This is a genomic window from Lactobacillus sp. ESL0259 (assembly GCF_003693045.1).
Lineage (GTDB): Bacteria > Bacillota > Bacilli > Lactobacillales > Lactobacillaceae > Lactobacillus > Lactobacillus melliventris.
Genome location: NZ_REHP01000004.1, coordinates 1 through 90,026, shown reverse-complemented (window position 1 = coordinate 90,026; position 90,026 = coordinate 1). Strand labels below are relative to the sequence as shown.

General features: G+C 36.5%; 87 protein-coding genes, 5 tRNA genes and 1 rRNA gene. 17 read left to right on the top strand and 76 right to left on the bottom strand.

Translation table 11 applies throughout. The features are described 5' to 3' along the window. Window positions 1–434: 434 nt before the first annotated feature. Both F5ESL0259_RS02130 and F5ESL0259_RS02125 read left to right on the top strand, forming a co-directional pair. The gene (locus F5ESL0259_RS02130; protein WP_122037324.1) at window positions 435–1,394 is read left to right on the top strand and encodes an NAD(P)/FAD-dependent oxidoreductase; all 960 of its coding nucleotides are present in this window, start codon (window positions 435–437) and stop codon (window positions 1,392–1,394) included. 9 nt (window positions 1,395–1,403) lie between these two features. Continuing rightward, on the top strand, window positions 1,404–2,054 hold the full coding sequence (locus tag F5ESL0259_RS02125) for a VTT domain-containing protein (protein ID WP_046324467.1): 651 nt from the start codon (window positions 1,404–1,406) through the stop codon (window positions 2,052–2,054). A gap of 10 nt (window positions 2,055–2,064) precedes the next feature. On the opposite strand, the gene F5ESL0259_RS02120 is transcribed toward F5ESL0259_RS02125, so the two are convergent. From F5ESL0259_RS02120 to F5ESL0259_RS02100, 5 genes are read right to left on the bottom strand one after another with little or no spacing between them, the layout of a single operon-like run. Continuing rightward, entirely contained in the window at window positions 2,065–2,673 is a 609-nt protein-coding gene (locus F5ESL0259_RS02120; RefSeq protein WP_122037323.1) for a TIGR01906 family membrane protein, read from the bottom strand. After that, on the bottom strand, window positions 2,670–3,446 hold the full coding sequence (locus tag F5ESL0259_RS02115) for a TIGR01457 family HAD-type hydrolase (protein WP_122037322.1): 777 nt from the start codon (window positions 3,444–3,446) through the stop codon (window positions 2,670–2,672). The genes F5ESL0259_RS02120 and F5ESL0259_RS02115 overlap by 4 nt, the downstream gene beginning before the upstream one ends. After that, window positions 3,447–4,025: a YutD family protein gene (locus F5ESL0259_RS02110; RefSeq protein ID WP_122037325.1), complete on the bottom strand. Its 579-nt coding sequence runs from the start codon at window positions 4,023–4,025 to the stop codon at window positions 3,447–3,449. Further along, window positions 4,003–5,400, bottom strand: coding sequence for a bifunctional UDP-sugar hydrolase/5'-nucleotidase (locus tag F5ESL0259_RS02105; RefSeq protein ID WP_122037321.1), 1,398 nt, complete (start codon window positions 5,398–5,400; stop codon window positions 4,003–4,005). Before F5ESL0259_RS02105 ends, F5ESL0259_RS02110 begins: the two co-directional genes overlap by 23 nt. Window positions 5,401–5,412: 12 nt before the next feature. Continuing rightward, window positions 5,413–5,748 (bottom strand): hypothetical protein, encoded by a 336-nt coding sequence (locus tag F5ESL0259_RS02100; RefSeq protein WP_122037320.1) that lies wholly within the window; start codon window positions 5,746–5,748, stop codon window positions 5,413–5,415. Window positions 5,749–5,833: 85 nt separating this feature from the next. Here F5ESL0259_RS02100 and F5ESL0259_RS02095 point away from each other — a divergent pair, with 85 nt between their 5' ends. After that, window positions 5,834–7,222: a glycerophosphodiester phosphodiesterase gene (locus tag F5ESL0259_RS02095; RefSeq protein WP_122037319.1), complete on the top strand. Its 1,389-nt coding sequence runs from the start codon at window positions 5,834–5,836 to the stop codon at window positions 7,220–7,222. Window positions 7,223–7,252: 30 nt separating this feature from the next. Here F5ESL0259_RS02095 and F5ESL0259_RS02090 read toward each other — a convergent pair whose 3' ends face one another. After that, entirely contained in the window at window positions 7,253–8,254 is a 1,002-nt protein-coding gene (locus F5ESL0259_RS02090; protein ID WP_110445689.1) for a substrate-binding domain-containing protein, read from the bottom strand. A gap of 148 nt (window positions 8,255–8,402) precedes the next feature. On the opposite strand from F5ESL0259_RS02090, the gene F5ESL0259_RS02085 reads away from it, so the two are divergent. Further along, window positions 8,403–9,503 (top strand): aminopeptidase P family protein, encoded by a 1,101-nt coding sequence (locus F5ESL0259_RS02085; protein WP_122037318.1) that lies wholly within the window; start codon window positions 8,403–8,405, stop codon window positions 9,501–9,503. An 80-nt stretch (window positions 9,504–9,583) separates the two neighbouring features. Here the strand turns inward: F5ESL0259_RS02085 and F5ESL0259_RS02080 are convergent, their stop codons facing one another. Further along, on the bottom strand, window positions 9,584–9,997 hold the full coding sequence (locus F5ESL0259_RS02080; protein WP_046324458.1) for a YtxH domain-containing protein: 414 nt from the start codon (window positions 9,995–9,997) through the stop codon (window positions 9,584–9,586). 17 nt (window positions 9,998–10,014) lie between these two features. After that, window positions 10,015–10,440, bottom strand: coding sequence for a DUF948 domain-containing protein (locus F5ESL0259_RS02075; RefSeq protein WP_046324457.1), 426 nt, complete (start codon window positions 10,438–10,440; stop codon window positions 10,015–10,017). A gap of 111 nt (window positions 10,441–10,551) precedes the next feature. Between F5ESL0259_RS02075 and F5ESL0259_RS02070 the strand changes: the two genes are divergently transcribed. After that, a complete protein-coding gene (locus tag F5ESL0259_RS02070; protein WP_122037317.1) occupies window positions 10,552–11,367 on the top strand; it encodes a mechanosensitive ion channel family protein in 816 nt (271 codons plus the stop codon). A 77-nt stretch (window positions 11,368–11,444) separates the two neighbouring features. Here F5ESL0259_RS02070 and F5ESL0259_RS02065 read toward each other — a convergent pair whose 3' ends face one another. Next, window positions 11,445–12,059, bottom strand: coding sequence for an XTP/dITP diphosphatase (locus F5ESL0259_RS02065; protein ID WP_122037316.1), 615 nt, complete (start codon window positions 12,057–12,059; stop codon window positions 11,445–11,447). Between the two features lie 16 nt (window positions 12,060–12,075). After that, complete coding sequence (murI, locus tag F5ESL0259_RS02060) at window positions 12,076–12,864, bottom strand: glutamate racemase (protein WP_046324454.1); 789 nt, start codon at window positions 12,862–12,864, stop codon at window positions 12,076–12,078. A 68-nt stretch (window positions 12,865–12,932) separates the two neighbouring features. On the opposite strand from murI, the gene F5ESL0259_RS02055 reads away from it, so the two are divergent. Together F5ESL0259_RS02055 and mscL are read left to right on the top strand one after the other, a co-directional pair. Then, on the top strand, window positions 12,933–13,352 hold the full coding sequence (locus F5ESL0259_RS02055) for a DUF2507 domain-containing protein (protein ID WP_110445685.1): 420 nt from the start codon (window positions 12,933–12,935) through the stop codon (window positions 13,350–13,352). 72 nt (window positions 13,353–13,424) lie between these two features. Further along, entirely contained in the window at window positions 13,425–13,796 is a 372-nt protein-coding gene (mscL, locus tag F5ESL0259_RS02050) for a large-conductance mechanosensitive channel protein MscL (protein WP_046324453.1), read from the top strand. A gap of 27 nt (window positions 13,797–13,823) precedes the next feature. Here mscL and trxA read toward each other — a convergent pair whose 3' ends face one another. The 10 genes from trxA to F5ESL0259_RS02000 all read right to left on the bottom strand — a co-directional run bounded on the left by trxA (window position 13,824) and on the right by F5ESL0259_RS02000 (window position 24,819). Continuing rightward, window positions 13,824–14,135: a thioredoxin gene (trxA, locus tag F5ESL0259_RS02045; protein WP_046324452.1), complete on the bottom strand. Its 312-nt coding sequence runs from the start codon at window positions 14,133–14,135 to the stop codon at window positions 13,824–13,826. A gap of 86 nt (window positions 14,136–14,221) precedes the next feature. Next, window positions 14,222–16,576 carry an endonuclease MutS2 gene (locus F5ESL0259_RS02040; protein WP_122037315.1) on the bottom strand — a complete coding sequence of 785 codons (2,355 nt, stop codon included), beginning with the start codon at window positions 16,574–16,576 and terminating at the stop codon, window positions 14,222–14,224. A 54-nt stretch (window positions 16,577–16,630) separates the two neighbouring features. Then, the gene (locus tag F5ESL0259_RS02035) at window positions 16,631–16,936 is read right to left on the bottom strand and encodes a DUF1292 domain-containing protein (protein WP_046324450.1); all 306 of its coding nucleotides are present in this window, start codon (window positions 16,934–16,936) and stop codon (window positions 16,631–16,633) included. A 1-nt stretch (window position 16,937) separates the two neighbouring features. Then, window positions 16,938–17,366, bottom strand: a complete 429-nt coding sequence (gene ruvX, locus F5ESL0259_RS02030; protein WP_046324449.1) for a Holliday junction resolvase RuvX — start codon at window positions 17,364–17,366, stop codon at window positions 16,938–16,940. Beyond that, complete coding sequence (locus F5ESL0259_RS02025) at window positions 17,366–17,623, bottom strand: IreB family regulatory phosphoprotein (protein ID WP_038521496.1); 258 nt, start codon at window positions 17,621–17,623, stop codon at window positions 17,366–17,368. The genes ruvX and F5ESL0259_RS02025 overlap by 1 nt, the downstream gene beginning before the upstream one ends. Before the next feature lie 52 nt (window positions 17,624–17,675). Then, window positions 17,676–20,315, bottom strand: a complete 2,640-nt coding sequence (alaS, locus tag F5ESL0259_RS02020) for an alanine--tRNA ligase (protein WP_122037314.1) — start codon at window positions 20,313–20,315, stop codon at window positions 17,676–17,678. A gap of 295 nt (window positions 20,316–20,610) precedes the next feature. Continuing rightward, window positions 20,611–21,441: an ammonia-dependent NAD(+) synthetase gene (gene nadE, locus F5ESL0259_RS02015; RefSeq protein ID WP_046324447.1), complete on the bottom strand. Its 831-nt coding sequence runs from the start codon at window positions 21,439–21,441 to the stop codon at window positions 20,611–20,613. Further along, complete coding sequence (locus tag F5ESL0259_RS02010) at window positions 21,438–22,916, bottom strand: nicotinate phosphoribosyltransferase (protein ID WP_122037313.1); 1,479 nt, start codon at window positions 22,914–22,916, stop codon at window positions 21,438–21,440. Before F5ESL0259_RS02010 ends, nadE begins: the two co-directional genes overlap by 4 nt. A 77-nt stretch (window positions 22,917–22,993) precedes the next feature. Beyond that, window positions 22,994–24,085 carry a glycosyltransferase gene (locus tag F5ESL0259_RS02005; RefSeq protein WP_122037312.1) on the bottom strand — a complete coding sequence of 364 codons (1,092 nt, stop codon included), beginning with the start codon at window positions 24,083–24,085 and terminating at the stop codon, window positions 22,994–22,996. 2 nt (window positions 24,086–24,087) lie between these two features. Then, a complete protein-coding gene (locus F5ESL0259_RS02000) occupies window positions 24,088–24,819 on the bottom strand; it encodes a WecB/TagA/CpsF family glycosyltransferase (RefSeq protein ID WP_110445679.1) in 732 nt (243 codons plus the stop codon). A 124-nt stretch (window positions 24,820–24,943) separates the two neighbouring features. Between F5ESL0259_RS02000 and tagD the strand changes: the two genes are divergently transcribed. Further along, the gene (tagD, locus tag F5ESL0259_RS01995) at window positions 24,944–25,330 is read left to right on the top strand and encodes a glycerol-3-phosphate cytidylyltransferase (protein WP_110445678.1); all 387 of its coding nucleotides are present in this window, start codon (window positions 24,944–24,946) and stop codon (window positions 25,328–25,330) included. A gap of 41 nt (window positions 25,331–25,371) precedes the next feature. Here the strand turns inward: tagD and F5ESL0259_RS01990 are convergent, their stop codons facing one another. From F5ESL0259_RS01990 to F5ESL0259_RS01895, 20 genes are all read right to left on the bottom strand, one after another. After that, the gene (locus tag F5ESL0259_RS01990) at window positions 25,372–26,070 is read right to left on the bottom strand and encodes a GntR family transcriptional regulator (protein WP_122025740.1); all 699 of its coding nucleotides are present in this window, start codon (window positions 26,068–26,070) and stop codon (window positions 25,372–25,374) included. 99 nt (window positions 26,071–26,169) lie between these two features. Beyond that, the gene (locus tag F5ESL0259_RS01985) at window positions 26,170–27,267 is read right to left on the bottom strand and encodes a hypothetical protein (RefSeq protein WP_122037311.1); all 1,098 of its coding nucleotides are present in this window, start codon (window positions 27,265–27,267) and stop codon (window positions 26,170–26,172) included. 373 nt (window positions 27,268–27,640) lie between these two features. Then, a tRNA-Gln gene (locus F5ESL0259_RS01980) sits at window positions 27,641–27,712 on the bottom strand. A 7-nt stretch (window positions 27,713–27,719) separates the two neighbouring features. Then, window positions 27,720–27,801: transfer RNA gene (locus F5ESL0259_RS01975), tRNA-Tyr, on the bottom strand. Window positions 27,802–27,863: 62 nt separating this feature from the next. Then, the gene (locus F5ESL0259_RS01970; protein WP_122037310.1) at window positions 27,864–29,045 is read right to left on the bottom strand and encodes an aminotransferase class I/II-fold pyridoxal phosphate-dependent enzyme; all 1,182 of its coding nucleotides are present in this window, start codon (window positions 29,043–29,045) and stop codon (window positions 27,864–27,866) included. Window positions 29,046–29,199: 154 nt separating this feature from the next. Beyond that, window positions 29,200–29,910: a glycerophosphodiester phosphodiesterase family protein gene (locus tag F5ESL0259_RS01965; protein WP_046324439.1), complete on the bottom strand. Its 711-nt coding sequence runs from the start codon at window positions 29,908–29,910 to the stop codon at window positions 29,200–29,202. 195 nt (window positions 29,911–30,105) lie between these two features. Next, a tRNA-Gln gene (locus F5ESL0259_RS01960) sits at window positions 30,106–30,177 on the bottom strand. Between the two features lie 90 nt (window positions 30,178–30,267). Continuing rightward, window positions 30,268–30,783: a GNAT family N-acetyltransferase gene (locus F5ESL0259_RS01955; RefSeq protein ID WP_122025736.1), complete on the bottom strand. Its 516-nt coding sequence runs from the start codon at window positions 30,781–30,783 to the stop codon at window positions 30,268–30,270. A 71-nt stretch (window positions 30,784–30,854) separates the two neighbouring features. Further along, on the bottom strand, window positions 30,855–31,913 hold the full coding sequence (locus F5ESL0259_RS01950; protein WP_122037309.1) for an SEC10/PgrA surface exclusion domain-containing protein: 1,059 nt from the start codon (window positions 31,911–31,913) through the stop codon (window positions 30,855–30,857). Window positions 31,914–32,033: 120 nt separating this feature from the next. After that, entirely contained in the window at window positions 32,034–32,855 is an 822-nt protein-coding gene (locus F5ESL0259_RS01945; RefSeq protein WP_233558035.1) for a PTS system mannose/fructose/sorbose family transporter subunit IID, read from the bottom strand. Continuing rightward, the gene (locus F5ESL0259_RS01940; RefSeq protein ID WP_122037307.1) at window positions 32,839–33,627 is read right to left on the bottom strand and encodes a PTS sugar transporter subunit IIC; all 789 of its coding nucleotides are present in this window, start codon (window positions 33,625–33,627) and stop codon (window positions 32,839–32,841) included. Before F5ESL0259_RS01940 ends, F5ESL0259_RS01945 begins: the two co-directional genes overlap by 17 nt. Window positions 33,628–33,632: 5 nt before the next feature. Beyond that, window positions 33,633–34,109 (bottom strand): PTS sugar transporter subunit IIB, encoded by a 477-nt coding sequence (locus F5ESL0259_RS01935; RefSeq protein ID WP_122037306.1) that lies wholly within the window; start codon window positions 34,107–34,109, stop codon window positions 33,633–33,635. Window positions 34,110–34,120: 11 nt separating this feature from the next. Next, window positions 34,121–34,825, bottom strand: coding sequence for a GntR family transcriptional regulator (locus F5ESL0259_RS01930; RefSeq protein ID WP_122037305.1), 705 nt, complete (start codon window positions 34,823–34,825; stop codon window positions 34,121–34,123). Between the two features lie 15 nt (window positions 34,826–34,840). Continuing rightward, complete coding sequence (locus F5ESL0259_RS01925; RefSeq protein ID WP_122037304.1) at window positions 34,841–35,818, bottom strand: SIS domain-containing protein; 978 nt, start codon at window positions 35,816–35,818, stop codon at window positions 34,841–34,843. Window positions 35,819–35,911: 93 nt separating this feature from the next. Beyond that, window positions 35,912–36,889 carry an SIS domain-containing protein gene (locus F5ESL0259_RS01920; RefSeq protein WP_046324428.1) on the bottom strand — a complete coding sequence of 326 codons (978 nt, stop codon included), beginning with the start codon at window positions 36,887–36,889 and terminating at the stop codon, window positions 35,912–35,914. A 43-nt stretch (window positions 36,890–36,932) separates the two neighbouring features. Then, window positions 36,933–37,769, bottom strand: coding sequence for a PTS system mannose/fructose/sorbose family transporter subunit IID (locus tag F5ESL0259_RS01915; protein ID WP_046324427.1), 837 nt, complete (start codon window positions 37,767–37,769; stop codon window positions 36,933–36,935). Between the two features lie 11 nt (window positions 37,770–37,780). Next, entirely contained in the window at window positions 37,781–38,575 is a 795-nt protein-coding gene (locus tag F5ESL0259_RS01910) for a PTS sugar transporter subunit IIC (RefSeq protein WP_046324426.1), read from the bottom strand. Window positions 38,576–38,590: 15 nt separating this feature from the next. Continuing rightward, window positions 38,591–39,061, bottom strand: coding sequence for a PTS sugar transporter subunit IIB (locus F5ESL0259_RS01905; RefSeq protein WP_046324425.1), 471 nt, complete (start codon window positions 39,059–39,061; stop codon window positions 38,591–38,593). Further along, the gene (locus tag F5ESL0259_RS01900) at window positions 39,058–39,480 is read right to left on the bottom strand and encodes a PTS sugar transporter subunit IIA (protein ID WP_046324424.1); all 423 of its coding nucleotides are present in this window, start codon (window positions 39,478–39,480) and stop codon (window positions 39,058–39,060) included. Before F5ESL0259_RS01900 ends, F5ESL0259_RS01905 begins: the two co-directional genes overlap by 4 nt. 223 nt (window positions 39,481–39,703) lie before the next feature. Then, window positions 39,704–40,699, bottom strand: coding sequence for an SIS domain-containing protein (locus F5ESL0259_RS01895; RefSeq protein WP_110445669.1), 996 nt, complete (start codon window positions 40,697–40,699; stop codon window positions 39,704–39,706). Window positions 40,700–40,884: 185 nt separating this feature from the next. Between F5ESL0259_RS01895 and F5ESL0259_RS01890 the strand changes: the two genes are divergently transcribed. Beyond that, window positions 40,885–41,607, top strand: a complete 723-nt coding sequence (locus F5ESL0259_RS01890) for a GntR family transcriptional regulator (protein ID WP_122037303.1) — start codon at window positions 40,885–40,887, stop codon at window positions 41,605–41,607. 88 nt (window positions 41,608–41,695) lie between these two features. Here the strand turns inward: F5ESL0259_RS01890 and F5ESL0259_RS01885 are convergent, their stop codons facing one another. The 3 genes from F5ESL0259_RS01885 to pfkB all read right to left on the bottom strand — a co-directional run bounded on the left by F5ESL0259_RS01885 (window position 41,696) and on the right by pfkB (window position 45,959). Further along, window positions 41,696–42,364 carry a hypothetical protein gene (locus F5ESL0259_RS01885; RefSeq protein ID WP_122037302.1) on the bottom strand — a complete coding sequence of 223 codons (669 nt, stop codon included), beginning with the start codon at window positions 42,362–42,364 and terminating at the stop codon, window positions 41,696–41,698. A 744-nt stretch (window positions 42,365–43,108) separates the two neighbouring features. Further along, the gene (locus F5ESL0259_RS01870) at window positions 43,109–45,028 is read right to left on the bottom strand and encodes a fructose-specific PTS transporter subunit EIIC (protein WP_122037299.1); all 1,920 of its coding nucleotides are present in this window, start codon (window positions 45,026–45,028) and stop codon (window positions 43,109–43,111) included. Window position 45,029: 1 nt separating this feature from the next. After that, the gene (gene pfkB / locus F5ESL0259_RS01865) at window positions 45,030–45,959 is read right to left on the bottom strand and encodes a 1-phosphofructokinase (RefSeq protein WP_122037298.1); all 930 of its coding nucleotides are present in this window, start codon (window positions 45,957–45,959) and stop codon (window positions 45,030–45,032) included. A 123-nt stretch (window positions 45,960–46,082) separates the two neighbouring features. On the opposite strand from pfkB, the gene F5ESL0259_RS01860 reads away from it, so the two are divergent. Further along, the gene (locus F5ESL0259_RS01860; protein ID WP_122025721.1) at window positions 46,083–46,844 is read left to right on the top strand and encodes a MurR/RpiR family transcriptional regulator; all 762 of its coding nucleotides are present in this window, start codon (window positions 46,083–46,085) and stop codon (window positions 46,842–46,844) included. Window positions 46,845–46,901: 57 nt separating this feature from the next. Here the strand turns inward: F5ESL0259_RS01860 and F5ESL0259_RS01855 are convergent, their stop codons facing one another. Together F5ESL0259_RS01855 and F5ESL0259_RS01850 are read right to left on the bottom strand one after the other, a co-directional pair. Beyond that, complete coding sequence (locus tag F5ESL0259_RS01855; protein ID WP_122037297.1) at window positions 46,902–47,897, bottom strand: tagatose 1,6-diphosphate aldolase; 996 nt, start codon at window positions 47,895–47,897, stop codon at window positions 46,902–46,904. Window positions 47,898–48,039: 142 nt separating this feature from the next. Next, window positions 48,040–50,805, bottom strand: a complete 2,766-nt coding sequence (locus F5ESL0259_RS01850) for a TIM-barrel domain-containing protein (protein ID WP_147446416.1) — start codon at window positions 50,803–50,805, stop codon at window positions 48,040–48,042. Between the two features lie 283 nt (window positions 50,806–51,088). On the opposite strand from F5ESL0259_RS01850, the gene F5ESL0259_RS01845 reads away from it, so the two are divergent. Beyond that, window positions 51,089–53,107: a hypothetical protein gene (locus tag F5ESL0259_RS01845; protein WP_122037295.1), complete on the top strand. Its 2,019-nt coding sequence runs from the start codon at window positions 51,089–51,091 to the stop codon at window positions 53,105–53,107. 69 nt (window positions 53,108–53,176) lie between these two features. On the opposite strand, the gene F5ESL0259_RS01840 is transcribed toward F5ESL0259_RS01845, so the two are convergent. From F5ESL0259_RS01840 to phnD, 15 genes are all read right to left on the bottom strand, one after another. Further along, on the bottom strand, window positions 53,177–53,578 hold the full coding sequence (locus F5ESL0259_RS01840; RefSeq protein ID WP_122037294.1) for a PTS sugar transporter subunit IIA: 402 nt from the start codon (window positions 53,576–53,578) through the stop codon (window positions 53,177–53,179). Window positions 53,579–53,641: 63 nt separating this feature from the next. After that, complete coding sequence (locus F5ESL0259_RS01835; protein ID WP_110445658.1) at window positions 53,642–54,460, bottom strand: PTS system mannose/fructose/sorbose family transporter subunit IID; 819 nt, start codon at window positions 54,458–54,460, stop codon at window positions 53,642–53,644. Beyond that, a complete protein-coding gene (locus tag F5ESL0259_RS01830; protein WP_122037293.1) occupies window positions 54,447–55,370 on the bottom strand; it encodes a PTS sugar transporter subunit IIC in 924 nt (307 codons plus the stop codon). Before F5ESL0259_RS01830 ends, F5ESL0259_RS01835 begins: the two co-directional genes overlap by 14 nt. 10 nt (window positions 55,371–55,380) lie before the next feature. Continuing rightward, entirely contained in the window at window positions 55,381–55,869 is a 489-nt protein-coding gene (locus F5ESL0259_RS01825; RefSeq protein ID WP_110445656.1) for a PTS sugar transporter subunit IIB, read from the bottom strand. Between the two features lie 162 nt (window positions 55,870–56,031). Further along, window positions 56,032–57,198: an SIS domain-containing protein gene (locus tag F5ESL0259_RS01820; protein ID WP_122037292.1), complete on the bottom strand. Its 1,167-nt coding sequence runs from the start codon at window positions 57,196–57,198 to the stop codon at window positions 56,032–56,034. A 24-nt stretch (window positions 57,199–57,222) separates the two neighbouring features. Beyond that, window positions 57,223–57,939: a GntR family transcriptional regulator gene (locus F5ESL0259_RS01815; protein WP_122037291.1), complete on the bottom strand. Its 717-nt coding sequence runs from the start codon at window positions 57,937–57,939 to the stop codon at window positions 57,223–57,225. Between the two features lie 630 nt (window positions 57,940–58,569). Next, window positions 58,570–62,178: an SLAP domain-containing protein gene (locus F5ESL0259_RS01810; RefSeq protein ID WP_122037290.1), complete on the bottom strand. Its 3,609-nt coding sequence runs from the start codon at window positions 62,176–62,178 to the stop codon at window positions 58,570–58,572. A 272-nt stretch (window positions 62,179–62,450) separates the two neighbouring features. Further along, a complete protein-coding gene (locus tag F5ESL0259_RS01805) occupies window positions 62,451–62,696 on the bottom strand; it encodes a hypothetical protein (RefSeq protein ID WP_233558034.1) in 246 nt (81 codons plus the stop codon). Between the two features lie 26 nt (window positions 62,697–62,722). Then, window positions 62,723–64,141: a PTS transporter subunit IIC gene (locus F5ESL0259_RS01800; RefSeq protein ID WP_122037289.1), complete on the bottom strand. Its 1,419-nt coding sequence runs from the start codon at window positions 64,139–64,141 to the stop codon at window positions 62,723–62,725. A gap of 20 nt (window positions 64,142–64,161) precedes the next feature. Continuing rightward, entirely contained in the window at window positions 64,162–64,476 is a 315-nt protein-coding gene (locus F5ESL0259_RS01795) for a PTS fructose transporter subunit IIB (protein ID WP_045927619.1), read from the bottom strand. 11 nt (window positions 64,477–64,487) lie between these two features. Further along, window positions 64,488–64,976 (bottom strand): PTS sugar transporter subunit IIA, encoded by a 489-nt coding sequence (locus tag F5ESL0259_RS01790; RefSeq protein ID WP_122037288.1) that lies wholly within the window; start codon window positions 64,974–64,976, stop codon window positions 64,488–64,490. A 335-nt stretch (window positions 64,977–65,311) separates the two neighbouring features. Beyond that, window positions 65,312–65,887: a galactose-6-phosphate isomerase subunit LacB gene (gene lacB, locus F5ESL0259_RS01785; RefSeq protein WP_110445650.1), complete on the bottom strand. Its 576-nt coding sequence runs from the start codon at window positions 65,885–65,887 to the stop codon at window positions 65,312–65,314. A 12-nt stretch (window positions 65,888–65,899) separates the two neighbouring features. Next, on the bottom strand, window positions 65,900–66,328 hold the full coding sequence (gene lacA, locus F5ESL0259_RS01780; protein ID WP_110445649.1) for a galactose-6-phosphate isomerase subunit LacA: 429 nt from the start codon (window positions 66,326–66,328) through the stop codon (window positions 65,900–65,902). Window positions 66,329–66,349: 21 nt separating this feature from the next. Beyond that, window positions 66,350–67,105 carry a DeoR/GlpR family DNA-binding transcription regulator gene (locus F5ESL0259_RS01775; RefSeq protein WP_110445648.1) on the bottom strand — a complete coding sequence of 252 codons (756 nt, stop codon included), beginning with the start codon at window positions 67,103–67,105 and terminating at the stop codon, window positions 66,350–66,352. Window positions 67,106–67,397: 292 nt separating this feature from the next. Beyond that, window positions 67,398–68,327 carry a phosphate/phosphite/phosphonate ABC transporter substrate-binding protein gene (gene phnD / locus F5ESL0259_RS01770; RefSeq protein ID WP_122037287.1) on the bottom strand — a complete coding sequence of 310 codons (930 nt, stop codon included), beginning with the start codon at window positions 68,325–68,327 and terminating at the stop codon, window positions 67,398–67,400. Between the two features lie 565 nt (window positions 68,328–68,892). Here phnD and F5ESL0259_RS01765 point away from each other — a divergent pair. Together F5ESL0259_RS01765 and F5ESL0259_RS01760 are read left to right on the top strand one after the other, a co-directional pair. Continuing rightward, window positions 68,893–69,855: a D-2-hydroxyacid dehydrogenase gene (locus tag F5ESL0259_RS01765; RefSeq protein WP_122037286.1), complete on the top strand. Its 963-nt coding sequence runs from the start codon at window positions 68,893–68,895 to the stop codon at window positions 69,853–69,855. Between the two features lie 130 nt (window positions 69,856–69,985). Beyond that, the gene (locus F5ESL0259_RS01760; RefSeq protein ID WP_122037285.1) at window positions 69,986–70,750 is read left to right on the top strand and encodes a MerR family transcriptional regulator; all 765 of its coding nucleotides are present in this window, start codon (window positions 69,986–69,988) and stop codon (window positions 70,748–70,750) included. A 340-nt stretch (window positions 70,751–71,090) separates the two neighbouring features. On the opposite strand, the gene F5ESL0259_RS01755 is transcribed toward F5ESL0259_RS01760, so the two are convergent. Beyond that, window positions 71,091–73,454, bottom strand: a complete 2,364-nt coding sequence (locus F5ESL0259_RS01755; protein WP_122037284.1) for an alpha-L-rhamnosidase — start codon at window positions 73,452–73,454, stop codon at window positions 71,091–71,093. A gap of 5 nt (window positions 73,455–73,459) precedes the next feature. Beyond that, window positions 73,460–74,635 carry an MFS transporter gene (locus F5ESL0259_RS01750; RefSeq protein WP_122037283.1) on the bottom strand — a complete coding sequence of 392 codons (1,176 nt, stop codon included), beginning with the start codon at window positions 74,633–74,635 and terminating at the stop codon, window positions 73,460–73,462. 141 nt (window positions 74,636–74,776) lie between these two features. Here F5ESL0259_RS01750 and F5ESL0259_RS01745 point away from each other — a divergent pair, with 141 nt between their 5' ends. Then, a complete protein-coding gene (locus tag F5ESL0259_RS01745) occupies window positions 74,777–75,667 on the top strand; it encodes an AraC family transcriptional regulator (RefSeq protein ID WP_122025695.1) in 891 nt (296 codons plus the stop codon). Between the two features lie 95 nt (window positions 75,668–75,762). Here F5ESL0259_RS01745 and F5ESL0259_RS01740 read toward each other — a convergent pair whose 3' ends face one another. From F5ESL0259_RS01740 to rhaB, 4 genes are all read right to left on the bottom strand, one after another. Next, window positions 75,763–76,530 (bottom strand): sulfite exporter TauE/SafE family protein, encoded by a 768-nt coding sequence (locus F5ESL0259_RS01740; protein ID WP_233557698.1) that lies wholly within the window; start codon window positions 76,528–76,530, stop codon window positions 75,763–75,765. Between the two features lie 77 nt (window positions 76,531–76,607). Further along, the gene (gene rhaD / locus F5ESL0259_RS01735; protein WP_122025694.1) at window positions 76,608–77,429 is read right to left on the bottom strand and encodes a rhamnulose-1-phosphate aldolase; all 822 of its coding nucleotides are present in this window, start codon (window positions 77,427–77,429) and stop codon (window positions 76,608–76,610) included. Between the two features lie 25 nt (window positions 77,430–77,454). Next, entirely contained in the window at window positions 77,455–78,723 is a 1,269-nt protein-coding gene (locus F5ESL0259_RS01730) for an L-rhamnose isomerase (protein WP_110445639.1), read from the bottom strand. A gap of 192 nt (window positions 78,724–78,915) precedes the next feature. After that, entirely contained in the window at window positions 78,916–80,388 is a 1,473-nt protein-coding gene (rhaB, locus tag F5ESL0259_RS01725) for a rhamnulokinase (protein ID WP_122025693.1), read from the bottom strand. Between the two features lie 244 nt (window positions 80,389–80,632). Between rhaB and F5ESL0259_RS01720 the strand changes: the two genes are divergently transcribed. Beyond that, complete coding sequence (locus F5ESL0259_RS01720; protein WP_122025692.1) at window positions 80,633–81,604, top strand: helix-turn-helix domain-containing protein; 972 nt, start codon at window positions 80,633–80,635, stop codon at window positions 81,602–81,604. Between the two features lie 115 nt (window positions 81,605–81,719). Here the strand turns inward: F5ESL0259_RS01720 and F5ESL0259_RS01715 are convergent, their stop codons facing one another. The 3 genes from F5ESL0259_RS01715 to F5ESL0259_RS01705 form a co-directional block, all read right to left on the bottom strand. Continuing rightward, window positions 81,720–82,013, bottom strand: a complete 294-nt coding sequence (locus F5ESL0259_RS01715) for a HigA family addiction module antitoxin (RefSeq protein WP_122025691.1) — start codon at window positions 82,011–82,013, stop codon at window positions 81,720–81,722. A 183-nt stretch (window positions 82,014–82,196) separates the two neighbouring features. Then, window positions 82,197–82,269: transfer RNA gene (locus tag F5ESL0259_RS01710), tRNA-Thr, on the bottom strand. A 67-nt stretch (window positions 82,270–82,336) separates the two neighbouring features. After that, a complete protein-coding gene (locus F5ESL0259_RS01705) occupies window positions 82,337–83,095 on the bottom strand; it encodes an NADPH-dependent oxidoreductase (RefSeq protein WP_046324363.1) in 759 nt (252 codons plus the stop codon). Between the two features lie 140 nt (window positions 83,096–83,235). Here F5ESL0259_RS01705 and galE point away from each other — a divergent pair, with 140 nt between their 5' ends. Continuing rightward, window positions 83,236–84,228: a UDP-glucose 4-epimerase GalE gene (gene galE / locus F5ESL0259_RS01700; protein ID WP_034980556.1), complete on the top strand. Its 993-nt coding sequence runs from the start codon at window positions 83,236–83,238 to the stop codon at window positions 84,226–84,228. A 37-nt stretch (window positions 84,229–84,265) separates the two neighbouring features. On the opposite strand, the gene F5ESL0259_RS01695 is transcribed toward galE, so the two are convergent. Then, window positions 84,266–84,814, bottom strand: coding sequence for a GNAT family N-acetyltransferase (locus F5ESL0259_RS01695; protein ID WP_046324362.1), 549 nt, complete (start codon window positions 84,812–84,814; stop codon window positions 84,266–84,268). A 186-nt stretch (window positions 84,815–85,000) separates the two neighbouring features. Here F5ESL0259_RS01695 and F5ESL0259_RS01690 point away from each other — a divergent pair, with 186 nt between their 5' ends. Continuing rightward, window positions 85,001–86,371 carry an amino acid permease gene (locus F5ESL0259_RS01690; protein WP_110445633.1) on the top strand — a complete coding sequence of 457 codons (1,371 nt, stop codon included), beginning with the start codon at window positions 85,001–85,003 and terminating at the stop codon, window positions 86,369–86,371. A 117-nt stretch (window positions 86,372–86,488) separates the two neighbouring features. On the opposite strand, the gene F5ESL0259_RS01685 is transcribed toward F5ESL0259_RS01690, so the two are convergent. The 6 genes from F5ESL0259_RS01685 to rrf all read right to left on the bottom strand — a co-directional run bounded on the left by F5ESL0259_RS01685 (window position 86,489) and on the right by rrf (window position 90,007). Then, complete coding sequence (locus tag F5ESL0259_RS01685) at window positions 86,489–86,851, bottom strand: DUF956 family protein (RefSeq protein ID WP_110445632.1); 363 nt, start codon at window positions 86,849–86,851, stop codon at window positions 86,489–86,491. A 6-nt stretch (window positions 86,852–86,857) separates the two neighbouring features. After that, window positions 86,858–87,772 carry a PTS system mannose/fructose/sorbose family transporter subunit IID gene (locus F5ESL0259_RS01680; RefSeq protein ID WP_122025686.1) on the bottom strand — a complete coding sequence of 305 codons (915 nt, stop codon included), beginning with the start codon at window positions 87,770–87,772 and terminating at the stop codon, window positions 86,858–86,860. Between the two features lie 27 nt (window positions 87,773–87,799). Next, window positions 87,800–88,609, bottom strand: a complete 810-nt coding sequence (locus F5ESL0259_RS01675) for a PTS mannose/fructose/sorbose transporter subunit IIC (RefSeq protein ID WP_046324358.1) — start codon at window positions 88,607–88,609, stop codon at window positions 87,800–87,802. A gap of 17 nt (window positions 88,610–88,626) precedes the next feature. After that, window positions 88,627–89,637, bottom strand: coding sequence for a PTS sugar transporter subunit IIB (locus F5ESL0259_RS01670; RefSeq protein WP_122025685.1), 1,011 nt, complete (start codon window positions 89,635–89,637; stop codon window positions 88,627–88,629). A 170-nt stretch (window positions 89,638–89,807) separates the two neighbouring features. Next, window positions 89,808–89,880, bottom strand: a tRNA-Asn gene (locus F5ESL0259_RS01665). 10 nt (window positions 89,881–89,890) lie between these two features. Further along, a 5S ribosomal RNA gene (gene rrf, locus F5ESL0259_RS01660) occupies window positions 89,891–90,007 on the bottom strand. Window positions 90,008–90,026 lie beyond the last annotated feature (19 nt).

Sequence of the window (90,026 nt, the reverse complement as noted above, 5' to 3'; positions counted from 1 at the left end):
TCGTTCCAAGATTCGCATCTCGGATTTATTTGCTTGCGAAATTGACTTCGCTCTTTTGTTTTGGGTTCTTTAAACCCGCACATTTTTGCGAAAACATTGTTCAGTTTTCAAGGTACTACCTGCTGCTTTAAAGCAGCTTTTTTATTTTGCCAGATTCAAGCGCTTTTGTCAAGCACTTTTTTCTGACTTATTTTGCCGTCTTACCGGACAGCGTTTATTATCTTACTAAAACAATTGACTTTTGTCAACTGCTTTTGCTTGATTTTTTTACGCTGTCTTCGTGCTCGCGCCTTGCGGCTCATTGCCCGACGACAGTTATTAATACTAGCAAGTATTTTTCTTTTTTGCAAGTCTTTTTTGCAAATTATTCAAGTGACTATCTTCTTTATTCATGATAAAGTTGTCATATCAACGTTTAGAGGGGAGTTTTCAAAATAAAAAAATTTGATTTAGCAATTATAGGAGCGGGTCCCGTAGGGTTATTCTGTGCCAATTTTGCTCATCTTCATGGTCTAAATACAATAATTTTTGATTCACTAGCTGAGGTTGGCGGGCAACCAAAACTACTTTATCCTTTTAAAGAAATTTTGGATATACCAGCTTACAGTTCTATTTTAGCTCATGAATTAATTACCAAATTACAAAATGATGCCAGACAACATACAACATTTGTTTTAAATCATCCAGTTAGAGCCATTGAGCAAAGCAACAATGAATTTGTTATCGATGACGACTATTCTGTTAGAAGCGTCATTATTGCCACTGGGACTGGGTTTTTCAGTCCTAAAAAATTTCCACTAAAAACGAATGAGGAAATTGAAAAAAGGATTCACTATTATGTTAAAGATCCCCAGGATTTTGCTCATCAAAAAGTAGGTGTCTTCGGTGGTGGCGATTCAGCTCTTGACTGGGCAATTGAATTAGCAAATCAGCCGGCTGCCAAAATCAAACTAGTTCATAGAAGAAATGAATTTCGCGGTCTCGAATCAAGTGTCACCAAACTAAAAAGTTTAAAAAATGTTGAAATAAAGACCCCTTATCTTCCTAAATCAATTGAAATTAGAGATAATCAACTTAATATTAGCTTGAAAAAAATTGGAAGTAACGCTATTACTGACGAGCAATTTGATCAAATAATCGTGGGCTACGGCTTTCGAGCTAATAATCAGTTTGTAAAAAAATGGGGTGTTAATTTAGTTAATAACCAAATAGAAGTTTCTCGTTCTATGGAAACCAATATACCTGGTATTTATGCAATAGGCGATGTCACTACTTATTCTGGCCGAGTCCCACTTATTGGACTGGGCTTTGGAGAAGCACAAATTGCAATTACTACAATTATGCGTAAGCTTTTCCCTGAAAAGACCTTAACAATACATTCAACAAGCATTTAGGAGATGTTTATGACAGTAATCAATTTTATCTTGCATATCGATCACCATCTGATTGAAATAGTCAATCAGTTTGGCAATTGGACGTATTTGATTATCTTTGCCATTATTTTTATCGAAACTGGATTAGTTATATTTCCCTTTTTACCAGGTGATTCATTAATTTTTGCTGCCAGTTCTTTAGCAGTTAATCCTGCATACAAGTTAAATATCTGGTGGATTTATTTTGCAGTGCTGTTGGCAGCAATACTAGGCGATGCCTGTAATTATGAAATAGGTGCCTGGTCGGTTAGACAAGGCTCTAAACATACCTGGTTTAATAGCTTAATCAATCAAAAAAATCGGACGGCAGCTGAAAACTTTTTTGAGCGGCATGGACCAATTACTATTGTTATTGGCAGATTTATCCCTTTCATCAGAACTTTTGTCCCGTTCATTTCGGGTGGAAGTAACATGCATTATGGCAAGTTTGCCTTATATAACGTAGTTGGCGGAATATTTTGGAGTGGTTTGTTCACAATACTTGGTGCCTTCTTTGGCAACATCCCTTTTGTCAAAAATCATTTCTCAATGTTAATACTTGCAATAATTATAATCTCGGTTCTGCCGCTTCTTATAGTATCGTTAAAAAAGCGGATTAAAAACAAAAAGGAGATCCATTAAGGACTCCTTTTTATTTTTGTAATAATTTATCTGCAAAATACAATTCATAGACGATACCGGCAATCGCAAAACAAGAAGCAAAAAAGCCTTCTGTGAGCACATTAATAATCGGATCTGTAGCGGGATCAAATAGCCAAGTATTGCTGCCAGCAAAAAACAAATGATGAAATGTAATAAAAAAGTTATCAAAATTTGCCAAAGCAAACGGTAAAACGGCAATCGGCAATAGTAAAAATAATAACGCCCAAACCTTATTTAAGCGCAAAAATTTTTGATTTTGTCTTTTACACCAAAAATATATGATTAAACAGCACAAGTAGGCAACGATCGCCAAAACAAATAATTTTTTGACATCAGCAAAATGCCTGGCAGCCATTGCAGACGTATGAAAATCACGCATGTGCAGCTTACGCTTAAATGGCCAAATGAGGTACCACAACAACTGATTATAACTATTCATCACTTGTTCAATCGATAAATTGACTGTTTTATTTGTTTTTTGCACTAATACAAATACAAATAACAGTGGCCAACTTGCAACAAGAGCTGTCACCACACTAGTAGAAATAGCAAAAATAAAATGATAAATAATAGTTAATATATTATTTCTTTTGCTCATAATTTAACCTGATCCAAACTGTCAACTAAAATTGTCGGCTGCCTTTTGCCTTCAATGTCAGCCAATTTTGTAATACCCGTCGTTACCAGCAATTGGTCAACATGACTGTTAAAACCCGCCTTGATATCAGTATCGTAGTTATCACCTACTAAAAGTGCATCTTCTTTAGAAAACTGTAGTTTAGCTAACAGCATATCAATAATCACGGAAGAAGGCTTGCCGATAAAAAATGGTTTATGGCCACTTGAAGCCGCAATCATCGCACACTGAGAACCATTACCGGGCAATAAACCTTTTTCACTAGGCAAATTTAAATCTGCGTTAGTCCCAATAAAAGTAGCACCATTCCTAATTGCAGTAGCAGCCACTTGAATTTTATGATATGTCAAGTCCGTATCCATCCCCACAATCACGTATTCGGGATTAAAATCAGTGACTTCAAAAGCAGAATTTTGCAAAAATTCACGCCATAAACCAATTTGACCTATTATATAAATATCGATTTTACTTTGCCGCTTCTTTTCACGGTTTAAAATATAACTTACCGTTGCCATGCAAGGAGTATAAATGTGCGCAACATCGGTTTTAATGCCATGCGTTTTAAGCTTATCCACCACCATTTGTGGCGTACGAGTAGTATTATTAGTCAAAAAAATATAGCTTTTATGTGCCTGTTCAAGGCGCTTAACAAAACGAACACCTGCAGCAATAGTTTCCTTGCCCCGATAAATGGTGCCATCAAGATCAATTAAAAATAAACGGTAATCTTTCACTTATTTGCTGCCCTTCCTTTTTTTGATTACAAAAGAATGGTTATTCGCACGCTCTTTTTTTATTGCCAATGTTTCGGGCTTCTTTATCTTAGGTTGGCGAACATGGTAACTCTTAAACGATTTGTAAAGCTTCTTTCTGTGTATATTTTGTCCCCGATTTTTAAACGAATTTAGTCGCCTTTTTCTTTTATTATTATGATAATGATGTACTGGACTTAACAACTGCAAGATAAAATACGGACTGCCGGGATTACAATATTCAAGCAAATAGTCCGCAATTGTTTGTTTTTTACGATCGATTGCAGCCTGAGCATTATCCTGGTAGAAACCTTTCAAACGCAGATGATCACTAGACAAGTCTCCTACAATAAAATCATATTGATCAAGATATGGGTCGTATTTTTGCCGCAAAAGTTCAAGATCCAGAGCATCATCCTTATTAACTATTACCTGGTACAATTGTTTGTTAATTTTTAACTGCTCATTATCCAAAGCCACTGCTGCCAAGGGATGGCGCAGAGGCTGCTCCTGGTCAAATTTATTTTCTTGTAGTTGATTACTGTTTATTTTTTTCACTATTATTTTCACTTCCAGTTATAGGGTATTTTTGTGCCAAATAGTCTCCAATCACCTCACGCAAGAATTGTGGAAACAAAAAGTCATTGTCGCCCACGATTGCCAGAGTTGGAAAAAACGGCACCAAAACATAATGATCCAAAACAGCAATTTGATATTCCTGGTATGGATCAACTTCTTTGCCGTTGACGAAGACTACTCTACTCATAGGGTCAAATTTAATACCCTTATAATGCATTTGACCAAATATTTTCCCCCGAAAACTCATTCCCTGCAAAGGGAATTGATCTAAAAAATGCCGGTTTTTTTCAATTTCCATAATTAGGCGCCATAGATCACTGCCTCTTAAAGTAGAACGCACTACATGCATTGAATGCGGTAAAGACTTTTGCAAATCATATTTAGTGATAATGCCTTTTTTAAAAGGGGTTAAGAAAAGACCCGAGCTGAGCATTGCCAAATCGGTTCCTGCAAAATGAGCAATTGCATTCATTGAAACTTGGATTGCAGCTTCACGGTCACCATCATATTTTTCGGGCAAATCAGCAACAAGTTCTCGACTCAAAATTTCTTTGCCCTTTTGCCTGTATCCTAAAATAGTGTCTTCATCAGCTGAATGAGACTTCATCAAACTGGTTGGTTCAACGTGCGGCGTAATCTTGCGTACATGGTGATTGTCATCAATTTCCATATACGTATTGCCTACATAGTTGCCCCATTTGCCGGTTTGAGTAATCCAAACCCCCTTAACTTCTTTACCATGGGGAAGCAAGTCGTGGCTATGGCCTCCCACAATCAAATCAATTTCTGGATAATTTTTGGCTAAAAAGGTATCCATATCTAAGCCAATATGAGTTATTAAAATTAACACGTCATAGTGGCCTTTTATTTGTGGCAAAACCGTATCCATTGTTTCTTTCAGCATTTTGACGTGCCAGTGATTAGGTTCATAAGAAAGTGGGTATGAGGCAGTCAGACCGATGAGACCGATGCGTGTTCCCTTTTTTGTAGTTAAGATTTTATCCTGAACTGCCCAGTGAGGCAGAGATTCATCTTCTTCACGCAAATTGGCTAAAATAACGGGAAAATCGGCATGATCAAATAGTCTTTCTACTACAGCGTGGGAATTGGAAATACCTTCATTGTTACCAATAGTAATTGCGTCGTAATGAAAAGAATTCATTAATTGAATATTAGCCTGGCCATAAGTTGCATCAGTCAAAGGATGTGAGCGGTCCATGAAGTCTCCAGCATCAAAAGTAAACACCTGGTCGACAGTTTGATCTTTTTGAGCTTCCCGCAAATACCGGCCAATTTTGGGAAAATGTTCGAAATGTGAGTGTAAGTCATTAGTATGTAAAATGCGAATTTTTTCCATTATCCTTGCTCTCTATCCAATTTGATTCGACTGTAAAACTATGTTATAGGCGTCTAGAACTTTTCCCTTAGGCTTTTGCCATTCTACCCAATCTGGATTTTTCCAATCATCTTCGTTTGTCAAAGTCTCAAGCTTATAGTTCTGATTGATATATTCTTCATATGTAACAAGGGCTTTAGTACGTGGAATATTTAATTGTAAAATACGAACACTCTTAATTTTTCCTCTGTCAGCTGCAAGTTCTGCTATACCATTCTGATCAATATTAGAAATTTCAAAATACTTGCTGCCGTCATTGCGCACAATTTCTTCAATTAAATCTAATTCTTCATATTGTTGCTTATTCATCAATATTCCCCGTATAAATTAAATCTGTGACATATAGCAAAAAATGTGCAACCATGCTATTGTAATTAACAACAGAGGTGTACACATGAAATATCAAAGCCAACTGTTTAAGGCGCTCATTTTTAGCATCATATTTATCATAACTAGTGGTTTCACTGTGGTCGGCCATCGCGGAGACCCCAGCAAATATCCTGAAGAAACTATTCAAAGTGACAACTCTGCCTTTAATTCAGGTGCAGACTACGTTGAACTTGACCTGCGCCTTTCTGCAGACGGTGAACTAGTTGTATCACATGATGATGACCTATTTCGAGTGACCCATACACATGCAATTGTATCACAAAATTATTGGCAGGCACTTAGACAATTGACCTATGACAATGGTGAACATGTGCTGAGCTTACCAGAGCTATTTGATTATTATCAAAAAAAGCCTAATACCAAATTTATTCTTGAAACTAAAATTGACCATGGACTTGATCCCTCTTATGAATTAGAAGATCAGATTGTGGCCACTGTCAAAAAATATCATATGGAAAAAAGAATAATGATTCATTCATTTTCTGCAGCCAGTTTGTTTCATTTTCGTAAAATTATGCCCGATGCCTACTTAATTCTAATCGTCGGCAGTCTTAAACGAATAAATTTTAGTAATTTGCCGCAAGTCAATGCTGTCAATGTTTCTTCTGACTTGATTTTAAATCATTCCTGGTTGATACATTGGCTACATCAGTTAAATAAACAGGTTTTTGTCTGGACAGAAATGGACGAATCGCCCGATCTATGGCAATGGTTGATTAATAAAAATGTCGATGGCGTGGTAACCAATTTTCCCAGCACCGGATTTAAGTACAAGCTGGCTAAGGAAGGCACCAAAAAGTATGCTATTCACCGCAAAGGCAGTTATTTTGGCAAAAAGAAAGCTAAGACAATGATGAACCCTTATGTACAGAAAATGCAAAATAAATATGTTTATCCGGGACAAAAATTTGAAGTAATGTATGGTGTCAGGGCGCATAATCAACTTTATTATCAGATTGCAAATCAAACATTTATCTCAGCTGAGTTTGTCAACATGGACTTAAGACCAGCAGATATTGCACCTTATCAAAGTAAACAAATAATCGCTAAACCGCAAAAAGATGTTCGAATTTATCGTTACCCTGATAATCAAGCCAAAACAAAAAAATTGCTACCGGCAAATACTCTTTTTAAAATCCAGAATTTTAATGGTAGTCCTAAGAGTTTATGGCTATTTACATCACAAGGTTGGATCAAAGCACGTGATATTCTTTTCTATGGTTTCTTTGACGACGCAAATTGGCAAAATTATCGCCGCTTGCCGCGAATGAGCCGTTATTCAAATATTGCTTTAACTCCTTATTTACAGCTGCAACCAGCCAAGACGTTAAACACCTGGCATAAGATAAAACAAACTCAAAAAATAACTACCAAAAAAGTGATGCATAATTAAATGCAACACTTTTTGTGTGAATAAATAATATTATTCATTTGTAGTACTTTGCTTTTTCAATATCTCATAAGAAAGCTCAATTTGCTTCTCTGGCACTTCTTCATTATTCATCAATTTAGTCAACATTCTCATTGCCACCGCTCCAATATCATAAAGCGGCTGACGAATGGCTGTTAACGCTGGGCGCACAACTGAAGCAATTTGAGTTGCGCTTGCTGTAATTATTTCTAAATCTTCCGGCACTTTTTTACCAGCATCAATAGCAGAATTCAAAATTCCCACTGCAGTGACATCACGACTGACAATCACACCATCAATACCGTCCTGCTCCAGTTGGGATAATAAATTATAGCCATCAGAATGGTCTTTAATCTTAGTATAGATATGACCTTCCCCTAAACCATGATCAGCCATAAATTTTTTGTAAGCCGGAATTCTATTTTCAGCGCTAACTACAGTATCTGGATTGCCTAAGACTAAGGCCAAATTTCTCCTGCCATCATTATACAGTAGGTTTAAAGCTTCTGTATCGGCCTTTTGATAATCAATGGCAACTGATGGAAATTCACTGTGACTATCTTTAGTACCAGCTAAAACTACTGGCGTATCAGTCCGTTTAAAGGCCTCAATTGCTTCTTCCGGCAAATTGTCTGACATGTAAATCACACCATCGACCTGCTTATTAAGCAATCCCTGAATTGCCTGATCTTCTCTCATTAAGCGGTTTTCAATACTGGTGATAATAATGTTGTACTTATATAAAAGCGCAATATCATCAATTCCTTTTGACAATTCCGCAAAATAAAGATTAGTTAAATCCGGCACGATTAAACCAACAGTGGTGGTTCTTTTAGATGCCAATCCTTGTGCTACCGCATTTGGCTGGTAATGCAACCGGTTGATTACCTTCATAACCCGTTCGCGAGTGTCTTTACGCACATTTGTATTGCCGTTAACAACTCGTGAGACAGTAGCCATTGAAACTTTAGCCTCACGAGCAACATCATAAATTGTAATATCCTGTTTTCGCATTTTGGTTCCCCCATCTTAAAATTACTAGAATAAAATTTATCATTCTTTCCCATAAATTGCAAACGTTTACAACTATTCTTTCATTTTTTCAGGTCTAGAACATGATATACTGATTTTAATCATAAAATCAAGATGGAAGGAAGAAGCTATGAACTTAACTAAATTACAAGAATGGCTGCAAAGTACCAATTGCGATGTTGCCTACATTTCTAATCCAACGACAATTGCTTACTTTACAGGATATGACATGGAGCCACATGAACGAATCTTTGCCCTTTTAGCATTTAAAGATCAAGATCCGTTCGTCTTTGTTCCAGCTTTAAATGTTGAAGAAGCTAAAAATTCAGCTTGGAACGGTGATGTATATGGTTATCTTGACTCAGAAGATCCCTGGGCAATTATTGCTGACAAAGTGAAAAGCAGAACCAAAGAATACCAAAAATGGGCTTTAGAAAAAAATAACCTCTCTGTTTCCCATTATCAACTCATCCATGAGCAATTTCCAGATGCTAATTTTGACGGTGATGTTTCTAATTTTGTTGCAAAAATTCGCTTATATAAAACACCGGAGGAAATTAAGCAATTGCAAGCTGCTGGCCGTGAGGCAGACTTTGCTTTTCAAATTGGTTTTGACGCCATTAAGGAAGGTGTTACTGAAAGGTATATTGCTGGTCAGATTGAATATCAGCTAAAGGTACAAAAAGGCGTAATGCATGAAAGTTTTGAAACCATTGTACAAGCCGGTGCCAACGCCGCTAATCCTCATTTAGGTCCTACTATGAATAAAGTTAAGCCTAACGAACTGGTTTTATTTGATCTTGGTACTATGCACAACGGTTACGCTTCTGATTCCAGCAGAACAGTTGCTTATGGCGAACCATCATCCAAAGAAAAAGAAATTTACGAAATTGATCGCGAAGCTCAACAAGCTGCAATTGACGCAGTGAGACCGGGAATGACAGCTTCTGAATTAGATAGTGTTGCTCGTGATATTATTACTAAAGCGGGCTATGGTGAATACTTTATTCACCGTTTGGGTCACGGCATTGGTAAAGAAGTACACGAATACCCTTCAATTGTTCAAGGCAACGATTTAATCATTGAAGAAGGTATGTGTTTTTCAATTGAACCTGGTATCTATATTCCTAACGTAGCGGGGGTCAGAATCGAAGATTGTGGTGTTGTAACTAAAAACGGCTATGAACCATTTACTCATACAAGTAAGGAACTAAAAGTTTTACCTCTTTAAATAAACTCACTTTATTTATTGCATAAAAATGGCACTGACAGATTTTATTTTCTGTCAGTGCCATTTTACTAAAATCGTATTTATGGTCTAGAATATGGATCAGCAGGTGCATCTGCAGGGCCTTCAGGCTTTGGGTCTGAGGGTTCCGAATGATTAAAATCATCTGGACCCTCTGCATGGTGCAAGTCATCAGCTACATCTGCAGCATGATCTTTTTGCTGTACATCAGTATCTTTTGAACTATCAATAACGATATCATCAAAATCTTTCAGTTCAGAATCATCTTCTACATTCTTGGGGAATGAGGCCAGTTGATTCTTTACAATTTCAGTACCGTTATCATATTTTTTCTTTAAGTCTTGAACAGTTTCATTGTTCTTAACTTTTTTCTTCAGTTCGTCAATTTGTTCATCACTGACTAATAAGGAACCAGCTAGGAACCCTACAGCACTTCCGACAATAGTACCTAAAACAAAATTTGCAAAATTTTTCATAAAAGTAACTCCTTTTACTAATCTTCACCTTTACGCCGCTTATGCCGTGCAAACACTGATGCTAAAGCAGAAGACATCAACCCGTTACGTTTCCAATGAAAATTATTGAAACGCTTTGCCATATTTCTGGTAGATGTGTTGACATCCGAAACGCTTTCGCCTAAATCAGCTGCTGCTTGCACAACAGGATCAATAGTTTTCATTTTAACATTAACATCTGCCAGCAAGACATTAGTTTTATCAAGCAAATCACTGGTTTGATGAAGTAAATCATTTACATCCCCAGTGACCTGTTGAATTGACTCGTTAGCACTCTGGATCGTTTTTTCTGCTTCTCTAGTCGCTTTTGCGGCACGTATAAGCACTGGAATTGTGAAAAGTACTAAAATTAATAATGCAATGGCGGCTATTAAACCTGCTAATGCACCATAAGAAAATTTCATCTTTTACCTCCAATTCTATACCTAAAAAAAGTCTAGCATGAAAATGCTTCAATCTCAATCTATATGTAATATTTTGTTATAGTTAATATGCATATACGAAAGGTAATTATTATGGATAAAATATTTCAAATCAATAAAAACGTGCTTAAGTTTAACTGGGACAGGCTGGGAGAACAAGTTCTGACAATTATTTGGCAGCTCATAGTTTCAGCTTTAGTTTTTTACCTGATCGACCATGTTGGTAAAAAAATAATTAAACATTATTTAGAGCATAGTAAAAGAAAACAAAATAAGAGAACTCAAACAGTTACTGCATTAATTAACAGTATCTTTGAATACACTGTGATTTTTTTCTACTTGTTTGCTGTTTTATCTATCCTAGGTATTCCAATTGGTACGCTGCTTGCGAGTGCTGGTATCTTTTCTCTGGCTTTAGGGATGGGAGCCCAAGGCTTTGTCAGCGATTTAGTTAACGGCTTCTTCATTTTAAGTGAAGACCAGTTTGACGTAGGAGATATTGTCTCAATCAACAATCAAACTGGAGTAGTGGTTCAGTTGGGATTAAGGACTACCAGACTTAAAGGGTCTGATGGTTCTCTAATCTACATCCCCAATCGTAATATTTCAATCGTACAAAATTTAGCCCACGGTGGCATTGGCTTAGATATTGAAATCCAACTAAAAGCTAATAACGATTTTGCAAAAGTTCATAGTCTTATTGAACAGGTAAACAAAAAATTGAGTACCGATATTAATTTTTTAGTGCAAGAACCTAAAATTATTGGCATCGCTACGCAAACAGCACAAACTGTTAATTATGTGGTTCATTTTCAAGTTAAACCCGGTTATGAAAAAGAAGTGCAGGATAAATACTTAACGCAGTATTTAAACGTCCTGCAAAGCAATCAAGTTCTTTTAGCAGAATAAAATAAAAACTGATAAATGTCTTTAATACTTTTCCAGTAAAAAGTATTAAAAATAATATTTATCAGTTTTTTAGATATTTATTCAAACTGAGCGAGCCAGTTTGGTAAACACTTTAATAATTTGGCGAGTGCTTTTCCTCGGTGAGAAAGACTATTTTTTTCTGCAGTTGTCATTTCGGCAAAAGTTTTCTGCTTTTCCGGTACATAAAAAAGCGGATCATAGCCAAAGCCGTCTTCACCTTCAGGCGCTGGTAAAATTAGGCCTTCACATTGACCTGAGACAACCAAATCTTTTTCAAAATGACCTGGCATTGATACTACAATTGTAGTATTAAATCTAGCTGTTCTTTTTGCTAACGGCACACCACCAAGCTCGGCCAGTAATTTAGCATTATTCTTCTGATCATTATGCTCAGGACCGGCAAAACGCGCCGAGTGAACTCCAGGAGCACCATCAAGTGCATCAACCATTAAGCCGGAGTCATCCGCTATTGTCAGCAGCTGACTATAGTCAGCTAATTCATGTGCCTTTAGCTTAGCATTTTGCTCAAATGTTGTACCGTACTCATCAACAATTGGCGGCCTATCTAAATCGGCATTAGTCTTAACTGTGAGGTTAAGCGCAGCTTTTTTAAAAGCTGCGCTTAATTCTTTCATTTTGCCCTGATTAGTTGTTGCAAATAAAACTTCCATTTTTTCTCCTTTCTTCTTAAAGGTGTTTTGCACTAACGTATTGCTCGTCTAATACTATTTTACCCAATTCGTTAAACATTCTGACGTCCCCCGTTGTGTAATACTCGTGCGCACCATCATTAGAATTACTGCCAAAAAGGCCGTCACGTTTCATTACATTATACGTGTATTGCGCTACCTGGTCAGCTGGATCAATAATTTGAACATTGGGTTTTAAACATTGTGCAAACTCACTGCGAATAATAGGATAGTGCGTACATCCCAAAACGAGAGTATCTATGTCCAGCTTGTTGATTGGCAGCAAAAGTTCTTGCAGTGCAGAAACATACGCCTGATGACCTGCATCAGCTTCAATTAGGGGTACAATCTGAGGGGCTGCTATTTCATGCACAACTATTTGGGAATCACGCTTTTGAATCTCCTTTTGGTATGCATTTAAACTAACAGTCATTTTTGTCGCCACAACTGCCACGTTTTTGTTTTTAGTAGCTTGCGCTGCCGCTAGAGCGCCCGATTGAATTACGCCGATAATTTGCGGCTCAATCTCTTTTTGAATAGCATTCATAGCTACTGCCGTGGCAGTATTGCAGGCAAAGACAATTAGTTTAACGTTTTTACTTAATAAAAAATTAACACTTTGCTTTGTTAGCGCAATAATTTCCGCCTTAGACTTATCACCATAGGGAACATGAGCATTGTCACCAATGAAAACAGTTGATTCATGAGGCATTTTAGCAATTATTTTTTTGACTACCGTTAAGCCGCCAACTCCTGAATCTAATAAGCCAATTGGTCGATTATCCATATTAAAAGACTCCCTAAATAATTTATACTTCAGTCAATTTTACGGTAAAATAAAAGAAAATAAAAGGGATGAATTTCTTTATGCAAGACAATAACCAGCAACATGAACATGTTTATTTTGTAAATCAGCTTTATCGGGACTTTTTACTGCCAACGATCTTAGGCAAAGACAATGATGTAATTCTATATTGGGGTGGCAAGCGCATAGCCCGTAAATATGACTTAGCGTCCTTTGAAGATGTAGCCAGCTTTTTTACAACTACTGAATTTGGCAATATTGAAAAAGCAAGAGCCCATCATAGTGAAAAAATTTTCAAATTAACCGGACAAAATGTAGCCGATCGGATTAGCAGTGGTAATCAGGAATTTTCCCTTGAAGCAGGAATAATTGCAGAAGCAGTTGAAAAAGAAACTGGTCGCACTACTGAATGCGAAATTAAGGTTGATGAACATAAAAAAATAGTAAAATTAATCGCCAAATTTGATTAAGCGCTTTGAAACAAATAATTTAGTTTTTTACCATTTTTGCAATATTATTAAAGTAAGAATGGAGGAAACAAAATGCTTAGAGAATTTAAAGAATTTATTCAACGGGGCAACGTTATCGATTTGGCTGTTGGTGTAATCATCGGCGGAGCTTTTACCAACATTGTTAATTCATTGGTAAACAATTTAATTAATCCCCTTTTGGGTCTATTTATCGGACGAATTGATCTTTCCAATCTGGTATTTAAAGCCGGAGGTGCTACTTTTAAATACGGTGAATTTATCAATACTGTGATTAACTTTTTGATTATTGCATTCATCGTCTTTTTGCTAGTTAAAGCTGTCAATAAAGTAATAAGACATAACGACCAGCAACAACCAGCTGGCCCAACCGCTGAAGATTACTTGAAAGAAATTCGCGATCTATTAAAAGAAAAAAGCAATTAAAAAAATTCCTGCAGTTGCAGGAATTTTTTAATTGGTATATTGATCCAAAATTTGACTCAATTTTGCTTTAGGTGTGTAACCCGTAATGCGATCTACAATTTCACCGTTTTTCTTGATTAGCAAAGTCGGAATAGCCATAACTCCCAAAGAGCTTGGTACTTCCTTGTTTTGATCAACATCCATTTTGGTAAATTTAACGTCTTGTCTCTCCTCAGCCAATTCATCAACTACCGGAGATTGCATTTTGCACGGGCCACACCAGGTTGCCCAAAAGTCCGTTAACACGACGCCATCTTTTGTTTCTTCTTCAAAGTTTTGATCTGTAAGTTCATCAACCATTGAAAAAACCTCCTTTAAGGAAAATATTTTTATCTATTGATATTTTCATTATAGCAACCAGACTTACTTTTTACAAGTAAAGTAAATTATTGCAAATGCACAATGGTTGCACCATTTCCGCCCTCGTTTGCAGGGGCGTAATTATAACTTTTCACATGCTTATTCGTCCGTAAATATTGCCAAACGCCTTTTCTAATAGCACCAGTACCTATGCCGTGAATAATGGTAACAACATCTAAACCAGCTAACAGCACCGAGTCAATATAGCGATCTAAATTAGTCATTGCTTCATCATAACGCTGACCGCGCAAATCGAGCTCACTTTTAGCATTGCTACGCCTGTTTGCACTAACTGCACGCACTTTCGAATGAGTTTGCGGCTTTTCATGCTGAGTGCTTTTTTCAATGTCGCGATCACTGACTTTAACTTTAATAATACCCATCTGGACCTCATATTCATGTTCAGACAACTTTTTGGTAATCGTACCAGTTTGCCCATAAGACAGTACTTTTACCTGATCGCCTACATTAACATGGTGTCTTCTTTTTTCGCGTTGCAGAACACGATTATGAGCCAGATTTTCGTTTTGTCGTTCAAGCTGATTAAATTCACCCTTGGCGGCAATAATTTCGTTTTGTTTAACATTACCTTTTTGCTGCTCAAGTTGTGTAATGATTTTATCAGCTTTTTTACGGCTTTTGGTAACTACTTCATTAGCTCTTTCCTGAGCAAATTCCAGCTGCTTTTGCACACGTTGATTGTACCAATCGAGTGCTTGCTGCAATTTCTTTTCCAACTTTTTAGCACGATCAAGACTGGTAGTTAAATGACTGCGGGCATCTGAAACAGCCTTAGTTTGCTTCGTTAACTCAGTAATCATTTGGTTAATATCAACGTTTTCATCACTCATTAGCCCCTGTGCTTTTTTAACCACGTCTTCGCGCATCCCTAATCTGCGCGCAATTGCAAATGCGTTACTGTGACCAGGAATACCAATTTGTAAACGGTATGTTGGCGACAAGGTCTTTAGATCGAACTCCATTGATGCATTAGTTGTTCTTTCACGATTATAGCCATATAGTTTCAGTTCTGGGTAATGGGTAGTAACGATAATTTTAGCTTTCTTTTGCCGTAAAAAGTCCAAAATACTGATTGCCAGACTTGCGCCTTCTTCTGGGTCCGTTCCTGCACCAATTTCGTCAATCAAAACCAGTGTCTTGGCATCGACCTTTTTCATTATTTTGACAATGCCATTAATATGTGAAGAAAAGGTACTGAGTGATTGCTCAATAGATTGTTCATCCCCAATATCTGCGCAGATGTCTTTAAAAACACCGGCTTTGCTTCCTTCTGCAGCAGGAATAAACAGGCCTGATTGTGCCATTAACTGTAAAATACCCACTGTTTTTAATGTAATCGTCTTTCCACCAGTATTTGGACCAGTAATCAACATAGTATCGTAATCTTCACCCAGACGGATATCATTGGCAATAACTGTTTCAGGATTAATTAAAGGATGTCGTGCTTGTAAAAATACAAGTGACTGATCATGAGTTAACTTAGGCTCAGTTGCTTTCATAGCATGAGCTAATTTCGCTTTTGCCTGAATAAAATCGAGTTTAACTAAAGCACCAGCAATCGTATCAATGCTATCAGCTTCCGGTCGCACTAGATCAGACAAGTTACGCAGAATATGACTGATTTCTCTTCTTTCTTGTGCCAGAAGGTTTTGCTGACGATTATTGAGATTTAAAACTGCACTAGGTTCAATAAAAAGCGTTTGGCCACTGGCACTTTGATCATGAACAACGCCGCCAAATTTATTGCGGTATTCTTGTTTGACCGGAATAACATAACGTTCATCACGAATTGTCACAATCTGCTCTGACAAATACTTGCTGCTACTACCCTTGATATAGCCATCCATTCTCTGCTTAATTTCTGCATTATTGCTTTTGATTTCATGACGTAAATGGGCTAATTCGCTGGAAGCAGTATCGAGAACTTCTCCATCAAAATCTAGAGAACGATTAAGTTTGTTATACAAACTTTGAGGTACATCTAATTGTGCCAAAATAGAATCTATGGCGGTTAAATCTAGTTTTTCCTCATCAATTTCACCAAAAAATTCATTTGTTTCATTTGCAAGTGCCAAAACTAATAACAAATTACCCAATTCCTTGGCGTTTAAGTTTGCCTTGATCCGCAAACGCTTGGTACTTGCAGTAACATCAGCAAAATCTGTCAATGGCAATTGCCCTTTAACCCGCAAAATATCAGCACCAGCAAGAGTTTGCTTCAAACTAAGTTCAACTTGAGCAAAATCATTACTTGGCAGTAAGTTGAATGCTGTCATTTTAGCTGGTGTAGTAATCGCCATTTGTTGTAATTGTTCAGTAATTTTGGCAAATTCTAAAGTTTTTAATATTTTATCATTCATTATTTTTCTAAATTATTAATCTTTAATAAAAAAGGCTGGCCCAGCCAGTCTTTCTTATTCACCACTTAATCGGTCATCGTCCAAAAATGTATTTAAGACTCCTTGGACCATGTTCCACTCATCATCTGCTTCAATCTCGTGTAAATCACTACTGGTAACATCACCTGCGGAATCTGAATCATAGCTGAATGCTAAGACTTCAATTTCGTCATCATCACTAGCAGCTGCCGGATAGAGCAAAACATATGATTTATCATAATCATCTGAATGAAACGTAAATAAAATTTCGTATAATTCCTCATTACCCTGATCATCAATCAGGGTAATCTGACGGTCATCACCGTTAATTTCTTGTGCCATATTAATCCTTTCGGTTTAGATCCAAATAATTCTGTAAAATCAAAACAGCAGCCATTTGGTCAATAACTTCTTTGCGCTTATGGCGATCGTACATTCCTGCCTCTTCAACTAAAACTCTTTCAGATTCTACTGTCGTTAGTCTCTCATCTAAATAATGCACTGGCAAACCAAACTTTTTCTCCAGTCTTTCACCATATGCTTTACTGCGATTAACTGAAGCACCTGAAGAGCCATCCATGTTTTTAGGCAGACCCAGCACAAAGGCCTCTGGTTCATATTGGCGGACAATTTTTTTAATTGCACGCATACCAAAATTATAACGCGTTTCATCGATGGGGATGGTTTCAACCATCTGCGCAGTTATTCCTAATTCATCACTAACAGCAACGCCTACTGTCTTTGATCCAACATCTAAACCAACTAGTCGCATTATTTATCTTTTCCAAGATAATTCTTGACAAGCTCTTCGATAATTTCGTCGCGTTCATGCTTCAAAATTAAATTACGAGCATCATTATGCCGTGGAATATAAGCCGGATCGCCAGACAATAAGTAGCCGACAATCTGGTTAACTGGATTATAACCCTTCTCTTCCAAAGCATTATAAACGTCTTGCAGAGTATCATGAACATTTTTGCCTTTATTTTCGTTAAAGTCAAAATGCATTGTCTTATCTAGCGAACTCATAATTATTCCTCCTAGCATAATTTTACTTGAAAAACAGCACAAACTCAATTAATTATTTTTCGGAAATCGTTGTAACCACCGTCTGAATAGCCTTTTCAAGACCTTCAGGTTTTTTGCCACCGGCTTGAGCCATGTTTGGTCGACCGCCACCGCCACCACCAAAGATTGGTGCGACTTGTTTAATTAGATCTCCTGCTTTAAGCCCCTTTGCCAAAGCTTTATCACCTAAGCTAATAATCATATTGGCCTTGCCATCACTGGCAGTTCCTAAAACGAGCACATCAGACTTCTGACCACTCTTCCAAGTATCAGCGAACTCACGCAAATCATTCATGCCACCGGCATCAACTTCTTGAGCAATAATGGTCAAATCTCCTGCTTGTTTTACATCATTAAAAATTGAATTTGCTTTACTCTGATTAATTTGCAAGTTTAAATCTTCAACCTGCTTTTGACTATCATGTAATTCCTGTTCAAGGGAATCAACCTTATCAATAATATCTTCGGGCTTGGTCGATTTTACTTCCGCTTGAATATCATCCAGGAGTTCAGATCTGTTAGCCAGATATTCGTAAGCCTTTTTAGAAACAACTGCTTCAATTCTTCTCATTCCAGCACCAATGGCAGATTCAGAAATGATTTTAAAAATACCTATTTGGTTAGTATTAGCGCAATGAGTACCACCACAGAATTCAATAGAGAAATCTTGCATTTGCACAACTCTAACTTTATCACCGTATTTCCCGTCAAACAAAGCCAAAGCTCCCATTTTTCTACCAGTATCAGGATCGGTAATAGTAGTTTTGACATCAATTGCTGCCCAAATCTTTTGATTTACCAAGTTTTCAACTGATTTAATTTCCTTAGCAGTCATTGGTTCAAGTGCAGTAAAGTCAAAACGCAAATAATCAGGTTCCACCAAACTGCCGGCTTGATGTGTATGTTCACCCAGAACGCTTCTCAAAGCCGCATGCAACAAGTGTGTGGCTGTATGTGAGTGGCGCAGGCCTTCGCGGCGAACTCTGTCAATTTTTAGAGTGTATTCTTCACCCCTTTTCAGAGGTAAAATCACATCGACAAAGTGCATATTTTGATCATTTGGCGCGTGCTGCACATCAGTTACCTGAGCAACCAGTTCACCTTCCTGATTATAGACATTACCGTGATCTGCTACCTGGCCACCACGTTCACCGTAAAAAGGAGTCCGGTCAAAGATTAAAACCGCATTATCACCATCTGCTCTATCAACTAATTGGTCATTGACTATAATATCAATTAATTTAGCATGTTTTTCTTCATAAACACCATATTCAAACTCTGATTTATCCTTTAAGTTCATCAAAGTTTCATCCTGCGCACCCATCGATTGCAGATTACCCCGAGCTTTACGCGCACGCTCTTTTTGGGCCTTCATTTCAGCATCAAAGCCCTTTTGATCAACCTTTAAGCCTGCATCTTGTGCAGTTTCAAAAGTCAATTCATAAGGAAAGCCATAAGTATCAAACAACTTGAACGCATCTTTACCGGTAATTGTTTTATCTTCAGAGTTTTGGGCCTTGGCAATCAAGTCATCAAGTAAAGTTAACCCAGATTCAAGAGTTAGCTGGAATCTTTCTTCTTCATTTTTAATTACTTTGGCAATAAAGTCCTTTTGGTCTGTAACCTCCGGGTAATGACTCTCCATAATCTTACCGACCACTGGGACAAGTTGGTAAAGAAATGCACCCTTAATTCCTAAACGTTGACCATTTAAATCGGCACGCCGAATCAAACGGCGTAAAACATAGCCTCTACCTGTATTTGATGGCAATGCACCATCAGCAATGGCAAAACAGACAGTCCGTACATGATCAGCAATAATCTTAAAGGCTGTCGTATCTGCCTTGTTTGTGCCGTACTTTTTAGCAGCAGTCATTTTTTCAGTTTCATGAATAATTGGCAAGAAGAGGTCAGTTTCAAAGTTAGTTGGTGCGTCTTGTAAAATAGACAAAACACGCTCTAGGCCCATACCAGTATCAATATTCTTGTGTGGCTGATCTACATATTTGCCATTTGCCAAATGATTATATTGTGAAAAGACAATATTCCAAATTTCCAAGTAACGGGCATTTTCACCGCCAGGGAAGTTTTCAGGATCATCTTCTGCCACATCGTTATTTTCTTGACCACGATCATAGAAAATTTCAGAGTCAGGACCACAAGGACCTTCACCAATATCCCAGAAATTTTCTTCCAGTTTAACAATATGGTCCTCAGGCATACCAACTTCAAGCCAAATTTTATGTGCTTCTGTATCTTTAGGATAAACCGTACAGTAAAGTTTTTCCTTATCCAAATCGAGCCAGTCGGGACTGGTCAAAAATTCCCAAGCCCAGGTAATCGCTTCTTTTTTGAAATAATCGCCCACTGAAAAGTTACCCAGCATTTCAAAAAAGGTCTGGTGTCTGGCAGTTTTACCAACATTTTCAATATCATTAGTTCTAATGGACTTTTGTGAACTGGTGATCCGGTGATTCTTGGGCACTACTGAACCGTCAAAATACTTTTTCATCGTTGCCACACCGGAATTGATCCACAGCAATGTTGGATCATCTTGCGGAATCAATGATTGACTGGGCAATACCATGTGGCCGTGCTGCTTGAAGAAATCCAAAAACATCTGTCTAAATTCTGAACTTGTCAGTTTCTTCATCAAATATATCTCCCTTTTTGCCAAAATAAAAACACCGTTGCTTATCTTAAGGACGCCTTTAAACGCGGTACCACCTCAATTGCAACAGTGTTTGTTACCTCTTAATTATTTTATTTATGTGAACTGTAAGGAGCATCTTTTAAGTAACAGTAAGCCATTTTCACCAGGCGGCTCTCTCTTTGAACTGTTATTCTTAAAAAACATATCTTAAGTTAACAGTAATTGTACTACTTGCACAGTTTTTGTCAATAACAGGCCTATTAAGGTAAAATTTAAACTCAAAATGCCCTAGTCCTTATTTACGATAAAAATCATCAAAAACGGTTACGGGCAAATGCCGTTTGTGTTCACTCTTACGCCATAAAGATTCGATTTTTTCAGCTGCTTCTTCAGAAACTTCGTGCCCTTCTAAATAGTCATCAACATCCCTGTAGCTGACGCCGAGTGCAACTTCATCAGGTAAGCCAGGCTTATTTTCTTCCAAGTCTGCTGTGGGCGCTTTGTGATACAAATGCTCCGGACAATTTAAAAACTTGAGCATCTGTTTTCCTTGGCGCTTGTCTAAACGAAACAGCGGAGTTAAATCTGCCGCACCATCACCATATTTGGTATAAAAGCCGCTGAAGTTTTCAGCTGCGTGATCCGTCCCCACAACTGCACCATTATGGGCACCAGCAATAGCATACTGCACTACCATGCGCTCGCGCGCCTTAATATTGCCCTTATTAAAATCGGTAATCTCCTGCCCAGCTTCATTCAAAGTAGAAACTAAGGCATCAACAGCCGGTTTAATATTAACTACCAAGTCTTGATCCGGTCTTTGAAAAGCCACAGCATCTGCCGCATCTTGTGCATCAGCTTGAACTCCATAAGGCAAGCGAACTGCAATAAATTGGTATGAATTATCGCCAGTTTCACTCCTCATTTCCGAAATTGCCATTTGACATAGTTTTCCTGCCAACGTAGAGTCTTGTCCACCAGAAATACCCAATACATAAGACTTTAAGAAGGTATTTGCTTTGAGATAATCTTTTAAAAAATCAACTGAACGTCTAATTTCTTTTTGCGGATCAATTTGAGGCAAAACATGCTCATATTTTATAATTTCTTTTTGTAAAGGTCTCATTGTGCAGTATCTCCTTTATTGATTTTGGTGCGAATATCCTGAATAATAGTCATTTTACTGTCATATAAATCTTGAGAAAGATCAACAGGATATTCCTGGGGGTTCAAGCTGCGCTTGTATTCATCCCATAGTCCGTCCAGATTGGCTGCACAAAAGTTCTTAATATCTATTAGTTTGGGCTTTTGGTATGTTAATTTGCCTTTAACAAAAATATCTTTTAAAAGTGGTTCTGCAGTGTAATCAGTCACCACTTTATTGATATAAGAATATTGCGGATGAAACATGTACAATGAATCAAATTTACGCGGATCTACGCCGGCCCGTGCAATCCAGTCACCTTCATTTTTCTTAGCAGTATTAGCTGAGATACGCCAGACTTGTTTTTTACTTGGAGTTGATACCTTTTCTACATTCGAAGAAATTTTTAAAGTGTCACGCATATGGTGCTGATCATCTTCAATTGAAACTAATTTATAAACAGCTCCTAAAGCAGGCTGGTCGTAAGCCGTAATATATTTAGTCCCTATCCCCCAAACATCAATTTTTGCTCCTTGCATCTTTAAGCTCGTAATCGTAGTTTCATCCAAATCATTTGAAGCAAAAATTTTAGCGTCAGTGTAACCAGCATTATCCAGTTCCCGGCGTACTTGCTTTGAAATATAGGCCATGTCGCCCGAATCAATACGCACGCCTTGGAAGTTAATCTTGTCACCCATTTCATCGGCAACCCGAATTGCATTTGGTACGCCGCTTCTAACCGTATCGTATGTATCTACCAAAAAGACGCAGTCTTTATGCGTTTCCGCATATGCCTTAAATGCTTCATATTCACTGCCAAAGGCTTCCACCAAGGAATGGGCATGTGTACCAGAAACTGGGATACCAAATAATTTGCCTGCACGAACATTACTGGTAGAATCAAAACCGCCAATATAAGCAGCACGAGTGCCCCAAATGGCAGCATCTGCTTCCTGCGCACGCCTAGTACCAAATTCCATCACTCCGTCGCCTTGAACGGCCAGCTTGACTCTAGCAGCTTTAGTTGCCAGTAAAGTCTGGTAATTAATAATATTTAAGATAGTTGTCTCAACCAATTGACATTGCGCAAGTGGACCCTCAACTTGCAATAAGGGCTCGTTTGCAAAAGCAATCTCTCCTTCAGGCATCGATCGAACAGTAAGCTGCATTTTCAAATGACGTAAATAATCAATAAAATCGTCATCATAGCCAATTTCTTCTTTTAAATATTTTAAGTCACTTTCTTTAAATTTTAGGTTTTGTAAATATAAAATGACGTGTTCTAAGCCTGCATATACGGAATAGCCATTGCCAAAAGGTTCTTTACGATAGTAAACTTCAAAAACAGCATTGCGCTCAGAAATTCCTTTTTTAAAGTAGGTATACATCATATTAATTTCATACAAATCTGTATGAAGGGTTAATGAATCGTCTTCATCCAATTCTTGGTAAAACATTCTGTCCTCTTAACTAAATCCACTAATATTTTTGTTTTATTATAAACATTTGTGGCCTTTTTAACAAACTTACCAATTTAAACAATATTAGCGTAAACACGTAAAATACTATCTAGCTGCTGGTGTAACGAAAAATGCCCCTCAACATAATTCTTTTCAAGTTGCGCCATTTCTCTGAGCAGAGTTTTAGGCGTGTTCACAGCTTGCTTTAAAGCTGAACAAATTGAATCTATATCACCGATTTTGGCAACAAAGCCATGTTCTTTATCTGGTATCATCATGTTAATATCACCAACGGCAGTTGACAAAAGCGGCAACAGATTATCGCTTGCTTCCAGCAAAACTAGAGGAAAGCTCTCAGAATAAGATGTCAGAACAGCCAAATCCATTCTGCGATAAAGATTTTTTAACTGTTTATGTGTCATGAAACCTTGAAAAGTTACTTGTGGACCCAAGTTTAATTTTTGCGTCAGGTCCTTTAGTGATCTTAATTGAGAACCGTCTCCGGCAATAAACAAATGAACATTAGCATTATTTAATTGTTTTAGAGCCTGCAGTAACAAGTCTTGGCCCTTAACTTTTTCAGTTCTGGCTACGTTTACAATATTAAAGTTGGGATGCTCATATTTAGCAGGGATTTGACTGTCTGCATGAAAAAAAGTACCGTTGTAAATCACGTGAACTTTTTCCCGCTTGATTTTAGCTTTTTCAACTAACAAATCAGCAAATCTTTTAGTAACAGCAAAAACGCAATCCGCTTTGCGAATGGCCTGAATGTTTAATTTGGTAAAAATTTTCCCTGTGAAGCCGCGATCAGCAAAATCAAGATAAGGATTGGAATGAACGGTTACACACCATTTTGCGGTAATTTTGTGCCTAATTAAAGAGACAAATAAGTTAGCCCGCGCACCATGTGTGTGGACAATACTAAAGCCAGCATTATTAATAAAATGAGCCAGCTTATTTAAGCCGGCCAAGTCATAGCGACTATTGATGCCCAAAACTTGCACTTTTAATTTTGCAGTCCGTGCAGCTTGGGCAACTGGGCCATCAGCTAAACATAATAACGTAAAATCCTGCTGTTCATTTTTTGCCTGTTTTAGCAAGTTAATAATATGAGTTAAGCCACCACCATTTTCAAGCCCGGCATTAACATGCAAAACCTTCATAATTAGATTTTTTCCTTTTTTGACTGATAAACTTCATGCACAAAATGAGGCAAAATCGTCATTCGCTTTAAGCGTGAGGGGTTTTTAAGCAGACGGTAAAGCCATTCTAAATGGACATTTTGCCATGTTTGAGGAGCACGTTTTACTTTACCCGAAAAGACATCAAAGCTGCCTCCTACTCCCATCATTAAAGCTGGCAGGAGATTTCTCCGGAGAATGGATAAAAGTTGTTCTTGACGGGGTGAACCCAAGGCGGCAAAAACTAAATCCGGTTCTGTCCGTTCAATTTGGTAAGCAATTAGTTCCAGATCTTCTTTAAAATAACCATTTTCAGCTCCTACTAGCTGTATGTCAGAATATTCTCGTGCAATCTTAGCCTGAATCGTATGCATCACTTCTGAGCGAGCGCCAATTAAATAAACTCTGAGGCCCCGATCATTTGCCAGCTTCATTAGCCAAGTAAATAAATCATAACCGGTTACCCGTTCTTTAAGTGGCTGACCTAAAATATGACTTGCTTTGACAATGCCTATACCGTCAGCAGTAATATAGTCAGCATCATAAGTCAGGATCTTCATAAATTCAGGGTTTTCATTTGCTGACATGACAATTTCAGGATTGGCAGTAACAATAAAAGTTGATTGGTGGGTATTAATTCTGCCAATAAATTCATTTTGAAATTGATTAAAACTTTTATTATCGAAATTTACACCTAAAACATTTACCTTAGCCATAGCTATATCTCCTAATCCGCAATTTACCTTATTTTACCAAAATAACAACCAGTTCAGAATACGCTTTACCTTTTCTATAAATATGATACTATTAACTCGTCAAAATGATAGGAGTACGGGAACTATGAAAAAAATAATCACTTATGGCACATTTGATTTATTGCATTACGGTCATGTTCGTTTACTAAAAAGGGCTCGTGAACTAGGCGATTACCTCATTGTTGGATTGTCTACTGATGAATTTAACCAGTTGCAAAAGCACAAGGAGTCCTATAATAATTATGCCGAACGCAAATATATTCTTGAAGCAATCCGCTACGTAGACCAAGTTATCCCGGAAAAAGGGTGGGAACAAAAAATAAGCGACATCCAAAAATATGATATTGATACTTTTGTTATGGGTAATGACTGGCAAGGCAAGTTTGACTTTTTAAAGCCCTACTGCCAAGTAGTTTATTTGCCACGCACACCAGGAATTTCCACCACTAAAATCAAAGATGATTTAAAATAAAAAAGCTCTGAACTAACTAAACATAGTTAATTCGGAGTTTTTTATTTGGCAAAGGTAAATTCAAAGCGATCCGCAACATAGTTTGCCCTTGTATATTCAAATGGCATGCCATTTGATAATTCAGTTACCTGCAAGCGCGTGATTAACGCTTCACCTTTTTTGGCATCAAGAAGTCTGGCCGAGTTTTCATTTGCAACGGCTGCAGAAATATATTCTGTTACACGTCCTACTTTATAGCCATTTTTTTCCAATGTTTGGTATAAATGTGAAGAAATATCAGCTTTTGACATATTTTTAACCAAGTTTTGCGGAATAGAAACGACTTCATAACAAATTGGAACATCATCCGCATAGCGAATACGTTCCATCCGTAGAACTTCCTGCTTATCATCCAGATTAAGACGCTCCATCTCCGATAAGGAAGGCTTACCAAAGCGATAGGATATTAGCTTACTAGAAGGTGTTTGACCATTTGCATGAGTTATATCAGTAAAAGACATAACGCCCGACATTTTTTCCTGCACTTTTTGATTGGCAACATAGGTACCACTACCAACCCGCTGCTCTAAAATGCCTTCATCTTCTAAAGTTTTAATTGCTTGACGCAAAGTCATCCGCGAGACACCAAATTTTTGAGCTAACTGTCTTTCTGCTGGAATTTTACTACCAACTTTATAGTCGTGATTTTCAATTTCACGTTTGATTTGATTATGAATTTTGATGTACATTGGTTCTTCCATAAATATACCCCCATTACACATCTTATATAATCTAAATTGGTCTACTTCGTATGATATGTTACAAATTATAATAAAGCAAGCTATTTATTTTTTAGTGGTCTATTTCATGCCCCATAAACGGAATTCTGCATTTTGTCCGCATTCCACCATAATAGAATCATCACTTGTTGCGATGACGCTAGCATGCAAATGAGCCTGATTTTCGACAGCTAAAGTAGCACCGTTAGAATTGAAAATCAGATCATGGCCCTCAAATTCTGCCTGATCACTAAGAACCAAAAAATACTCATATTCATTTCCGCCATTAAAAGTTGCCCGTCTAGAATTGCAATTAACTTTATTTTGAAAATCGGCATGATTAACGATAACAGAATTATTCAGGGTGATTTGGGCTTCTCCGGTAGCAATCAAACGGTCAATTCTACTATTTTGGATAATCACATGCGGCTCTTTTTCAAAATAAATACCGCCTTTAAACTCACTGCCAATAATATTAATCCAAGTTTTATCTGTAATGAACATTGCCGTATCTTCTTGTGACAAAAGCATACTGTTAAGCATGTTTAGCCAAGCTTGCCCCTGAATAAGCAATGCATTCACAACAGTATTATTAATATCTAATTCCACATTTGACTTGCTAAAAGTATCAATACTGCCATGAATACGTGAATTATTAATAACAGCGGTGCCATGCCCTTCAAGTGCTAGAGCACCAATGTCTTTCACAGTATTTTTAATAGTTGAGTCATTCATCTCTAAGCGAAAATTCGAATCGGCAAATAATGACACAGAACCATTCATAACCACTGTTGAGAATAATTCCAAGGTGACTTTGCCATTGGCAGCAATAACCGCTGTATCACCACCAAAGCCTTTGACGATACAGTTGCGCAATGACAAAAAAGTATTAGCTTCGGCCGGAACGAACAAACTATTCGCATCAGTTACCGTGTTGATGCACAAATTCTCTAAATTAACAAACTGGCTGCCTGCATCAATATTGATAAAGCCTAATATTGTTGTGTCTTCTGGAAGATTACCTGTCCCCTTAATAGTAATATCAGATAAGAAAATTCCTGCGGGTAATTCATAAAATCCCGGCTCCAGAAGCAAAACATCATCAGCACGTAAATCATTTAAGGCATTGTGCCAGCTAATTTCTTTACCTCCAGCACCAACGCGCACAAGTCTTGACATATATTTCCCTTCTTAATAAAAGTTAGCTCTTACTATTGTACTATCATTGAAATAAAAATAGGTAAACTTTAACAACCAAATTTTTAAGATTTAAAAAATCATTTGCAATATTTTAAGATAAAATGCTGCATTACCGTTAATTATTAGAGGCCAAGATAAATACCAGTTTAAATAGTAAAAATCAAGGAGCAATTCACTTGACTAGCACGAAGCTAGAGATTTCACTAAAATTTATGGCAGTCAGCCTGCGTTATAGCTAACAGGGGCAAACAATTTCAGAAATAGAAATCCCGTAACATTTATTGAAAACAGATATGCAAATAACAATTCTGAGCCGACAAAAAAGACGACTCACAAGAGCCGTCTTTTTTTATTGGGTTAGCTGGATTCGAACCAGCGCATACTAGTACCAAAAACTAGTGCCTTACCGCTTGGCTATAACCCAATAATGATGGAGGAGGGTGGATTCGAACCGCCGAACTCAGAGAGAGCGGTTTTACAGACCGCCGCGTTTAGCCACTTCGCTACTCCTCCGTCACGCACGTTAATTATAATACCGAAAAACGTGCGCGATTGCAAGCAAAATTTGCCTAAAATTACTTCTTATTTTCTTTAACGAACTTTTCTAGTCGTTGAAGCCCCTTTTCAATTTGATCCATTGAAACAGCATAGGAGAATCTAATATAACCTTCTCCGCCTTCACTAAAGCTGGATCCGGCAGAAACCGCTACGTGTGCCTTGTCAACCAGCTCATAAATGAATTTATTATCATCTTGCTCAAAACCATCTGGTATTTTAGCAAAAATGTAGAATGCACCTTGGGGTTTAGCACATTCAAAACCTATTTTGGTCAATCCAGCATATAAAGTGTCACGCCGTTTTTGGAATTCTTCTTTCATTGGCAAAGAATCATCCATGCCGTTTTTAAAAGCTTCTTCAGCTGCATCTTGCATAGGGGTTGGTTCAGTAGTCGTTATTGCCTGGTGAATTTTTGCAATTTGTTGCAAAATATCTTTTGGCGCACAGACAATACCAATCCGGTAACCAGTCATGGCCCATGACTTGGAAACGCCGTTCATTAAAATTACTTGGTCATGCAATGGTTTTTCCATTGATGCATGAGGTTGATCATAGTTCAATTCACTATAAATTTCATCACATAGTGCAAAAATTGGTTTATCGCGAATAACATCCGCCAAAGCATCCAATTCATCTTGACTATACATTACCCCTGTTGGATTAGTAGGATAATTCAAAACCAGCATGCGAACCCGGTCACCATATTTGTCAATTACCTTTTGCAATCTTGCCGGGGTCAATTTGAAGCCATCATTTGATGTGTTTACTTTAACTATTTCAATGCCTTCATTAATTAAACCTGCATCACTCATATAAAGTGGGAACAACGGAGTAGGAACAACCATAATATCGCCAGGATTCAGAGTTGCCATAACTGAATCAAAAATTGACTCAGTAACACCATTTGTAACCAAAACTTCAGTTTCGGGATCATAATTTTGACCATATTTTTTACTTAAAAATTGACTTGCTGCTTTACGCAAACCAATTGTTCCGTTTGAAGGAGCATAGTGAGAGTGATTCTCATCAATTCCCCTTTTTGCTGCTTCCTTAACGTGATCCGGTGTATTAAAATCAGGCTCACCTAGAGTAAATTTCACAACATCCGGAATTTTACTGGCATAATCCGCAAATTTTAAAATCGGATTAGAAGGGGATTCAGCCAGACCTTTTCGTACATATTTAATTAAATCTGCCATATTTTCACCTAACTTTCTTTTTAGTTATAAAAATTATACCTTTTAAAAAATTATTTTTCTACAATATTTTTTTAATTTCAAACTAATTTAGCAAAAAAGGCCTTACAACTAAATAAGTTAAGACCCTTCTAAAATTATTAGTTTTAATATTCGGTTATCCCTTTCCCTGTATTTGATCTCGTAATTTAATCATTAAAGGATAATTATTAGTAAAAATTCCCGCAACATGTTCTTGAAAATACTTCTTAGCTATTTGCGGGTCATCAACCGTCCAAATTCGCTCGGTAACTGCCTCGCGCGTTGGAAGCAATTTACCTGGATGGATACCAGCAAAATGATTATCTTTGACCAGCTTAGCTGAATTAACTACTTCTTCATCCGTTAAGTAACAATAAATTTGATTAGGATCAATTTCTTGACAGTTCTTCAGAGTGACATAGTCAAAGGATGAATAAATAATAGGATGCATAAAATGATATAGATAAGCCAAACTTAAAACGGTTTTTTCAATACCATGATAGTGAATGATTCCGGTTTTAAATTCCAAATTTATTTGAATATCTTTATTTTCAAGAAGCTCAAATAATTCCTGCAAAGTGGGTACGGGTTCACCGTTTGATAAATGTAATTTTCTCAGCCTTTTAAGGGTGAAGTCCTTGATATAACCGGTGCCATCTGTTGTACGGTCAACTTTTTCATCATGCATAACTACTGGGACACCATCTTGTGTCAGGTGAACATCAAATTCAACGCCTTCAGCACCATTTGCAACAGCATTACGAAAGCCTTCCATAGAATTCTCTGCAAATTTAGCAGGATAGCCTCTATGTCCAAATACTATTGTCTTACTTTTACTGCTATTCATATTTTTGTATTAGTTAAACCTCATCAAAAAGATAAACATTACAAACAAAACATAATGAGTATAATAAACCCATTTAGCTATTTTTTAAATATGAAAGACTAAAAAAGTAAAGAAATTTTGCAATGCATTTTGGGCAAAAAAAGACAGGTCCTTTACAGACCTGCCATTTTTCGGGTTGGGTGTTCGTAAGAACAATTGGGTTAGCTGGATTCGAACCAGCGCATACTAGTACCAAAAACTAGTGCCTTACCGCTTGGCTATAACCCAATACCATTTGAGCTTTTACTTGATTGCTCAACAGTAAATAGTATAGGAAATTGTGTCTTGCAAGTCAAGTACAAAATAACTTTTTTCCCGCTATAAATTTAATTCATAGGCGTTTCTAGCGCCATTTTCAGTTTGGTCAACCTGAACAATCCCCCGATATTCAAAGCCTAAACCTTTTATTAAGCCCTGCATCCGCTTATTGACCGCGTGGGTATCAATACGAAAATTACGAATGCCAAGCATGAGCCCGCGAGAGATTAAATTGGACATCATAAATTGGCTGAGGTGTTGCCCGCGAAATTTGGAACTAATGGCAATTCGGTGAATTGTGGCATATTGCTCCTTGTTATTAGACCAGGCTCCAGCTATTTCAGCATAGTTAGGATCTGGTGTTGTCAGCAAGACCGCGACACCTGCTATTTCCTTATTTGCTACGAGACAGTATGCGCGCTTAAGATTTATATCTTCTGTCAGTATTTCACGACTGGGCGTGCCATTCTGCCATTGGGGATTACCGTCTTTTTTTAGCAACGCTTTTGCTTCATCAATAATGGTCATGATCTGATCAAGATCTTCTTTTTCAGCCATCCGAATATAAATTAACATTTTTCTTACCCTACTTAAAAATATATAGAAATAATTGTAAAACAAAAGCAGCCCAATTACTAGGCTGTTTTTTACGGTTTAAAACCTTTATTATACTTTTTACTGTTAACTACATAGGTGGGAACGCTAATAAAATGCAGAGAACAAACATTGTCATTATGGGAAATACTGAAGCCATAATAGTTGTAATCTCCATCGTGAAGCGACCCTTGTGTATTAAACAAATCTCCAGCATGCTCCCATTCTTGATAGTAGCTTCTGTTAGATCGTTCCTCTTCTCCACTGCCAACATAACCAAATATCATTTGTTTTAAGCCAAAATAAACGCTTTTCTTTAATTCGGTCATAGACATTGTCTGACTAATATTATAAAAGCCGGCCATATCTTCGACAAAATTATCATCAAGATTAAGGCCATTAGCATGGCAAGCACGAACAATACCCGGAACATAGTGACTATCTTTAATAGTCTTATTATTCTTACTATATTCCAAGGCAATATCAGCTGCTAACTTACCGGTTCCATTACTTTCAACCCAAGGTGACAAATTTAGGTCACTCCTAGCTTCATTAATAAGACGAAGTGAAAAAGCAGTTAGATCGCTAATTTGCTTAGGTGTAAGCTGATTTAAGTCAACTTGAGTCAAATCATCAGCTTTACTTTCAGACACTTTAAGGCGGCTGAAATCATTAGCTTTCATCCCTCGCATTGAAGCATTGACAAAATTCTTAGTAGGTTTGCCTTGATAAGCGAGCAGCAATTCGCTTTTAGTGTAACCTTTTGGTAATTTCATTTTTGCCTGAGTATATACTCTGGGAAAACTTTTCTTAACGACTTTAACATCCTTAGCTAAAATCCAATGAGAATTGTTACCGATTTTATAAGCAGGTCTTTTTTTCTTACCAATTTTTTTCTTCGCACTATATGGATAGCTATATTTAGCTTTTGCATAAAAATTAGAATGCTTTCCAGACATTTTATATAGGCGAACTTTCTTCTTCTTTTTAACTTTAACATAGCCCTTAATAGTGGCTGCTGCTACTTGTTCAGTCCCGCCTAGAGTTAATCCTGGAATGGTAATTAAAAAAATAATATTAACTACGGCAATAGCAAATTTGCTTTTCTTCATATTCTTCCTCGAGAGTTACTCTTAAATTGGCTCTTTATGGTACAAACTCAATTCTAAACTTATTATGAAAAATTGCCAATTAAATTATTTTTTCAATTAAGAAATAGTCTGTAATATTTATTATATTGACAAGAAATGAAGCCAGGTTCCTAAAATACTAAAAGCCACAATTGATACTAAAATCCATACTACCTTTACCTTCTTTTTCAACATAGCAAAAATGATAAAAGTAGCCAATAATGGCAACATATTAGGCATAATAGTATTTAATATGCTTGTTAAAGACTGGGCATTCTTACCAATACCTATTTTAAGAGGTGTATTAACAACAACAAGGCTAGGGACCATAGAACCAATTACAAACATCCCTAAAATCGAAGCTTTTTCTGAAATATTTTGAATAATATTAGTATCACTAAGTTTATTTAAAAAACTTGATCCCTGTTTATAACCAATTTTCAAACCAAAATAGCGAATTAATGTAGCCGGAATATTGTAAGCAAGTAAAAATAGAATAGGTCCCAGAATATTTCCAGCCTGACACAGAGAAATTGCAAGTCCAGTACAAATAATTCTCCAAGTAGACAGAAACAGCGAGTCACCAATCGCAGACAGAGGTCCCATCAGACTTATTTTAATGTTATTAATTAAGTCGGGTGAAAAATCAGCTGAAGAAGCATTCTTCTCCTCCATTGCTATCGAAGTCCCTAAAACAAGAGGGGCAAAAATGTTGGTAATGTTAAAAAATTGCATATGCCTTTCTAAAGCAATTTCCATTTGCCTTTTATCACCTTGATAAATTGACTTTAGAGCAGGTACCATTGCGTAACAATATCCCGTACCCATTTGTCTGGTGTATTCCCAAGAGGCACCCATGGTAAAAGTCCGCCAAAACGTCTTATGTAGGACTTTATTCATTTTGTTATTAGAACTCATCGACATTGTCATCATCTCCTATCTGACTGTTAGCCATATTGGGTTGATATTTTTTCTCGTAAAAATACATGATTGCAATGACTGATGCGCCAAACAAAGCAACACCAATTATTGGTACTTTAAGATAAGTTGTTAACAAAAAGCCAATAACAAAGAAAGGAATTATTTCTTTACGTAATATTTGTTCCAATAACATTGCAAAACCAAAAGCAGGTAAAATACCACTGGCAACGACTAACCCATCTTGAACGAACTGCGGAATAGCAGCAACTATTTCTTTTGAAAAACTATTACCAAAATAGAAGGCTAACATAATTAATATTACTGAGGGAACAAAATTAATTATGGTTCCACCCCAAAATGACATTCTACTTAATTTGTCTGGCTCCCCAGCTTTGGCATAGTCATCACATTTTTGGACGTACCAAGGACAAACGGCAACATAAGCAAAGTTTTGCACTAATAAAACTAACATGGAAAGAGGCAAACCAAAAGCCAATGCCGCCGAAGTGCCTTTCCCAGTTGAAATAGCAAAAACGGTCCCTAAGACTCCAGCGGAGACCATATCCTGCGGCACAGATGCTCCAACTTCCACTACTCCAATATAAGCTAATTCTAAAGCCGCACCTATTTTAATACCGGTAGATAAGTCCCCTAATACTAGTCCGGTTAAAGGGCCCATGACGATAGGCCTGGCCACCATACCACGTCCAGTCAGAAAGTACTCACCATAACCAAATAGTGCGACTATTCCAATTAGAATTGTTTCTAAAAACATGTGCACTATTCCTTTCTAAAATTTACGACTTTTTTTGCTTCTGAAGGAACCTGTTGAATGAATATTTCCATTCCCTTTTCTTGTAGCTTTCGTAAATCTTTTCTATCTTGTGGCGTAACGCCAACTGCAGCAGACAATGATTCTGCTTCAGCAGACGGGCTGGTACCGCCTAAATTTAATTCTTTAATATTGACCGTTATTTTCTGCAATAGCCGATAAGCATCATGTATACTGGCGACAACTACAAAAACATGATATTTATCTGTAACGCCGCTGTTAATCGAGTTTGCACTTTTAGCAATTGATTGAATTACTAATTTTGCGCCTGCCGGCTTGGCAAGCTTCATTACGTTTTTTCTTAATTGATCACCAGCAACTTCATCATTTGCAATTAAAATACAATTAGCTCCAGTAGCACCGTACCATGCTTGTGCTACTTGACCATGAAGTAAGCGGTGATCTACTCTAAAAAAATTAATCACTTTTTCTTTCCTCATACGTGAAATTCATACCTGTCGGAAATTATGTAGTGTTTCCCGGCGTGTACTATATTATTATTTTCATCTTCAACACACACTTGTAGTAACAACAAAGGAAAACCAACAGATTTTTTTAAGACTCTAGCTTCGCCGAGACTAGCTAAAGCAACACTAATAACCATATCACGTGATTTTAATTCTTTAATATGATATTGCCTGCGTAAAATTTGGTATAGAGATTTACTTAGATCGGTTTTCTCCAGCCCAGTAAATCGTGGTAAAGGAAAATAATTGCGTTCAAGCATTACAGGTTCATCTTCAACTGCATATACCCGTTCAACATAGAGAGCAACTTTGGTTTTCAAAGTAGTTTTCAAATTTTCAGGTGTTTCAACCTTTTTAATTTTAATTACTTTTGCATTAGCTTTAAACCCAGCCTTTGCAGCTGTTTGTGAAAAGCTTTCAGCTGAAGCAGAACTAATAATCCTTTTTACCTTGCGTGGCTTGCGGACAAATGTACCTACACCATGAATTTTTTCAATTAAGCCATCTTCAGCCAGGCCTGCAATAGCTTTGCGTAATGTTACGCGACTAACATTAAATTGCTTACTTAATTCAAATTCGTTTGGCAATTTACTATTTGTCGGATACTCGCCTGTAATAATTTTTTGCTTGATTTTTTCCATTACTTGAGAATATAAAGAACCTGTTGCTGCCAAGTGTCATCACTATCCTTAATATTTAACTTTGCCCATGTACCTTCTAACATCCAATGAATGATTATGTACATCAGCTAATTTTGATCTATATTCACAAAGAATAGTATAGAACAAAATTGGATTAAAGTACTCTGAAACCTTGTCATCTATCATGTCCAAGCCAAGCTCTTTAGCGTCAACAATTTCTATTTTTTCTGCATATTTCTCTAAGAAAGTTTGTGCTCTTTCATCAAGAGCTCGAGTTCTTCCTAAACTCTTAATTAGAATATAAGGGGTGTTCTTATCTGTGACTTCAAATGGACCATGGAAGTATTCTCCAGAATGAATTGCTGAAGCATTTAACCATTGCATTTCCATCAAAGAGCAGATAGCAAAACCATATGCGTGACCAAAAGAAGGACCACTACCCAATACGTAAAACATTTCCTCATCTTTATACTTTTGCGCAAAAGCTTTTGTCCGTGGTTGAACTTGATCAATAGCATTAGCAACAACTGTATCTATTTTTTTAAAGCTGTCCTCAAATTGATCGACATAAGGGTAGTCTTCAATTCCATGTAATAATTTTGCGGTGGCGTGCAGCGTTATTGCCATCGGATTATTGACTACTTCGGCTTCGTTACCCCATTCATAAATTATTTTAGCATCAGAATAAGTAAGCAAATCTGCCTGTTTATTAAACGTCAAGCCAATAGTAAAAGCTCCATGCTCTTGTGCAACCTTAGCTGCTTCGACTGTTTCGGGTGTGTTGCCACTGTGTGAGCAAACGAACACGATCGAATCTTTACCTAATTTTGCTGGAGTTACATGTACAAATTCGTTTGCAGTATACAAGCCTGTAGTTACTTTCTTCGCTTCCGCTTCCAGAAAATATTTTGAAACATATAAATCAACTAACGAACCACCACAAGCTGTAAAATAAATACTATTTATTTTTCCCTGATTATGATTTAAGGCATCTTTAACAACTTTGTTTACTGTATTGCTATCCATATTTTTGAACTCCTAATTTATGTTAAATTTTAATATGACTATTTAATATAAAAGGATTCTACTTTCATAGAATCCTTTTAAAACTCTTTTCTATTAATAAGTAAGTTTCCACATATAACGACGCTTGGTTAGTGGATGCTTTCTAGCCTTAGCAAGCTCTTCAGCATAAACACGCATTACACCAGTATGAATCATTGGGTTAAAGTAATCAATTACATTTTCACCAGCAACTTCATTAAGACCATAATCCTTAGCATCAATATTTGTTACTTGTGCATCAAATCTTTGTAAGAATGTCAAAGCACGGGCATCAAGATGACGAGTGCTACCATCATTCATGAATAATAGATACGGTGCATCCTTTTCGGTAAGTTCAAATGGGCCATGGAAATATTCACCGGAATGAACTGTTGGAGCAGCAATCCATTGCATTTCCATAAACAAAAATGATGCTGTTGAATATGCAACACCAAGTGATGCACCACTGCTTAGTACAAAAATTTTCTTTTCATCTTTGTACTTTTCACCAAATTCTTTTGCGGAAGGCCCAACTGATTTTACTGCATTTTCAATCAAATCAGGCATGCCGTTGAAAGCTGCAACAGCTTCATCGTAAAACTGATAACCCTCAAACTGCTTAACAATTTCAATAGCAAAGGCTAAGCAATATGACATTTTTTCAGTTTTAGCAGCATAATTTTCGTGGAAGCCATGAATAACTTTATATTCTGTTTCTTTAATAATAGGTGAATCATCTGCCATTGATAAAGTAATTAAGTGAGTACCTAATTCTCTAGCCTTTTTAGTTGCAGCTACTGATTCAGGAGTTGTACCTCCAAGAGACGCAGTTATTACAATAGTATGTTCTCCCACTCCTTTTGGCGTATCATAGTTAAATTCATTTGCAGTATGAATTGAGGAAAGCAGTTTAGTACTTTCATGTGAAACGAAGTAATAACCTGGATACAAGTCGGCCATTGAAGCACCACAACCAACAAACATTACACGATCAATATCAGGTTGTTTTTCCTTAATATCACTTACAATAGATTTAACTTTTTCAAAATCCATAATTTATATAATCTCCTTATTTATTATAAAAATTTACTAACAACTAATTAAAAATACCTAATACGCTAAGTAGGATACCGCCAAAAATGCAGATAACCATGATCCAAGCAGTATTAACCTTCTTTTTGATTAGGTAAAACATACCTAAGGTGAATGCAAGAGATAACATTTGTGGGAAAATTGAATCTAATGTCTTTTGTAAAACAAAAGTTTTACCAAATTTAATTGGTGTCGTTATCCCAATCATTGTTGCCACCATTGCTCCAATAACCATCAGCCCGATTACGTTCATCAAAGACATGATTCTGTTAATGGTACCGTTACTAATAAGACGCTGAATATTCTTTTTACCTTGCAGATAACCCCATTTACCGCCCCAATAAGTAACAATAACTGAAGGGATGATGGAAATAATCATTGCCAAAATTGGCCCAAATATGTTTCCCTGTTGAGCCATGTTGATTCCCAGACCAAAGGCAATAATTTTAATTGTTCCCTGGAAGAAGGAATCACCAATACCTGATAAAGGACCCATTAACGAGGTTTTCACACCGTTAATTGAATCAGGATCGAATGTATCTGGATTGGCTGCATATTCTTCTTCCATTGCAGAAGATAACCCCAGAACAAACGAGGTTAACTGTGGTGTACAGTTGAAGAAGGCCATATGACGATGATATGCCTCTTTTTTCTTTTGGAGTTTTTCAGGTGTATCCGGCTTTTCGCCATAAATTTCATCTATTGTTGGTGCCATCCCATACATGAAACCCATGTTCATTTGACTTTCATAGTTCCAAGATGTCTGAATAGCCCACGATCTCCAGAAGAATTGCCAAAATCTATGACGTAGCTGTTTATCTGTATGCTTTTGTTCGGTCATAATTTGTCCTCCTATAATTCTTCCAAATCATCTAGGTCGTCACTACCTGATGAATTTGATCCAGAACTATTATTGCCGTTATTAGTCATAAATTTGTTAAGAATAATAGCGAAAATAACTGCAAAAATAGCTACACTAATAACTGTCATCTTACCGTATGCAGCAATAAAGAATCCTAGGAACAAATAAACTGCATTCTTTTTATCGATCATAGTTGACATCAAAAGTGCAAATCCATATGCTGGTAAAATCTTACTTGCCAAAGTTAAACCATTAGTTAGCCAATCTGGAATCATCTTAACAAAACTGGTAACAACATTTGTACCTAAGAAAATTGCCAAAAATACTGGAACAAAATATAACAAACCATAAATAATTGGTCCATATACTATGTGGTAGCTTCGCGCTTTTCTGAATTTGCCTGCATCAATTGCATTTTCAACTAACTGATTAAAAGATGAAAACAGCATTCTGATAACTATGGCTACCAGTTGCCCCAAAACGGCTACTGGCAAAGCTACAGTTAACGCAGCTTGTGCACTGGTATGTGACAAAATAGCAAAAGCTGAAGCTACGACTGACCCCAAAACCATATCTGGGGGAACGGCAGCACCTACTTGAACTATTCCCATTGAAACTAGCTCTAGTGTCGCACCAACCAGCAATCCCTTCGAAACATCTCCCAGTACTAAGCCAACAAGTGTACTCACTATTAATGGCTGCTCAAAGTTTTCACGCCCAAGCAATCTTGAGTCGAACATGGCGAATACACCAACCAAGCCGACTACTAATGCTTTCCAAAACATTTTTTACCTCCCTTTCTAAATAATATTATTTAGAAGTTCTTTATTAGCTGAAGGAACTTGTTGCATGCTGATCTTAATACCCTTATCACACATTTCTTTAGTAAGCTTAACTTCTTCTGGAGTTAAATAAATGGCATTACTAAAGCGTTTTGCATTTGGTTTAGATGGAATTAAGCCGTAATTAATTTCATCTACAGATCCATATGCAGCAATAAATTTACTCAATTCCGCTACGTTTTCAAAAAGCAACATAATATTATCTTTTAGTGCCTTAATCTGGTCAATTTTACTAATTGCTTTATCGACGCTAAAAACGTTTAGACGAACATCTTCTGGCTTAGCCAGTTTCAAGGACATTTTCTTAAAATCATCATTTGCTGTAGCTGTATCAATTACAATTACTCTTTCGATATTCGCAAACTTGGTCCATGAAAAAATGACTTGTCCGTGCAATAATCGGTGATCAACTCTAATTACTTTTATCATAATAAATCTCCTTCATCGTCATCCTCAGTCATTAACTTATTTATCGACAAAACTCCTTTCTGTCCTTCGTTAATAGCCTCTTCAATACTCTCTTGGGTTAGGCCGGAATCTGCTGTAGTAACTAAAGTTATAACCAAAGGCAGATTCATGCCTGTTAACACCGTCAAATTTTGATGATCCTTTAACAGTTGGGTCATCTCATTATTAACTGAGCCACCTAAAACATCAGTAATGATTACTGCTTTCTGATCACCAACCTTATCAAGCGAATTCTTAATATCACCAATAAAGCTATCATCACTCGTACCATTTTTATAGGCTTCATACGCTTCAAGATTATCCTGATTACCAGCGATCATTTCAACAGTATTTTTCATTCCCTTGGCAAGCTTGCCATGGCTAACTAAAATTATTTTCACTAAACTTCACCCCTAATCCAAACACTCACTAGCATATTAACAAGATGTATTAACATGTATACCTGATATAATAATATAAAAATCTGATCACGTAAATGCTTTCTTCAAAAATAATTAAATTTTATTTTAAAAATTATTTTTTTAAAGCGTTTTCGTTAAATTTGTTATTAAAAAATAATGACACACGCTTCAAGCACCTATAATCATTTCACGTCTAAAATGATTATTTATAGTCTTCTTTCCACATGTACCTACGAGTTTCATAGCTTTCGTGGGTAGCATAAGAAAGTTCCCTCATATAAACATTATTTAGAATAGATGAAAAAATCGGGTGATTAAAATACGGAGAAACTTCGGGCTTGATATCATCTAAACCTATTTCCTTACCGTCTAATACATATAATTTTTTGCCGCCAAACCGTTGTTCAAATTTAAGAGCACGCTCATCTTCAGGCCTAGTTTTGCCTGTGGCCAATAGCTGAAAAATTGACTTGCTTTTATCTGTAACTTCAAAAGGACCATTAAAAAATTCATAACTATGAATGGTTGGTGAATTCAGTTGCAGCATTTCTTCTATATTGCAAATTGAGAAAACGTAAGCTGCACCATACGCTGGACCACTGGCAATAACATAAATAGTTTTTTGATCTTTATTTAGCTCTGCCCATTCTTTTGCCAAAGGAGTAGTGTAATCAACTGCCTTACGATAAATAGGATCAAGTAAATCAAAAGTCTTCATCGCTGTTTCAAAATCATCATAGCCTTCAACTTCTTGGAGCAAATTCATTGCTATGCATAACCCAATACTGCCATTTACACGCTCAAGCCTGCTTTCATCTAAAGCTAAACTTTCATATTTTATTTTAAAATCACAAACTTTTACCAAGTCGGATTCATCAACATACAGAGCTATAGTGGTTGCACCATGTTCTTTAGCAACTTTAGCAGAATCAATCGTCTCACTGGTTCCTCTCATAGAACATAAAACTACTAATGAATTTTGGTCTAAATTCTTTGGCGGAGCATAAACAAATTCCCCACTAGTATACATACTGGAAAATAGCTTTTTTGACTCTTGATGTAAGAAATAGTTAGCGCCATAAAAGCCACCGAACGAACCACCGGCGCCTATCCAAATTACTTGCTTAATACCTCCTTCGTGTTCCATTTTGTTAACAGCTTTTTTGACAGTCTGTTTAACTTCATCTTGTATCTTCATTTTTACTCTCCTGTATTTAAAAATGATACATGTATCTTCATTTACAAATTATAAAGCGCTTTATTTATAAAGTAAAGGGAATATTAAAAATACCAGTATCTTTATTTGGTACAAAATAGATACTGGTGCTTAATCAATCAGCTTTTGTTATAATACAAATAATAATATTCAAGAAAGAAAAAAACATGTTAAAAAAATCAGAAAATCATATGCCATTATATATTGACCTGGCAAAGATCGTAAAAAACAGAATTGCAGAAAATAAATATCAAATAGGCACAAAAATACCTTCTGAAATGGAGCTGCAAAAAGAGTTTTCTGTCAGTCGTACCACTGTTCGAAAAGCTCTTAAAGTATTAAGTGATGAGAATTATTTAATTAAGCTTCCTGGCAAGGGAACTTTTGTGTCCGACAAAAGAAACGAAATTGAAACTCAGAATCAAAAGTTTTCTAGCTTGACAGATAGTGCTGCAAAAACGGGTAAAAAAATCTCCAATCGTTTAATTAGTATCAATAGTATTACTGGTGATGATGAGCAAAATACATTTCTGCAAACTAATGCCCAACAACAAATTATTGAAATTAAACGTTTGCGGTATATCGACGATATTCCTTTCTGTCTTGAATGGATTTGGCTGGCTCCTAAATATAGTGCTATTAAAGATGAAGATCTTGATATGCCACTGTACAAGATTTTACGAAAGAAATTTCACATTAATCCTGGAAAAGGAAAGAAGACTTTTAAAATTGCATTCGCTAATAGAGAAGAATCCTTCTTACTTAATGTTGACGAAAAAACACCTTTAATGCGGATTAAAGATCTAGTTTATGATGATCATAATTTTCCGCTACATATTACTCAAGAAATTATCCGCAGCGATAAGTTTACCTATGCAGTTAACCATTAATTTTCAAATCAAAAAAGCAGATACTAGTGTTTTCTACTAGTGTCTGCTTACTTTTATAAATATTCTGTTTTAACTTTTGACTAACTAATTAGTACCAACCATTAGCAAGCCAGAATTGTTTAGCTGCTGCCCATGAGCCGTAGCGACCAGCAACATAGTTGTCAGCAACACGCTCTTGATTAGCGGCTGAATAGTCGCCGTTAAGATATGCGGCAGAAAGTTGGTATTTACCAATGTACTGACCATTTTGCGCACTGTATGAGCCACCAGATTCACGACTGGCAATCCATGCCTTTGCTCCTGCTTCTGAGTCAGTTGAAGCAGTAGTGTAATTTAAATTAGTAGCGTAAGTTGACTCAGTGTTATTTGCAACCATACTGTTTTCAGTCTGACTGCTGGTTACCGCTGTATTTTGAGATTCATTTGCCGGATGATAGCCTTTATTGACGTATTTGGCCTTAACCCATTGGTTCTTGCCTAAGTCGTACCACTTGTGACCCTTTTTGTCATAAGCAGTCTTAATGACTTTCCAAGAAGAATTACTTGGTAAAATTTGACCAGTAGCCTTAGGGTGTTTATAACTGTTCCAAACATGAATTGAATTACCATCAACATAGTTAACAGTTACAACTGCTGCATCATTTTCAACGGTAGCTGCTTGAACGTCGCTAGTTGCAACGCTGCCTATAACTGCAACTCCAGAAGCAGATAATGCTGCTACTGCTGCTGATTTAACTAAAATAGATTTTACCTTCAAAAAAATTCTCTCCTTAAATAAAAATCCATAATATGTTTTTCAAATCAAAAATAGTAAACTAATATTCAATTTGATGTTATATATACTACAACTGTAAAATTGCAGAACGATAACAGGAATATCACTCAACCTTTAAGAATTAGTTACCATTTTTTTGAAAAATGTCATAGTTGTAACACAAAGTTAACTGTTATTTAATTTGACAACCAGCCATAATAGCAAGGTAAAATGCAATGTTGTAAGTAGCAAGAACATGCGTTTGTACACTTAAATTTAAGCGAATATAGATTATTTTTGCAACATAAATGAAAAACAATAGCCAGTTTTGAATATTTTTGTTGCAAAAGTGCTATAGTTAATTTAATATTCAGCTGAAAGGAAAAGAAAAATGAGTAAATATGAAGTTAAATTAGATGAAAAAGATTTACAGATGCTTGAGGATTGTCATTCAAAAAATCCTTCAATTATGAAGGCATTGAATGCAGCTAAAAAGATTGAAGATTAAAAGTAAATACGACTATAGAAAACAGATATGTCCTGCTCCCAAGTTTGAGGAATATTTTGGGGCTAAATTGTCTACGCAAGATAAAATTGAATTTGCTAGTCATAGAAGATTTTCATTAGCCAAATTTTGGCGGTATCACATTATCAAATCTATCTCAGCAGCAAACACATTTGTAAGATAGCGCAATTATAACTTTAACCAAAAAGCACAAGACTAAGAGTCTTGTGTTTTTTAGTATATTAATTATTTTCAAACAAAGCCTGAATTTCTTCAGGAGTGTTGGCCTTTTTAAGGCTTGCAATAAAGTCTTCATGAGTCAACAATTTAGCAGTATTTGACAAGTATTGCAGATGAGCATTGCTATCAGTTTCTGGTATTAAAAAAGAAATAACTGTATCAATTTTCTTGCCATCTAAAGATTGCCAATCAATTGGCTTTTTGAGTTTTAAGACTATCATTGAAGACTTGGCAATTGCAGCTGACTGAGCATGGGGAATTGCAAAGCCATCAGTCATACCAGTTGAGCCTTCTTTTTCACGTTTAAGATAGCTATCGTAAACCGCATCACTATCATTTGCTAATTGGTTTTTGACAGCAAAATCAGCCAGATATTTGAGTGCATCATTACGACTAGTAACAGCAACACCAACTTGAATGTTCCTTAATTCAAGAATATCACTGGGCTCAAAAGCTTCTGTATTAGTTTCAGTGTTTTGATTAGTTACATTGGCCTCGCTAGGTGCGGCAGTAGTTTCTGCTGCTGCAGCCAGCTTATCTTTTTTATCAAATCTACCGGCAATTAAAGCTAACAGCGCTCCTGAAATAGCAGCTCCAATGAGAATCCACAATACCCATAAGAAAGGTTTATTGACTAACGGTAAAACAATAAAGCCACCATGAGGAGCAGGTACACTAATTTTCGTTATGTAAGTTAAAACTGATGCTACTGCAGAACCAACCATAAAGGCCGGAATATTCCATAATGGGTGTTTAGCAGCAAAAGGAATCGCGCCTTCAGTAATATGAGTTGATCCCAGTAAAAAGTTGACATAGCCAGCAGCTCTTTCACTCTTTGAATATGCTTTGCGATTCATTAAGACAGCAAAGCCCGTAGCTAGAGGTGGAGCAATACAAGCCGCAGAAACACCAGCCATAAAGTAATAGTTTCCTTGTGCTAACAGCACGGTTCCCGTAACGTATGCCGCTTTATTAATTGGTCCACCAAAGTCTGCCGCACACATGATGCCAATTATGATACCTAACAGTGCAGGATTAGTATTTTCAAATCCTTTTAGCCAAGACATTAAACCAACGTTCAATGCTTCAATTGGAGTATTCAACAGGTACATAATTGAGCCAGTTATTAAAACCCCGAGAACGGGTAAAAGAAAGATTGATTTCAACCCTCTAAATTTATCATCCGGCAATGGTTGAAACAATTTTTGTAAGCCAAAAACTATAATTGCTGCTAAGTAGCCACCAACGATGGCTCCCAGAAAGCCGCCACCACCGTTGAAGGTGATAAAACCGGCAGCCAAGCCTACTACAAAACCCGTCCGTTGCGCCAAAGCTTCTGCAATATAAGCGCCTAAAACTGGAGCCATCAAGTTCATAGTAGTACTGCCAACTGTATTTAGCATCGCAGCAAATTGATTGTATTCGCTACTTTTGGGATTTGCCGAATCAATTCCCCAGAAGAAGGAAATGGCCATTAGCACACCACCTGCAACGACAAACGGCAACATGTGAGAGACGCCATTCATTAAAGAGGTATAAATTTTATTACCTAGCTTTTGATTTCCTACACTATCTTTATTTGAACTCTTGGCTGCCTGACCCTCTTTATAAATAGGAGCTGCCAACGCTTTTTTGATTAAAGCATCTGGTTCCTTTACACCTCTGGCAACAGGAACAACAACCAGTCTCTTTCCTGCAAAGCGATCCAAGCCAACATCAATATCAGAAGCAACTATCACTGCTTGAGCATCTGCAATTTCCGTACTAGTCAGATTATTTTCGATGCCCGTTTGACCATGTGTTTCAATTTTGATAGTATAACCAAGCTTTTCAGCCGCTTTTTCTAAGGCCTCTTCTGCCATAAATGTATGAGCGACACCGGTTGCACAACCAGTAGCACCCACTAAATCATAATTAGCCACTTTATTTCATCCTTTCTTCCACTGAAATTTGCGGTAATAACTCATCTAAAGAAAAATCTGTCAGTCCTGTGCGACTAGCGGTATCGCTACCCGCGGCAACAGCCATTTTAAGAGCAGCACTAACTGGTTTGTTCTTTTCCAAAAAGGCAATAAAAGTACCCAACATGGTATCTCCAGCACAAGCTGAATTAACCACCTGTATTTTGGGAGCATTGGCAAATAGAACATGATGTTTATTAATAAAAGCAGCGCCATCAGAACCTAAAGAAACGAGAACATTTTGGCAACCCAATTTGATTAATTTCTGAGCCAATTCGACCGTTTTTGCGGCAGTCATCTCACCCTCATAATTGAAGAAGGCAGCGAGTTCACTATCATTAGGTTTAAGTAAAAACGGCCGGTATTTTAAAGTATCAATTACTTCTAGGTAACTACTGTCAATCACAAATTTAGCTCCCTGTTTTTGGACTAACTGAGCCAGTTGGACTAAAAAGTCTGGTTTTATACCCCGAGAAAAACTACCGGAAACGACTACCATATCATCCTTAGTTACTGTGCTTTCAAGATAATCCAAAAATTGATCTTGCTTATCTGAACTTACTACTGGTCCCGGATTAACTTGTTTGTATTCTGTACCTTCGTCTAAAACATCCGTAAAGACATTAACTCTAGTAGGTTCTTTTACCTTTAAGAAATTAGTTTTAATACCCTTCTCTGTTAAACCAGAAATGACATAATCTAGTGTAAAGCCGCCACCAATACCAGTAGCTACACTATCAATGCCCAATTTCTTTAAAATGAACGAAACATTGACTCCCTTACCATTAGGTTGTAATTCAAATTTTTCAGTTCTATTAACTACCTTTGGTTCCAGCTTTTTAGTGACAATTACTAAATCAATTGCTGGATTCAACGTTACTGTATAAATCAAAGATTTCTCTCCCTTTTTTTGCCTTTTGTATTATTATTATAAAGACAAATATGTGTAACGTTTTTCTGAATTGATAGCGTTTACTATAATTAATAGAAAAATATTTACAAAAGGAGCACTTAAATGGCAACAAAAGAACTCTCAGCAGCAGAATTGCATCTTTGGAATATAGTCGAAAATAATCCCCAAAAGATTGCTAACATGTCGATAGTAAAGCTAAGTCAATTTGCCAACGTGTCAACGGCTACAATTGTGCGCACCATGCAAAAGATGGGTTATAGTGGTTACACCTCTTACCGTGAAACTTTGAAACTAAAAAGCAATTCAAATTCCACTTTCAGTGTTCTAAATGATGCTGATGATAAAATTAGAAGCGTCATTACTAAAAACGAAATTGAAATGAACAACACGCTGCACAATTTGAGCTACAGCACAATTGAAGACAGTATTTCATTGACCAAACAAGCTAAAATAGTTTTTATTTTTGCCCGTGGTTTGTCCGAATCAATTGCTCACGAAATGATGGTCAAATTACAATTAACCGAAAAATACTGCGAATTTCACTCAGATCCAAATATCATTAAAACAATTGCCAGCAAGATTAAGAAGGATTCGTTAGCAATTTTTATTACCCTAAACGGAGAAACTGAGGAATTAGTAACTGCAGCTAAAGCTTTAAATAAAAATGATGTTCCAATTTTGACATTTACTACTAACCCATCCGGCAGTATTTTGCCTTTCTCCACTTTAACTTTCATTGGCTACAAATCAAAAACTAACTATTTTCCTGAATATGAGGTTAGATCACGACTGCCACTGCAAATAATGACACGCATCTTTTGTGACGCCTATTCGGTTAGATGTGATTTTTACAAGAGCAAATAAAAAGCCTTCTATACTTTAAATTAGTATAGAAAGCTTTTTTAAGTTTGAAAAATTCAGTTATTCAGCAACTTCCAACTTATCACGCCAGGATTTTGCCCCTTTAAGAGCTTCATTTAAGTTTTCGATATTCTCTTTACCATGAGTAGATAACCATTTTCTACCTGCTTCTTCACTTTCAGCAGCGAATGGTTTAATGGCTGGCTTCCAAGTAGCACGACCACAAAGAACACCGTTAAAGTCAGCTCCAGCTTCTTCAGCCATTTTAATTTCAGCGATAAATTCTTCACTGGTTACACCGGCTGATAAGAAAATATAAGGCAAGTCAGTTATTTCAGACTGCTTTTTAAGCAGATTCTTGGCTTCTTCTTGAGTGTAAACAACATTGTTATCACCGTTAAAGCCTTCGACGAATTTAATGTTAAACGGAATTTCAACTTTAAGGACAGTTACACCATATTCAGGCTTTGAAAATTCTTTCATTGTCTGCAAAACTTTGTCAGCTTTAACTTTGGCAAATTCTTCGCTCTTGGCATCAGGAATGTTAGCATCATAAGTCAAAACCTCTAAGAATAATGGTAGCTCATTGGCCTTAGCTTCTGCACCAACTCTTTCAACAAAAGCTTGTTTTTTATCATTAATTTCTTGGCCCTCATCAGGATCATAATAAACTAAAAACTTAATGGCATCTCCGCCTTCATTTTTAATTCTTAATCCGGACTGATTAGCAATTAAATCAGGCATTCTTCCTGGTTCAGTCGTATCATAACCAGTTTTTTCATAAGAAAGTAATAATCCGCAATTTTTATCTCTAACTTTGGTAGCTGGTAAGCCATACTCTGGATCAGTCAAAATAGATGAAGCATATGGGGTCAGCTCACTAGATACTGCTTTTTTAAAATCAACGATAGTTGTTTCATCAGCAGGTTTATTAGCCGCATCAGCTAACATCTTTTTCAAAGAGCCACGTTGGTCAATTGCCAAAGCACTAATTATGCCATCAGTAGTTGACAAGTTTGCCATATGTTTGGCAACTGCTGCAGAAATTGTTTTCATTATATATCTCCTTTAACATTATCTTTAATCGCACAATTATTATTATATACTGATAGTTTAGCCTTTTAAAGAAAAGCAGAAGTTTTAGTAAACTTTTTCACAATTATAAACAATTCAGAAAAAATTTACTTTGATCACCAAATTATTTCTTTTTAGAGTTAACAGCTTTCTTGGTCTTGCAAATAATTTTTGCTCCCCAAGAAGAAGCTGCCATTTCTTTAATTTCTCTAACTTGAAAAGTATGTGTCGTTTCAGGCTTCAGGTTATTGAAGGTAAAAGCAGTTTTTTCAATATTAGAATATAACAAACCATCGATTTTTAACTGATAACTGTCACAGCTAGGTACTGGCTGCCAAGATACTGTAACAGAATTTGAGGTGGTTTTTTGATCATTTTGTGTTAAATTAGCTGGAACTATTAGAGCCTCATTTTTTAGCGGCAGTTCATTAACTGGTACTGCTGTCGAAGCGCTGTCTGTAATTTCAACAGTGATTTCATTTTGACACACATTCGTCTGTTGCAGTTTTATCCTTAAAAATGTCTGCTCCAAATTTGAGTTAAATTCTGCTAAATATGGATTTGTCAGATAATGCTGATCGAAATAGTAGCAGTTATCATGCTTTTGAAAATCCGCTAAATTTTCTGCTTCAGTTAAATGAACTTCTTTATTACCGATCAGAACTGCGATTGTCCTTGGTACTTTATTAGTTTTAATGCTTAACTCAGTTGTCTTTTCAGGGTCAAACTTTGCATAAGTACCTTGAGCTTTATTAATTTTAATGGTCAAATTGGAGCCCCGTAAACTACTGCTAATTTTAGTTTGGACATATCTGTCTTGCTTATATTGGGCAGAGAAGCCATCATCTTCATAGACATTAAAATTGCTAGTACCACTGGGATAAATCACAAATTGCCGCATCTTTTTTAAGTTGAGATATTCCTGCGGCGTGTTAGTTGCCGGTGCTACCGGGATAATGGCTCCGGCTTTAACAAATACCGGCAGTTTCCACAATGGAGCGGCAAAATTGTTAATTACTTGTCCACCTTGATATTCCTGACCAGTGAAGTAGTCAATCCAGATTTGTTTTTTATCAGGCAAATAGATTTCGTTTCTGACATCATTTCCTTTTTCATCGCTGGTGGTGTTTTGATAAATTGGAGCAACTAAGAAATTATCTCCCCATAAATACTGGTACCTGACCAAATTTGTATAAAATTCTGGAACATTAGGGTACTCCAAAAACATGGCACGTACCATTGGTTTACTAGTAAAGGTTGCCTGGGCAGCAATACTATAAACATACGGCAGCAACATTGATTTCTGCTTTAAATAAGCACGATTCAGTTTAGTTGTGATCCCGCCAAACGCAAATGGATTCTTAGGATTTTTGCCCCAGCCATCCATGTTCAGCTGAATTGGTGTAAAGGCCTTCCACTGATAATCTCTAGTATTAACAATCGGGTTTTGCCCACCAAAAATACCATCCATATCCGAAGCAACATTAGGTTGGCCTGATAATCCTTCACCGATATAAGTTGGTATTTGAAAGCGAATATACTCCCATTCGCCACCAACTTCATCTCCTGTCCAGACTGTACTAGTATTCTGCGTTCCTGCCCAACCATCAACTGTAGTAATAAACGGCCGCAACTGATCGCCTTTAATTTTAGCAATCATTTTAGCTGTACTTTGCGTGGCATTTAACCCAAACGAATAACCATGGCCAACCCATGCTTCATCCGTCTTAAGTGCGGTGACTCCGGCAACCAGCTCTTTTTCAAAATCACGATCATCCGGCTTAGGATTTTCAGGATCAACTGGTGCTAAATTTTGCTGCGTCCATAATCCTACTTGCACGCCTTTGCTATTAGCATATTTGACAAACTCCGCTAAGTTCTTAAGATTTCCTGCTAGAGTATCCGTTTGCCCATAACCAGCTCCATAGCCGTCATTAGGCAAAAACCAACCTATAGGCATATCATGCTCAAGGTACTGGTCAAGCATTGCCCGGGCACTAAATTGATAGGAAACCCCGCCATGTTCGCCGTTCAGCGTTTCCCTAATTGACTTTGGCTTTAATTCTGCAGGTAAATCTTTTGGTTGATACTCCCTGTAATACTTACCATCTGGATATTTGATAGCACCCTTTTCTTTAGAGTTAACTTCTACCCAATAATCCCGGTTATAAGCATTTAAATGAGCTTCATAAAAACCAAAAATTGGTGTTAAAGCCGGCTGGCCAGTTAACTGATGATAAGCACTGAGCAATTCATAAGCCGAATCCGCAAAGAAATAGACAGCATCGAAGCGTTTTTCTTCGTGAGCAGTCGTAATTTTATTGTTAGAAGCGCTGTCAAAATCGTAATGTCCGGGTTTAAAAGTATTACGGATCACGCCATAACCAGCCGTTGACCAGTAAAAAGGATTAGGAGATGCTACACCATGATCAACCCAGTTATTGGTATTAACAATTGCAATTTTTTCTCCTGCTAGTGTGAAACGCCCGTTTTGCGTGCCTCCACCAAAGTAATTACTATTGCAATCAACTAGGGTTTGGACTGTTAATGAATCCTTCAATTCAACTGGCTTTGCTTCTTGAAAAATCGTCTTGCCATTTTTAGTGACGTCTAAAGTAGCTGAGTTTTTGTTTAAATTAATTTCAATTATACCTGTATCAATTTGCCAACCGGTATTGGTAGCATGAATACTGGCACCATTCATACCGCAAGAATCATAAATATCTTTCACAAAAATTTGAGCATGTAAGCCAGCTTCTGATTGTTCTGGTTCTTGAAACTTTTGAGTCGGATCAATATATAATCTGAATATTGTTGAGTCCAAGATATAAAGGCGAGCTGTCAGCCCGTTTTGATAGTTAATTTCAAAATAACCTGATTGCTTAGTCACATCAGTGATAGCTTGCAATTTCAAGTTAGTAAAATTGGTTACTTGGTTTTGGTCATTTTTATTAATAGTGCTCTCCTCCTTAATATTAAAAGAAAATTAATCTTAATTAGAAATGTTTGATAGGATTGATTATATGCTAAATCAGGGTAATGATAAATAGCTATATATAAAATTATTGTCCAACCACTTATTTGTCTTTCTCTTTAAAACTCAAGGTATACAGCCTTAAATTATGCTAGAATTAAGACAAGATATACAGTTATTTTTATATAGGAACAATAATATGACATTTATTTATACATTAAGATATATGCTGGATCCAAGAACAAATACGCCAGCAAAAGACGAAAAATTAATTGATTTTGTTAAAAAAGGCCGAATTGATGATGTAGCCTTTTTCATAAATGGGGAAGAATTAAACCACAGTCACTTAACTAATGCAGAAACACAAGTCTGGCTAGATGCCATTAAGCCTTTACAAAAGAAATTATCTGATATAGGTGTAACTACTAGCTTAAACCCGTGGACAACTATTATGCACTCCGATCGAGGCTATCAAGTTAATCCTGCGATTGGTTTCAATACTTTTGTTGACATTGATGGTAATAAGGCTAAGGATATGGCCTGTCCTGCCGATCCTACATGGCGCAAATATTTAGCTGCTACTTATGCTCAGTATGCCAGCATACATCCCCGTCGATTATGGTTAGAAGACGATTTTCGCCACTATAATCACACCCCTTTAAAATTGATGTGTTTCTGCGACTATCATATGCAACTGTATAATGAAAAATTAGGCAAAAAAGAAACACGTGCTGAATTTGTTAAAAAGATGTTGCAACCGGGAAAACCCACTAAGGAGCGCCAAATTTACCTGGATCAAGCACGTCAAGAAATGATTGAAAATGAACATCTAATTGAGCAAGCCGTTCATGAAGTCAGCCCCGAAACAGATCTGGCACAGATGACTTCATACCCTGACTGGCACGCTCTAGAAGGTCGTGATTGGGAAAAATTGTTTAAGGCTTTAGCTGGTGAAGGTCATCCCAAGGTGGCTCGGCCCCACCTACCTGCTTACAATGAAGTTGCGCCTCTAGCATATGGTAGAAATTTTGAAGAGTATACTCGTATTACCGCTGCTTTTTTAGGAGAAAATGCTGAACTCTATCCTGAATTAGAAAGTTATATGTATTCTCCTTTAGTCAAATCAAATGCATTTACTGCTTTTCAAATTGTCACTGCTGCTTTAATCGGAAGCCAGGGAATTCTACTCAACTTATATGACATGATGGGTAATGGTATCAATGAAAGCTGGCATTACGCTGAAATGCTTGCTGACATCAAGCCATTCGTTAATCAACTATTAGAAAATCGCCTGCCGCTAAACCATTTAAGAGGGATTAAAGTTCTGGTTGATCAAGATTCCAGTTATCACTTACAAACTACTGCCGGCAAAAATGTGGAAGAACTTTTGCCCCACGAAAAAAACTGGGCTAGTCTACTAGGTGCTTTTAGTTTTGCTACAAGTATTTTACCTGTTAATCAAAAGACTTCATTAACAAACGAAATAATTGCTGTTTCTGGGCAACTTTTACGTAATCTGACAAATGACCAAATTACAGCATTGCTCAAAAAGAATTTTGTATTGCTTGATGGCGAAAGCGTGCAAGTTTTGCTTGACCGCAATTTGGGTAACTTATTGCACGTTAAAAATGCTGAGTGGCATCCAGTTCGCACCAATTATCAATCCTTTGAACAAGCTGATGGACACATTGTTGATGGCGTCAAAAATCCACGAATAACAATGTTGCAACATACTGGTAATTATTTGAAAATTGAATATCAGCCTCGAAGTGATGTAAAAGTATGGTCATTTGCATACAACTCGATTGATGAAAAATTGGGCAACGTTATGGCTGTTATTGATCAACATATTATTGTTTTACCTATGGATCAAGATCCACGCCACGGTTGGGATTCCCAATTTATTACGTATAAGCAGGGACTGCTCCAGCAAATGCTTGATAACATTAAACCTGTGGACTACCTAATAGGAATGCCTAACGTCAAGCTCTTGGTTGAAAACAATGGTCAAAAAGCTTGGCTCGCTAACTTTACATTAGATGGTTACCAGCAAATAAAATGGCATCTGGCAGCACCACTTGTAAGTAATGAGGCAACGATAGTTAGAAAAGTTGGTAATTCAGTTAAGAAGACAAAAATTCATATTAATGTTGAAAATGGCATTGCTTCAATAGATGAGCCTTTAGCACCACTTGAAACTATTCAAATACTGTTTTAAATTAAATAAAAGCCAAAAATAGCGCCTAGTCTCTTTGTTTAGAACTAGACGCTATTTTTTATTCAAATTCTACTTTTTCATATTAGCTAACATTGCAGTAACATCAACGATACCAGCTTTACCTGCTGTCACATAATCGGATTCTGCACCGCTCATTTGACTGTTGAGCCATTCAATTACCAGTGGTAAATTCATTCCCGAGATTAAGTGAATTTTTTGACCACCCATAATCAGACGACTAACCACATTTGCCGGAGTTCCACCCATTAAATCGGCGAAAACAGTAATATCTTCGATATTCATTCCTGAAATCTGCTCTTCAAATTTTTTCTTAAAATCATCAGGACCTTCAGATGGAAGCAAACATACCGTATGTACGTGCTCTTGTTCGCCCATAATTAATTCGGCACTGGCTTTTACGCCCTCAGCCATTTTGCCATGACTAATTAAAATTAATTCTTTTTCTGCCATACTTTATCTTTCTATTTAACACTTTATACTATCAGCTTTACTTAAAGCAATTACTATATTTAATTATATCTTAGCGATAACTCCAAGGCCACCTAAAACAATACATAGTATTAAAACAATAAAGATTGCTTTGGTTGATGTCATACCCTTCTTACCAAGAAGCCAGTAAACAAAGCCTACAACAGCTGCTGGCAATAATTTAGGAAGGATCATGTCCAAATTATTTTGAACATTCATAGTAACTTTACCAATTTGAGGTGCCCAGGCAAACTTAATGTTAACCATAGTAGCAACAAGGGCACCAACCATGAATACACCCAAAACAGTAGCGGAATCAGTTAAAGCGTTTAAACGGTCTCTCATGTCAGTAACTAGAGAAACACCTTTGTCATAAGCAAAGTGCAGTTGCTTCCAACGGAAGACACAGATCAAAAGGCAGGCAATAACCCAAATGATAACACCAACTGGGTTTCCTTGAGTTGCCATTGAAGCAGCTAAAGCACCAAAAATAGTTGGAATTAAAGAAGCGAAGATAGAGTCACCGATTGCGGCAAATGAACCCATCAAACCAACTTTAATACCAGTAACGGTGTCTTTTCCTTCAATACCCTCATTTTCCTCTACGGCAAGATCAAGACCAGTGATGATTGTATTAAAGAAGTTAGAAGTGTTAAAGAACTGCATGTGAGTCTTCATCATTTCCTTTAACTCTGGAGTATCATCGCCATAAATTTTTCTCAATTGGGGCAAAATAGTGTATAGATAACCACTATTCTGCATTCTTTCATAGTTCCAGCCTAACTGGAAGCCAAACAAAGATCTACGGTTAATTTGATTGAAGTCTTGTTCAGTTAATTTATATTTAGGTTTAGAGTTCGTCATCAGTAATCTCTCCTTCATCGTCATCAGAGCTTGAACTTGCATTATTACTTTGACTTTCAGTACTTTGTGCTTGAGCAGTACCTTTATTTAGCGGAATATTCTTGTAATGCAAAATTGCAAGAGCTAATCCCAGCATTGCAATTGCAAGCATTGGTAAACCATTGAAAATAGTAGTAAAGCCTTTGTTAACAGCTGTTAAGCCTGTACCCAAAGCTTGCATACCACTAAAGAGAACTGAGAACAATGTCGTAATTGTAAAGCCCAAGATCAAATATGCTGCATGTCTCTTAACTGGCAAGTACCGGAGCAAAACAGCAAAACCAACTGCTGGTAATGTGGCACCAGCAACAGTCAAACCATTACCAAGCCATAACAGATCTCCATTTAAAGCATTTGCGATCTGCTGTACTAATCCCTGACCAAAGGCCAATGCGATAAAGACAGGAACTGCACGTGAAAGTGACCACGGAATTGCACCGTATAAAACATTTCTTTCAACAGCCTTATAATTAATCTTGTCTTGATCAATCAAGTGATCAATTCTGTGTGAAAAGTAAGTGTTGGCGAATCTTGCCAAAACGTCCAATTCAATCATAATAGCAGCAACTGGAACAGCAATTGAAGAAATAGCTGTTTGAGGACTCATACCTTTAATACTAGTTGAAAATGCTGTAGCCAAAACTGTACCGGTAGTAGCGTCAATTCTTGAAGCACCACCAAAAGTACCGATACCTAAAACTGTCAACTGCATTGATGCACCGATAAACAGACCGGTAGGCAGATCTCCCATGATCAGACCGGCGATCAACCCAGCACCAACTGGTGTGTTTAATGATGAATAAATTTGCAATTCATCTAAAATTTCTAATCCTGCATACAAAGTAAGCAGTAATATTTGCCACCAAGCCATTTTTCTCCTCCTACTTCATCTTTTCATTAATCAATTTCATTAAATCCCGTGACTCAACACTAGGATTTAATTGGGCAATTAAGTTAACGCCTTTGCCAGAAATCTCTCTGAAAACATCGGCTTCATGCTCATTGATATTAACTTGCTTAGTCAATTCAGTAGTATCATCTTGCTTAGACATATTACCAACATTGATTGTATCAAGCTTGATACCCATGTTAAGCAATTCAAGAAACTTATCCGGCTTCTTAGCTACCAAAAACACCCTCTGCTTTCTATAGCGATCTTTCTTAAGATGATCAGCAGCAATTTCAGTTGGTAAAACACTTAGCTTAGTAGACATAGGTGTAGCCATTCTCAAACCGCTTTTTTGGATGTCATCCTTAGCTGCCTTCTCATCAAGAACAATAATTCGTTCTACTTGCAACTGAGGTGTCCACAAGTTTGCCACCTGACCATGAACCAAGCGTTCATCAACTCTTGCTCCCACAATATTCATATTTCTTCCTCCATTTCTTTTAAGGAAATCTAAATATTAACAAAAACGCTTTCAGCACTTATAATAAGGTACCAACCAATTTTTGTCAATATCTTTTTTGCTATATTTTAAATGCTGATTTTTATATGCATAATGATACTTTTTAATTACAAAAATGGTAAATTACTTGAATTCGTGAATTGTTACACCTTTAACTACACGATTGACTGTGCCAGTTGGAGAAGGTGTATCCGGCTTATTATTAACCTTAATTGAGGTTAATAATGCGATTGTTTGACCAAACATTACATCGGGTAAAGCCAAATATGCATCTGGCAACAATTCTTTTTCAGTAAACGTAAATGATTTGCCTGAGAAGTTTTGTCCTTCTTTTTCCTGCCCCACGGCCATTACTAGCGGTACAATTTCGTCATCTTTAATTTCGTTTAAAATGTCCAAATCATATTGTCTGGTATAAGTATTATTGGAAACAAAATCAAAAACAATTGTCTTTTTGTCCAAAAATGACTTAGGACCATGACGTAAACCCATCGATGTATCAAATAGTGCCGCCACTTCTCCTGCAGTTAATTCCAGAATCTTAAGCCGCGTTTCTTCTGCAAGACCTCCTAAACTGCCACTTCCGATATAAGTAATTCGATCAAAGTCAGTAGCAACTAAAGATTGAATTTCATTTTCACGGTCAATGACGCTTTTACCCATCTGAGCAATTTGCTTAACGATCTGCTCTTTTTTCTCATCTGACAATGTATCAAAAACAAGAAGTGCCATTAAGCTCATGCAAGAAAACGAACCTGTCATGGCAAATCCCTGATCTAGTGACTTTTCCGGCATCAATAACACTAATCCAGAAGGATCACCTTTTAAGTCTTGTGCCAAGTGTCCTTCTGGTGCACAAGTAATTGCTATTTGATATAAATTTTTAACTAACTTTTTAGCTAACTCTACAGTCGCTACAGACTCAGGTGAGTTGCCACTGCGAGCAAATGATACCAGGATTGTTGGAGTATCTTTTTCCAAATAATCTTCCGGAGTAGAGACAATTTTAGTAGTATCAATTGCTTCAAAGTCATATCTTGTTCTGTCACCATGCTTTTGTAAATATGGCATAATCGTATTCCCAACATATGCACTTGTGCCGGCACCAGTAAAAATAACTCTGACTTTACCGCATTTCTTCTCAATTTGGTCTAAAAATTCGGTTATTTTTGCCTTATTATTCTGATAAATTGACCATGTTTGTCCCCATAGTTCAGGCTGCTGCTCGATTTCGCGAGTAGTAATTTTAGCGCCTATTTTTTCTAATTCTGCATCTGTTTTTGAAAACATTATTATTTTTCCTTCCTTATATAACTAAGACAATTCATTATATTGACGTGAACGATAAACGAATTTATCGCCTCTAGCCAAAGAAATTGTAAATTCGACTGGTACATTTTTATCGTTAATAGTTTTACGGAATATTTTTAGACTTGGTGCGCCTACTTTCTCTGCCAAATTTTTACTCTCCTCTGTATTAAGACAAACGGCCTCAACGTCCTCAAACGCCATTACACTAATTTGGCCATATTTTTCTTTCATGACAGTATAAAGTTGCTTGGATTTTAAATCTGCGATAGCAAGATTAGGAAAAATTTTTTCCGGTAAATAAGACGTACTGAAAATACGCGGCTCATTATTTGCAAGACGCAAACGTACCAGCTTGTATGTTTTTTCTGTTGGTCCCAAATTTAGTTGCGCTGCAATGTTTTTATCCGGGATAATTAAGTCTAAACTTTGATTTTTAGTTGAAGCCTTTTGGCCATTTCGTTTTAATTCTTCCGAAAAAGAGTACATCCCCCCAATATTAGGCTGATTAAGAAAAGTACTTGAAACAAAGGTACCTTTACCATGAAGGCGATAAATCAGTCCCCGTTCTTCAAGATCCTGTAATGCTAGCCTAATAGTATTACGACTAACCCCATATTTAACAAGTAGTTGCCTTTCACTGGGTAATTTGGTATTAGGTTTCATGTTTTTTATTTGTTTCTCCAAGTCAAAAATTACTTGTCGATAAAGTGGTTTCCCCATTAATTCCCCCTCCTCAGTTAACTGGTTGATACCACTTAAATTTTATCAGAGAAAGCGGTTCATTGCAATTTTTTATTTATTTAAGAAAAAATTTTAAAAAAATTAGGTTTATACCTTTACTTGCGGCTGAATTTAACTAAAGACTTAATTGACCTTTTTAGTTTTTATTCTGTCCCATTTTTTTCAAATTCATTCTCATAAGCATCAAGGCCAGATCATTTTCCACATTTACCTGCCCCTTAAGGTGATTTGCTGCATGCTATAATGTTCTTCAAATACATGATGACTGGCTCTAGTTTAATTTACCTTGGTCATAGATGTGTTTGCCAGTCCTACTTTGAAATGCTGGTCCTTAAAATATGTTCAGGTCAAAACTATAATTGAGGAGCGCTTGTAACCATCGGGTGTATTGACTAAAGCAGTCTAATCTGTGGCATAACTACGAGACATAATAATTGGTCTCTAATCTATTTAAGTTGGTAAATAAATACGAAAAAGGCACTGAACTGTGATATAACCCCAAAATTTAGGACAAATTTTGGGGTTATATTACTGTGTAGCTCAATGCCTTTTTGTTGGTCTAAGGAAAAATAGTTTTTACCAGACCCTTTTTGTTATTAAGAATATAAACTACCCTTTAACATTTGCTTTCTTAACAAATTTACTTGTTGTCATAATGTAGTACTTCTTGCCCTTTATCTTTACTGGTTTGCCGTAAGTCTTGACTGTTTGATGCTTTTTCAGTACTTTCTTACCTAAGCGATTACCATATTTACTGTAAACATAAGCATTATGCTTCAATTTCAGTTTCTTGGCATCAATATTACCTGCCGCAATGTACAAACCATCTTCTAGAACATAATATATTTTACTGTCTATTACTTTTTGAGCTGAGACAGCAACTATTGAACCAGCATTTATAATCAAACCGTTAGCTCGAACACCATATTGATCATAGAGATATGCATTATGCATTACCTTTTTGGTGACAAACATATGTGACTGATCTCCAGCTACCACTCCGGCATTTGCTTGTTTCAAAGTTACATCTTGACTTGCAATATTAGCCACTTTCACATAACGGTTCTTTGCAATAATGAAGTACTTCTTACCGCGAATCTTAACACTATTGCCATAAGTGGGAATAGCTTTGCCTGCCTCTAGTTTGCCTGCTTTCTTTACCCGTTTGCCATATTGGTTGTAAATGTATGCATTGTGCTTCAGTTTTCGTACTGTGCTATTAACATTGCCAATTGCAACATAGTACTTCTTATTATTAGCACCCTTATCAACTAAAACATAATATTGATTCCCATTAATTGTTTCAATACCGTAAGTATCAAGAACTGAACCAGCTCCTAATGTAATCCCATTTGCACGCTGACCTTTATTATTGTATAGATAGGCATTATGCATTAAAACTACTTTTTCAGATTTTGTTTGCTCTGGCTCTTTACTATTATCAGGCTTATTAGTTGATATTGGGGCAGGCGTTACTGGTATTACCTGACTGCCTCCTCCATTTATAATATTTTCAACTTTATTCACGATGATTCCTGTCGCATCACGATATAACTTATCTATACTATCATCACGTATTTGCGTTATTAGCTCACTATCTGGCGCACTTTCTTTTACGCGATTAGAAAAATCATCATAGTCTTTCTGGATTTGTTGCTTTATCTGTTCTTTTACTGTGTCACTATAGTCCGAGTGACCATCAACAAGCTTATTAGCGGCTGTTTTAGCATCTGTTAAAGCACCCTGAGCAATCTCTTTTTCACCATTGAGTTCAGTCGTTAAATCTTGTGGCTTTTCATTAAGCTTTATTTGTGCATCATTAAAGGCTGCAACTATAGAGCTAATATCAGTGTCTTTACCAAATCTATTTTGTACGGCCTTAATCGCAGATTCTCGAGCTTGAATAAGTCTTTGTTTTAGATCCAAAGTATTCTTAATTCCCTTGATATCATTGATTGCCTGATCTCGAGTACTATTTACTGATTCCAAACTAGTTGCTGCGTCAATGTCTTTATTCGCTTGGTCTACAATCGCATCTACTTTGTCTTTGTCTTCCTGTTTCTTTAGCCCGCTCTTCGCATTTTCTGCCACTTCTTTAATTGCAGCTTTTGCCGCTTCTTTCGTAAATGCTAGCCCCTTCTTATCAGCTATACTATTTATATTTGCACTTCCTTTAGTTGCTGTATTTACCGCTTCATCAACTGTTTCTGCTGCTGCAATTGCTGCGTTAGTCATGTTCTTTACTTGGTCAATTTCACTAAGTGCTTTATTGTAATCTGCCTTAAATTGCTCTTTTTCTGTAGAATTTAACCGATTATATGCATCTTTGACACGCTGCGTCGCTGCTTCTGCTGCTTTGTCAATATTAGCCTTGTTAGTGGTCTTGGCATTCTCGAGCTCAATTATCTCAATTGCATCGGCTGTAGCTTTAACGTTATCAATGTCCCTGATTGCCTGGTCTCTAATGTATCCTACTATAGTTACACTCTCAGCATTCCCTAGATCTGTTTGGGCTTGACTTACAATATTATCAACTTTGGTTTTGTCTTCTTCCTTCTTTAAGCCGCTCTTGACCTTAGCTGCTTCTGCTTCAATCATATCCGTAGCAGCTACCTTGGCAAAGGTCAGTTCGGCATCAGCTGCTGCTTGGGTAAAGGCCTTATTTGCCTTATCTACTGCTGTCGTAATTTCTGAATTGGTTTGCGCAGCGGCTATTGCATCTTCTGCTACGCTCTTTGCCTTATCAATGGCATTGTTGGCTACGTTATATGCTGCTTGGATCTCTGTCGTCTTTTGCTCATCTGGTGTAAGACTATTATAGGCATCTTGAACCCGTTTCTTAGCTGCAGCCGCCTGCTCATCAACACTGGCCTTGCTCGTCTCTTTGGCCTTTTGAATTGTCTGCTCGGCTTTGCTCTTGACGTTGTCAATTGCCTTGATGGCATTCTCTTTTATTCTGTTTACATTGTCAACGTTTTCTGCTGCTCCTATGTCTTCTTTTCGATAAGCAACGATTTCATCGACTTTATTCCGATCTGCGATTTCTTTTAGGCTATTCTTAACTTTTGTCGCTTCAGCTTCTACCGCATCATTAGCAGTAATTTTAACGAAAGCCAGTTCCGCAGTGTTAGCCAGCCTGTTAATATTGCCAGTGCCTTCACTGGCAACTGCAGTGACTTCGTTTTCAGAAAGCGCTGCCGCAATCTTGTCATCAGTTGACTTTTGAGCATTGTTAATATCTGTAATAGCCTGATCATATGTGCCTTTATTGGCCGTCTGTTCAGCAGATGTCAAATTACGGTATGCTGCATTAACCCGATTAATAGCTGCTTGAGCTGCACTGTCAACATTATTCTTATTCTGCTCCTTTGCTTTATCAACATCTTTTACAGCTGAATCTGCATTAAAATTAGCCTTAACAGTATTATTGACTACTTCTTTTTTAATATTATTTACTGCTTCTTCTCTAATATTATTTATTTTCCCAACATCATCAGCTTGGGTAAGCTCATCGTTTGCATTTTGAGTAATAGATTCCAGTTTTTCTATATCGGATTCTTTAATTAATTCATTCTTAACTTTCTGTGCTACATCATTAACTATGTCTATTGCAGCAGTTTTTGCAAAAAGCACCTCGGCAGTTGTAGCAAATTTGTCAAATTTACTCTTCGCCTTTTCGGCTATTGCCACACTATCATCTTTAGTCCCAGAGTTTTTAATTTTTTCAACGGCTTCATTCTGAGTTGCATTTATCTCATCAATAAATTTATTTAAAGACTCTTTGACTTTTGCTTGCTCATTTGGATTTAATTTGTTATATGCTGCCATTACACGACTAACTGCTGACGACATTACACTTTTTACATTATTTATACTAGTATTCCTAGCAGACTCAATATCACTTTGACCGGAAGAAGCACCAGTAAATTTCTTTGTATCAGTAGTGCCTTCATTTTTAGTCTTTTTATCTTTAGCTTGAAGACTATCATCATTCTCTAAAACATTAACACTATCTTTTTTGACTGTTCGTGTATCTGCAACAACATTACTTGAACTAGCATTATCAGCTTTTACAGTTTGACTACTTAACCCAAGAAAAGTAAAACCCAATAATACAGAAGCAGTACCGATAGTCAGTTTACGGATTGAAAATCTATCTTGCTTTGTTTGCATTTCCATTTTTCTTAGTCTTTCGTTATAGTTATTCTTTCCAAACATTTTTGTCCTCCCTTATATAATTATGATAAATCATTATATTGACATGAACGCTAGGTAATTTGGCTTTAAGTTTCACATTTTTTTAAGTCTAAAATTACTTGTCGATAAAGTAATTTCACCATTAACTACTCCTCCTTTAGTAACTGGTTCATACCATTCATAGTTTAACAGAGAAAACAATTCGCTGCAATTTTATTTTTATTTAATAATAGTAAAAAAGTGCGGGTAATAAAAAATACCATTAAGAGAAAACCCTTAATGGTATTAACTATTTATTTACTTAACTTATTGCCTTTCCAATCATAATATTTTTGACTAAGGCGATTTTTAGGATTATCAAAAACAACGATTCGATATAAAGCATAAATTGTACCAACCATGGCAATTAAGTTTGTTATCCAATTTTTAAGTAAAATCTGTAACAAGTTAACCACAATCACAACAACTGTCCAAAAAAGAATACGATTCCTTCTTGCTTTTTCCTTAGCCGTTACTTTTGTCTTTTTCAATTCGATCACCTTTATGCAAAAAATATTATTAATGACTAGTTATTCTTCTTAGCTGCAGCATATTCTGCATTTCTCTTCTTCATTTGTTTTGCATACCAGATGAACAAGAGAAGGTATACTGCTAAAGCAATTAAGGCATAAACAATAAACATTCCTTGCTGTTTCCAGGCATTTCCAACTAAGTAAGCCAGGAATTTTTCAACTGGTCCTTCCATAGTAGTGTCTGAAACTAATGTATGTGCAGGAATAGCGGCACCAACCGAGTGAGCCATGTTGGTAACAAATGGACCAACCATAGTGCCAGCCCAAAGGAAGACAGGTAATTCAATTGTTCCAATAATAATCATCCGAATAATTTTACCACGAGTAACAACTAGTAAAGCTGGAGTAACACCCATAGCAATAATACCGCCTAAAGGCATTAATCTGTTACCAGGTAAAACCATTGCTTCGAGCATCATAATTGGAGCCAAAACATTTGCGGCTGCCCAAATTTCAGAACGACCAGCTAAGAATGGCCAGTCAAGTCCAATATTAAAGGTACGACCAGAGAACTTCTTAGTAGCAAAATCAGCAATACCTTGTGATAAAGGTTCTACAGAAGCAATGAACCAGGAACCAATCACAGAGAATAATTCAATACATGAACCACCAATAAACGATAATGTGAACATATCCTTCCAGCCCTGCTCAGTCGCAAAATTATTGCCGGCTAGTAAGGAAACAAACACACCAAGGTAAACACCGATAGCGAATCTACTGCCCCAGAAACCGATTTTTTCATTCAGTTTAGTAGAATCAAAGTCAAATTTATCAAGCCAAGGCAGACATTTGTCAAAGAACTTGTTAAACACCATGATGATAGGATTCATCATATAGTTCATGTGAGTAGTGGTCATAGGGTTGCTGTCAGGAGCATCTAATAAGTCATTAAATGTTGGTTTCATTAAGTCAGAGTTAATAATTTTCATTGTGCCAATGAAAAGAACTAACAAAGTTGATAACCAAAGAGGAGCACCGACATATACACAGAACAAACCATCAAATGCTAAGTGCCAGACATCGAAGATATCTACATCAAGCGTGTTAGTCTTATTTAATACCAGCAGAACAACATTTAAAATAATTAAAACCAATAGATAAAACAAGGTATAAGGTGAACCCCAGGTTATAGTAGCAAGTGGTGCCCAACCCATATCCTGCATATCCATGTGGATGCCAGTGTGCTTAACGAATTGCATCATTGGCTTTTGAAATGCTGTAGTCAGCATGTTCATAACATTACCTATCGCCGTAATAGCAATAGCTAATTTCAAGCCACCTTCTAAGGCCTTAGTAAACTTGACACGAAACAGTACTGCAATTAATGTTAGAACAATTAACATTATTGTAGCCGCACCCATATCAATTAAAGGTTTAAAAAGTGAGTTAGCGAAACTAATTATCCCATTCATTTTTATTTCCTCTTGAAATCTTATTTAGCATTAATTTCTTTAACAACTTTTTCAACATTGTCATAAACTGGTTTGGCCATGGCTGGTATACGGTATAAAATTGCTCCGGCATCAATTAACGGAATTTTTGGTTTAAAAGAAAGATCGGTCTTAGCAATTGTCAAATAGCCATCATAATGTGATAAAAGATCCTCATTGACATCCTTAATCATATAGGCATCAACTTTAACGTTATAACCCCGCTTTCTCATTTCTTCCTCAACTGCATCCTTAATTTGGTGAGATGAATTTACTCCAGCGCCACATGCAGCTATAAATTTTACTTCTCTGCTCATAAAAAGCCCTCCTACTTTTGACTAAAATTCTTACTTAAGAACTGATAGATTTTATCAGTTTCAGTAAGATTAAATAATGCTTGTAACTTTGAAACTGGTGTGAGTCTAAGAAAGTCCATAATCTGTGCTAAAATGTTTGCTTGTCCTTCGGGATTGTTATTCAAAATCATAAACAGAAATTTTACCGGTAAACTTTGATCAGGTGCAATCATATTTTTAAAAGGTACTGGTGTTTTTAAAGCAACAGGTACTATCAAACAAGTATTGACAAACTCTCCTTCAGTATGCGGCACAGCAATATTAGGCAATTCCTTTGCAATTGGCGAAGTATCTATTCCTGTTGGGTATTGTTGTTCACGCTGGTTAATTCCATTGAAAAAGCCATCGTTAACCAAATCAAGAGTAAGTAATTTAGCTGAAACCTCCTTAAAAATTGTGGTTGGATCTGTTGCATCACTTACAAACACTGCATTCGCAGAAAACAAGTTATTTTCTTTCACAAATTAGGTCCTCCTTAACAATAGACAAGTTTTCGCTTTTGTTTGAATATGTTAATTTTTGTTCGCTTGTCTATTGCTATTATATTTAATGGCAAAGAAAAATGCAAACGCTTTTTCAAAAAATAAACTGAAAATTTCGTTTAAATCATTGTATTTTCAGCAATTTTTAAGAGAATTAACTTGTTGTGAACAGTTATTTGATAGTATCTTTGCAAAAATTTCATGTTTATGAATTAAATAAAAAAATATTTTTGAATAATAAAAGCCATGACTTTTTTAAGTCATGGTTTTTGTGTGCGATTAAAACTTTAAATTTTTAGATTATTATTTAGCTATTAGTCGTGGTATACGCCTTCAGCCCACTTCTTATTTTCTTCATCAAAGAAGTGTACGTTATCCTTTTGATCAGGATTTGGTTTAGCAATACCGTCTATTTTGGCAATTAAATTTTGTCTTTCTGGGGTAGACTCATATTTAGCATTCAAGAATGAATCGACAATATCAAAAATAAAGTCACGCCCTAAAACAATACCACCAAAACCTAGTATATTGGCGTTCAATTCACGCCGAGCATATTCAGCTTGAGCAACATCACCTACCATTGCCGCACGAACTCCCTCGTTCTTATCAGCAGCAGTAGAAATGCCGATACCAGTACCACAAAGAACAATACCTAAATCTGCACGACCATCGGCAACATCTTCAGCTACGCGTTTACCATAAATTGGGTAGTGAGTTCTAGTATTGTCATGAGTACCTTCATCAATGACTTGGTATCCTTCTTCTTTTAAATGATCAGAAATGGCCATTTTAACAGAGGTTACAATATGATCGTTTCCTAAGGCAATAACAGTATGCTTGTCAACTTTGGGATCAACAAATTCTGGTTGTGGTCTATCATTATCTAACATTAGTAAGCCTCCTTAAATCATTTCTTCAAGCATATTCAAGCGAACCTGATGGCGTCCGCCAGCATATTCTGTATCTAGATAATGTTGCACAATTGAATAAGCTAGTTTTTCACCTACGATGCCGCTACCTAACGCAATTGCTTTTGCACCATTGTGCATAGCGGTCATATGTGCAGTTCTTTCTTCATTGACGTTTGCTGTAACCATGCCCTTAACTTTATTTGAAGCCATAGCCGAGCCTACACCGTATTCGTCAAACATAATGGCCTTTTTGATACCATTATCTAAGACTTCATGAGTCACCTTTAAACTCGATTCAACAAAGTCCTCTGCGGCTTCCGGTGTAACATCCAAAACATCATAATGGTGTGCTTGCAAATATTGTTTTACTTTTTCCTTTAAAGCAAAACCTGCCTTGTCACTACCAATGACAACCTTCATAGTCAAATCTCCTCTCAAAAACTATTTATATATAGTCGTAAACTGGCTGTAATGCTTTTCCAACTCAGGTTCAATTCCATGGTTAGTAATTAGTCCATCCACATTGCGCAAATCGTAAAATTGGTGAAAATCACTGTGATCCAACTTTGTATAATCAGCGACAACAAATTTTATTTGAGAACGGTCTAATCCAATACCTTCGGTTTGACCCTCCTCTAAGTTAGCAGTTGTCAAAGAAGTATCATTAATGCCATTAACGCCGACAAAACCAACAGAAAAAGACATAGTTTTTAACTCATTGTTAGCTAAAGCACCCACAAAAGCTCCACTTATTCTTCTATATGAGCCGCCAACCATAATCAAGTCATAGTCATTCATATTATCTTTTGCAGCTTCAAATACTGGTAATGAATTAGTAACTATTCTCAAATGCTTAACTTTTAGGTTAGCAACAAGTAACTCTAACGTTGTTCCCGGGCCGACATAAATTGAGTCATTTTCGTGGATTAAGTTACAAGCTCTTTTAGCTACTTCATACTTTTCTTTACTATGAATTTCCCGTTTTTGCTGGTAGCTTTTTTCGGTCCGAATCTGATCAGATAATAACTGAGCACCACCATGAATGCGCAAAATTTTATTTGCTTTATGCAATTCATTGAGATCCCTTCTAATTGTCATATCCGAAACTTTTAAAGCCCGTGCCAATTCATCAACTGTAACAAATTTCTGAGTTTTTACTACTTGTAAGATAGTTTTCAGTCTTTCACTCTTTAACATTAGTAACCTACTTCTTAACTAGATTAAGCAACTAACTTAGTCCATTTTTATTATAGTTGTTAGCTTTTGTTTGTCAATGTTTGAAATTGTTCGATAGCTATAGTCTGAACTAAAAAGGTTGCAATTTACATTTAAGTTAATTAAAACAATTTGGAGCTTTTTCACAAAATTAAGATCGCAATTATTAAAAAAACTTATTTTTATCTGAATTTAGTTTATATTTTATCCACAAAAAATGCATCTATTTCACTTTTAACTGAAAAGATGCATTTACTATTAATTAATAATCCGACTATTTGGAAATTGACTGAGAAATTTTTTCGTATTTGCGCACAGTGTCATAGTCACTATCTTTGGCTTTGACATATCCTTCATGTGAGTAAACACGTTCAATTACTTTCTTACCTTCTTTAGATTTGCCAATTGCAATAAATGCGTTAGCTAATTTTTCCCGGAAGGATTTTGACAAACTAGGAATAACTGAGATAGTGTCGTTGGGAATAGCACGAGTATAGTAAATTGGCACTACTTGAGACTTAATCTTAGGATTATCCTTGATTACATTGTTGCGGGCATCTTCAAAAACAAAAGCAGCATCAGTGTCTTTATTTAAGACATTAAGTACGGCTTGATCGTGCCCAGTGGTAGTAACTAATTTGCAGCTGCGAGGAACATCCAAACCCTTCTGTTTTAATTCAGCAATTGGGAAAATATAACCAGATGTTGAGGTTGGGCTTTGAATTGAAATTTTCTTACCTTTAAGATCTTTCCAACTCTTAATGCCAGAGTCCTTTCTAACTAAAATCTCGGAATGGAAAGTATGAACTAGTTTTTTAGTCCAGTTGCCGTCCGGTCTGCTTAAGCCAAAACGCTCTGACTGTAATAAAACATCAGCTGCATGCTGTTTGTGAGCCTGCACATAGTCATCCCCTGGTAAAAAGCCGACATCTATTTTTTTAGACTTCATTGCTTCTACCAACGCATTACCACTAGTTGAAACCGAAACATGGACTGGAATTCCTAGACGCTTGGATAACATTTTTTCTAATGGCTTTGCCTTAGTTTCTAGCGTATTCGCAGAAACGCTGGGTACGAACTGTACATTGAGAGACTTTGGTGTACCACTATCATTTTGCTTTTTTGCTGAATTAGAACATCCGGCAAGTAAAGCTGTACCTAAAACTGCAATAGCACCAACTAAAAACTTTTTAAATTTTGGCATGATTTCCTCCTAAACTGGAAATATTGCAATCAAAAAAGACTTAGCATAATACTAATGTATCAAGCTAAGTCTATTATTGATCATATTAAAAAACAGCAGCAACAATTTATATAGATAAGAAAGCCGCACTTTCCCCATTGTAAAAGACTCACAAATTTGAGTTAATACATGCATATGAAGAAAACTACCTCTCTTTCTTATTATATAAAAATAATAGCACAATATTAAGAGTTATAACAGATGTTTTTCTTTAAAAAATTGTTCTTTTATTCATTTTAAAAAAAGAAAGCGCTTTATTAATCAAAAGATATTTTCATGTATCAGTAATAACTACTACTCTAGTTCAATTCAAATATTCTAAATTTTTAAAATTCTACAAATCATAACATCTTATTTAAACTTGCAATATTCAATTTGATATAAGGTAGCAAAATTAATAAGGATAGAGATACAGTCACTATTACCTCTCAATTTCTCCATTTTTGATTGTCCCACAATTTATCGTTATGCATAAAATATGTAGTAAACTTAAGAAGTACAGATATAATAATGTGAGGTCAAAGATATGAAGATTGTTAATTTAGATAGCTATGCTCTCAATCCTGGTGATTTAGATTGGTCAGCGCTTGAAAAATTAGGTGAATGCAAATTTTATGACCGGACTCCAGTGGACGACGATGATGAAATTTTAAAGCGGATTGGGGATGCTGAAATTGTTTTGACTAACAAAACGCCCCTTGACGAAAAAGTCCTTCAGACTGCGCCCAACGTTAAATACATTGGCGTGACTGCTACTGGTTATAACATTGTTGACACCAATGCAGCTCGTGCAGTTGGCATTCCTGTAACTAACATCCCTACTTATGGTACTGATGCCGTTGCGCAATTTACTTTTGCTTTGCTACTTGAAATTACCAGTCAAGTTGGCTTACATAATAAATTAGTCCATGAAGGTCGCTGGAGCAGCAACCCTGATTTTACTTTTTGGGCTAAACCGCTAATGGAATTGAAAGGTAAAACATTAGGACTTATTGGCTTCGGTCATATAGCTAAAAAAGTGGCAGAAATCGGTCATGCTTTTTCTATGAATGTGATTTTTTGGAACCATCGGCCAAAATCAGATTTACCAGACTACGTTAAGCAGGTTGAACTTGACGAACTTTATCAAAAAGCAGATATCATCAGTTTACACGTGCCGCAAACTCCAGAAACTACGGAAATGATTAATCAAGAGGCAATTAGTCAAATGAAGGACGGCGTCATTTTAATTAATACTGCTCGCGGCGGTTTAATTAATGAAAAAGATGTCGCAGACGCTTTAAATGAAGGTAAGATTGCTGCAGTGGGGATTGACGTTGCCCAAAAAGAGCCCATTCCTGCTGACAGTCCACTTCTTTCTGCTAAGAACTGCTATATTACCCCTCATATTGCTTGGGCACCACGCGAAACCCGCAATCGTTTGCTTGGTATAGTCGTTGATAATCTGCAAGCATTTCTAAAAGGTGAAAAATTAAACGTCGTAAATTAAAAATCATAGCCAAGAACCCAGTATTCTGATTAAATACTGGCTTTTTTATTCTCAAAAATCATTTTCCGTGCTTGACCTTGACGCTACGTCAACCAATATACTTAATTTTGCAAGTGAGGAGAGTTTAAACATGTCATATTCTATCAATGAACTAGCAAAACTAGCTGGCATTTCAACACGAACTTTACGCTATTACGATAAGCAGGGACTTTTAAAAGCGCGCAGGAATCCCGAAAATAATTATCGCTATTATGAAGAAAGTGAAGTTGACCAATTGCAAAAAATTCTATTTTTAAAACTATTTGACTTGCCACTGGAACAAATAAAACAGGTAATGCAGACTTCACCGGAAACTCAATATCAAGTTTTACGAAATCAGCGGGGCAAATTAGTTGCTCGAGAGCAATATCTAGATGATTTGATTAGGAATTTAGACAAGACACTTGCAACAATGAAGGGAGAAGCACAAATGACTGACACGGAAAAATTTGCCACATTAAAAAAAGAAATGATTAGCAAAAATGAAAAACAATACGGTTCGGAAATCAGGAAGAAATACGGGGATGCTCAAATAGATCTTAGTAATGAAAAGTTCAGTTCTTTATCTGCAGATGAATTAGCACATTTCAAAAAACTGAGTGCGGAAATTTTAACTGAACTAAAGAACTTTAATAAGACTACTGATATCAAACTAGCTGCTGCCAAGCACCTTTTCGACTTACATAAAGAATATTTACTGACAATTTGGCCTAAAGGCCAATATTCGGCAGAAGCCCACAAGAATCTTGCCCGAATGTATGTCTGCGACACACGCTTTAACAAATATTATGCAGAAGGCACTGGTAATCCTGACGCTGCGAAAATATTGAAAGCAATTATTGATTATTACGCGTAAACTTTTTTAATCTTTAGAAGTAGAATTCCAAAATAAAACCTTTCAGATACAGGTTCATTAAGAACTGTTTTGAAAGGTTTTTGTTTCTGCCACTATAAGGATTAATTAATTTATAAGAATCAGGTAAATCAATTTTTACATTACCTAATTCCTGATCATATTTAAAAACTTTATCTGAAAAAGTCTGTTTTCATTTCATAAATGCCAGCTATCATATAAAATTACAAAATTATATAAGCAAATTATCGTACATATGTTCTTAAAGATGCTAAACTTCTTGAAAAATCGCATAAAAATAAAGGATCAGCCCACCATTTTGGACCAATCCTTTATTTTTATATTAATATTCCCATTGATAAGTACCCGGTTTTACACTAATTCCGGTATTTTGAGTTTTTGCTTCGGGGTATTTCTCTAAAAAGCCAGCAGGATCTGGAAGATATACTATAGCTTGACAACCCTCAGGAATAGTAAATTCATATTTTCCATTCAGTAATTTTATTGTAATCAAGCCATTTTCACTTAAGTACTTCATTTGGAAGTCATCAACAATACCTTTTATCTGAGGCTTAATTTCTACTTCCTTAAATCCGGGCTTAATCTCATTTAAACCAACAACTTTTCTAATAAACCAGTCAAGAACACACCCCATCGCATAGTGATTGAACGAAAATGTTCCTGTTTTACCATCTGGTTGAATTCCTGCCCATGATTCCCAAATAGTTGTTGCACCATGGTCAACTTCATATAACCAAGACGGACATTTATTCTGGAGAAAGACCTTTCTGGCCAAATCAGTTTCTCCATTATCAACTAATACATCCAGCAAATAAGGAACAGATAAAAACCCTGTATCCAGGCAGTCATGATTATTATGAATTAATGCCACTAATCTACTTAGTAATTTCTTTCTCGTATTAGTATCACTAATCATATCAAATGCTAAGGCCAGAACATAACATCCCTGATAGTCGCTGGTTAATTTCCCGTCTTTGACAAATTTTTCAGTAAAGGCTTGCTTAACTTTATTAGAATAGGCAATATATTCGTCACCATTTTCACCTAAAACATTACTTATTTTAGCAAGAAGATCTGCAGAATGAGCCAGAAAAGCAGTAGCAACCACGTCTTTGGTTGCTGCAGCAGATTTCATTGGATTAGGATCTCCAATCATCATGCTTGGAAGCATCCAGTCACCATAATGAAATGTAGTATCCCAAATGTAGCGATCATTGCCACTCTTATCACCGGCAGCACTTTTGACACTATAATTATGCCACTTCTTCATCGCAGCATAATTTTCGGTCAAAACCTCTTTATGACCATATCTTTGATATAAAGTCCACGGCACCATTATAATTGCATCGCCCCAACCAGCTGAACTTAAGCTGCCTTTAAAATCTAACGTGCTTTGATAAAAGCTGGCAGGAGCCGGTGAGTAGTCAATAATTTCCCCGTTTTTTTGTTGATCAATACGTACGTTTTTTAACCAGCGACGGATCAAATTTTCTGCGTTGTAGTAAAAAGTAGCAGCTGGTGCAAAGACTTGCATATCCCCGGTCCAACCAGCACGTTCACGCTGCGGGCAATCAGTTGGAATAGACAACATGTTTCCCTGTTGACTCCATTTAATGTTTTGTAGTAAACGATTTATTTGCCGGTTAGAAGTACTTATCTCACCAGTTCTTTTCATATCACTAAAAATAACTATCGCAGTCAAATCTTGAATATCTGCTTGCTCAAGGCCAGTGATCCTAATATATCTGAAGCCATGATACGTAAAGTCAGGCTCGAAAGTTGCCAACTTCCCAGCACCAATCACATGATCTTCCTGATCCTTATTACGACCAATAATATTTTTAAAAAAATGGCCATCCTGATCCAAAGCTTCAGTATGTTCAATCTTAATATCGACATCCTTTTTAAAAGTAGCTGTTAGCCGAATTCGTCCCGTTATAACTTGACCGAAATCAACTACTAACTTGTTTTCTTCTTGCCAAATCTTTTTTGCTGTTAAAGTTTGCATTCGTTTTACCAGCGGGCCAAATTGTGGGGCTAAGCGCTCATAATCTGCATCGATCACTTCTGCTCTTTTAGCAAAAGGAGTATTAGTAGCTAACTCATTTTTAATGCGCAGATCTTGCTTTTCACCGATAACGACATCTGCATAACGCCACTTGCCGGTACCGACCGAAAAAGACGAATCAGTACCAATTTTTAAATAGCTGTGATCTTCATATTCAACAGTTAAGTCAGCTAGTAATGCTAACCGATCACCAAACTGACAACTTTCGCCTGAAACAGCGATTCTACCAGCATACCAACCATCTGCTACAACTACTGTCAACACATTTTGCCCACTGACTAATAGATCTTTTATGTCATAAGTTTGATATAGTAAATATTCTTGGTATTGTGTATAATCTGGCGTAAAGACGGCATCACCAATCTTCTGACCATTTAAATATGCTTGATACAAGCCTTGTGCAGTAATCTCTAGTTTGGCAGAATTAATAGTTTTAGCTATATTAAAAATTTTCTTAAAAACTATTGGCGCATGTAATCGTTCAGCAACAGGCTTGGGAACTGGTGCCTTTTTGCCACCAAACATGTCAGCTAAAGAAAACTCTGGTTCTTTACTAACCTCAGCAAAATCTGAACTTATCCATTTTCCTAACCATTTATCTTCACTATTTTTAACCATTTCTACTATCCCTCTTTGACAGAATTAGACAAAACTTTTTTACCAAGATTTGTCAAAATACAAATAATACCAATTACAAAGCAACTTACACACCCAAAAGTAAAGGAACTTTCACCAACTTTAATGTGAAGTAAATTTAGTAATACAGGACTAATAAAACCTCCTATGGAATTCATAAATTGGAAAAGCATCATTGATACTGCTAATTCATATTTATGTGAAAGGACAGACATATAAAACGGAATTGTGGACATAATCATAGACATGGCAAAACCTGAAAGAACACCGCCAATACCAATTAAAATAAGGTTATTGGCAATTCTTCCCAGTAAGAAGGTAACTACCAAAGTAATGTAACCACCAGCAATTATTTTGTCTTTAAATATTTTGTTCAGATACTTTAAGCTAAAGCCGGCAATAAAACCGCCCGCTGTGCCGACAGCATTGATAATACCCGTAATACTAGTACTACCTAGTTCTTTTTGTCCAATAATAATTGACAGGTTAGTCGGATAGATTGTATAAAGTATCCCCATTAGAAGAGTAACAAATCCTATCAGCCAGACATATCCATTTAAATGTTTTAAAATCCCAAAAATATTGCCGCTAGCATTCTTTTCACTACGGTCTACTTTATCATTCGGTAAGGCAAACAGCACTAGGAGAAAAACAAATATACCTAAAAGAAATACCCAATAAGAATTAACCCAATTCTTAGCTCCTAAAAGTCCACCGCCAAGCATCATTAAAATAGAGCCTAAACTATTCATCGCTGTATTCTTACCCATCATTGCATTTCTTTCTTCTCCTTCAAAAAAGATTGAAATGAGCATAGGAATTAAGGTGTTAACAAAGCCTAAGCCAAATCCCAGAATAAAAGCACATCCGATTAAAACATCAATGCTGCTATGAACTAATAGCGGTAATAAACCGCCCAACGTAGCTATTCCCAAACCAATTAACGATAACAATTTTTTTGAATATTTAACGGCCAAAGTTCCAACTACCACTGTGGCAATTAGTGTTCCTAAAGAAGGAACTGTTCCTATCATTTGAATTTTAGCGACAGGAACATCTGGAAAAGACTTTGTCATCGCCCCAAATGGGTTAGTGATTACTAAGAAGCTCATTGTTAGCAAGCTCATACTTAGAATACTTATTTTCATTTTTGTTTTATTCATAACGAATACCTCTTACATAATAACTTTCATTAATAGGCCTATCTCTTTAATCCATGGTCATATTAACAGCTTATTGTAAGTGCTTACAATACTGTGCTATGATAAGTTTGTGTGTTTTTATGACATTGAGGATTAACAAAAATGAAATTGATTGATTCTAATAAATTGCCTAAGCTTTCAAGAAATGATTTTTTTAAAATTCCAAATTTGGTTCGTTCAAGCAATATACCAAATTCTGAAAAAATCTTTGTGGTAAGCCACGATTTAGATATTCCTGTACCCTTTCATAAACATGATTTTTATGAATTTGTTTTTATTACTAACGGCATTGCTATTAGCAATATTAATAATAAAGATATCTACCTACTTCCTGATTCGTTGTTATTAATGAATTTACATAGTGCACACTCATTAAAGGTCAAAGATCCTAAGGCACAAGTAATCAATATTTGTATTAAACCGGAAATTTTTGCAGGTGGTGTTTTTGCTGAATTTTTACAGCAAGACAATTATTTATGTAATTTTCTTTGTGATAAAGGTAATAACAGTTACCTCTATTTTTCCCCTACCAGCTTATCTAGATATTTACCTATAATTAACGGAATTTTATCTGAATATGTTACCAATAATTATCATTATAATTACGCAATGCTGGGGTTATTGCTCATCTTTTTTGACCAATTGAGCCATGAAAATTATTATTCTTACACTGGAATCGATAGCCTAAGTTTAAAAGTAATATCGGCCATTAAAGATAACGTTCAAACTGTTACTGTGCAACAATTAGCCCAAAATTTTGGCTACAGTACGGCTTACTTATCACGATACATTAAAAAGCATACTGCACTAACTATTAAAAAAATTATTATGCAAGAAAAGATGAAACAAGCTAAAAAATATTTATCAGAAACTAATTATTCAGTTGAAGAAATTTCAAGGCTGGTGGGTTATAAAAGTGTTAGCTATTTTTTTAAAACATTTGAAAAGCAGAATAATGTTACTCCCGACCAATTTCGCAAAACAGTTAAATAAACTATGAACTTTTTTAAATTAAAACAGTGAATTAAGTATCCAAATTCGTACTTAACTCACTGTTTTTATAAGTCCTTAAGTGGAAAAATTTCATATTAGGCAAAATAAGCAGTATAAAATAACCAACCTGCTAAAACAATTGAAAAAGCAAAGGTAATCCAAGATACAATCTTTAAAGACAAGAACTTGATACTATATTGACCTATATAGCCACCGATAAATAAGCCAATTGCTAGCAATATGGCCATCATCCAGTTGACATGAGCACCAAAAATAAAAACAATTAAGGCTACTAAATTTGCTAAAGCACCTACAAGATCTTTCATAGCGTTAATAGTATAAAACTCATCATCAGATAGATAATTAATGCAAATCAAATGAATTACACCAGCAGCAGCTCCAAAATAACCAGAGTAAACCCCTCCTAGAAATAAACCAATATAAGCCCCCAAAATTTTTCCTTTAGTTCTTTTTCTTGGTTGATTCTCACTACTTTTTTTGCCACTTGTCATTATTAAACCAACCGCAGATAAAAGCACCAGAAACGGGACTATTTTTTCAAAGACTTTTCCAGGAAAAGAGATTAAAAGCAGTCCTCCTGCCACCGCGCCAGATAACAAGAAAAGACAGTAGAAGCTGAACTCTTGCCAATGGCCTTTCATTTTTTTGGCAGAAGCTAAAAGTACACCAGGGCCCGTAAAAATTAAAGCGGCTGTATTTGTGATGTTTGCTGCGATTGGTGAGCAACCCGCTATTAATAAGGCTGGATAAGATACTAAAGATGCCATGCTGGCAATGGCAGAAATAATGCCAGAAATGATACCCATCAAAATTAAAAAAATAACTAATATTGGCATACTCATAATTGTTATCTCCCTTACACAAAGAAAGTCGAAGCTAACTAACTCCGACTTTCTTTTATACTCAACTCATTTTGCTTTTAATCTAAAAACCCTTCCCTGGGCGTAACATGGAAATACTTGGCAATTTCCACCAATTGCTTATCAGTTATTTCGTCTAACCTGTTACCACCCTGCGCTTGAATCGCTGTAAAGATAGTAGCCGCTTTTTCAACAGTTTCAATTAAACCGAAGCATTCATCCGGTGTGTCACCCACTGCAAATATGCCATGGTGTGGCCACATAACAACTCTAAAGCCATCCGCAACTTTAGCTGCTGTGTGCTCACCAATAACTGTAGTACCAGGTGTTTCGTAAGGAATAATTCCTATCCCCTCTGGCAAAACTGGCATTGATTCAGCTTGCATCTTCCAAATAGTTTTACTGAAATACTTTTCATTAAGTGGCTGAGTGAATGACATTGCAATCAAGTTGGTTAGGTGGCAGTGCATAACTACTCTTTGCCTGGGATCGAGCTTTAAACGAGCATAGTGATTCATTAAGTGAGTTGGAAATTCACTTGTGGGCAAAGCGCCATCAGTGTAACCCCAAACAATTTCACCTTTTTGGCCATCAGCACTAATACGAACTAAACCCAAATCTTTTTCGGTATTTTGGAAAACATTCCTAAAATAGCGTCCTGTGCCTGTGACTAGAAAATACTGCCCCTTCAAACAACTAGCGTCAAAGCCAAGATCAAAAACTCTTTTTACTTCTTTAACGTCTTCATATTCCTTTAGTTCTTCAGGAATAATACGGATACTCATATTACCGCCATTGCGCTCATCCCAACCATTGTCATAGCTTTGACGAGTGATATTACACATATCTTTAACAAATGTTGAATTGATAAACTTAGCCATTATTTAATCTCCAGAAACTTTCTTATTAATTTCTCTTAAATTGAACGTTCTTTTCATAATCCTTAAGTTCTTGATACCAATCCATCCCTACGGGAACATTATTTCTTAAGCAGAATTCATCCCATACAGCACCAAATGGGAATGACTTTAATTCTTCAGTTTCTGCTAAGCGTAGAGTATAATCATAGTGATTTTCTGCATCTTTTAATTGGTCAATTGGAGCCAGCAATGCCAAAAGCAAGGCTTTTTGTGCTGAGCGAGTACCGATTACCCAGGCAGAAACGCGATTAATTGAAGCATCAAAGAAGTCTAAGCCAATAACTGTCTTGGACAATAAGTTATCCCTGACCAAAGCCCGCATCATTTTAATTAACATGTCATTCATTGCAGGTACGTGATCACTGTCCCAATGAACTGGACGAGATAAGTGTAAGAACATGCCTTTGCCAAATGCTAAGAATGATGACAAGTAGTCAGAAGGATCTTCAGCTTCATGGAAGTGACCAATATCCATACACCAATCTTTACCTCTTGTTAAAGCATAGTTGTTGTAAAAGAGGTGAGAGCCAACCGTATAACTTTCAACACCGGTACCAAACAATTTGCCTTCATATGATTCCATGGTGTTCTTTTCATCATATTTCTCTTCGTTAATTTGATCTAATGAATCAATCAAACGCTCACGCGGATCCAATCTACTGATAGGTTCATCCTTCATACCATCCATAATCCAGAAGTTGTCAATTGATTGTGCTTTTTGCTCTTCGCCAAAGTAATTAGAAATAGCACGTGCATTTTTACCAACTTGAATCCAGTAATCGCGAACGCTTTTTTCAGGACTTGCTAAAGTCATATTTTCTTTTACTTTAGGACTTGAGAAAAATGTCGGATTGAAATCAAGGTAAATATCATTTTTCTTTGCCCAGTCAACCCAGAACTTAAAGTCTTCTGGTCCAACTTCAGACACATCCTTCTTTTTACCATCAGTCACAGCGTAAATTTGGTGCAGTTGCAATCTTTGCTTGGCTGGAATTAGCTTAAAGGCTTCATCCAAGTCATTAGTTAATTCTTCAGGTGTTCTTGCAATGCCAGGGTAATTACCCGACACGCCAATTCCTCCAGACAAAGCAGCATCTGGCGTTAAGAAGCCGTGGATATCATCTCCTTGCCAGCAAGGAAGAGACACACGAATATTTTGTAACTTCTTTAAAACCTTTTCTGTATCAACACCGACTTCTGCGTAACGTTCTTTAGCAACTTGATATGCTGTTTCAACTGCTTTTTCACTAACCATCATTATTCTCCTTTTATTAAAAAACTTCTAAACATAAATAACTAGACTATCCCTTGAGCTTGCATGCATAGGTCTACTGTAAGGTTTGCTTACTGCACAAATTTTCGTTCAAATATCGTGGACAATTGCATATGATTTTCACTATATATTTCTGTCACAGATTTCATTTATTATTTTAGCTGAGGCTAATGTTTATATTGCTCCACCTCGGTTAGCTGTGTGCAAAAAGTTAATGTAGTCATCAAGAATGCCTAAGTATTCACCCTGTTCAGGTTTAAAATGCTTAATTGCAAATGAATCTTTAATAATTTGTCGCGCCGCCGAAACATTTGCAACATCGTTTCTGGTAATCATTTGAACTGCTAAATTACCGATTGCTGTAGCTTCGCTTGGTCCAGCATAAACATCGATGCCAGCAATTGTGCTCGTCAACTGATTTAGCAAGGCAACGTTTGATCCACCACCAACAATATTCAAAGTATCAATTTGGTATCCTATAATATGATTTAACTTTTGTATTTCATAAGCATAAAATAAAGCTAAATTGGAGTAAATCGCCATCGCTATTTCACCAGGTGTTTTTGGAACTCTTTGGCCTGTTTCTTGACAATAAGCTTGAATTTCTTGGATCATATTTTCGGGATTGACAAAACGTTCATCGTTAATATTGATAAATTGACTAAACGGTTTAGTTTTGCTTGCTAATTGCGCTAATTCACTGAAGGAATACTTGTCATTAAAATCACGTTTTACACATTGAACCATCCACAGCCCCATGATATTTTTTAAAAATCTATAGGTGCCATAAGCGCCCCATTCATTAGTGTAATTTTCTTTATATGCATCTGGACCATTTTCTGGAACATTGAGTTCTGTTCCCAGAAGCGACCATGTGCCTGAAGAAATATATGCCCAATGATGTCCTATTCCAGGAGTGCCGACTACAGCTGAAGCTGTATCATGGGTTGCGACTGTAATCACGTCAGTATCAGGCAAATCATAACTTTGAAATTCTTCTCGCTTCAGTTTACCAAGCGGGGTACCAGCATCAACTAATTTAGGAAATTGATCCTGTCTCACATTAACTTCTTGTAGCAGATTCTGATCAAACAAGCCTTCTCTGAGACTCAACATTTGTGTAGTTGAAGCATTTGTCGTCTCTAAAACTGCTTTCCCGGTGAGAACATATCCAATATAATCAGGAATCATCATGATCTTATCCGTTTGAGCCAGAAGTTCTTTGTTTTCCTCAAACAACTGGTATAGAGTATTGAAATCCAGAAATTGGATTCCTGTCTTTTGATAAATCTGTCCCTTAGATACTTTAGCTGTTAATTCCTTAATCGCATTCGTGGTTCTCTTATCACGATAGCTAATCGGATCATCAAGCTTATTTCCATCTTTTCCTACTAGAACATAGTCAACTGCCCAAGTATCAATTCCTAAAGAAACTTTACTAAAGCCAGCTCTTTTTATTTTTTGCAGACCTAATAAAATCTCTTTGATAATATGGTCAATATCCCAGCGGTCATGTCCGTTTTTTAAGGTAAAACCATTTTTAAAACGATGCATTTCTGTTAAGACCATTTTGCCATTTTTTAATTGACTTAGCATCAGACGGCCACTTGAAGCACCAATGTCTACCGCTACATAGGTCTTTGTCAATTATAATCACCTCACTTTCAAACCTTACAGTTATATTTATACGTTAAAATGTCACCGCTTACAATGACATATAAGGTTGCGTATTGTATCATATTGGTAGGTCTATTTTGATTTGAAATATTTATTCATTAGTTTTATAGCACCATAACATAAGTATTAATTACATTTATTTATAAACTTATCTATTCTGAAGATAATATCAAATAACAATATGATAGGTAGTTATATTTGAGGTAGTAAATGGATGAACAATGAATTACTAAGCAAACTAAAAGAACTAAATCCGGTGGAAAAAAAGCAATATAATGAACAACTTTTTATTAATGACTTTAACGATAAAACCTTGCTACATGCTTCAGACAAAAAATTTGTCCCTATTTTTACGGAGGAATTTTTTAAAGGTAAAAATATATATGTCAGTAAGCACAACCGCTTTGCGCCCTATCCTAAACATACCCATACATTCTTGGAAATGAATTATATGGTATCTGGAAGTGCCAAGGAAAAAGTGAATGGTCATACCATTTATTTAAACCAAGGCGATATTTTATTATTAGGTGTCGGCACTACCCATTCAATTGCTACTCTGGGTAAAGATGACATTTTGATAAATATTATTTTCAGAAATAACATCAAGTTCTCTTTAGAAAATTTAAGAACCATTGGCAAAACCAAGAATGTTCTGTCCAGCTTTATTTTGGCCAATGACAACTCTCATGATTTTATGGTTTATAGAAAAAAGCATACTGAATCATCAATTCGCAATATAGCCAATTTAATAATTGAAGAATATTACTTTGACAAGGATTTTTCTGATAAGCTAATTGACAGTTACCTCAATTCGTTATTGATATTGTTATCAAGAAATACTAACATCCATTCTGACAAGATTTTAAAAGAAAACACTCCCGATATTATTCTGTATATTTTAAAAGAAATATCTGCTAACAGTGCCAACATTTCTCTATCTTATATTGCAAAAAAGACCAGTTATAGTCGCTCTTACTTAGGCAATTTATTTAAGAAAACTGTGGGTAAATCTTTTTCAGATGCACTAACTGAACAACGGCTACTAGATGCTTACAACCTACTTAATTCAACTAATTTGTCAATTTCTGATATTATTCAAAAGGTAGGAATTTCAAACAAAACTTTCTTTTACCAGAAGTTTAAGAATAAATTTAACTGCCTTCCTAGTGAAATTCGCTATTTTTAAATAAAAAAATCATTCATTTAACCTCAATTAGGTCATGAATGATCTTTTACTTTTAAGCCAATTAATACACTGATAAATCTGTTTACGAAAAATTATGAAAAATGGTTTTCTTTAGCTAAACAGATTGATACTTTTTAATTTGATTGTATTCTTTACCCTTTTTTATCTTAGCATTACGAAAAGCTATATCTTCCTGTAAATTAAAAAAATACTTGTTACTCACGCCAAATACTCTTCCTAATCTAATAGAAGTATCGACTGTTATTCCAACTCTATCATGTAATATATTTTGAATTTTTGAAGTTGGCACACCAATTAATTTTGCTAGCCTATATGCTGAATTTTGTGGTGGCTTCATAAATTCTTCTTTTAATATTTCTCCAATTGTGGGAGTTGGAATTTTACTCATTTTATTAACCTCTCAATTAGTGATAATCAACAATTTCTACATTTGTAAAAATATTTTGTTTTTATTCTGAAGTTTTACCTGATTATCCAAATCTATTTAATACAGGTGCAATATAAAAAACCTTTCAAGCGCTCACCCATTAGGACTTCTTTGAAAGGTTTTGAACTATCTGAAATTTAAAAATGCTGATTGCCAGAATCGAACTGGCGACCTTTTCTTTACGAGGGAAACGCTCTACCAACTGAGCTAAATCAGCAACTTTCACAACGTTTAAATTATACCAAAACAAAAAAAGTCGTGCAATCGAATGCGCGACTTTTATTTTATTTCCAATCTAGGCAAAGCTCTTGCTTGTGCAACAATTCTGGCAACTCGTCACGATCAATTCTCTTATCGTTTAACTTGTCACCAGTTATTTGCTTGGTAAAAGAATCAATACGTCTATTAGCATCCCGCAAGTCATAGTAAGTGGTAACGACTTGGTCATAGTCTTTCAAGTCTACCACTTTAAAATCACGCGGATACTCATTTTCAAAAGTTGTAAATGCTAGTGGCAAGCGCGGTTTCAATTGCGGCTCTTGATCAGGAATACCCACTTGCATCCCTAACGCTGGAAATGTCAGCTTAGGCAAGTCTAATACGTCTAGCATTTTTAACGGATGATCATTAATGGTGCCAAGAGGCACATAGCCTAGATCCATACTTTCAACAGCATTAGCCACATTTTGCCAAGCAAGTAATGTGTCATCCATCCCCTGAAAGAAAATGTCAGTGGTATGAACACGTCCGTCATCTTTACCTAATTGGCGGCGAATTTGTTGGTTGCGGTATAAATCAACTACAAAGATAAACAAATCTCCTTCAGCACCAACATATTTTTGTCCGCACAATTCCCTGATTTTTGCCCTTTTACTTTCATCAGTAATATGAAGCATTGTCGCATTTTGCATAAACATGCTGGTCGCTGTATGTTGAAAAACGGTGTACAAAGTATTTAATTGTTCTGCACTTAGTGTTTGATCTTTAAATTTTCTGATAGAGCGATGATTAATTTGCTGGTTAATTGTGGAATTATGAATCATTTTGATACTTCTTTCTAACTATCTTACTAAAAGTAACTGTATTGCAAAATGATTTTACTGTCAATAATTGTCTTTTAAATTAACAGACTGTGCTAAAATTTAGACAGAAGATCATTACCATATAATAATTGGAGGAATTTATGCGCGTTTTAGTTATCGGCGGTGCCGGGTATATTGGCTCGGTAGCTGTTAAAAAATTAATTGAACAAAATAATGATGTTGTTGTCCTAGACGCTTTGTACACTGGACACAGAAAAGCAGTCAACCCTAAAGCCAAGTTTTACCATGGAGATATTGAAAACAAGTTTTTAGTTAGCCAAATATTGCGTCAAGAAAAAATTGAGGCAGTTATGCACTTTGCTGCATATTCTTTAGTGCCTGAATCTGTACAAAACCCACTAAAATACTATGATAATAACGTTTCAGGTATGATCGCACTCCTAGAAGCCATGAAAGATGCCGGTGTCAATTACCTCGTCTTTTCTTCAAGTGCCGCAACTTACGGCATCCCTAAGAAATTGCCAATTACTGAAGATTCACCTCTTAATCCGATTAGCCCTTATGGTGAAACCAAAGTAATGATGGAAAAAATCATGCATTGGGCAGATAAAGCTGATGGTATCAAATCAATTGCACTGCGCTATTTCAACGTTGCTGGTGCTGCAAGTGATGGGTCAATTGGAGAAGATCACTCTCCGGAAACGCATTTAATTCCTAATATTTTAAAAAGTGCTGTCAGTGGCGATGGTAAATTTACTATTTTTGGTAATGACTACGACACTAAAGATGGCACTAATGTCAGAGATTACGTTCAAATCGAAGATCTCATCGACGCACACTTGCTGTCTTTAGAGTACTTAATTAAAACCAATAAATCCGATGTGTTCAACCTAGGAACTGCTCATGGTTATTCCAACTTAGAGATCTTACAAGCGGCTCGTAAAGTTACCAATATTGAAATTCCATATACTATGGGACCACGACGTGCAGGTGACCCTGACAGTTTAGTTGCCGATTCAACCAAAGCCAGAACTATTTTAGGCTGGGAGCCGCAACATGAGAGCGCTGAAGATGTAATGGCAAGTGCATGGAAATGGCACCAAACTCATCCTCAAGGATACGAAGACAAATAACAAAATTGCTGGTAAATTTTACCAGCAATTTTTTTGATTAGTTTTTAGAATTAAATGTGATATATAACTCCATATCACAGAACTTACCGTGATACTTAACTTCATCTTTAAGCCTAGCCACATATTCAAAGTGCAGCCTCTCTGCAATGGCTCTACTAGGTTTATTATTATGATCTGCCAGTAATTTAATACTGTGTAATCCAAACTGGTTGAATGACACGTCTACTAACTTTTTAACGGCCTGAGTCATGATTCCGTTACCCTGATATTTTTGCCCCAGCCAATAGCCAATTTCGCCGCTTTCATTTTTTAACTTAATATTGTGCAGGTCAACCATTCCCGCTGGTTTGCCATTGACAAGAACAACTAGTACCAGTTTCTTATAATTAGCGGTGTCAACTCGCATTGCCTTAATAAAATCAACTTCATCTTTGACACTCGCAATCTTACCTGCCCAAGGTAAAAAATGTGCCAGCTGATCACGGTCATGGACAATAATTTCGTATAAAGCTTCCGCATGACTGACTTCCGGTAATACCAAACTAATATCCAAGTTATTAACAGTAAATTGGCCAATGGTAAACATTAAATCTTCCTCCTTAATTTATTTTTAATAAAATATATGATACTACAATTTGTCTTTAAATAAAGCCCTTTTTAACATAACAAAATTTACAATTTAGCGAAATTTTGGTTTTGTTAAAAACATACGCTTATGTATAATGCTATAATTTAATAATGTAACTAATTTTTAAGTATTTGGAGTGATTTAATGAGCGAAGAAGAGGAAAATAACGGTTCTGGTTACGAACGAACCTTGACTAACGCGCATATTCAATTGATTGCCCTGGGTGGGACAATTGGTACTGGTTTATTTCTAGGCGTAGGTAATAGCATTAGACGAGCCGGTCCCAGTGTCATTCTGATTTATGTCGTCGTTGGTGTTTTCTTATTTCTACTAATGCGAGCTTTGGGTGAGCTAATTGTTTCAGACTTATCCAAGCATACCTATATTGATTTTATTGAAAAGTACTTAGGTAAAAATACTGGCTTTATCTCAGGTTATCTTTACTGGATTAGTTGGGTTACGTTAGGCATGGCAGAAATGACAGCCCTAGGTATATATTTCCAGTACTGGTTTCCCCATTTGCCCACCTGGGTGCCTGGCTTGATCACAATCGCAATTTTACTATTTATTAATTTGCTTTCTGCCCGACTTTTCGGTAATTTGGAGTTTAGTTTTGCTATTATTAAAATTGTGACTGTTATTGCTTTTGTGATTTTAGTAGCCTATTTGTTAATAACTGGTGGCAAAACCACTTTTGGTCCCGTTACTCTAGCTAACTTGTCTGCGCATGGTGGCTTCTTTGCTAAAGGGAGTACCGGCTTTTTCTCTGGCTTTCAAATGGTTATCTTTAGCTTTGTTGGCGTTGAACTAGTCGGATTGACTGCTGCCGAAGCCCAAAATCCTAAGGTAACGATTAAAAAGGCTATTAACGAAGTACCAATGCGGATAATATTATTTTATGTTCTCGCTATTATCGCCATTTTGGTCGTTATTCCCTGGGATAAGGTGGCTACTAACTCTAGCCCATTTGTGCAGACTTTAGCAGCAACTGGCATTCGCAATGCTGGTTCAATTATCAACTTTGTTGTCATTTCAGCAGCTGTTTCTTCAACTAATAGTATTTTGTATAGTGCAGGCCGATTATTATTTTCTGTTACTTTTAACGGTAAGGGTAAATTTAACCAGACATTTGGTCATTTAAGAAGACAATTACCACAAAATGCTTTAACTCTATCAGCCTGCCTAATGGCCTTAGCACCATTTGTTATTATTATTATTGGCAATGAGGCCTTTAATTTTATTTCTTCTACTTCTACCAGTATGTTTTTAATTATTTGGTGTCTAATGCTTTTAACACATATTGCCTACCGGAAAAAGACACCTGCACAAGAACTTACCGATTTCAAAATGCCAGGGTTTCCTTTTTTAGATTACATGACTTTAATCTTTTTTATTTTAATGATAATTTTACTATTAATTTTACCTGCAAACAGAGTATCAATGGTTTCAGCTCTGTTAATCTTTATAGTTTTGTCAACCGTATCTAAAGTTTGGCACAAAGAAAAGAAGGCATAGCAATGCCAGCATTGAAACAAAAAATTCCTGCGGAATTCGGTGTTGTGGTAGACATAAGTATTAAAACCAATAATTAACAAAAAATTCCTAGACAATTGATTTTGTCTAGGAACTTTTTTAATTATGTCTTATTCTTCTTTTGATTTTTTGCCATAATCCCAGCGCTTGTCGCATATGTTCAGCGGGAACATATTGACGAATAGCACGTAAAGTTTTCTTATTGTCTCGCGTAGTAAAAATAAACTTACCACTTGCACGAGTGCGAATTTCAAAACGAGGTATATAGCGTCCATGAAAATAAACATCCGCTACCACGTAGGTAACCTCTTGCCACGGAATTTGGACATAATCAGAGATATTGCGCTCATTATAGAATTCAAACGCCTTATCTCCAACCATTACTTTACCGTATGTTGATAACGCACGAAACCAAGTTGCATTTGCCGTTAAATCAACTTTAGTATTTTTTGATTCAACCATTTTAAATTAAAGCACATGCAGAACGTGCAAAACAACACCGACAATAAAGATGGCAATAATGATCAAAATTGGTGAAACTTTCTTCTTTAATAGCCACATACAAAGGAAAGTGAGCAGTAGTCCGGCTAAACCAGGGATTAAGCTATCCAAGTTGTTTTGCAAAGTAGTTACTTTAAACTTGGTTAGTGATAAGCCGTTGGCTTGATCTATTAAAGCTTGCTGAATTCCTTTGGCACCAGCAGGAAGTGATCCCCAGTCAATATAGCCACCCTTTTGAATAGGGGTTTTTGAAACAATCGGAGTGAACTTAATGTTAACCCAGCGTTCAATTAAGGAGCCTAAAACAAACATACCCATCATGGAGGCGCCACGAGTTACTTTTTGCAATAGACCACCAGACATATCACTGGTAATAGCAGAACCGGCCTTGTAACCAAATTCCTGTGTATACCACATAAAGGCCAATCTAATTACATTCCAAATAACGAAGAACAAAATCGGTCCTAACACGTTACCCTGAATAGCCATTGAAGCACCTAAGGCACCAACTATTGGTCTTACCGTGTACCAGAATACAGGGTCACCAACACCAGCCAAAGGTCCCATCATTCCGACCTTAACACCTTGAATAGCTTCGTCTTCAACTTTAGCACCATTAGCCTTGTCTTCCTCTAAGGCTAAAGTAACACCTAAAATTGGTGAAACCAGATAAGGGTGAACGTTAAAGAATACCAGGTGTCTTTGCAAAGCAGCTGCCATATCATCCTTTTTAGGATAAAGTTTCCTTAAAGCGGGTATAAGTGAATAGGCATAACCACCGTTCTGCATTCTTTCATAGTTCCATGAAGCTTGCAAAAATTGTGAGTGCCACATAACTTTGAAGCGGTCGGCTTTAGTTAATTTTATTTTTTTATCAGCCATTATAAAATCCTCCTCTTAAATATCACTCTAATAGTCATCTATGATATCGCCGAGTGGATCGCCGGTACCGTCATTATCAGAATTTGAGCTACCGCCATTGCCACCTTTTGACTCTAAAGATAAGTACATCAGTGCTAAAGCTAAGCCAATTGCACCTAAAGCAATCAAAGTTAAATCTTTTATTGCTGCCAGAGCAAAACCGATGGCAAAGAATGGCCAAACTTCACGACTAGCCATCATGTTGATAACCATTGCGTAACCAACAGCAACAACCATAGCACCACCAATTGACATACCGTCGCTCAGCCATGCTGGCATTAAGCCCAGCCAGTATCTAACTTGTGAAGCAGGAATAGCTAACAGCAATGCAGCCGGAATAGCGATTCTCAACCCTTGTAGACAAACATCAAGCCATTGCCACATATTAATTTTACGCCAATCACCCTTTTTAGCATCAGCATCCATAATGTGGACAATACCAGTAGAAATAGTCCGCACAATCATGGTTAAAAAGAGTCCGGCAACGGCCAAAGGCATAGCAATACCAGTAGCCATACCAATTCCTTTTGTTCCTTGACCACTTTGAACCAAAATGATTGCGGAAGCTACTGAAGCTAAAGCGGCATCAGGAGCAACAGCAGCACCAATGTTAGCCCAACCTAAGGCAATCATTTGTAAATATCCACCTAGGATAACACCTAAAACTAGATTACCAGTTACAAGACCAATTAATGTACAAGCAACTAATGGTTGGTGAAATTCCCATTGGTCTAAGATACCTTCCATACCTGCAAGAAAGGCCACTATGACAACTAAAATCATTTGAATAGCGTTCATTTTTTACTCCTATTCTCCTACTTGTTTTGTTCGTCAAGCAAACTTTGGGCTTTATTTAAAATAGCTTCCATATTGCCTTCTTTATCTGTTGGAACTTTACGCACATCGTACTTGACTCCCATTTTTTCAAGTTCGTGGAAAGTATCAACATCTTCTTGATTCATAGACAATACGTTATTTGCATTGACGTCTCCGACTTTGTAAGACATTGAACCGACATTAACAGTCTTAATGTCAACACCTGCTTTGATTACTTTTAAAACATCTTCCGGGTTTTCAAAAAGCAATAAGGCATGTGTATTACCAAAACGGGGATCTTTAGCAATCTCTACCATCTTCTTCAACGGAACAGTATGCGCTTTGACCCCTGCAGGAGCGGCTTCACGAATCATGCTTTTACGCATTTCGTCTTTAGCTACACTATCGGAAACTACAATTACACGATCTGGGTGCATAGTCGGTATCCAGCCCGTTGCTACCTGACCATGCAAAAGACGTGAATCAATTCGCGCTAAGACAAACTTAATGTGACCATCACCAACAACTGTACCTTCAGGAATAGTTTTCTTATTAGCTGAATTAGCAGGTTGGGACGGTTTTTGAGCTGCTGCAGATTCCTGCGGCATTAAGTCAACTGGCTTGGTTTTAATACCGTCCTTTGCCGGCTCAATAATGGCACTTGCAATCTGATGAGCAGTAGCATCGGGATTGGCCATTCTCTGCGTTAGTGCTTCAACAACCATTGGTAAGTTCATACCAGTAACAATAGCCCAATTAGGATGCTTTTCAAGCAGGGCATTAGCTTGATTAAATGGCGTACCTCCCCACAAATCAACTATCAGCAAAACTTCATCTTGATTTGCAAATGAAGCAATTGCCGTTTCCATTTTGCCTCTAATATCATCTGGACCTTCATCAGGTTTCAAAATGACATGAGCAAAATTATCTTGTTCGCCAAACAGCATCTGCGCAGATTCCGCAATACCGTCAGCAAAACCACCATGGCTGGCTAAAATAATTCCTACCATGAGATTTCCTCCTTTAGATAAAACATATCCAATATTATTTTATCGTTAAAAAGGTTTGATGTCACATTCTTTAAAAATTAGCTCACGTATTTCTAATATAATAGCCATCGTCACTTAAACATCATCAGGCACAAAAAAAGAGGACCTTTCCAGGTCCTCTTCTCTCTTTGCTCCGGCTGTCAGACTCGAACTGACGACATCTTGATTAACAGTCAAGCGCTCTACCAACTGAGCTAAGCCGGAATACTAAAAAGCACGGCAGCGTCCTACCCTCGCAGGCAGTCTCCCACCAACTACTCTCGGCGTGAAGAAGCTTAACTACTGTGTTCGGCATGGTTACAGGTGTTTCCTTCTTGCTCTTGCCACCGTACTTTTCCTTGTGAGCTTTT

Excerpts from the sequence above, each read along its gene's own strand:
- F5ESL0259_RS02125 (WP_046324467.1), top strand. The coding sequence starts at position 1,404 with ATGACAGTAATCAATTTTATCTTGCATATCGATCACCATCTGATTGAA.
- F5ESL0259_RS02120 (WP_122037323.1), bottom strand. The coding sequence starts at position 2,673 with ATGAGCAAAAGAAATAATATATTAACTATTATTTATCATTTTATTTTT.
- F5ESL0259_RS02105 (WP_122037321.1), bottom strand. The coding sequence starts at position 5,400 with ATGGAAAAAATTCGCATTTTACATACTAATGACTTACACTCACATTTC.
- F5ESL0259_RS02100 (WP_122037320.1), bottom strand. The coding sequence starts at position 5,748 with ATGAATAAGCAACAATATGAAGAATTAGATTTAATTGAAGAAATTGTG.
- F5ESL0259_RS02095 (WP_122037319.1), top strand. The coding sequence starts at position 5,834 with ATGAAATATCAAAGCCAACTGTTTAAGGCGCTCATTTTTAGCATCATA.
- F5ESL0259_RS02090 (WP_110445689.1), bottom strand. The coding sequence starts at position 8,254 with ATGCGAAAACAGGATATTACAATTTATGATGTTGCTCGTGAGGCTAAA.
- F5ESL0259_RS02085 (WP_122037318.1), top strand. The coding sequence starts at position 8,403 with ATGAACTTAACTAAATTACAAGAATGGCTGCAAAGTACCAATTGCGAT.
- F5ESL0259_RS02080 (WP_046324458.1), bottom strand. The coding sequence starts at position 9,997 with ATGAAAAATTTTGCAAATTTTGTTTTAGGTACTATTGTCGGAAGTGCT.
- F5ESL0259_RS02075 (WP_046324457.1), bottom strand. The coding sequence starts at position 10,440 with ATGAAATTTTCTTATGGTGCATTAGCAGGTTTAATAGCCGCCATTGCA.
- F5ESL0259_RS02070 (WP_122037317.1), top strand. The coding sequence starts at position 10,552 with ATGGATAAAATATTTCAAATCAATAAAAACGTGCTTAAGTTTAACTGG.
- F5ESL0259_RS02065 (WP_122037316.1), bottom strand. The coding sequence starts at position 12,059 with ATGGAAGTTTTATTTGCAACAACTAATCAGGGCAAAATGAAAGAATTA.
- murI (WP_046324454.1), bottom strand. The coding sequence starts at position 12,864 with ATGGATAATCGACCAATTGGCTTATTAGATTCAGGAGTTGGCGGCTTA.
- F5ESL0259_RS02055 (WP_110445685.1), top strand. The coding sequence starts at position 12,933 with ATGAATTTCTTTATGCAAGACAATAACCAGCAACATGAACATGTTTAT.
- mscL (WP_046324453.1), top strand. The coding sequence starts at position 13,425 with ATGCTTAGAGAATTTAAAGAATTTATTCAACGGGGCAACGTTATCGAT.
- trxA (WP_046324452.1), bottom strand. The coding sequence starts at position 14,135 with ATGGTTGATGAACTTACAGATCAAAACTTTGAAGAAGAAACAAAAGAT.
- F5ESL0259_RS02040 (WP_122037315.1), bottom strand. The coding sequence starts at position 16,576 with ATGAATGATAAAATATTAAAAACTTTAGAATTTGCCAAAATTACTGAA.
- F5ESL0259_RS02035 (WP_046324450.1), bottom strand. The coding sequence starts at position 16,936 with ATGGCACAAGAAATTAACGGTGATGACCGTCAGATTACCCTGATTGAT.
- ruvX (WP_046324449.1), bottom strand. The coding sequence starts at position 17,366 with ATGCGACTAGTTGGTTTAGATGTTGGATCAAAGACAGTAGGCGTTGCT.
- F5ESL0259_RS02025 (WP_038521496.1), bottom strand. The coding sequence starts at position 17,623 with ATGAGTTCGCTAGATAAGACAATGCATTTTGACTTTAACGAAAATAAA.
- alaS (WP_122037314.1), bottom strand. The coding sequence starts at position 20,315 with ATGAAGAAACTGACAAGTTCAGAATTTAGACAGATGTTTTTGGATTTC.
- nadE (WP_046324447.1), bottom strand. The coding sequence starts at position 21,441 with ATGAGACCTTTACAAAAAGAAATTATAAAATATGAGCATGTTTTGCCT.
- F5ESL0259_RS02010 (WP_122037313.1), bottom strand. The coding sequence starts at position 22,916 with ATGTTTTACCAAGAATTGGATGAAGACGATTCATTAACCCTTCATACA.
- F5ESL0259_RS02005 (WP_122037312.1), bottom strand. The coding sequence starts at position 24,085 with ATGAAGGTTTTGCATGTTAATGCCGGGCTTGAAAATGGTGGTGGCTTA.
- F5ESL0259_RS02000 (WP_110445679.1), bottom strand. The coding sequence starts at position 24,819 with ATGGCTAAGGTAAATGTTTTAGGTGTAAATTTCGATAATAAAAGTTTT.
- tagD (WP_110445678.1), top strand. The coding sequence starts at position 24,944 with ATGAAAAAAATAATCACTTATGGCACATTTGATTTATTGCATTACGGT.
- F5ESL0259_RS01990 (WP_122025740.1), bottom strand. The coding sequence starts at position 26,070 with ATGGAAGAACCAATGTACATCAAAATTCATAATCAAATCAAACGTGAA.
- F5ESL0259_RS01985 (WP_122037311.1), bottom strand. The coding sequence starts at position 27,267 with ATGTCAAGACTTGTGCGCGTTGGTGCTGGAGGTAAAGAAATTAGCTGG.
- F5ESL0259_RS01970 (WP_122037310.1), bottom strand. The coding sequence starts at position 29,045 with ATGGCAGATTTAATTAAATATGTACGAAAAGGTCTGGCTGAATCCCCT.
- F5ESL0259_RS01965 (WP_046324439.1), bottom strand. The coding sequence starts at position 29,910 with ATGAATAGCAGTAAAAGTAAGACAATAGTATTTGGACATAGAGGCTAT.
- F5ESL0259_RS01955 (WP_122025736.1), bottom strand. The coding sequence starts at position 30,783 with ATGTTAATTTATATTCGGATGGCTGAAAAAGAAGATCTTGATCAGATC.
- F5ESL0259_RS01950 (WP_122037309.1), bottom strand. The coding sequence starts at position 31,913 with ATGAAGAAAAGCAAATTTGCTATTGCCGTAGTTAATATTATTTTTTTA.
- F5ESL0259_RS01945 (WP_233558035.1), bottom strand. The coding sequence starts at position 32,855 with ATGTCGATGAGTTCTAATAACAAAATGAATAAAGTCCTACATAAGACG.
- F5ESL0259_RS01940 (WP_122037307.1), bottom strand. The coding sequence starts at position 33,627 with ATGTTTTTAGAAACAATTCTAATTGGAATAGTCGCACTATTTGGTTAT.
- F5ESL0259_RS01925 (WP_122037304.1), bottom strand. The coding sequence starts at position 35,818 with ATGGATAGCAATACAGTAAACAAAGTTGTTAAAGATGCCTTAAATCAT.
- F5ESL0259_RS01920 (WP_046324428.1), bottom strand. The coding sequence starts at position 36,889 with ATGGATTTTGAAAAAGTTAAATCTATTGTAAGTGATATTAAGGAAAAA.
- F5ESL0259_RS01915 (WP_046324427.1), bottom strand. The coding sequence starts at position 37,769 with ATGACCGAACAAAAGCATACAGATAAACAGCTACGTCATAGATTTTGG.
- F5ESL0259_RS01910 (WP_046324426.1), bottom strand. The coding sequence starts at position 38,575 with ATGTTTTGGAAAGCATTAGTAGTCGGCTTGGTTGGTGTATTCGCCATG.
- F5ESL0259_RS01905 (WP_046324425.1), bottom strand. The coding sequence starts at position 39,061 with ATGATAAAAGTAATTAGAGTTGATCACCGATTATTGCACGGACAAGTC.
- F5ESL0259_RS01895 (WP_110445669.1), bottom strand. The coding sequence starts at position 40,699 with ATGAAGATACAAGATGAAGTTAAACAGACTGTCAAAAAAGCTGTTAAC.
- F5ESL0259_RS01890 (WP_122037303.1), top strand. The coding sequence starts at position 40,885 with ATGTTAAAAAAATCAGAAAATCATATGCCATTATATATTGACCTGGCA.
- F5ESL0259_RS01860 (WP_122025721.1), top strand. The coding sequence starts at position 46,083 with ATGGCAACAAAAGAACTCTCAGCAGCAGAATTGCATCTTTGGAATATA.
- F5ESL0259_RS01855 (WP_122037297.1), bottom strand. The coding sequence starts at position 47,897 with ATGAAAACAATTTCTGCAGCAGTTGCCAAACATATGGCAAACTTGTCA.
- F5ESL0259_RS01845 (WP_122037295.1), top strand. The coding sequence starts at position 51,089 with ATGACATTTATTTATACATTAAGATATATGCTGGATCCAAGAACAAAT.
- F5ESL0259_RS01840 (WP_122037294.1), bottom strand. The coding sequence starts at position 53,578 with ATGGCAGAAAAAGAATTAATTTTAATTAGTCATGGCAAAATGGCTGAG.
- F5ESL0259_RS01835 (WP_110445658.1), bottom strand. The coding sequence starts at position 54,460 with ATGACGAACTCTAAACCTAAATATAAATTAACTGAACAAGACTTCAAT.
- F5ESL0259_RS01830 (WP_122037293.1), bottom strand. The coding sequence starts at position 55,370 with ATGGCTTGGTGGCAAATATTACTGCTTACTTTGTATGCAGGATTAGAA.
- F5ESL0259_RS01825 (WP_110445656.1), bottom strand. The coding sequence starts at position 55,869 with ATGAATATTGTGGGAGCAAGAGTTGATGAACGCTTGGTTCATGGTCAG.
- F5ESL0259_RS01820 (WP_122037292.1), bottom strand. The coding sequence starts at position 57,198 with ATGTTTTCAAAAACAGATGCAGAATTAGAAAAAATAGGCGCTAAAATT.
- F5ESL0259_RS01815 (WP_122037291.1), bottom strand. The coding sequence starts at position 57,939 with ATGGGGAAACCACTTTATCGACAAGTAATTTTTGACTTGGAGAAACAA.
- F5ESL0259_RS01810 (WP_122037290.1), bottom strand. The coding sequence starts at position 62,178 with ATGTTTGGAAAGAATAACTATAACGAAAGACTAAGAAAAATGGAAATG.
- F5ESL0259_RS01800 (WP_122037289.1), bottom strand. The coding sequence starts at position 64,141 with ATGAATGGGATAATTAGTTTCGCTAACTCACTTTTTAAACCTTTAATT.
- F5ESL0259_RS01795 (WP_045927619.1), bottom strand. The coding sequence starts at position 64,476 with ATGAGCAGAGAAGTAAAATTTATAGCTGCATGTGGCGCTGGAGTAAAT.
- lacB (WP_110445650.1), bottom strand. The coding sequence starts at position 65,887 with ATGTTAGATAATGATAGACCACAACCAGAATTTGTTGATCCCAAAGTT.
- lacA (WP_110445649.1), bottom strand. The coding sequence starts at position 66,328 with ATGAAGGTTGTCATTGGTAGTGACAAGGCAGGTTTTGCTTTAAAGGAA.
- F5ESL0259_RS01775 (WP_110445648.1), bottom strand. The coding sequence starts at position 67,105 with ATGTTAAAGAGTGAAAGACTGAAAACTATCTTACAAGTAGTAAAAACT.
- phnD (WP_122037287.1), bottom strand. The coding sequence starts at position 68,327 with ATGCCAAAATTTAAAAAGTTTTTAGTTGGTGCTATTGCAGTTTTAGGT.
- F5ESL0259_RS01765 (WP_122037286.1), top strand. The coding sequence starts at position 68,893 with ATGAAGATTGTTAATTTAGATAGCTATGCTCTCAATCCTGGTGATTTA.
- F5ESL0259_RS01760 (WP_122037285.1), top strand. The coding sequence starts at position 69,986 with ATGTCATATTCTATCAATGAACTAGCAAAACTAGCTGGCATTTCAACA.
- F5ESL0259_RS01755 (WP_122037284.1), bottom strand. The coding sequence starts at position 73,454 with ATGGTTAAAAATAGTGAAGATAAATGGTTAGGAAAATGGATAAGTTCA.
- F5ESL0259_RS01750 (WP_122037283.1), bottom strand. The coding sequence starts at position 74,635 with ATGAATAAAACAAAAATGAAAATAAGTATTCTAAGTATGAGCTTGCTA.
- F5ESL0259_RS01745 (WP_122025695.1), top strand. The coding sequence starts at position 74,777 with ATGAAATTGATTGATTCTAATAAATTGCCTAAGCTTTCAAGAAATGAT.
- F5ESL0259_RS01740 (WP_233557698.1), bottom strand. The coding sequence starts at position 76,530 with ATGAGTATGCCAATATTAGTTATTTTTTTAATTTTGATGGGTATCATT.
- rhaD (WP_122025694.1), bottom strand. The coding sequence starts at position 77,429 with ATGGCTAAGTTTATCAATTCAACATTTGTTAAAGATATGTGTAATATC.
- F5ESL0259_RS01730 (WP_110445639.1), bottom strand. The coding sequence starts at position 78,723 with ATGGTTAGTGAAAAAGCAGTTGAAACAGCATATCAAGTTGCTAAAGAA.
- F5ESL0259_RS01720 (WP_122025692.1), top strand. The coding sequence starts at position 80,633 with ATGAACAATGAATTACTAAGCAAACTAAAAGAACTAAATCCGGTGGAA.
- F5ESL0259_RS01715 (WP_122025691.1), bottom strand. The coding sequence starts at position 82,013 with ATGAGTAAAATTCCAACTCCCACAATTGGAGAAATATTAAAAGAAGAA.
- F5ESL0259_RS01705 (WP_046324363.1), bottom strand. The coding sequence starts at position 83,095 with ATGATTCATAATTCCACAATTAACCAGCAAATTAATCATCGCTCTATC.
- galE (WP_034980556.1), top strand. The coding sequence starts at position 83,236 with ATGCGCGTTTTAGTTATCGGCGGTGCCGGGTATATTGGCTCGGTAGCT.
- F5ESL0259_RS01695 (WP_046324362.1), bottom strand. The coding sequence starts at position 84,814 with ATGTTTACCATTGGCCAATTTACTGTTAATAACTTGGATATTAGTTTG.
- F5ESL0259_RS01690 (WP_110445633.1), top strand. The coding sequence starts at position 85,001 with ATGAGCGAAGAAGAGGAAAATAACGGTTCTGGTTACGAACGAACCTTG.
- F5ESL0259_RS01685 (WP_110445632.1), bottom strand. The coding sequence starts at position 86,851 with ATGGTTGAATCAAAAAATACTAAAGTTGATTTAACGGCAAATGCAACT.
- F5ESL0259_RS01680 (WP_122025686.1), bottom strand. The coding sequence starts at position 87,772 with ATGGCTGATAAAAAAATAAAATTAACTAAAGCCGACCGCTTCAAAGTT.
- F5ESL0259_RS01675 (WP_046324358.1), bottom strand. The coding sequence starts at position 88,609 with ATGAACGCTATTCAAATGATTTTAGTTGTCATAGTGGCCTTTCTTGCA.
- F5ESL0259_RS01670 (WP_122025685.1), bottom strand. The coding sequence starts at position 89,637 with ATGGTAGGAATTATTTTAGCCAGCCATGGTGGTTTTGCTGACGGTATT.